We start from the raw sequence: 115,343 nt of genomic DNA on the forward strand, positions 1-115,343 counted from the left end.
TCGGTCAATAAATAAAAAGATCCGGGTTGTTCAACCCGGATCTCATTTATACAGTTTCTAAATTTATACTCTCCGCAGTCTAAACAGCCTAAAAAAAAGATTATAATTTCAATTGGTATACCTTGCGGCTAATATTTGCTCCAGGTTCCCGCTTTAGTCTTTTAATCTCTGATTATTGAAACAAAGCCTTTTTTCTGAGGTATCCCTTGTCCAAAATCTACCACATAGTAATAGGTATCCTGCGCTAAGGGAGAACCGTTTAATGTGCCATCCCATTGGTCGGTGTAATTTTTCTGGCTGTATAACAATCGTCCCGCCCTGTCAAAAATCTTCACCTCATTTTTAGGATACATGTCAAGGTTCTTTATTATCAGATTGTCGTTCACTCCGTCGCCATTTGGAGACATGATATTTGTTCCGCTAACAAGTTCATAATCGGCATTTACCGTAATAGTCACCTCCTGTTCGGTTGTACAGTTACTGGCATTCTTTACCAGGACTTTGTACGTTGTCGTTACTTCCGGACGAACAAAAAGCGCAGCATTGATTTGTCCGCCGAGAATACCCTGAGCATTTTGCCACTGATATGTCCCGCCTCCGGTAGCTGTTAATAGTGCAGTTTCGCCTTTTGAAATTACAAGGCCTTTATCGGAAGATATTGCTACCTGGGGCAGTGGATTAACCTCTATTATAAAGCTCTTCAATATGCTATTTATGCCACTATTTGCAGTACCACCGTTATCCGTTACCAGCACATTGATAAGCGCGGTACCAAACGAACCATTGTTTACTTTGTAATTTACCTGCGCATTGCCGCTTGAGTTTACCTGTGTAACTTCAAGACTTTCAAACAGGGCATTATTTGTAGAACTTACCGATAAACTAACAGACTGACCTGCCTCTGGTCCTGCGGTAATCCCACTTAAACCTACAGATTGTTGGGCGGAAGTATAACAAATAACCTGATTAGCAATTTCGTTTAGCCCTGGCTGTTCATTTACATCATTAAGACTGATAATAAGCTCCTTATCCAGTGTGAGATTATGCTGAGTTGCAGAGCGCACCCTTATAGTGTAACTGGATTTTTGCTCAAAATCAAGGGCTGCAGCGGTTCTTATCTGATTACCAGAGATATTGAACATTCCGTTGTCAACACTACCGCTACCACCTGTTAAACTATACGTAAAGGCAGCAGCCCCATCATCCGAAGTTGAACTTAAGGTTCCCGCAAGCGTACCTGCAGGGGCATTCTCGTAAACAGTCGCTACTGCAAGATTTACACTTGTTGGAATCCCGGGAGTTATTGTTAACATACCTGGCGTATAAATAAAGCTGTAATTGTTAGCAGCTCCGCCGCTTACCGTTATCTGATAAGCCCCTAATGCAGAGAGGGTGCCTGCTGTGGTGTTAGCAATTGGCTGTGTAGTAAGATTATTTTGCCCTTCTCCAGCAATAAAACCGCTATAGCTAACTGTGAAAGGAGGGTTTACTGTATTTTGGATCCTGGTTTTATTGTCGGCAGTTACTGTCAACAGTTTCTTATCTACTCTTAGAGTTCCTTTTACAAAGGTGATACTGTAGTTAACTGATGTTCCGATGGCTTCAATATCATAAGTACCAGCTGATGATAATGCTGTGGCTGCGGTGCTGATTACCGGTGCCGGGGTCAGCGTTGTTTCTCCGTTTACTAAACCGGTGTACTTTACCGTCAGTGGCATATTAGCATCACCGTACATTTTACTCTTATCTTCTGCTATAACTGAAAGTGCTTTTTTAGAAATGGTAAAATCAGTTACAGTAAAGCTTATGCTGTAATTGCCGTTCAATGTAAGCGTACCTTGTTTTATTGTATAGGTCCCAGCATTTTCCCCGGCATCACGGATTAATGATCCTGTAAAGGTATCGCTTCCTGCCAGGGCTCCTGATGTAATGGAATAGGTTAAAGCGGGATCAACTTCGCCATAAGCCTTGCTTTTAGGATTAGCTGTTAACATAATGGACTTTTTACCAATGCTCAAATCCGCTCCCGAATAGGTCAAGTCGTAATTTCCGGTCAATGCAAGTGTTCCCTGTCTGATCGGGTAGATTCCAGCACTTTCACCTGCATCACGGCTTAATGATCCTGTAAACGCATCGCTTCCAATAAGGGCTCCTGAAGTAATCGAATAGATCAACGCCGGATCAGCGTCACCATAAGCCTTGCTCTTAGGAGCAGCTGATACGGTAATCGCAATTTTATTTATGGAAAGATCTGCTCCCGTATAGGTTAAATCGTAATTTCCGGTCAATACAAGTGTTCCCTGTCTGATGAGGTAGATTCCGGCACTTTCCCCGGCATCACGGCTTAATGATCCTGTAAACGCATCGCTTCCAATAAGGGCTCCCGAAGTAATCGAATAAATTAAAGCCGGATCAGTGTCGCCATAAGCCTTGCTCTTAGGAGCAGCAGTTATGGCAATGGCAATTTTATTTATGGACAGATCTGCTCCCGCATAGGTTAAATCGTAATTTCCGTTCAATGCCAGTGTTCCCTGTTTGATGGGGTAGATTCCAGCATTTTCCCCGGCGTCACGGCTTAATGATCCTGTAAAGGCATCGCTTCCAGCAAGGGCTCCTGAACTGATGGAATAAATTAAAGCAGGATCAGTCTCTCCATAAGACTTGCTTTTAGGAGCAGCTGTTATGGTAATGGCTTTCTTATTAACAACAAGAATCTGCTCCACAGGACTTGCAGCATCGTAACTGGAATTTCCTGCTTGACTAGCAGTTATCTTTACTGTTCCCGCATCTTTCACCGTTACGGTATTCCCGCTAATAGTAGCTACAGAGGTATTATCCGATACATACGTGATGCTTAGTCCTGAACTTGCAGTTGCCGGTAAAGTAAAGTCTGCATCTCCATACGATTTTGCAGAAAGGGGATTAAATGCAATGGTTTGAGCATCTGCACGGGTTAGCGATATTGTATACGTTTTTGTAGTTGTTCCATCCTGAGCAGTTACCACGGTTGTCAGTGTATTGCTGCCGACACTTAATGAAATCGACCCAGAGGCACTGCCGCTGCTTACAGTTGTGCCATTTATCGTTATAATTGCATGAGTCTCTTCACCTGTGGAGGTAAGTGTAAGTGAGGATACATTGTTAGCTACCGAGGCAGTATAACTTAGAATTCCTGATGAAAAAGCCGTTGACAATGTGCCGGCGCTTAATGCTAACGCTGATAAATTAGCATTGGCAGATGTTGTAAAAATTGCCGGATCAGCAGCCGACACAGTCGAAAAAACTGTAGCTGGAAACGTATTTTCCAGGTACTTCGTACTGGTGTTTACCGAAGTTCCTGTTGTAGCGGTGTACGTACCGACGCCAGAAGATTTATAAACTAATTGAAGTATATTTTCAGCGTTACCATTCAATTCACCTGTTAAAAAATAAAAACCTAAGGTGCCGGAAAAGCTTACAGGGGTCCTAAAATTATATGCCCTGTTTATTCCGAATCCTGCAGCGCCGGTAACAGGTATGGCTGATTTTTCTAAATTCAGTCCAGATAGTGAAAGATCAGCTGAAGGACTTAATACCAGGCCATCCGTTGACAGGGTAGTACCGGCCTTGATATACAAACCCTCTGTTCCTGCGCTTAACTGTGCCTGTGCACCTGTTATTGAGCAGTAACTGAAGAGGACTAAAACTATTAACTTAAAATAATTTTTCATTCCATATTATTACAAAGTGAACAAATACTCATCTTAATGCCCTTGTTTATCGAAGCATTAAGAGAAGCGTGAAGCTTACTGAACATTTGCACTCATCATTTTTTCTAATGAGTCTAGCCTTTGTTTAATTTTTCTCAGTTCGGCAGCCTCAGCAGTTAATTCTGTAATTTTTCTGGATTGCTGATCTATTAGTGTGGCTTGAATAGTTTCCTGTGCTCTTTTTGACTCAGCAAGGGCCGCAAGCTTTTCCTGAAGTAAAGAATTTTCTGCTTTAAATCTGGACATATCTGCTGTTAGTTGCTTGTTAAGAACTAGCTGCTCTGCAGAACGTTTTTCCAGGCCTTGCAACATGATCATTATAATACCATCCATATCGGCGGTTGCCAAAGTAGTATCATTCCCGATTACACCAATGCCGTCTTTACCAAAGGATGAAAAAATTTCCTGCGCCATCGGACCATAATGGCGAACTGTTTTATTCTGAACCTTATAGTTCCATGAGCCTATACGTAATTTACTAAGCTGGTTTAAAAAATATTCCTGGTTTGGCTTTATGTAATTTTCCTTTTTTGTGGAATCTGAAACTGCAGCCCATGCATTTCCTCCGGGAACCACACTAACACCTACTGTTTTACCAGCATTTGTATACAATCTATATCCATTTACATATCTCGCACTGAACTGATTAATAAGTGAAGCCCGCAAACTATCTGTATTAGAAGCATCACTCATGACCATGGTTCCGCTGAATCCGGCTGCAGAAGCACGGTGGCCCAGAGTCATAGAATAATCTGCGTTTGCAGTACACCTGTATCCTATTGCAATAGCAGATGTACCGTGCGAAATACTGGTATAGCCCATAGCAATACCATAAGCACTCATTGCACTGTTTGCGTAACCCATTGATATGCTATAATTACCAGATGCTTTTGTATTAAAGCCGAAAGCCACAGAGTAAAAACCATTGTATGTCTCGTCCCAACTATCAACACCAACACCTACTCCCCCTGCTCTGAATGACCCTTTATAAGCATGCCACATCATCCGTTCGCCAGATCCGCTGGCTGGTATGGTACCAGTGCCAAGAACCCCCTTAGCGACAAATCCTCCTGCCTTATCGAACTGAAAGTTTAATACGGGGGTAGTCGAAAGTGAAGAGTTTCGTACACCATGTATTGTCATCCCGCCTTCATTAACCATTTTCAAACCGCTTATCGTACCATCGTAAGAAAGAGTCTGGGTATTTGTATTCAGGTTGGAAGAAAGAGTGCTGATACTGCTGATATTCACCCATGCCGTACCGTTGTAGTAATAGAAACCCGGAGTACTATCTGTTTGGTAGATCAAAAGACCCGTTGCCGGAGAGGACGGCCTGCTCGCTAATGCAAGCCTAGGTATCAAGAGGCCTTTATTTGTCGAAACTATTTCTAATTGAGCACTTGCGTGGGGAGTTGTAGTACCAACTCCTACCTGTGCGTTCGCCTGGTAAAGACATAATATAAATAATGCAGATAGAACTGAGTAGAATTTTGACATATTGTTTTGATTAAAAATGATAAAGAAACCGGTAGAACTTCTAAAAAAGTATTGGTAAGAAGGGAAGTAGTTTTAGCTTAGTACGGGCAGGCAGACTTATAGTTACCGATTTAAAATCTTAAAAAAGTATTTTACTTATTAGAGAAGCCAGATGACTTTAGGCCATGGATATTAATTTTCCTGTTTTCCGAGGGAATTTCTCAAGGAAGAAAATGACCGCATTACGCGGAAAGAGCTTAGGAAAACAGGTAAGCAAAATTTTTTATTCAGAGCAGGGCTTCGCAACCATTCACAGACTGTAGTGTAGAATTTTCTTACTAACGAAATTTTAAATCCTTTTGGAATTTATAACCGGATTCATGCCTGCATTCACCTGATATGTAAATATTTTATTTTCATCGTCTATCTCAACAATCCGGTAACCCTTGTAATCGGTTCCCCAATTACCCCCAAAATGGCCATCAAATAGATGGGGTAACTTGCCGGTATACCTTATTCCGTCCAGTGAATGATCGTGACCATGAAAAACGGCTTTTAAATTCGGATACTGATGAAGAAGTTTTAGCGTATCTTCACAATGAACAAAATACGTTTCTTGTGGCAGCCATTTATGGGGAGGAATGTGCAGCACGACAAAAACTACCTTTTTATCTTTAAAACTGTCTAAGCTTCTTTTCAAAAATTCATTATCCGGACAAATGTATTCGCCTTTTTCATTGGATGTATTCCCCATCACGAAACCAGTCCCTTTCGATTCGAACACATAATTATCTTCATAACCAAATACAGATTTCCACCGGCTTGTGCTACAGCGATCGTGATTGCCGGGAACAGCATAAAAAGGCATTTTTAAGTCATTAAAATACTTTAATTTAACTACCTCAAGAAGTTTAGGATCATCATGAACCAGATCTCCGTTAAAAATCACAAAATCCAGTGGTTTCTTAGAATGCTCGTCGTTTAACCAGCTTATCAGGTCTGCAAACATCTTGTCAGACTGGGTTCCGGGCTGCCCGTAGTGCCCGTCGGAAGCAAGAGCAAAACGCAGTTTCGGTGCGTCTGCACTTTTCAAAAAAGAGCCTTGCTCCTGCCCTGCAAATGTATTAACTGCAGGCAACAAGCTAAATGCAGCAATACCTGTTAAACTTTGCTTTATAAATTTTCTTCGTGATTCCATCTGTAATACTTTATAACCAAGTTGTTACCTTAAAATACTGATAGTTTATCTTCAGATACCTATTTTCTTTACTAAATTAATTCAATAATTGAAATATAGCGAAAACGGTCATTATTGGATCAGGACACCTTTAAAATGAAATGATGATGTTAAAAAGATATCTTTTCTTTTTGTTATTGGTGGCTCCCCTTGTTTCTAAAGCGAGTTCCATATTAATTCCTATGGATGGAAGTCAGAAAAATCACTTAAAAGCATATGGACTAACCTATTGGGCCCTGAAACATGAGCTGGAAACCGACTGGCTCTTAAACTATAAAAGTGGCAGCTTTTTAGTAAAATATTCTCAGGCTGCAGAAAAAGAATGTAAAATAAGAGGAATTTCTTATGAAGTAATTACAGATGCAAAAACTAATTCCATAATTGAAGAAATAGTCAATCCGAATGTAAATATGGAATTTGTAAAACTCGAAAAAGCTCCGAAGATTGCAGTTTACAGTCCAAAAAATAAAATCCCGTCTAACAATGAAGATAATGATGCTGTACTACTCGTTTTGGAATACGCAGAAATACCTTACGATATAATTTACGATGAGGAAATTATGAAAGGCGACCTAAGCAAGTACGATTGGCTTCACCTCCATCATGAAGACTTTACCGGACAATTTGGTCGTTCAAGCCGAAGACAGGCTAATTTCCAGGAAGGAGTGCAAATTCAGCAGTCCATAGCCAGAAAATACGGTTATCAGAAAGTATCTTTATTAAAACTGGCTGTTACCAAAGCGATACGCGACTTTTGCCTTGGCGGCGGCTTCCTGTTTGCGATGTGCTCCGGAGCTGACACTTTTGACATTGCCCTTGCCGCAGAGGGTGTGGATATTTGCGATGATGTGTATGATGGTGACGGAGTAGACCCGAATGCCCAGGAAAAACTTGATTTTTCAAAAACATTTGCCTTTAGAAATTTCATTCTCAATCTTTACCCTTACGGTGGATTTTCGAACATAGATGTATCCAGAACCCGGAATGTAGATTTTACTGATGATTTTTTTACATTGTTTGAATTTTCGGCCAAGAGTGATATTGTGCCTACAATGCTAACTCAGGACCATGAATTCGTTATTAAAGGGTTTAACGGTCAGACAACTGCCTTCCGTAAGGATGTATTAAAACCTAACGTGCTTATTATGGCCGAAACTAAAAGTGCCAATGAAGCCCGTTATATTCATGGAGAATTTGGCAACGGACAATGGACTTTTTATGGGGGCCATGATCCCGAAAGGAGTCGCGGCGGCGGCGGCCGGGGAAGCCCTCCGACAGATCTTAACTTACATCCAAATTCTCCGGGCTATCGTTTGATTTTGAATAACATATTATTTCCTGCCGCAAAGAAAAAAAAACAGAAAACATAAGCTTCTGACTCAAGTTAGTCCCCCGTAATATCCAATATATCACCGGGTTTACATTTCAATTCCCTGCAAATGGTTTCCAGCGTATTAAAACGTATACCCTTTACCTTTCCAGTTTTTAATAATGATAAGTTGGTCATTGAAATACCCACTTTATCTGCCAGCTCTGTCAATGACATTTTATTTTTTGCCATCTGTACATCCAGATTTATAATAATAGCCATTATACAAACTCCTCATTTTCCTTTTTTAGTTCCAATCCCGAATTGAATATTTCCGCTACAATGTAAAGAATCGCGGCTATAACTATCGCTTTAAAATCTAAGTCAGCGTCAAGCGATAACTTATGTACAGACGAAATATTAAATCTCACCAGAAAGTTTGCGAGCAGGAATACAAGAGCTTGAACAGGTATAATTAAGGCAATAAAAAGAGCCGAGATCTTAAGCGTCTTTACATTTTCATACGTAAAGGGATTGCCTTTGTCCAAACTTGAGAAAAGCTTGCGAAGATGATAAATTATAGAAAAAATAAGAAACTCGATCAAACACAGTAAAAACAATGAAGAGCCGATTACAAAAGGCGTGTTCCGCATTTTCATTTTTAAACTTGCGTTATCGGCTATTAAATTTACGTCTTTCACATGATCTGAAATGACCTTAACTTTACTCTGCACGGTATACTGAGGGATATTTACCTGCAAAGTACAATCAGAATATTGTTCAAACGTGAATACATAAAGCAGCGTACATAGAGCAATTGCTGCAAGAATAAAGTTACCATACCAGGCCAGATCCAAAACTGCTTTTATAATCCTGATTAATTTTTTGCTATTCGTTTCCATAAGAAATTTATCTATAGAACAAAGATGCAAACATTTTCATATAAAACAACTATTATTTTATGTAAAACATAAAATAATATCTAAAATACATAAACAGTTCATTTTATCTTTTTTCCGTAATGACGTTCAACCAGTGTTATGCACCTGATTGAAATGATACCGGCGAGGCGGCTGAGGCTTTCGTGCAACATAATGTAAAGCAGGGCTGGAGAACCTGAAACGCAGCGATTTGGTTTTCCTGGTTCAATCATCTCCTTTTTACCATTTCAAATGCCATTCTGATTTGTATTTTTGCGCTTTGTTAAATAAAAAATCATATGTCCAGAACTAAAATTAAAGATTTACTGAACGCGACCGAATTCGGAACGCAGGTTACTGTCAAAGGATGGGTTAGAACATTCCGTAACAATCAGTTTATTGCTATAAATGATGGTTCTACACTAAACAATATACAGGCTGTAGTAGATTTTACCTCAACTGATGAAGCTTTATTAAAGCGTGTTACAACAGGATCCGCCGTTTCTGTTACTGGTCAGCTGATAGAATCTTTAGGAAAAGGTCAGCGGGTTGAAATAAAAGTTTCAACACTTGAAATTCTTGGCGATAGTGATGCCGAAAAATATCCGCTTCAACCCAAAAAACACAGTCTTGAATTTTTACGTGAAATCGCTCACCTGCGTTTTCGCACCAATACTTTCAATGCGGTTTTTAAAATTCGCCATGCTTTAGCTTTTGCTGTTCATAAGTTTTTTAACGACAAGGGCTTTGTTTACATGCACACGCCCATTATTACCGGATCGGATGCTGAAGGTGCAGGAGAAATGTTTCGTGTTACTACGATAGATTTCGACAATGTTCCCCGTAATGAGGATGGAACCGTGAATTACAAGGAAGATTTCTTTGGAAAATCGACAAATCTTACCGTTTCCGGTCAGCTGGAGGGCGAGCTTGCGGCTATGGCATTTGGCGAGGTTTACACTTTCGGACCAACATTCAGAGCGGAGAATTCTAACACTACCCGTCACCTTGCAGAATTTTGGATGATAGAGCCTGAAATGGCATTCTATGATATCCACGACAATATGGATCTGGCAGAAGAATTGTTAAAGTACGTAATCAGCTATGCTTTGGGTAATTGCTCTGAAGAGCTTGAATTTCTAAAGAACCGCCTGCTTGAAGAAGAAAAACAAAAAGCCCAGAACGAACGTTCAGAACTTGATTTGATTTCAAAGCTAAACTTTTGCCTGGAAAACAATTTCGAGCGGATAACTTACACCGAGGCTATAAATATTCTGAAAAGTTCGAAACCAAATCAGAAAAAGCAGTTTAAATACTTAATTGACGACTGGGGTGCAGATCTGCAATCAGAACATGAGCGCTTCCTTGTCGAAAAGCACTTTAAAAAGCCTGTTATTTTAACCAATTATCCTGCGGCCATCAAATCATTTTATATGCGCAGAAATGAAGGAGATGCAGAAGGGAAAGAAACCGTAAGAGCAATGGATATTCTTTTCCCGGGAATTGGTGAAATCGTTGGTGGTTCGCAACGTGAAGAACGTCTGGATGTGCTTGAAAACCGCATGAAGGATATGCACATTCCTACTGAAGAGATGGATTGGTATCTCGATACCCGCCGTTTTGGATCTGCCCCGCATTCAGGTTTTGGTTTGGGATTTGAAAGACTCGTTCTGTTTGTTACAGGCATGACAAACATCCGCGATGTTATTCCTTTTCCGAGGACGCCAAAAAATGCAGAGTTTTAAATTCTGGAAGAACATAAAACAAAAGCTCCTTTCAGGGGCTTTTTCTTTTAAATGGAAGACAAAAGGCTTGATAGTGCAAATAAAACTTACACACCCGCGTCGCGAACAACTGTCAGCATAGATTATTCAGCTGATAAGAAAATATTGGAGGTCGAATTTATCGGGGCTAAGGTTTATCATTATTTGAAGGTTGAGCCTGCAATATGGAGTTTATACACAGAGATAATCATATCCGGCGGATCATCAGGTGTGTTCGTAAATCAACAAATCAAGCCTGTGTATGCCTTCCGTGGAATACATTGATTTATTTTGAACAAAGTATGACAGAAGCAAGTTCTACTTTAATGGACAAGGAAAAGCTGCTTCATTTTCGAATTGATTCGGTAAAACAGGAGAATCCCCTGTCAAAGACCTACCAGTTAGAACTTTTAAACGCAAAAACCTTAAACTATAAACCAGGGCAGTTTTTAACCTTTATCATAAATACTGAAAAACAGGAGATACGCCGCTCCTATTCTATCCTTTCACTACCTGGTGAACCTCTTAAAATTACTGTTAAGAAAGTTGATAATGGCTTAATTTCAAGATATATACTCCAGTATTGGAAAGAGGGAGAAATTATTAAATCCCTGCTGCCTGCAGGAAGATTCAGTTTCTCCCCTATTCCTGAGATAAAAAGAGACATTTTTTGCTTTGCAGCGGGAAGTGGGATTATTCCTGTACTTCCCCAAATAAGAATGCTGCTAACTCAAGAACCCCAAAGTGTTATCCATCTTATTTACAGCAACCGCAATGAAAGGGATGCCCTGTTCCTCGAAGAGATCGAAAATCTTTCAAAAAACTCGAAGAATTTAAACCTGATTAATCTTTTTTCCGAACCGGATTTCAGAAAACATGAGCAGGGACGCTTAAGCAATATCAACACAGAAACATTGATAAACCGTTTATTGAAATTTGAGAAAGGAAATGCAGCGTTTTTACTTTGTGGTCCGTTCTCATATATGCGAATGCTTAATTTCACCATAGGCTTAATGCATTTCAAAAAAGAAAATATCCGGAAGGAGAACTTTTTACCCGAAGTAATGAGTTCTGGGCGGGTAGTGCATCAGATTTTTCCGGAAACTACAGTGCAGATTGATTTCTACGGAAATAAAGAGTTAGTTACGGTTCATTCGGGTGAAAATATTCTTGATGCTGCATTGAAACAGGGATTAAACCTGCCTTACAGTTGCAAAGGCGGAGTATGTGGCAATTGTGCGGCCAAATGTAAAAGCGGCCATATCTATATGAGCATTAATGAAGTACTAACAGACGCCGATATAAAAGAAGGCTGGGTTTTAACCTGCACCGGCTATCCTGAAACAAAAAATACAGCAATTGATTTTCTTTCAGAACAATGAAGGGGAATTTTATCTTTATAAATTATGCACTTACATTAGTTCAGGCACGCCATGCTATTAAAGATCTACGAAAAGAACCCAAACGAAAAGGCAATACAGCAAGTTGTTGATGTATTGAAAAAAGGAGGCCTGATCATTTATCCCACTGATACGATTTATGGCCTTGGGTGTGATATTACGAATCAAAAAGCGATTGAAAAGATTTATCAGATAAGGGGGATTAAACCTGAAAAGTCAAATCTTTCTTTTATCTGTTACGATCTGAGTCACATCTCTGATTATATTAAACCCATCGATAATTCAATATTCCGCCTATTAAAAAAAGCCTTGCCAGGGGCATTTACGTTCATTTTTGAATCCAATAATAAGGTGCCCAAGCTATTAAACTCCAATAAGAAAACTGTAGGCATCAGGGTACCCGATAATACCATAGCCCGCGATATTGTAAAAATGTTGGGTAATCCAATTGTCTCCGCATCTATTCATGATGAAGATGAAATACTCGAATATTCCACGGATCCCGAATTAATCTATGAGAAATATAAAGATAAAGTAGACCTTGTTATTGATGGTGGTTATGGAGACAACCTTGCTTCTACAGTTGTTGACTGCACAAATGGTGAGTTTAAAATTTTAAGGCAGGGCAAAGGCGATTTGGAGGCATTTATTTAATTTTCTAAAGATTTAGATAGCAGATAAGGTCTGTCGGCATTTTATATTTATTTTCGCCCTTATGGCTATAAATCTTCAACCGTTTAAAGATTTCTTTAAATCAGGGCAAATTGGTGGCGCCCTGTTAATTATATCTGTTATTATATCCCTGACTATAGCCAATATAGGATTTTACGACCAGTTTCATGCCTTACTGAATTATTCGTTTGGTTATGCCCCACTCGATTTAGAATACCCCACAGAAATATGGATCAATGATGGTTTAATGGCAATCTTCTTTTTGCTGGTGGGGCTTGAAATTAAACGTGAGCTGCTTGAAGGCGAATTATCATCTGTTCGAAGAGCCGTACTTCCGATTTTTGCTGCTATGGGAGGCATGCTTGTTCCTGCTGGTATTTTTTATTTGTTTAATTCCGGAACACCAACTGCAAATGGCTGGGGTATACCTATGGCTACCGATATTGCCTTTGCGCTGGCGGTAATATCCATGCTGGGAAAAAGAGTTCCGACATCTCTAAAGGTTTTCCTTTCGGCATTAGCTATTGTTGATGATTTAGGGGCAATATTAGTGATTGCGATTTTTTACACAGAAGAGCTTCATTTAAACCAACTTTTATACGCCGGAGGAATATTAGGATTACTTACATTATTGAATCTTTTTGGTGTTAAAAAGCTGGCATTTTATATTATCCCTGGAATTTTCTTATGGTATTTCATCCATCATTCGGGCATTCATGCAACAATTGCGGGAGTTTTGCTGGCTTTTACCATTCCTACTAATCCGGATAAACATTCCTCACCACTGGAAACACTTGAACATTCAATCGTGTTGCCCGTAAACTATATCATCATGCCAATTTTTGCTCTGGCAAATACAAATATCCGTTTTCAAAGCAGTATGCTGGATGGTTTAACCTCACCCCTGGGATTAGGAATTATCTGCGGACTATTAATTGGCAAAACCCTGGGAGTAAGCATATTCTCTTACCTGGCGGTAAAACTTGGTTTAAGCAGCCTTCCCACACGAAGTTCCTGGAAACATATAATTGGCTTAGGCATGCTTGCAGGAATAGGATTTACCATGTCGGTATTTATAGCTCTGCTTTCATTCGAGTCAGCAGAATTTCATGATGAAGCTAAATTCGCAATACTCATAGCATCTGTACTTGCAGGGATTCTTGGCTATACTTACCTAAGCCTGGTATATAGGAAAAGAGTTAAAAAAATACTGGCATTGAAATGTGCAGGCTGATTGATTTTGAAATATGCATAAAAAAGTCTCGTCTGCAATAGCAGACGAGACTTTAAAGGACCCAAATTCTTTATAAACCTTTAAAAATTATCGTTTAGATTTACCCTTAGATGATTTAGATTTTTTATTGTTTTTATAATTATCATCAGAATTGTTAGGATAACGATCCCTGTTATTTATGGTACGATTGTTATTTCTGTCATCCCTATTTCTGTCATAAACCCGGTCACGATCGTTTATTACACCATCTCTGTTTCTGTCATAAACCCGGTCACGATCATTAATTACACCATCCCTGTTTCTGTCGTAAACCCGGTCACGCTCATTTATTACACCGTCTCTGTTTCTGTCATAAACGCGGTCACGATCGTTAATTACACCATCTCTGTTTCTGTCATAAACCCGGTCACGACTGTTAATCACGCCATCATTATTCCTGTCGTAATCTCTGCCATCACGTCTGTCATAATCGCCATTATTTCTTCGTTGTTCTATTTTTTTTCTTTGTCCGGGAGGCATACCATGAGGATGTTTCCCTTCCCAACCTCTTCTTTGTTCCCCATACTGTCCATTTTGATTTACCGGGTTGCCATTCCGGTCGCGGTAAACTTTTACTTGAGTGCTCCGGTTTTCGTAATGCCCCGGGATTGTACGCCCGCCGACTCCGAAAATACCACCTTTACGTTCCTCAGGAACCCAAACCCTTTCCTGGCGGGTTTCATACCTGTACTCTCCCTGATCATCAGTGTAAGTACCTGTTTGCGCAGTTGATTCTAAAGCAAGGAAACTTATCCCTGCAATGAATGCCGTTAATACTAATTTTTTCATGTCTAATTTGTGTGTGTGTGTTTATATAAGACAGTTTAAACATGAATAAGTTTAATCGACAAAATTAAATTACAGGTATTTATTTACTGATAATCCAGCATTAGAAGAAAAATAAGAATGGGGAATATTGAAGAAAATTATTAAAAAGTCAACAGTTTGGAACTTACATTCTTTCCTAAAAAAACTGCTGCTTTTTTATCAAAATCCGAAGTTGATTCTGTTGTATAAAAAATTTGCTGTCCGTTTTGTGAACACAACAGATCTACTTCATTATGTCTTTGAAGATAATTTTTTAAAGACCGGGCAACCAGCTCACCCTGAGATATAATCTGAATATTCGGGCCGGTAAATTGCCGGATTTTATTGATGAGTATAGGATAATGGGTGCAGGCAAGCACTAAAGTATCAATGTCAGGATTGCAGTTAAATAAATCATCCAGATTCTTTTTTACCACATAATCGGCAGCGGGACTATCAATTTCGTTGTTTTCCACCAAAGGCACCCATAAAGGACAGGCTTCCTGGCACACATTGATTTCAGGGAAAAATTTATGAATTTCAATCGCATAAGAATCTGAGGCTACCGTACCGGGGGTTGCCACAATACCTACATTTCCTGTTTTTGTATAATTGCCCACAACTTCTGCTGTAGGACGTATCACCCCTAAAACTTTGCGCAGGTCATTTAACTTTGGTAAATCATTTTGCTGTATGCTGCGCAAGGCTTTCGCAGATGCAGTATTACATGCGAGTACTACCAGATTGCAGCCAAGATGAAAAAGCTCCTGTACACACTCAAGAGTATATTTGTAAACCGTTTCGAAAGAACGGGTTCCGTATGGTACCCGGGCATTATCGCCTAAATATATATAATCGTACCCGGGCAGTTCTTTAACAATCTCTTTAAAAACTGTTAAACCACCATACCCCGAATCGAAAATACCTATAGGTCCGCTTTGCTGTGGCATTATCAAATTTCTAAAGTATCTTATACTTTAACTTCCTTTTGAATCTTTTTATTCTTCTCAATTAACAATTGGATGATTCCATCCACCATTCCCACACGTGGAACATAGATCTGTTTCACCCCGGCCCACTTCATCACACTTAAATAGATTTCGCAAGCTGGTATAATTACATCGGCTCTATCCTGGTTTAAACCTAAAACAGTAATTCGTTCCTTTAAAGAAAATGAATTTAAATAATTATACATTTCTTTCAGTTTTGAGGCATTCAATGGCATTCCATCTTTTTCGGCCGACATTTTAAAAAGCTTATTGATGTTACCTCCGGTACCAATTCCGATAAGATTCGGGTATTGCTTACTATACACTTTGATCCACTCTTTAATATCTGCCCATGATTCATCGGTATCAGCGTTATCAAGCATTCTTACCGTTCCGATCGGGAAAGATTTGGATGCTTTTACTTTTCCGTCGCAAAATACCGAAAGCTCGGTACTGCCTCCTCCTACGTCAATATATAAATAGTTCTTTTTTCGTTCGAGCGTGCGTTCAATATGACTTGAATAAATAATATTAGCCTCACTCTGTCCTTCAACTATCTCCAGGTTGATACCAGCTTTTTCCTTAATATCTTTAACCAATTCAGCCCCATTCTCCGCCTCACGCATTGCCGAGGTCGCACAGGCACGGTAATCCTCCACCTTATATACCTCTATCAGGTTTTTAAAAGCAGCCATTGTTTTTAGCAAATCGCCGGCTTTTTTTGGCGAAATACGTTTATCCAAAAACGCATCATCGCCCAAACGTAAGGGCACCCGGATGAGGGTGTTTTTCTTAAAGGATGTTTCCTTTCCGGTTTCAATTATATCGGCAATTAAAAGCCGTACAGCATTTGAGCCTATATCTATAGCAGCGTATCTCACCGTTCTTATTTTTTATATTTAAGGTATGTATATATATCTGTTTGAGCCCGGTAACATATTTTACCTTTCGGCCTGTATCTGTTATTATTTAAGCTATTCAGTTCTCTGGCTTTGGTATTGTCTTTCAACTGTATATTTATAATATCACGTATCTCCTTACGGATATTCGGATCAAGAATCGGAAAACCCACTTCTACTCTATGATCAAGATTGCGTGTCATCAGATCAGCGGAAGTAAGAAAAATCCTTTCCTCGCCCCCATTGGCAAAAATCCAGACACGTGCGTGTTCCAGATATTTATCAATAATACTGATGACTTCAATATTTTCACTGAGACCTTCGATACCAGGAACCAGAGTACACATGCCGCGAATAATTAACTGAATTTTAACCCCTGCAGAACTTGCGTTATATAATTTCTGAACCATATCTTCATCAGCAAGGCTGTTCATCTTCAGAACCATATATGCAGGCTTTCCGTCCTTTGCATTCTTTATTTCGGTATCAATTAACGCCCCGATCTTATCCCTGGTTTCCAGAGGCGATACAATCAAACATTTATAATCTTTGTAAAAAACTTTTTTATCCAGTCCCTTAAACAGGTGTACAAGCTCCTCTGTAATTTGCGGATTTGTGGTAAACAAACTATGATCACAATAAAGTCTTGCTGTTTTTTCGTTAAAATTCCCTGTTGCCAGATTTGCATAATAGGTTACTTTACCTTTCTCTCTTCTGGTGATCAAACAAACCTTTGAATGTACCTTATAATCGAGCAGTCCGTAATTAACCTGTACACCGTCTTCTTCTAAACGTTTTGTCCAGTTGATATTATTCTGTTCATCGAACCGGGCCTTCAATTCAACCAGGCAATTCACCCGCTTCCCATTTTTAGCAGCATTTATCAGGGCATTAATAACACGCGAATTCTCAGCTAACCTGTAAAGAGTAATGTCAATTTCAACAACTTTAGGATCAATAGCCGCTTCCCGCAAAAAATGTATGATATAATCGAACGATTGGTAAGGAAGATTAATCAGATAGTCGCGTTTAGATATTTGGCTGAATATACTTTTACCCATATCCAGGTGGGCTATCTCGAGCGGCGGATCTTTATCATACTCAAGTTCAGGTCGTCCAACGTTTGGAAAACTGATAAAATCCTTGAAATTATGGTACCGGTTTCCCGGGATCAGCGCATCAGTATCGAGATCAAGCTTTTCGACAAGATAGGTAAGCATATCCAGAGGCATATTGTTGTCATACAATAATCGCATGGGCCGCCCCTTTTTTCTCTTCTGAAGACTTTTGGTAAGTGTATCAATAAATTTCTCACTCACGTTTCTATCCAGATCCAGCTCGGCATCGCGGGTAAGCTGAATAGAATATGCTTCTATGGTGTGATAGTCAAAAATGAAATAAATATTATCAAGGCAATACCTGATAGCATCATCCAAAAGAATTATAAACTTTAAATTATTAGTTTCCGGAAGAACGATAAAGCGTTCAAGCCTTTTAGTTGGAATTTCCATGAGACTGTAGCGCACTTTTTCCGGCTGATCTTTTTTTGTAAATCGCACCAGGAAATAAATTGCCCTGTCTTTTAGCTCAGGGAAAGGTTTCGAATCATCAAGCATAATCGGTACCAGGGTAGGAAGCAGCTTATCTCTGAAATATTTTTTTACAAATTCTCCCCGGGCAACATTTAACTGATATTCGTTTATAATAAATATTCTCTCCTGAGCAAGTTCTTTGATTATTTCATCCTCATAAAGATGATTAAATCTCCTTTCCTGCTTTACTACTATATTTTTAATTTGCTTAATAATCTTTTTAGGATTGTATCCAAAGATTTCTTTTGCTTTAGTATTGATATTACTTAAGCGACTTAGTGTTGGTACCCGCACCCTGTAAAATTCATCCAGGTTCGACGAAAAAATGGCCAAAAACCGAATTCGTTCAATAAGCGGAACTGTTTTATCGGCAGCTTCCTGAAGGACCCGCGCATTAAAATACAACCAACTGATTTCCCGATTATTAAGCAGTGTTTTTTGCTTAGACATCCATATATATTAAAAAGTCCCGGGCCACAGACCGGGACTGCAAATTGTATATTTTATTGTTAACTTAATGTTAATTGCAGCTTTTATATTAAGGTTTTTATTCTGATTTGGTTTCAGATGACTCCTGTCTTATCTGATTTTCTTTTGTTACATTACTTTCTTCAACAGAAACTGGTGTTTCAGTAAGCACCGGCTTCGGTGCGGCAGGCTTTCTGATTCTTTTTTTAAGAGGTTCCGTTTCTGCCTGGTTTGAACCTTCAGACCCGGCCTGTCTTCTAACCCCGGGTTTTGGTTCTACTATTGCGTTCGAACTTGTAATTTGTGGTGTGCGTTTAGCGCTGGGTTTGGCAGCTGGTTTGGAGGCGACTTTAGCAACAACTTTCTCAGCTCTAGTAGGAGCTTTTACACCTTCTTTCCTGGTAGCTTTAACCTCTCGTTTAGCAATTTCTTTATTAGCTTTTATTTTTTTACGGATAGAGATTTTTTCAGCTTCATTAGCACTTTTAACTTTATCAAAAAGCTTTTTAGCAATCTCTTTACTCATCTTTTTTATATCTTTCGCAATTCTTTCAGCATCATGTCCAAGATTAGAAACAACATCAAGAAATCTTTCTGCTATACCACTTTCAAGTTCTTTTTTAGCTGTCTTTTTGGGCGATGCTTTTGCAACCGCTTTAGCCGGCTTAGTTGATTTTGGTTTAGTTTTTTTCATAATGTTTTTACTAAATATAATACATTTCTTTACTAAATTGTTTCGTTTTTAAATGTATCGACATAATTTTAAACTCTCAAATTATTTTTTTTCCTATGCCAACCTTTGATATTGTAAGTAAGATAGACAGCCAGACATTGGATAACGCCATAAACAATGCAAAAAAAGAAATCCTGAACAGGTACGATTTCAACACTTCGAAAAGCACTATTGAGCTTGATAAGAAAACTAACGAAATCACCATTGTTACCGAAGACGACATGCGGCTTAAAGCCATTGTTGACTCGATTATATCCCGAATGATGAAACAGCACCTGGATCCCGGCTGCTTAGATATGGGTAAAGAAGTATATGCTTCCGGAAATATGATCAGAAGAGACATTAAGATTAAAGAAGGTATTGATAAAGAAACGTCTAAAAAGATTATCAAAAAGATTAAAGACAGCGGTTTAAAAGTTCAGGCATCTATAATGGACGACCAGCTACGTGTACAGGGTAAAAAAATCGATGACCTCCAGGCTGTGATTTCTTTATGCCGGACTGAAGATTTTGGGCAGCCTTTGCAGTACATTAATATGAGGAATTAAGTTTTGCTGAACTTGTTTCAGCATCTCTATCCTCCGACGGTCCCGAAAAACTTCGGAATAAAAACAGGTCTATACTATTGCTACACCCTAAACAATGAATATTACTATCTCAACTGAAAAATCAAAGCTTGATATTGCATTAATTCACAAATACTTAAGCGAAGATTCCTATTGGGCTAAAAAAATTCCATTGAGTATAGTTGAACGAGCCATTGAAAACTCATTAAACTTTGGAGTTTATGATGGCGAAAAACAGGTAGGATTTGCACGCATTACCACAGATTATGCTTCTTTTGCTTACCTGGCTGATGTATTTATCCTCCCTGATTATCGCGGCAATGGATTATCAAAGCAATTGGTTAAATACATCATAGAATACCCTGATTTGCAAGGATTACGCCGCTGGATGCTTGGAACTGCAGATGCGCATGAATTATATCGTAAATATGGTTTTAAAGAACTTGCAAATCCTGACCGTTTCATGGAAATCGCATATCCCTCCATATATGAGAATCAAAAATCCGATTAAGAATATCCTGTTTATTGCGGTTGCGTTTTTAAGTGAACATTGAACAGGCAGCTCCGAAGATAAATTATTTACTGCCGGCTATGCCCATTCGTATGAGTAAAGTTTTACCAAACTCAACATTCGGGTAAAACTTTGAGGGGAACCAATACTTACAGTCTATCGATTATATTTTTTCTAATTCCATTTAAATTTTGCGGCAGGCTGATTGGTAATTCTAGAGCTTATTACCAGGGCGGTTATCATCGCGGAAATAATAATCGCAAGCACCATCTGCAGATCGGTTAAAATATTCGAAGTTGCTACAATTCCTTTCGTATCATTCACCAGCTTACCTCCAACTGCCGATTGTATAATAGTAAGATCAGATAAATCACCAATAATATTCTCAAGTGAAGCTCTCCCCCTCTTTTCATAGAGACTTATGGCTTCAACTTTTTCATCCTGCTCAATTAAAGACACGACATTCTTCTCTAAAGCAGAATAGCTGGCCAAATTGAGTTTAAACTTTTCAAGAAACACCGATTCTTCTTCTACTAAATATGTTTTCTCATACTTCACTATTAAGGCCAGCATTTCCTTATCGTAAACACTCAGTTTAGATTTTAACTGCCCTGTATTATAATCATTCGTAAAGAGAAACTTTTCAATTGCCAGCTGCCTGTGATGGAAATTTTCAGACAGATAAAACATATCTGTAGCCGGTATCAGTCTGTCATTATAAATAGAATTTACAGAACGATTTATATCCGAAATGTTTTTTTGAAGAACAATATTTAATAATACAACCAAACACATTACCACCCCCAGCAATACAGCAACTTTTAGCTTTTGCTGGATAACAAAAGTCCACTTCATACCTAAAATCAGTTTGAGTTTATAATAATATAAATATCAGCAAAATGACCATCATAAACTAGTGATATTCATCACAAATTAATATTCTATAACTGCCCCTTCGAAATAATAAAACGATTTTTAATCAGAACGAAGGAGAAGAGTTTGGGCGTAGTGCTTTTTGAATCGTTTTTGAATCGTTTTCCTTCAAAGACTTTTATCGCTTTTGTTTAAATACAAAACCCCGCATTTTATTATGTTTGTTTATGGATGAATTTATGCAGGCAGCGCTTGAGGAAGCAAAAAAGGGACTCTCAGAAGGGGGCATTCCAATCGGTGCTGTACTTGTTAAAGACGGGAAAATAATCGGTTCAGGACACAATAAACGCGTTCAGGAGAACAACCCCATTTTGCATGGTGAAATGGACTGCTTAAATAAGGCCGGGCGCATCGGAAGCTATCGCGATACGGTAATCTATTCTACCCTCATGCCATGCTATATGTGCGCAGGCACCATTGTTCAGTTTAAAATCCCCACCCTTGTTGTTGGCGAATCCAAAACTTTTACCGGAGCAAGGGAATTTATGGAATCTCATGGAGTAAAAGTGATCGACTTAAATCTTCCGGAGTGTATTAAGATGATGGAGGACTTTATTAAAGCTAAACCCGAATTGTGGAATGAGGATATTATGGAATTGTAAAGTCCTGAAAAGCCTACTGCTTAAAAATACTTTTTAAACTTATTTTTTTAGGCAATTTATCAGAGATGATGGCCTTATTATTTGTAAGAGTGATTAGAAAAGTTTTATTTTCATATTGATCTGCCGTTACTTCAAAATTAACCAACAAATTATCCTTTGAATAATTAGAGTTTTCACTGATACTATCCTTGCCGCTTCTTGTGAATTGATACTCCACCATCAGCTTCCTGAAATTTTGAAACTCTGCCCGGTCATACGTAGTATATTTTACAAATGATTTGTCTAAGTCTTTAGTATAAACTCCCTTTGACACTTTCTTAGCAGTGCCGATCGTATTTTTTTTATTAGAGAAATGGTATATCACTTCTGCACTGTCTGAGATGTACTGTTTGGACACAAAAGAATACCCGACTAAAAATAATCTTTCTTCAGCTTCATCTAATGTAGAGCTGAGCATTCCATTCAATTGATCAAATGACAATCTCTGTGCTTTACCTACGAAACATAAAGACATGAATGCAACTAATAAAATTATTCTCCTCATAGATGGCTAAAATAAAAGAATAAAATCTATAAGCAAAGAATCAGCTTTCTCATATTAATGAATTAAAGACTGATATTCCAACAATAGATTATTGGCAGCAAAACAACGGTAATGCACTGCTGTTAACACAGAAATACCGGATCATGAAAAACAAGATAAAAGTATTCCTTTCATTCATCGTTTTTGTTTCTTTTATGTATTCCTGTGGTCAGGATACTAAAAATGAAATAGCTAAAACCTGGCAGTTAAACGATATTGAAACGGAAACCAAATTAGTCGACTCGATAAAAAGAGCTATTTTATTAAGTTCTACCTTTCAATTTTCGGAAGATGGACATTATACCTCGTCGGGCGGAATTGGGGCAGATCAGGGAACTTACACACTAGACAAAGAAGGTAAAATTTTATCTACCATATCATCAGCCGGCAGAAACAGTGATGTATATACTATTAAAGATCTTGATAAAGATAAGCTTGTCTTGTCCAGTCGGGGAACAACGCTTAACTTCTCCGCTGTAAAACCCTGAAATCAGAAGTTTAATTCTTCCTTTCAGACATTAATGAAAGAAGTTTATCCACTAATTCTACAGGAGCGCTCCATTGGGGATTATGGTCTGCTTGTAAAATAACTACAGGCCAGTTTCTTTGCCTGGCTCTTTCGGCACTTGATGCAAAGGCATCATCTTCGGCTTTTTTTCCGGCATCCACAGTTAAAATATATGCGGCATCAAGCTTTTTAGCTGCAGCGTTTTTTAAAACTATTTTTTCTGTAAAAGTTTTTAAGGAATGTGGAACATCCATTGGAGCTTGTTGTCCGGCTTTAACCCAGGCAGGCACCATAAAACCATTGGGTCCCATTCGCTTAAGCTCTTCTGCAGAAATATTCCTTAAGGCCGCCACACTTTCTCCATCGTTTGGCACAAAAGCATCCATATAAATAAGTTTCCTGATCCTTTCAGGTACCCGGTCTGCAACACCCGAGATAACCATACCACCATAGCTATGACCGACTAAAACGATATCGTGTAAATCTTCAAAAAGAATGGAATTAACGATATCATTAATATGGGTAACTAGGCCAACATCTGCACTGGCAAGATGTACCCGCTCCCCCTGTCCGGTTAATGTTGGACGGTATGCGATTATTCCTTTTTCCGTTAAAATCGAATCAACTTTTTTAAATGCCCAGCCACCGCCCCAGGCACCATGAACAATCATGATCACTGGTTTTTTACTTTGAGCATTCAGATCGAACACCGCTATAATTAAAAGAAATATGAATAAAAAATTAATACGCATAAGCCCGCTTAACCTAAAATATTTTCTTTCGGAAAGATAACTGAAAAAGTAGATCCTTCATCAACTTTTGAATCAACTCCAAGTTTTATATTATGATAAACCGCAATACTTTTAACTATGGAAAGGCCTAAGCCGTAACCTCCTGTTTGTGTGAGATTAGTTTTTTTAAACCGATTAAATACCAGAGGCAGCTCCTCCTGAGGAATTCCTATACCCGAATCTTTAATAAGAATTACGTACTTTCCATATTGAAGTTCATCTTTTATTAAGATACTTCCTTTGGGCTTATTATATCTGATTGCATTATTAACAAGGTTATAAAAAAGCTGGAATAGCAAATCGTGACTGGCATTCTTAATTGATATGCTTGAGCTAAACTTCATTTCAAAGCTTATCTCATGTTCTTCAAGCCGATGACTTATTTCATTCATCACTTCCTCTATCAGTTGACGGATATTTACAGAATCTGACTTTGCAAACTGTTCATTTTCTATCCGGGAAATCAGCAACAGGGAATTTACAATTTTCTTCAAACGGCTAAGCGTTCTAAGCATTTCAGAAAGGCGCTGCTGAATCAGGTCGCTGGTTTCTTCATGCTCCATCAGGTTTTCAATCTTATTCTGAAGTATCCCAATCGGTGTCATTAATTCATGAGAGGCGTTGGCTGTAAACTCTCTTTCCTTTTCAAACGCTTCGTTAATCTGATCCATTAAAAGCACTAAAGAACTATCAAGATACTGAAAGTCGGAAGTTGATGTTTTAATGGCCTGCTGATGGTTTGCGAACGGAAATTTCTGATTCACCAGTTTAGATTTGATGATCGCACTTAATGGTTTTATCAGGTAATGAGTAAAAAACAGATCAATAATAAGTGTGATAATTATCAGACTCAATAAGACATATAAAGCGATACGCTGCAAGGGGCGACTATATTGATTAATTGTTGAGGTTGTTTTGCCGATTTCCAGCAAATAGCTCTGCCCGCTTGCTTTAAAGGTATGACTTAAAATGCGGTAGCTTAATGTGTCCTGTTCAATAATTCTTTCGGCAGTTTCTATAGTATCCAGATCAAAGGAATCTTCGACAGGTAATAGAGCTATAAATTCTTCCTTTAATAAAGTATAACTACCGTAACTATCCTGTCCCTCGAGGTAAGAATCAACACCATCGCGGGCTATCACATCGAGTACTTTTACCTTTTGCAGTTTTAAAACATCATTGGTATACTTAAACGCAATCCTGTCTACTATATACGGCAGGGTAAGCACAAAAAACAGCACTATGGCAAGCTTGGAAAGCGTAACGAAAAGAGTTAGCTTGGTTGATAACTTCAAGGCTTTTTAATTTTATAACCTACTCCCCTGACTGTTTCAAGCCAGTCTACAGAGCCATAAGCACCTAATTTTTTCCGAATATTTTTTATATGAACATCGATGTAGTTAGAATCATAATCATCATCCACAAAACTACCCCAAATATGTTCGCTAAGCTGCAAACGGGTTAGAACCCGATTTTTATGAAGCAGCAAATAACTTAGTAAATCGTACTCTTTCCGGGTGAGCTCAATTTCATTTTCCGAATGGCTTACAATTCTCTTTTGAATATCCACATTAAATTCGCCCAAAGGCAGAAGCTGACTGTTTATCCCTGATTTTCTACGGGAAATTGCCTGCATTCTGGATTGAAGTTCAAGTAAAGAAAAGGGCTTTGGTAAATAGTCATCTGCACCCAAATCCAAGCCTTTAATACGATCTTCGATATTTCCTCTTGCTGTAAGAATGATATAAGCAGCTTCCGGGTTGAACTTCTTTGCCTGCTCTAACAAAACCAGGCCATCCATATCAGGAAGGCCTAAATCAAGTAAAATAAAATCGTAAAGATTGCACTCGATTTTTTCAAGCCCCTTGCTCGCTGTGTGCGCCAGATCACATATGTAAAATGCTTTTTTCAGAAAGGCTTCAACTTCATAAGCCAGTGTTTTTTCATCTTCAACTAAAAGTACTTTCACAGAGTGATTAAAAAATATAGTAAAAACCTAAATATAAGAAAGAGCGTGGTTTTTGTGAAGCACCATCTATTTTATTGCTGAGTATTGAACCCTGGTAAGTTGCCTCAACAGCATAATTTGCCCGGTTATAGGCAAGAGGCAATTTTAAGTTATACGAAAGCAAATCGAAGCTGCTTGATTCTATTTCTCTGTATTCTGGGGATCTGTTATGCCTTCGGGGGAAATTAATTATTTTGTTAAGTCCGCCTGAACCTCCATTGTTTTGTGGAATTTCCTCTGTAGTAGTGATCCGCTGAGTGCCGCCTACAACCTGAATCGCTGGTTCTAAACTGATATAATCTTTTGAACTAATACTGCCCAAATCAATTAATTTTGATGCGCTAAAAGTCATAAACAATGCACTCTGATCTCCAATAGCGTAATCTGCATTAATTCCGGTATTTAACCATTGCCAGTCGTAATTTACTGAGCCAGAAGCCATATTTAAATTGGTGGATTGCAGAAATAAAGAACTATCCGGAAAAAAAGATCTGGAAAAACTTAAGCTGCTTGTAAAATTTTTAGTGATATTAAAATCATAACCTGCTGTCAGATCCACCCCAGAAATACCTGAACCAATATTAATTAGCTTATAGGCTCCTGCGGAAAGAAAAAATCCGCTTGGGAAATTTAAGGACGCATTTGCTAATACATAAGGTAGTCTCTCATTAGTGACTTGTCCGTAATAACTTGCATCACTTGCATAAATGGTAGCAAGGCTTAATGAAGTTTTAGAAACTTCCGTACTATCGGTTTTTGAATCCGAGCTCTCTGTTTTTTGTCCAAAAGCCGTTGATATGCCTGCAAATAAAGCTAAATATAAATACAGATATTTTTTCATATTATATTATAGTCCTATTGTTCGTAAAACCCTGCCTGGTTTATTAATTTTAACAGGCGGTCGTTTTATTTTAACCCGATCAGTTACAACTCCCGGGCGCAATTTAGGACGAGATTTTGGAACTTCTTTAATATCAGGCTTTTTTGTTTCGACATCATCCGTTTTAGGATCTTCCTTAGCTTTCTCTTTATCGGTCTTTTTCTTTGGTTCCTGATCCTTATCGTCCTGCGTCGTTTCTACCGGAGCAGATCCTACTATATCGATTTCATCTGGAGATGAAAAATTTAAAACTATTTCATCATTAGCAGAAACAATGACAGGCATTACTCCCAGCAGAATCCCTAACCCCAATGCCCTTAAAAAGTTTCTCATTTCATTTTTTTTGTTAAAATTAAAGAAAGTTTGCCTCAAATACGAGGCAAACTTCTTTAAGCGTGTTTCGTGTTTAGCGGTATTACAATCCAAGCTTTAGACCAGCTCCGACATTTGTTTTAACTCCAGTACGTCCAACTCCCACATTGGCGCCTGTTTTTGCTCCGGCTTTAACCCTGGTATTATCCTTGGCATCGGCTTTACGAGCATCTTTTCTTGCTTTGGCGTTAGCTCTTACATCTAATAAAGCATCATCATCTTTATCAAGCTTCGCATCAGCCTTTACACCATCTTTCAAATCTTTAAGCTCATCTCTTCTTGCTTCTCTGTCAGCTTTAGCTTCCGCCGAGTTTTTTCTATGCAATTCTGCCTGAGATTTTGAAGAAGCAACGCTGCTTACCTCTGCACCTTTAATATCAGCATCTGTAACTGATTTGGCAGTTGAACTGACTGTTGCACCATGATTGTCCCTTGCTTCTGTTGTTTTTGAAGCTTCACTCTTTATTTTAGCCTCAGCTGATTTATTATTTTTCCTGTATATTTCAGCCTGGGACTTTGAAGAAGCCGCACTACTTATTTCTGCTCCTTTGATATCTGCATCGGTAGTAGATTTTGTAGTTGAACTAACTTTTGCACCATGAGCATTTTTTGAGTGATCATTTGTTTGTGCAAAAGATACGGCAGTAAACAAAAGAGCTGCTGTTGTTATTGCTATAGTTTTCATATTCGCTTTTTTTCTGTTTATGTTTAATTTCTTATACAAAGAACACAAGTGAACATGAAGCAAAGATGAAGTTTCAGATTTATTTAAAAAAAGTTTGAAAATTGCTGCAGAGACAAGGAAATAAAAAACAATAGCCATAAAGACTCTAAGACACGAAGTATCTACGACTTTTCGTCGTGACCTTTTGTCTCAGTGGCAAAAAAACAAAGCCACAAAACCCAACCCCATGCACTAAAATTCATCCGGTTCCCTTTCAGGGATGTATTCTCCGGTAATAATAGCCTCTGAATTTTTTATGTCAATATCTATCAACATCTCCATTGAAGCTCTTTCTGTAAAATCCACATCAGCACAAGCGTTAAACTGACCGATGGTGTAGCTCACCAAAAACTTCCCCATGTAATCAGCTATTAATTCGACAGAGGGTTCTTCGACATTAACATTAAACACCCTGCCCCTGCTTTTAAAATGATAGCTGGTTAAAAGTGCCTCAATAGCCTTAATATTTGAAAACAATTCTGTTTTAAGTATGGCTGCATTTATAAAGCTGCCCCGAGGAAATTCTTCAGATAACTGGAATTTAATTTGATCCTGCATTGTAAATAATATTGAATGTATTCTCTAACCACCTTATAAAGTAGATTGCACCCCTCCTTTTAAATTATAGATAGATAATTGGGGAAAACTTACTTTTAATAAATTTATGGCTTTCATGGACCGGGCACCAGTTTGGCAAACAAGTATTGTTTTTTTATCAGCCTGAATGACGGATAAGTTATCTTCCAAATCTGCGAAGGGAATATTAACACCACCGATATTATAGCTTTCGAATTCATACTCCTCCCTGACATCTATTAATTGAATATCTTCTGTTTCTAACCACTGGTTCAGAGTTGTATAATCTATCGAATGGGGATCAACTAAGCATGATTCATCGTAAAGTACAATCTCTTTGATTTGCCTGTTTCCCTCATTAGCTTTAAAACGAAGAATATTAATATCGTTTGTAAGCAGGTTTATGATTAAAAGCTTTCCGCTGAGAGGGTACCCGACCCCTGTAATTACCTTTATTGCTTCTGTAGCCTGCCAGGTACCAATAATACCTGGTAAAACACCTAATACTCCGGCTTCCCCGCACGCCGGCACTTCTCCGGGCGCCGGTGCCTCCGGATATAAGCATCGGTATGTTGGACCATTTTTAAAATTAAAAGTACTTACCTGTCCTTCGAATTTAAACAGAGCACCGTAGATGTAAGGCTTATTTACAATCACACAGGCATCATTTAATAAATAGCGTGTGCTAAAATTGTCCGATCCGTCAATAACTAAATCATAATCTGATAAGATATCAAAAACATTATCTTTAGAAATCCGGGGATGTATTTCGATTTCAATAAAGGGGTTTTTCTTTTGAAGATGCGATTTAGCAACTTCTGCTTTGGGATGACCGACATCTTCTGTATTAAAAAGCACCTGTCGCTGCAGGTTCGAAATGCTCACCACATCATCATCGGCAATGCCTAAAATTCCAATGCCAGCTGCAGTAAGATAAAGCAAACAGGGACAACCTAGTCCACCAGCACCAACCACCAGCACCCTTGCATCTTTTAATTTCTGCTGCGCATCCGCCCCAAATTCCTCCATTAACAGGTGGCGACTATAGCGCTGCAATTCTTCTTTTGACAGACTCATTGTAATTTCCTTTTCTCAGCCAGCAGGCATATGGTTTTAACAATTAGGAGTAAATATTTTTGGCACTTCCGGCATTCTACCTGGTATAAATCAACATATCACGCTTCATCCCGTTTCTATATCAGTAACGGTAAAAGTATACAGGATAGTTTGCTTTGTTACACCCCTCTACATTTGCTTGCAGAACCTATCAGGCCAATATACAACAAATGGATAATTCGCGGGCTGTCAGGAAAAACAGAAAATCTCTCAGGAACGAATAACTACATAATTAAAGCTTGATCCCAGTCTTTCCAAACGGGTTCATAGCCTTGCTGCCTGATTATTTCTGCTATTACTTCAGGGGATCGATCATCGTTAATTTCGAACTGTTCCAATGATTCTTTTGCAACCGAATATCCCCCGGGATTAGTTTTTGATCCGGCACTTATAGAAGTAATTCCGAGTTTAAGTACATGGTTTCTGAATGTTTCCGACTCACGGGTGGAAAGAGCTAGTTCAACCTCAGAATTAAATATCCTGTAAGCGCAAATTAATTGAACCAATTCCCTGTCGCTCATATCCACTTTAGGCTCTAATCCGCCCGAAAAAGGACGCAAACGCGGGAAAGAAATAGAATATTTTGTTTTCCAGTATTGCCGTTCCAAATAGTTGAGATGTAAGGCGGTGAAAAAACAATCAGTGCGCCAATCTTCCAGTCCCAATAGCGGACCAAGGCCAATTTTATGTATTCCCGCTTTTCCTAAACGATCCGGAGTTTCTAACCGATAACTGAAATTAGATTTCTTCCCTTTCGGGTGATGTTTTTTGTAATCGTCTTCGTGGTAGGTTTCCTGGTAAACCAATACTGTATGAAGACCAAAAGGAATTAATTCTTCGTATTCTTCCTGCTCAAGCGGCTGTACTTCCATGGCGATATTCGAGAAATGCGGAGAAATGAGCTGAAGTACGTTTTTGAAATAGTCGACTCCCACAGTCTTTGCCGCTTCACCACTCACCAGCAAAATATGCTCATAACCCATCTCTTTGATAAATGCCGTCTCCGACATAATTTCCATATTACTGAGTGTTTTGCGGGGAAGCTTATTGTCTACGCTAAAACCGCAATAAGTGCAGATATTCTGGCATTCATTAGACAGGTACATCGGGATGTACATCTGAATCACCTTCCCAAAACGTTGTAAAGTAAGCCGATGACTCAATTGCGCCATCTGTTCAAGGTAAGGAGCAGCGGCCGGAGAAACCAAAGCTTTGAAATCTTCTAAATCACGCTGAGGTTTTACTAATGCAGCTTCAACATCAACAGCAGTTTTAGCATAAATACTTGATTTTACCTCATCCCAGGAATACTGCCTGAATAAATTTTCAAAACTCATTATCAATGAAAATTAAAATTAAAAAGTCAAAAATTAAAAATCTAAAAAGATTTCAAATCAAATAACATAGATGCTATATACACTAAAAACAAGTGAGCATGACAAAGCGCTTAGCCAAATCTGCCACTTGATAATTAATCTAAAAACGCGGTGAAAGGACTACTGGCCATGGCATGGTTTACCGGTTTGGCGAGTTTAGCCTCGTATGCTATCCTGCCAGCCTCAACAGCCATTCTAAATGCCTTTGCCATCTGTACAGGATTTTGAGATACAGCAATCGCTGTATTTACCAATACCGCGTCTGCACCAATTTCCATTGCTTTAGCAGCATCAGAAGGTGAGCCGATTCCTGCATCTATTACTACAGGAACATTACTTTGCTCAATTATTATTTCCAGGAAATCGATAGATTTTAACCCTTTATTGCTACCGATAGGTGAACCCAAAGGCATAACTGCCGCTACGCCAACTTCTTCTAAGCGCTTGCATAAAACAGGGTCTGCATGAATATAAGGCATTACAATGAAACCTAATTTTACCAGTTCTTCAGCGGCCTTCAATGTTTCAATCGGATCGGGCATTAAATATTTTGGATCCGGATGTATTTCTAATTTAAGCCAATTGGTTTCCAGCGCCTCCCGTGCTAACTGAGCCGCAAAAACGGCTTCCTTAGCAGTACGAACGCCTGAAGTATTTGGCAATAAATTTATTTGAGGATGGCGCAGGTGAACCAAAATATCATCCTGGTCATCTTTTACATCAATACGTTTTAAAGCTACCGTTACTAATTCCGAACCGCTTTCAACTAAAGCTGCTTCCATTAATTCAGGGTGACTAAACTTTCCTGTGCCCGTAAATAACCTGGAATGAAATACCTTGTTTGCTATATTTAACATCCTACATTCTCTCCTTTCAATAATTCTTTAATCCTATCTACTTCATTGGCGGGTTGATCAGCAAAAGCGATTAACGCAGAAACTGCTACTCCGTAAATTCCGGTTTGTAGTATAGAAGCAATATCTTCTGTTTTAATTCCACCGATTGCGATAATTGGCAGATTAATATCAAGTCTTTTTGCTTCTGCGAGAATCTTCTGATACCCTTCCAGGCCCAAAATGGGACTTAATTTTTCCTTTGTTCTGGTAAAACGAAAGGGGCCACAACCAACATAATTCGCCCCATCACTGGCATGAGCTATGATATCTTCAATCGTATTTGCTGTACCTCCGATTATCATATTATCACCAACAATTTTCCTGGCTTCAGCAACTGGCATATCTTCCTTACCCAGATGAAGACCATAGGCTCCAACTTCTTTAGCAACTAAAGGATGATCATTAATGATCAATTTCGCATCAAAGGCATCACAAATTACTTTAGCCTGTTTTGCTATCGCGATAGTTTCTTCTATGGATTTATTTTTAACGCGTAATTGTACCCAGAGAACCCCTGCCTGGCAAGCTTTTTCAATGCCTTCCAGATGAGTAATTTCTGGAGTCTCCTGCGATATAAAATGTAAGTTACTTATCATGTTTTTTTATGAATGCCACCCCAATAAGGATGGATTAGAGCTTAAAACTTGTTCTATGTATTGCTTGGCTTTTTCGAAAGCAAGCTGCACAGGGATATTTAAAGCCAGGTTAGAACAAATAGCAGAAGCGAGAATACAGCCTGAGCCATGTTTAGAAGTCCCTAAATTTTTTGCCTCGAAAATATATTTCCTCGAATTCCAATAAAGCACATCTTTTCCTAGTTCTGCGTCCTCCCTATGACCTCCTTTTAAGTAAATCATAGTACTCTCCGAAAGCGATAAGGCATTCTCTTCTTTACCTATCAAAATTTCAAATTCAGGAAGGTTTGGAGTAAGAACGGTAATGTGTTTCAGCAAGGTCGCTATATCCCGGTCAGATCTAAAAAAAGGGAATCCCGAACTTGAACGTAAAACCGGGTCCCATACAAACTTAGCTTCCTGGTTTTGCTGAATAATGAATTGGACTACCTGGTGAAGAACATCGGCACTTTCAATAATTCCGATTTTAAACCACTCAATCTCCCAGCGATCCATCAGCAACTTAATCTGATCTTTAATTTCGGCAAGGGGTATCCAGCTCAAGTCTTTGACATCAGTATCTGTTTGAAAAGTATTTGCAGTTAAAACCCCAAAACCATACACAAGATTTTGTTCAAAAGTTTTGATGTCCGCAAGAATCCCTGCTCCTCCGCTTGGGTCGAAACCCGCGATGCTTAAAACTACCGGCCTCTCAGACGTCATATGCTTTTACTTTCTGTTCCAAATCCTTATATCTCTGTAAAGCCGCCGCTTTACTGGCCCATAAATAACCCAGTACTGCAATCCCCCGATAGCCATTATCCAACACTTCCTCGCAGTTAGTCTCCGTTATTCCACCCAGAGCATAAACGTTACTGGCAAAGGAGGGAACTTGCTTTAAAGCTTCGTTTGCCGGATATCCAGCCTTAGAGATGCTATTAAATACCGGACTCATAAAGCAATAATCAATTTTATCCTGAACTTCATTTAATTCCTCCCACTGGTGCAGTGAACACGAAATCGTGTATCGGCCAGAGTTTTTAAGCTCCTTGATCTGAGGATAGCTGAAATGCATTCCGCCTAATCCCATTTCGGATACCAATTCAGAATGATAGTGAATAGTGACACCCGCCATGAAACTGGAGTCAATTTCAGCAAGCAGCTTTTCGACTTCCTGCCTTTGACTTTGAGGTTTTCTCACGTGCAATCGCGTTAGCCCCGATTCAAAAAGTTGATTCAGGATTTCTGCTTCTCCCTCAAAAAACTCGGGAGCCGTTATCACTATCACTCTATCTGACATTAAAAATCAGGCTACGATGAACGTTTTAAATAAAACCGATTGTTCTTAGCTTAAGTGTCAGACAACTTTAAGGTGTCTGACACTTGCCTATTATTTACAGATAAATTTCTGAGCCCTGTTTTTTGAATTCGTCAGAGCGTTCTTTCATTCCTGCTTCAATAGCTAAAGATTCTTCGTCAATTCCATTTTTGTCGGCATAATTTCTTATATCCTGGGTAATTTTCATACTGCAGAAGTTCGGGCCGCACATAGAACAGAAATGAGCGATTTTAGCCCCTTCTGCCGGAAGAGTTTCATCATGATACTCTCTGGCAGTATCAGGATCGAGCGATAAATTAAACTGATCTTCCCAACGGAACTCAAAACGAGCTTTACTTAATGCATTATCGCGATATTGAGCACCCGGATGGCCCTTTGCCAAATCAGCAGCATGCGCCGCGAGTTTATAGGTAATTACACCGTCTTTTACGTCTTTTCTGTTTGGCAATCCAAGATGTTCTTTTGGAGTCACATAGCAAAGCATAGCGCAACCGAACCAGCCAATCATTGCTGCGCCAATTGCAGAGGTAATATGATCATAACCGGGAGCAATATCAGTTGTCAACGGACCAAGTGTATAGAAAGGTGCTTCATGGCATTCTTTCAATTGTTTGTCCATATTCTCCTTGATCAAGTGCATCGGTACGTGACCAGGCCCTTCAATCATCACCTGGATATCATGCTTCCATGCTACTTTGGTTAATTCTCCAAGAGTTTCCAACTCTCCAAACTGAGCGGCATCATTTGCATCAGCAATAGAACCAGGACGCAATCCATCTCCAAGGGAGAAAGAAACATCATAAGCTTTCATGATCTCACAAATATCCTCAAAATGAGTGTACAGGAAGTTTTCTTTATGATGAGCCAAACACCATTTCGCCATGATTGAACCACCACGCGAAACAATTCCGGTTAATCTTTTCGCCGTAAGCGGAACATAGCGTAATAAAACACCGGCGTGAATGGTGAAATAATCCACTCCCTGCTCTGCTTGTTCTATAAGGGTATCTCTAAATATTTCCCATGTTAAATCTTCGGCCTTGCCATTTACTTTTTCAAGTGCCTGATAAATAGGAACCGTTCCGATTGGCACAGGTGAGTTACGGATAATCCACTCACGTGTTTCATGGATATTTTTTCCTGTAGACAAGTCCATCACAGTATCAGCGCCCCAGCGGGTGGCCCAAACCATTTTTTCCACTTCTTCTTCGATACTTGAGCTAACTGCGGAATTCCCAATATTGGCATTGATCTTTACCAGAAAGTTACGGCCTATAATCATTGGCTCCGATTCAGCGTGATTGATGTTAGCCGGAATAATAGCACGGCCCGCAGCGATTTCATCCCGGACAAACTCAGGTGTAATAAATTTAGGAGTTCTTGCGCCGAAGTTATTGCCTGCATGCTGATGCCACATGGAATCAGAAGAATTGTACCGCTCTTCTAATAACTGATTTTCGCGAATGGCGATGTATTCCATTTCGGGAGTTACAATTCCTTTTTTGGCATAGTGCAACTGCGTTACGTTTTGCCCGGCTTTTGCACGCAACGGACTTTTGATATGCTGGAATCGCAATGCATCCAGTTTCTCATCGCCCATTCTGATTTTTCCGTATTCTGAACTTATGCCCTCAAGTTGTTCAACATCCTGCCTGTCTAAAATCCATTTTTCGCGAATTCTTGGCAATCCCTGTTTCACATCTATAAGAAAGTTTGGATCAGTATAGGGTCCGCTTGTATCGTACACCGCCACTGATGGGTTCGTTTCAATTTTACCATTAAACTTATCAACCGTGTCGGCAAGTTTAATCTCACGCATAGCGACCTGTATATCGTGAATTTTGCCTGGAACGTAAATTTTACTTGAATTTACAAATGCTCCCGTACTGATTTTTTGTTCTACTGGAATGCTTTCTTTCTTCATACGTTTTTTGAATTTTTATCCGCCTTGAGTAGCACGTATGATGGTTATTTTATCAGCAGCTTCAACTGTATAGGTATTCCATTCCGCTTTTGGAACCACACTATTATTTACCGCAACAGCAATTCCCTTTTTATCAAGAAAATTATGTTGCAGTAAAACATCACTTAGTGTTGTTAAGCCAATTAAAGAAACCGATTGATTGTTGATAAAAACCTCCATAAATGCTTATAAAAACTTCAGGAGGTGTCATCAGAAAGATGAGCTTCGCTTTTCCTTACGCCAGTATTACCTGGTTCAAGTTATGAGGGTATGTCTCAGCCTGTTCGGCACCCCTAAAGTTGCGGTAAATGTAAATGGTTTTTACTAAGAATTCAAATAGTTTTTAGAATAACCATAAGATTTTCTTTTGTCATCTCGACGAAGGAGAGATCTTTGAACATGTTGCTTTAGTTTTCTCGCTGCACTCGAAATGACAAAACGCTTTAGAATAGCACATCAAACTTACACCCTGTCATCGAAATCATTCCATCAAAGCCTTATTAAACTGAACAATTAATCGAAATAAATCTTCGTGCTCTGTTAAAGGCAAAGTTTCAGCTCTGTCATAAATATCATGATACGCCCTGATTCCTCCCATTGTATAAATAAAAAATGAAGGAACCCCTATTTCGGTAAACCAGTAATGATCACTATTGGCGGCTTTACCGCGCGGGTTTATTTTAACAAGATATTTACCTTTATCGTTCAATTGATTCAATAAGGCAAACTCTTTTTTATATTCAGTTGCGTTCACTACCGTGATGCCTTCCTGCCCTGTTCCGGCCAGATCTGTATTAATAAGGAATCTTATTTTTTTTAAATCTACAAGCGGATGTTCAGTAAAAAACTTAGAACCGACTAAACCCGCCTCTTCACCAGAAAACCCTATAAAAACCATGGAATACTTTTGCGGGTTCGCAGCATAATACTTCGCCAGATCCAGCAATAATGCAACGCCGCTTGCATTGTCATTTGCACCAGGGAAATAAGTATCCCGGCCCATTCCACCCAGGTGATCGAAATGTGCCGTAATCACAATCAAAGAATCGGGATGAACCGTTCCCTTTACCAGGCCACAAACGTTGTACGACCTATAATTACTGACAAATTTATTTTCAATATTCAGTTTGATTTTTTTCGGAATTGTCCTGATTGCCTTCTTATCGATTAAGACCGATGTGTAATCAGCCTGCTTTTGCGCAACAGACCAGGTGAGCTTTCTTTCCAGAGACACCATAATCCTGCTTTTCTCATTCAGAAAATGCGTGCTGTCTTTTTGTATCAGATTACTGCTTGCTTTTATGCCCCTGCTTTCAGGTCCGATAATAAAATCCTTTCCGGGGATTAAAGGAACGCCGTTTACAGAGACTTTCATATTTCCCGGAAAGGTGTTTACAGGAAATGAAAATTCCTCTAAAAAACTTTTATCATCCAATGGTTTAAGTCCATATGACTGAAATTTTGAACTAATGAATTCGGATGCTTTTAAGAGCCCGTCTTTTGTATAGCCTCTTCCCCAGAAATGGGGGCTTGCAAGTGTATCGACCATTTTTCGGGCGAAGATCGTATCCTGGGCAAAAGACAGTTTTAGGGCACTGGTTAAAATAAGTATAAAAAAAGCCCTCATTGAAATCAGCATTTAACAAATCTATAAAAAAAACAAAGCTCCTGATGGGCAGGAGCTCTATTTAACTAACCAATTATAAACCTAGCTGTAGGGGAAGGAATCGAACCTTCAAGGAGTGGTTATCCCGTTACCGGATTTCCCAGATTCTCCGCCACCGAGACAAGGAGGTGTGTCTGCCAGTTTCACCACCCTACAGTTTGACGCGATTTTTTAACAAATCGATAACACAAAGGTAAAGCCATGAACCAAATATTACAACTTTTTATGAACAAAAAGAAAATTTTTGCAACTCTCGCAAATTATTTGGGCTATTTTACATTATTTATAAAATGACTTTTACAGAACGGCAAAGAATTACAAATTTATTAACATCCTCATAAATAATTTCATATGCTGAAATTGTCATTTGCTGGTTATATCGCTATCATTTAATTTCTAAATCTTTTAAAACTAAGTAAATTGCGGGCCTAATAAAAAACATGGCAAAAGTTTCAATTAACATCACCACTGGTTCTATTCAAAAAGAAGATATTATTGTAGGTATCGATTTGGGTACAACAAACAGCCTGGTTGCGTTTATAAATCCAGAAGGCACAGCACAGGTGATAAACGATACCGGGAAAGGTGTTCTTGTTCCTTCTATTGTACATTTCAATAAAGATGGTAGTGTTGTGGTTGGAAATGAAGCCAGACAATATCTCATAAGCGATCCACAGAATACTATTTTTTCGGTTAAACGATTATTGGGCCGTTCCTATCATGATATTGAAGAACATAAAGATTTTTTCTCATATAAAGTCATCGACGATAACACCGAAAGTCTTGTTAAAATAAAGGTAGGTGATCGCTTTTACACGCCAATTGAACTTTCGGCGATGATTCTTAAGGAGCTGAAAGACCGTGCAGAACATGCGCTTAAAACACCGGTAAACCGCGCAGTCATCACAGTTCCGGCATATTTTAACGATAGTCAGCGCCAGGCCACCCGCGATGCAGGAAAGCTTGCTGGTTTAGATGTATTGCGAATCGTAAACGAACCTACGGCTGCAAGTTTAGCCTATGGGATCGGATTGCATCCTGAGGAGGAAAAAACAATAGCTGTTTATGATTTAGGCGGCGGGACTTTTGATGTTTCCATTTTAAAAATTCAAAACGGAATTTTTGAAGTATTATCAACCAACGGAAACACTTTTTTAGGTGGTGATGATTTCGACAGGGCGATTGTAAATTACTGGATTGAACAGAATAAGCTTAACCCGGATGAAATAACGTCAAACTCTGAGCTAACCCAAGGCCTTCGTTTAAAAGCTGAAGAAGCAAAAAAAGCTCTGAGTACACAAAATATATTTACTGGCAATCTTGGAGATATTCCTTGCGCCATAACCCGTCAAACCTTTGAAGAACTGATCGCACCTAAAATAGCAGAAACTATTACCGCTTGTAAAAACGCACTTTCTGATGCCGGACTTACTATTTCAGATATTGATGAGGTAATAATGGTGGGTGGCTCAACCCGTACCCCCTTCGTTAAAAAATCCATTTCAGAGTTTTTTGAAAAACAAGTTCACGATAAGATTAATCCGGATGAAGTGGTTGCTCTGGGAGCAGGCATTCAGGCCGATATCTTAGCAGGTAACCGTAAAGACATCCTTTTGCTGGATGTTACGCCTCTTTCCCTTGGGATTGAAACTCTGGGTGGCCTGATGGATGTAATTATTCCGCGCAACTCGAAAGTACCAACTAAAGCAGGCCGACAGTACACCACCTCAATAGACGGGCAGGTAAATATGAAAATTTCTGTTTATCAGGGTGAACGCGATCTTGTTAAAGAAAACCGAAAACTGGCTGAATTTGATTTAAGAGGTATTCCGGCAATGCCTGCGGGATTTCCTAAAGTTGATATTAATTTTCTTTTAAACGCCGATGGAATCTTAAGGATACAGGCAGTTGAATTACGCTCAGGCGTGAAACAGGAGGTTGACATTAAACCAACTTATGGGTTGACAGATCAGGAGGTGGAAAAAATGCTTTTCGATTCGATAACCCATGCTAAAGAAGATGTGACACAACGGATGATCATTGAGGCCCGCACCGAGGGCGAACAGATGGTGTATACAGCAGAGCGTTTCATAGAAAAGAATAAAGCTTATTTTTCTATTGAAGAAATCAGCGAAACTCAAAAATATATACAGTCACTCAAAGAAGCCCTTAGTTCTGGCAATAAAGATTTAATTCATAAAAAGATTGATGAATTGAATGAGTTCACCCGCCCCTTTGCTGAGCGGTTGATGGATCAGGCGATTGGACAGGCGATGAAAGGTAAAGCAATTGACTAGAGCTAATATCAGCTTTTCCACCAGTATTTTCGCCGCACCTTGACTGAACTTTTCTCTTATACTTTAAGCCTTTCAGATTGCTTAATGATTGGTTTGGTGGCTCTCCTTACGGGGATGTCGAAAACTGGTATTCAGGGAGCAGGTATGCTTTCGGCGCCCCTGCTTGCATTAGTTTTTGGCGGCCACAATTCCAGCGGAATTATTCTTCCTATGCTAATTATTGCCGATGTATTTGCTGTTTGGTATTATCACCGGCATGCTTCCTGGAAACACCTAAAACTCTTATTTCCCTGGGCTGCTATAGGAATTATTACAGGAACGCTTGTGGGAGCCTATATTGATGATAAAGTATTTAAAATAATAATGGCGGCCACAATCTTCATCAGCATTCCATTAATGATCTGGCTTAAGAAAAGCGACAAAGATGATATTCCGAAAACCGGATGGTTTTCAGTCTCCACCGGTATAGCCGGAGGATTCACATCGATGGTAGGCAATTTAGCCGGCAGTGTAATGGCTGTATACCTGCTTGCTGCACGATTACCAAAGAATGTTTACATTGGAACTACAGCCTGGTTTTTTCTGGTAATTAACTGGGCAAAGGTCCCTTTTCATGTGTTCAGCTGGCATACCATTACATTTAATACAGTCTTGCTTTCTATTGTCACATTACCTCTTATTCTCCTGGGAGCCCTTACCGGGATTTTTATCATTAAGAGAATTCCTGAAGAACACTACCGCTGGTTTATTATTGTTATGACTATTGTTGCGGCATTCTTCATGCTGCTATAGCTTCCTGAACTTTCTTTTTCCGCTCATTTTTCAAATAAGTCAGTAATACTTTTTCATCGGCGGTTAACCCTGTATTTACTGTTGTGGGGAGAACCCTTTTCACTTTTTTTAAATAAGGATAAAGCGTTCCGTTTTCATAGGATGCAATCAGCGGAGGGAATACATAATATTTTTTACAAACAGTCCGTGTATTTCCAAGTTTTGAAGAAACTTTATCAAGCATTGCTACCGTTACTTTTTTTCTTTTGGATTCCAAATCTGTAAATTCGTATTCTGAATAAATTCTTAAAGCTTCCAAAGTTCCAAACCATGTTCTAAAATCTTTGGCTGTAAAATCGCAACAGGCAATTTCTTTTATATATCGGTTAATCATACCCGAGTCAATTGACTTCTTATCCCCTCCCGTAGTATAATATTGAAAAAGTTCCTGTCCCGGGATGTCGCGACATTTTTTAACCAATTTAGCAAGTGTCCGATCGTTTAAATCAATTTCATGCTGCACACCTTTTTTGCCTTTAAAAGAAAGCTTCATCGCCCCCCCGTCAATTTTAATGTGCTTATCTCTGAGCGTACTTAAGCCATATGAACCGTATAAGTGTTTATATGACTCACTTCCTATCCTGATAAGAGTTTTTTCCATCAGACTAATAGATATAGCCAATACTTTTCTTTCGTCCATCTCACGTCTTCTGAGATCTTTCTTAAGATTTTTCCTGAATTCGGGCAACTTCTTTCCAAACTCTAAGAGCCTGTAAAACTTATTTTCATTTCTTGATTTCGCCCAGTCGTGATGATAACGGTATTGTTTACGGCCAGCCTGATCTATACCAGTAGCCTGTAGATGTGCATTTTGCTTCGGTGCTATCCAAACATTTTGCCATGCAGGCGGCAGTACCAGTTTTTTAATCCGATCCAGAGTTTTATCATCGATAACCTCTTCACTTTTTTGATTAAAATACTTAAATGTGCCGCGCCTTGCAACCCGCGTGATGCCAGGAGCTGAATCAGTAAGATAAATCAGGTTATTCTCTTCGAGCAGAATTTCGGTATCACTCATGCTCAAATAAAACAATCAGGAAAGAAAATGTTTGTTCAGGAAGGTATTTATGGCTTTATTAAAGTCTTCGGGATTCTCCAGGTTTGGCAAATGCCCGGAAGTTGAAATATTTACCTGTTCTGCCTGTGTAATCCCCTCAGCTAATTGTTTAGTTTGATCTTCCGACATTAATTTGTCGTTTTCGCCTCTGATAATTAAAGTCGGAACATTTATGTTTAAGAGAGAATTGCAGGTTTCCGTTCTCGAAGCCAGAGCCAGCAGGGTTGAACATATTGTTTTATCGCTCGTACCCATAATAACCTCCCTCAAAAACTGAACGGTTTCCGGCTTATTCATCAATGTTTCTTCAGTAAACACGTTCTTTATAAATCCCTCGGTAAAATCGCCTTTACCTCCGGCCACAATCTGCTCAATGGAGTTAAATCGTTTCATTTTGCCTTCATTACTGTCGGCAACACAATTAGTATCGCATAAAATCAAACCTTTAACGTTCTTTTGCGATAACTCAATCGCCCTCAGGGCAATATATCCACCCATTGAAATGCCACACAACACACAATTTTCTAATTGCAGAGTATCAATAAGCATTATAAGGTCGTTGGCAAAAAGATCAATACTAAAAAACGAATGATCGGAGGAACTTCCGCCGAAGCCCCGTATATCATAGGCTATAGCGCTGATTCCGTCTGGAAGAGAGTCTAACTGCTCATTCCATATCGTCTTATTAAATGGAAAACCATGAATAAAAACTATTGTTGCGGCAGAGTTGCCCGATTGCTTTGAAAGATAGGTTACAGATACTGCATTTACCTTAGTGCTGAGAATCTCCATAAACACTAAAGTATTTTTATAGTATAAAGTTTACAAGTACATAAACTTTAAGCTATTCAGGCTTACCAGCCTCTGTAACCAATTGGCAATAAGTAAACTAATTTAATCACAGGAGCGTTCTTACGTGCACCGTTTATAGGATTTAGTTCTCCTATACTATAGCCAGCGCTTACTCCGATTGTTTGATTATAAGTGTAAATTATTCCGGCGCCCGTTTCTAAGCGCATTGGTGACTTTACAGCTGAGAATGATTGCGATCTGATACCATCAAAAATATCACATTGCAAATACATACTAATTTCTTTATATACTTTCGCCTGCGAATAAATTCTTCCTCCAAGTACCTTCTTAAATTCGGTATTAATTGTATATCCTTTCATCACCGGTCCAACAGATAGTTGTTGTCCCTGGAAATTTTCAAAACCTGCAAGTACCGCACCCTGAAAGTTCTCGAACTGATAGTTTGCCGCCCCGGCCTGAGCTGTTAAATGCCAGTTTAAATTCTGCGCCTTAACAGATGTAATAAAAAACACGATAAATAATAAGATTAAACACTTCCTCATCATATTGTTTAATTACAAATTCCAATCCACTTTTTTTTTGGGAAAAAGCCTTTAGTATTAGCTTAATAAACGCACCTTATTTATATATGCTTAATTAACAATCATGAGGAAAGAGTAGTGATATCCACATATTGTATCAGAATTTCCACGACACGGAATACTTTAAACTATTTTAATTACTCAAACTTCCTGATAAAATATCCTTAAATAATACATCTGATTAATACGAAAAGCAAAAATTTAAAATTCCTTTTTATTGTTAGAAATCAAATCATTAGCTAACAAAAAAGACCAAAACTTTCTTAGGCGGAAAAAAATCAATCCAACAAGCTGTTAGAAAATTTGTTGTAAGGTTATTTATTGGATGTAATGAGAAGAAACAAGTTCATGTTCGCTACCGGGATAGAAAACAGTTATCCCATGATTACGCTTCCCGATGGCTCGAGAAAACGAGTTGACGAAATGGAAAAGTGCGGTCATTACAAGTACTGGAAAGAGGATTTCAACCTTGTAAAAGAAATGGGGATAGAATTTCTAAGATACGGAGCTCCCCTTCACAAAACTCACCTCGGCCCGGGTAAATACGATTGGACATTTGTTGATGAAACATTTAACTATATGAAGGAAGTTGGCATAACTCCTATTGTGGACTTATGTCATTTCGGGTTACCCGACTGGCTGGACGATTTTCAAAATAAAGATTTTCCGATTCATTTTGCAGAATATGCCAAAGCTTTTGCAATGAGGTTCCCATACGTAGAAATGTACACCCCTGTAAATGAAATATTTGTAGCTGCTATGTTTTCTGCACAGTATGGTTGGTGGAATGAATGCAAAACAGATGACAAATCGTTTGTACGGGCATTAACTAATCTTTGCAAAGCAAATGTTCTGGCTATGAACGCCATTTTAGAAGTTCAACCCAATGCTACATTTATTCAAAGTGAGTCATCAGAATATTTTCATCCTGAAACCCCGGATTGCGATCCTTTAGCTGCCTTTCTTAATCAGAAGCGCTTTTTGTCGCTCGACTTAAGTTATGGATACCCTATAAGTGTAGGAATGTATGAATATCTGCGAGAAAATGGGATGAGTAAGCATGAATACCACTGGTTTGAGAATAATATAATCAAGGGTAATTGCATTATGGGTAATGATTATTATATTACTAATGAGCATATGGTTCATGAAAATGGAAGCACATCTGCCGCGGGTGAAATTTTCGGATATTATGTAATTACGCATCAATATTTCAGCAGATATAAATTACCGGTAATGCACACAGAAACTAATATTTCTGAAAACAATGCTTTGCGATGGCTGCAAACTCAATGGGCAAATGTGCGTCGTTTAAAACGTGATGGGATTCCTATTTATGGTTTTACCTGGTACAGCCTCACAGATCAGGTCGACTGGGATTCAGCGCTGCGAAACGATGCCGGCAATGTAAACTCACTAGGATTGTACGATTTAAACAGAAAAATCCGGCCTGTGGGTGAAGCCTATAAACACCTCATTCATCAATGGAGAGACGCATTAGAACACGAAAGTTACGTTTTAACTTTTAAATCCGGATATTACAAATAGTTGATTTTGTATATTGCGTGAAAGTATAACCATGTATAAATCAATTTTATTTACGGCATTGTTCGCAATTTCCATGAACATAAATGCCCAGACCGTCATTCCTCTATATTCGGGAAAAGTTCCCAATTCGATTGAAAGCTCTGAACCGGAAGTTAAAAACGTAAATGATGCAGGTCAAATAAGATTCGGAAAGGTAACTCAGCCTACTTTAGAAATCCATCTCCCAAACAAAGACAAAGCTACCGGAGCCGCAGTTATAATTATACCAGGTGGTGGATATAGCATAGTGTCTTATACACATGAAGGAACGAACGTGGCCAGGGAATTTAATAAAATGGGAATTGCGGCGTTCATCCTGAAATATCGCCTGCCCTCTGATAAAATCATGGTTGATAAAACCATAGGTCCTTTACAGGACGCTCAGCAGGCGATAAAAACGGTAAGAATGCGCTCAAAGGAATGGGGCGTTGATACTGCTAAAGTTGGCGTAATTGGCTTTTCTGCAGGCGGACATTTAGCTTCTACGGCCGGTACTCATTTTACTACAGCCGTAATTGATAATAAGGAAAAAGTAAATCTGCGTCCCTCCTTTATGATATTAATGTACCCGGTTATCAGCTTAACAGAAAACTTAATGCACAAGGGATCACGGGACAATTTGATTGGCTCTGCTCCGGAAAGCAAGCTTACCAATCTATATTCGAATGAAACGCAGGTAACCGAAAAAACGCCTCCAACTATACTTATTCATGCAGGCGACGACAAAACGGTAAAGGTTGCAAATAGCTTACGCTTTTATGAGTCGCTGTTAAATTGCGGGGTATCTGCCGAAATGCATATTTACCCAAAAGGAGGGCACGGTTTCGGAGTCAATAACAGAACCACATCTGATAAATGGACAGAACGTGTTGAAAACTGGCTAAAGGCAGAGAATATTATTCCAAAATCAGTGATTAAAGAATAAAAGGCATTTACCTTTTATTCTTTAACCATTTAAACAATCGTAAAGCATCCTCTTTTTTAAAGAGCTGAGTTCCGGAGTTCATGGTCGCAGCAGATCCACATGCTACGCCCATCCTCACCATTTCGGAATAATTTCCGCCGCGGGCTAATACCGAAACCATTCCCGCAACCATACTGTCGCCCGCCCCCACCGTACTTAGTTTCTTTACTGTTGGGGCAGGAATATGCTCTTTTATATCTTTGGTGATCAGATAGGCTCCCTGAGGGCCTAAAGAAACAACGATAACTTCTGCCTTACCCTCATTTATTAATTCCTGCGCGGCTTCATCTGCCGATTCATTATCAAGAGCATCTTTTCCTACTAAACGGCCTAATTCACCCAAATTTGGCTTCACCAAAAACACACCTTCATTCATAACTTCTTTCAAGGCCTCTTCAGAAGTATCCACAATTATCATTGAATTCTTCTCTTTCGCCTTTTTAACAATTCTTTTCAGAAATACAGGTGACATCCCGGGAGGTAAGCTTCCACTGATAACAATGATCTCCGGAAACGGATTTATGCTTTCAAACGCTTTAAATAAGTTTTCCTGCTCTGTCTCAGGAATTTCTGAACCTGGCATTCCAAAACGAAATTGCTGGTTTGTAGAACTGGCAACAACAATGAAATTCTCACGGGTTTCTGCTGTTACCTGAATAGCATGACGGGCGATCTTCTCCTTTTCTAATAAGTCTTCCAATAATTTGCCTGTTCTTCCCCCGGATGGGAATAAGGCTTCAGAATCAATATCCAACCTGCGCAAAGCACGCGAAACATTAATACCACCACCTCCCGGCTCAAACTTCGGCTGCTCACACCTAAGCTTTTTCTCAGGAATAAGCTGATCAATAGTGGTGCTTTTATCAACAGTAGGATTAAGAGTAATGGTTAATACATGTTTCATAAATGAGATTAAGTGTTAGATTTGAGACTGATTCTATCATCTTCGTGATTAAACCATTTTCATAAAGGTTTGTTCAGACTCATCGGATAACAAAGAGTTGTTTCAATAGGCCGGGATGCTGACTTAACACTTCAGCGTCTCAGGGGTAACTACGATTTAGTGACTCAGACCCTGAATAAACCAGATGACGTCGGTAGCAATTGAATAGCTTCCAACTACTTTACAAAGCAGTTTTAAATACCTCCGAAGCCTCATCGGCAAGCTTTTTATCCCCCAGATAACTCCATCTGATCGTATTAACATATTTCTTTAACACTGAATTCATTTCAGACAAAGTCACTTTAGTGATTCGTTCTGCTGTTTCATCTGCGATGCGCCAGTCGCCAAGGATCTCTGCACTTCCCAAACTCGACGCAATTGCTCCGGTGCTTTCTTCTTTCATATAGTTATTGGTTATAAAACCACTTTTTCCGGAAGCAAGTTCTTCCTCAGAAAACCCATTGTCCCTTAAATCCCTAAGCTCCCCGATCATAACTTCTACTGAGGCTTTAGGATCGGTAGTACTTACGTACATCACAGCATAGGGCATTAAACGATTTACGCTGTGAGCATAAGGAGCATATGACAAATTACGTTTCGTCCTGATTTCTCTGAATAAGCGGTTACTTAAGGCAGAGATTGCAAGCCGGAAAGGCAAATAATCACTGCTGGAAACAGCGGGAGCATTTATACTTCCAGTAATATAATTTGTAGCCAGAACCCTCTCTTCCAGCATTAACTTTGCGGAAACAGGAGACGGCATTGAATAAAGCGCGGGTTTATACGCTTTAACCGGCAAAGAAGCAAAGGACGATGTTACACGTTTAATAATCTCTTCTTTAGATATCTTTCCTACCACTACAATGAACATACGCTTTTTATTAAGCAATTGATTATAATAATAATCCTTAACCTCAGCGGCGCTCAGTTTACTTAAAGTGCTTTCTTCACCTGAAGGATCAATAGCATACGGGGTACCATTGAAAGCATTCTTTATGGTAAGATGCTCAATTCTGTCATCAGGATCTGACTCAGACTGCTTAAGTCCGGAAATCATCTTATCCTTCAGCATGTCAAGTTCTTTCGGTTCAAAAACCGGATTTACGACAGCTTCAGAAAACAGATCCCAGCCTTCGTTAAAAAACCTTGAAATACAATTCATACTAATGGTTCCGTTATCGTAGCCTGATGAGCCGCCTACCTCAACACCGTAAGCATCCTCTCTGTCTTTAAAAGCATCTTTATTGAATTTTTTAGTCCCGCATTCTGTAGCGGCAGAAAGAGCCAGATGCTCAATACCAGCTTTATCTGCCGGATAATTAGTCACCCCTCCTCTGTAATACATGCTTACATTTATGATCTCTTTTTGAGTTGGCTTCAATATCACCTTTATGCCCGCTACATCAAATGAAGTCGCTTTCGACTGAGCTAAAGCACCGAGGGTGATGAATAAAAAATATATGCTAAATGAAATTTGTCTCATAAAATGTATTCTCTTAATTATTTAAAGAATTCTTCTGGTTTTAACTCCGCCTTCATCGGAGCACTGATGAGCATCCCGGCAGCATAGGGTTTATTTTTGATGTACTTTCTTACATATTGTTGCAAATCTTCACGGCTAACTTTTCTCAGATTTTCTATATAGGTTGTCAGATAATCTATGGAAGCCGATGCCCACCAAAAAGAAATGGTATGAACAAAATCGGATGTAATTTCTTCATCTTTTACCTGGCTGATTTCCAGCATGCGCTTAGCTGTTTCAATTTGTTCATCTGTAAGGTAACTATCAGTATCCCATAAAGCTATCTGACGCTTAACTTCGGCAACGCATTCTTTTATTTTGGAGGGATTGGGCACTACAAAAACGCTGATAGGCCCGGTATGTTTTTGAGTTAAATAACCAATGTTTACCTGTAAAGCCAAACCCGCATCAACTAAAGCCTTACTAAACTTTGAAGAGTTTTGATTAATGATAAATGAAAATACGTCTGCCGCATAAGTAGCCGGCAAATCGTTTCTTGTATCCGGTCCGTGCCAGTTCATCATAATAAAAGGGACACGAGAAAGGTCTGATTCGACAATAAAGTGTTCCGTCTTTGTTAATGGTTTAAATTCCGGAACTGACCACCTTTTCGCAGGATCAAAACCTGCAGGTTTCCAGTCTTTAAAAATCATCTCGGTTTGTTTAAAAACATCTTCGTGCTTAACATCGCCAGCTATCGTCAATAAAGAATTATCCGGCCAATAATATTTATTTTTAATGGTATCCATTTTAGCTGGTGTTGCAGAACGTATGATATCATGATTACCGATAACATTTTTTCTGCTATAAAGATCGCCCCACAATTTTTTATTCATTTCATCAAACAGGGCAAAATACGGATTTGACTCATTTCGCTGAAACTCGCCATCAACTACTACATTTTCTTTATGCATTTCCTCGGCATCAAATTTTGGATACCTGATAGCCGAATTCATGAATTCTAGTCCATGCTGAAGATTAAATTTAGGTAAGGTAAAGTAATAATTCACCAGCTCCTGAGAGGTAGTACCGTTAAAGCTTATCCCCAATTCACTCACCCTGTTAAGAAAATCTTCCTGACTGGGATAGTCTTTATTTGCCTTAAAAAACATATGCTCGTACAAATGGCTCAGACCATTATATTGAGGAGATTCGGTATATGATCCGTTCTTTACAGCAATTTCAATCGTTGCCAATGGCACGCTGTTGTCTTCAAGCACGAGCACATCCAAACCATTGGAAAGCTTCTTGAAAAACATGTTAGCGGGCAGTTTAACTTTCGGCGCCGTAGTCTGGGCCTGCGTGGTTCCGATCAGAAAGCAGGTAATTAAAACATATAAAATATTTTTTATCATATATCGGTATTGCTTGGAAGTAAATATATCAGAAAAATCAAAAAACATCTTCTCCATTTTGGATTTTATATTAATAAATAGCATCATGAAACTTAGTGAAGATTTGTTAAAAATACTTAGTATGAATTATGAAAAATCAAGTCTGATAAACAGCACCTTTAAACGTAAAGACATTTCAATTAAAACCGACAATGAAGGTAATCCAGTATTATTATTCATAGGGAAAAGAACTGATGACGGCACAATTAAGGGTGAACGATATGTAAGAACCTTAAAACGGGATAAAAACGGAAATATTTTTAAAGATCATTGGGAGTTAAAAGGAAGATCTATATAAAGATCTGACGGTCAATCCGAAAGCACTGGATAAATTTAAAGATTTATACCATGATAAAACTATTAGTGCCCGGGGTGTGTTAGGAAATAAAAAATTTGTTTATGCTTGCTAAATCAGTTATTGCTTGTTGCCATACAATCTTATCTCAGGACCTGACTATTGCTTTTGTAGAAAGTGCAAGTACCGGAAGACTAATTTATGATTTCACCTCGGTACCGGATTGCGGAAAGATTGTAAAAGGCAGCATTGTGTGCTATGACCGTAGTGTTAAGGAAGACCTTTTAAAAGTTCCGCCCCAGATTATTGATAAATATTCAGCCGAATCTCCTGAGGTTACGCAATTATTAGCGGAAGGCCTCAAAGAATTAATTCCTGCAGATATTATTGTTTCGGTTACAGGATTAGCAGCCCCCGGTGGAAGTGAAACCGAAGAAAAACCTGTAGGAACAATGTTTATACATGTAATTATGCAAGACAGGGCCTGGAAAACAAGTGTGTTTTTTGAAGGAAACCCGGATGAAATAATTGCTCAGACTATTGACGCGGTTGCCAGTCTTTTACTGGAAGAACTTACAAATTGAAGATGCCGGAAAATGTTAAAAATTAAAGGAGCAAAATTTTACAATTTTGCTCCTTTAATTTTTACTGTTGATTTTGAACTGTCTGTCTTATTTATCTCAAACCAACTATTGTGAGCGGTATAAGATGAAGCAGGAGCTGTTCTGATAGAATCAGTTGGTGTTAATTTCATTAAATTTTCTAGGGTAGGATCAAAATTTCTCATAGCATTATTAGGTAGTTTTTTATGTTCAAACTGCAGATATACAGAATACTACAATAAGTGTTCCTAAAACTAAGCTTTATACCTGCTTCCTGATTTTTGGATTTTTTTTTACAAAAAAAATTGAAATTCCACACTTTAAGCCCAATTCTTTCTTTTAAGAAAAATGCCGGGAATGATCCGGCTGAATATCTATCTAAACATTTGTCTGCGAAAACATACGCGATCTATAAAAAAATATACATTGTCTTAAAAAGAACTATCTTTTTTCCTAAAAGTTTCCTTTTGTAGCTTCTACTCCAAACCTGTTTAAAAAGTCAACACCTTCGTCAAAAGAAAGACCTTTATATTCGGCATAAGAATCTTTATAAAACACTTTCTTAATTCCAGAAGAAAATATTATTCTGGCACATGGCAGGCATGGAGAAAGGGTTATGTACAAGGTCGACCCTTCTAAATCAGCACCGTTTTTAACTGCATAAAGTATAGCGTTTTCCTCCGCATGAAGAGCCAGAGAACAACTTCCCCTGGCATCCCGAGGGCAGCCCGTATCCGGCCATTCTTCGTCACAGTTATGAGTTCCGGCTGGCGGACCATTATATCCAATAGAAATAATCCGGGTTTCTTTGGTAAGAACAGCACCAACCTGAGCCTTCACGCAATGCGAGCGTTTGGCCAGGTCGGAAGCAAGATTCATGAAAATACTATCAAAGCTTGGTTTATCAATCATTAAATCAAATAGAATTTTTTTTCGACCCAATTACACCAACTTTATGTCCGGCAATTGAATAATACAAAATGTATAGATAACAGGGTGCCATCACATAAAAGAAAACCCATTGAAAATCGTAGGCTTCTTTAAAATGCCCGAAAACTAATGGCAGGATCGCTCCCCCGGCAATGCCCATAATCAAAAACGCGGAACCCATTTCTGTGAATTTTCCCAGACCTCTTATTGCCATTGGAAATATCGCCGGCCACATTAGTGCGTTGGCTAAGCCTAAGGCTGCAACAAAACCAACGGAAATATATCCGTGTGTTAACAATGCGCCGATTGTAAAAACAATACCTAATATGGCCGATATTTTTAAGCTGTTTTCCTGACTTATATATTTGGGGATAGCAATAATGCCGGACACATATCCAACCAACATTGCAATTAGCGTGAACGATGTATAATATTTGGTTTCATCCAATGGTATACCAAAACTCTTACCATATATTCCAATAGCGTCTCCTGCCATTACTTCTACCCCAACATATAAAAACAAGCATAATACACCCAGCATAAGATGGGGGAATTGAAGTGCACTTGACTTTCCGGCTGCCAGAGACTTTCCTTCAGGCTGAGCATTTGCTGTTGATGCGTCAATATCAGGCAAGGAGGATCTGCTAATCCAAAATGCTAAAACCATTAACGATATTGCAATAATTATATAAGGAGTTACCACACGGCCGGCCAGTTCATCAAGTAATGCACTTTTACTCAAGGCATCTGTAGTAGAAGCTATTTTACTTTCCAATGCAGATGCGTCTTTTAGTACAATTGCACCAAGAATCAAAGGGCTAAGAATACCTGCAACCTTATTACAAATACCCATAATACTGATTCGCTGGGCAGCACTTTCAATCGGACCAACAATACTAATATAAGGATTTGATGCTGTTTGTAATATGGATAAACCTGCTCCCTGAACAAACAAACCAGTTAAGAAAAGGGCAAAACTTCTTGCATTTGCGGCAGGGACAAAAACAATAGCTCCTACTGCCATCACAATTAAACCTAGCGCCATCCCATTTTTCATACCTGTCTTTTTCAATATCCATGATGATGGAATAGCAAGGAAAAAATAAGCCATATAAAACGCGAATGTCACAAAAAAAGCCTGTGTATCGGTTTCAAGATTGCATGCAAGCTTTAAAAATGGTATAAGCGTCCCGTTCAACCAGGTAACAAACCCAAAAATAAAAAATAGTACTCCAATTATAACTATTGGCTTAGAGGAATTTACAGATTTGTTATCCATATTTTTGATTCATTTATATTTAAATCTTAAAATCTCCAAGATAGAGGAAAGCCTTAACATCTGCAATAAAGTAATTCTTATGAACATTTTTGGATGTTTATACTTATATTATAAAATCGGTGTTTTAATAAATATGATAAAGTGTTTTATGAAGAAACAAAATTTTCCTTTTAATTTGCATCTTCGCAAGATTCTGAAAAGAGTATATTCATGCTTGAACTAATTATATCAGGAATAGGCTTAGGCATCGTGCTCTCATTTGTTACCGGGCCGGTCTTTTTTGCCCTTATTAAAACCAGTATCGAAAAAGGCTTTCACGCAGGAATGTGGCTGGCAGCGGGGGTAGTATTAAGCGACCTTATCTATATTATTCTTACTATTTATGGTTCCTCATTCATTCAGGTAGAAAACAGCTATAAAGTACCTATTGGAATAGCTGGAAGCGTAATTCTTCTGGGTATTGGCCTTTATTATTTCTTTAAGAAAGTTAAGATCAATCATGAGAACATAAACTGTAAAAAACGTAACACAGGCTATTTTATTAAAGGCTTTCTGATGTGTATTTTTAATCCGTCGATGTTTTTATACTGGGTAAGTGTAACCAGCGGATTCATTTCTATGCACGGCCAGCTTGATACCCGCGAAATCCTGCCTTTTTTCGGATCTATTCTTGTTACTCAATTCAGCATGGATACTGTAAAAGCTTACTATTCCAATAAATTACGTTACAAGATAAAAGAAAATACCATGGTTATGCTTAACCGGACCGCGGGGGCATTAATAATAATTTTTGCGATTAAGCTGATTTATAACTTAGTGTTTACTAATTCTATTATGTGATGAATGAGGGAATGAGAGAATGAAAGAAATGAATGAATGAATGAGAGAAGGTGGGGATTCATTCATCCTGCACTTCTCTCATTCATCAACTTATACGTAGGCTCTTTGATTCTTTCCTTCAACCCAGTTCATATAGGCTCTGTTAACAACCTTATTTCCGCCTGGTGTAGGGTAATTTCCTGAGAAATACCAGTCGCCTAAGTGATTAGGGCAAGCTTTATGAAGATTATCGAGCGTTTGGTATATTACCTGAACTTCTGCTTTTATATCTTTAGGGGAAATAATTTTGGCTATCCTGGCAGAAATCTCTTCATCTGAAAAAGGCTCGTAAATGGCTTTAACATAATTTGGCACCTCTTCTTTATCCAAAGTTACAGAAGCCTTACATTTTTCGTAAGTATCCCAGATCAGATGCTCTCTGTCTGTTTCTTTTAAGAGGGATATCGCTGCCTCAAAAGCCACAAACTCTCCCATTCTCGACATATCGATACCATAACAGTCAGGATAGCGGATTTGCGGTGCAGAAGAAACTACTACAATTTTTACCGGGCCTAGCCTATCAAGTATTCTTAAAATACTTTGTTTAAGAGTTGTTCCGCGCACAATAGAGTCGTCGATAACAACCAATGAATCTTTACCTCTTCTTATAAGACCATAGGTAGTATCATAAATATGCGATACCATATCCTGTCTGTCAGCATCCTGAGTTATAAATGTTCGAAGCTTGGCATCCTTGATCGCAATCTTTTCAACCCTGGGAGCCATATTGAGCATTTCTTCCAGTTCTTCATCAGAGATCTTATCGCTCCGTTTTAGAAGCGTTTCTTTTTGAAGCTGGTTTACGTACTTGTATAAACCGTCAACCATACCATAAAATGCGACTTCAGCCGTATTCGGTATAAATGAAACAACAGTATTCTTTAAATCATTATTCACAGCCTTTAAAATCTGGGGGCATAATAACCTGCCCAACTGCTTCCGCTCACTGTAAATATCAGCATCGCTGCCTCTTGAAAAATAAATCCGCTCGAACGAACATGATTTTTGCTCACCCGGCTCGCGGAATTGTTCTTCAGAGATATCACCATTCTTTTTAATGATAAGAGCATGCCCTGGTTTTATTTCTTTAATCGAATCTATAGGGACATTAAAAGCTGTTTGGATAGCGGGCCGCTCTGATGTCACGACAACGACCTCATCATCAATATAATAATAGGCCGGTCGGATACCCGATGGATCGCGCATTACGAATGCATCTCCATGTCCAAGCATACCTTCAATCGTATAACCACCATCCCATGTTTTTGCAGAGCGGCGAAGAATTTTCGCAACATCTATATTATCAGCAATCAGCTGGCTTATTGTAGCATTGGAGTGGCCGTCTCTTTTATATGAATCAAATAACTCCTGGTTTTCAGCATCAAGGAAGTGACCGATCTTTTCAAGTACAGTAACCGTGTCTGCCCGTTCTTTGGGATGTTGTCCCAGCTCGTATAATTGTTCCAGCAGTTCGTCAACGTTTGTCATGTTGAAATTACCGGCTATGACCAGATTACGGCTCATCCAGTTATTCTGACGAAGAAAAGGGTGGCAATTTTCGATACTGTTTTTACCGTGAGTTCCATATCTCAGGTGTCCCATGAGAACTTCTCCGGTAAAACTTATATTTTCTTTTAACCATTCCGCATCTTTAAACAATTCAGGAGAATTGATCTGAACATCAGCAAATTTCTTTTGAACATGTTCAAAAACTTCAGATACTGCACTCGAGCCCATTGCTCTGTAACGACTAATATATCGGTTACCCGGAGCGACATCTAATTTTATTGTAGCAATACCTGCCCCATCCTGACCCCTGTTATGCTGCTTCTCCATAAGGAGATACAGTTTATTCAGACCATACAAAGATGTGCCATATTTTTTCTGATAAAAAGAAAGGGGCTTTAAGAGACGGATAAGTGCAATACCGCACTCATGTTTTATGGATTCACTCATAATTGTTAACGAGTATGCAAAATTAAGGTATTAATTTTAGAAAGCACTAAAAGCTTAACGGAAAATATCCACAAAATACATTCGCGGAATCTAAAGCTATAATTTTTACTATATCCCGACATTAAATTGTGAGTATATCAGGGAATATCCCAAACAATACCAATAACACACTTAATAAAAGGATTAAATAGGAAAGCGAATCCATTTTCGGAACTATTCGCACTTCCTCTTCAGAATCTTTCAGAAATGCATATAGCGGAATTTTTAAATAATAAAACAATGAGATTACAGTAGTTAAAGCTCCGGTAATCAATAAACCTAACATCCACTCCGAACCTGAAGCTGAATAGTATTCAAAACCTAAAGAAAACACAAATAATTTTGCCACAAAGCCTGCTGTTGGAGGCAAACCTGTTAAAGAGATCAGTACAACTACAAAACATACAAATTCTGTTTTCAAAAGCTTTCCCAAGCCTTTATAACCCGTGATATCTGTTATTCCGGTTTGACTTTCAATCTTATCTGCCAGCATAAAAGCTGTCATATTCATAATGGCATAAATAGCGAAGTAAAAGATCAGGCTTTTAAAGCCAGACCCATCGAATGCAACTATCGCTATCAGAGCAAAGCCTGTATGCCCGATAGACGAGTAGGCAAGCATTCTCTTAACGTTATTTTGCCAGATAGCGCTAAAATTACCTACTATCATAGTCACCAGTGCCACAACAGACAATATTGTTTTAAAATCAAACAAAGTGTTCGCAGGTGAATTCTGCTCGAATATATGAAATGGTTCTATAAATCGAATCAGTATCGCAAAGCCAGCTATCTTAGGTGCTGTAGAGATAAAGGCGGTTACAGGTGTTGGTGCTCCTTCGTATACATCAGGGCTCCAAAAATGCAGCGGTACAAACGACAGTTTAAACCCGATACCAACCAAAACCAAAATCAAGGCAAGAGTGACAGCAGGATTAGAAATCAATTGCAGCCCTGTTAAAAATGAAGTGTCACCTATATTAATGCTACCTGTAAAAGCATACAAAAGAGACATTCCATATAGCATAACCGCGGAACAGATGGAACCAAATAAAACGTATTTCATGGCCGCTTCGGTTTCTTTATTTGTGCCGGAAGCATATCCAACCAGAAGGTATGAAGCAATGGAAACCATTTCAATTGACAGATAAATCATAAGCAGGCTTGATGACATGCTCATTAAATTTAATCCGATCAATATTGCCGGTAATAGCATATAAATATCTCCAACTCCTTTTTTATGATTTTGAAGAGATTGATTATATCTGATAAAAAATGCAAAAAGTATGGTAACAGCGCTAAAAATTGATTTGAACGATATACTCACATCATCCAGTATCATAGTGTTGCTAAAAAGCGCGATCCTGGAGATATCTAAATTTTGAATAAATCCGGTAATTATAGAAAAAAGTATGCCGGCAACACAAACATAAAAGGCGACAGAGGACTTTTTACCAGGAAAAATCAGATCGGCAAGAATAACCAGAATAAAAGTCAATACCAGAACCAGCTCAGGAAGCAGGTATGAAAATCCTGAAATTGCAGAATTAAGTAACTGAGAAATATATGGTAAAAACTCGTTCATTATTTCAAATTAACCAAACGAATAAGCTCCAGTACAGATGCATTCATTTTATCAAAGGCCAGTGATGGAAGAATACCTAAAACCAGTGCAAATACAGTCAACGTTGTTAATACGAAAATCTCCCTTCCATTTACATCAGTAAGCTTCAACTTCCAATCTTCTCCCCCCCTCAGGCGTGTTTGTCCAAAAAACATCCGTTGTAAAGTCCAGAGCAAGTAGGCAGCACCTAATAATATTCCTAAAGATCCGCAGACGGCCATCCACCTTGGCAGCAAGCCATTTACACTTTCTGAAGTAAAGGCACCTATTAAACTAAAAGCTTCAGCGATAAATGCCGAAAATCCAGGTAAGCCCAGTGAAGCAAAAAATGCGATCATAATGAAAGCAGTATATTTTGGCATAATGAGCGCCAAACCCCTGAAATCATGTATCTCACGACTATGTACTCTATTGTATATCACCCCTACCAAAAAGAAAAGCATCGTGGATAAAAAGCCGTGACTTATCATTTGCAGCATTGCACCACTGATACCTTCTGCAGTCACAGAAGCAATGCCAAGCAACACAAAACCCATATGCGAAACTGAAGAGTAAGCAATCAGGCGTTTAAGGTCTTTTTGAGCCAAAGCATTTAATGCTCCGTAAATTATGGAGACCACGCCGATTATACCCAGCCACCATGCAGAATCTATAGCGGCATCAGGAAAGATGCTCACGCAAACTCTTAAGATCCCATAACCTCCAATCTTTAACAGAATGCCCGCCAGAATGATCGAAACAGGAGTTGGAGCTTCCACGTGGGCATCGGGCAACCAGGTATGTAAGGGAACGATAGGCACCTTTATCGCGAAAGCTATAAACAAAATAATGAACCCTAATAGCCTTGCCGATATTCCAAATACCTGTTGATTCGCGATCGCCGAAAAAATAGAACCTTCAGCATAATTTGCCGGATTCATCATGTGCAGCATATTGAAAGTATGACTTCCTGTAGCCGGATCAGTAACAGAAAAATACAGGCCGATAATTACCAGCAGCATAAACACAGAACCAAAAAGCGTGTATAAAAAGAATTTTATAGCTGCATATTCTCTGCGTACTCCACCCCACATTCCGATAAGGAAATAAAGCGGAAGCAGCATTAATTCGTAAAAAACATAAAACAGAAAGAAATCTAGTGCACAAAACACCCCCATTATGGCTGTATTCAGTAACATAAATAGCGCAAAATATCCCTTTAAATTTGTTTTTATTTCCCATGACGATAAGACGGCAATCAGCATAACCACTGAGGTAAGCACCAAAAATGGCATCGACAGTCCGTCAATTCCTAAGAAGTAATCAATTTGTAAATATCCAAGTGATCCCAGATTTAGATTTATCCAGGGTAAACGTTCAACCAGCTGGTATTTACTTTGTGTATCGATTCCGGAAAATACCGACCCATCAAAGTTGAGATAAATGAAAGCACTTATTATAACCTGAATTACGCATGCACTCAAGGCTATGTACTTATATCTCTCCTGCCAGGATGGAGGAAGCATGAGGATAAGCAAGCCCGCTAAAAGTGGTAAAAATATTAAGAGAGAAAGCAAACTCATATCGCCTGAAGGAATATTTTAATTATAAAAAAAGTGAGTACTACCAGAATCATAGAAAGCAGGTAATGTTGTAATCTTCCTGTTTGAAAGTGCCGGGTAAAATTTCCGATAAATTTCGCTGATGATCCTGAGGCATTTACCAGAGCATCAACAATATACGTATCGATCCAGTGAATAATTCCCGATAAAATCAGTCCGGCTTTACCTGCAGAATTAACAATTCCGTCAATTACCAATTGATCGAAACGGTAAGATGATTTAGAAAAAGAGATTATGCTGCTAACAAAGGTCCATTGATATATCTCATTGAAATACCATTGTTTATCCGAAATACGGAAGAGAATATTTTGCGTAAAATCCGGAGAATTTTTACGCCTGGCATACCAGTTATAAGCCAGGTATATTACAAATAAGGCAATAATATTTACCATGACCGGGATAAGTGTATGATAAATATCAAGGGGCTTCAATTCATTAACTGGTGACAGTCCTTCAATTATCCATGAACCATCGTAATTAAGAGGATTCAAAGAAAATGCGGGGAACAAACAGAAAACTGCCAACACCAGCAGCACATACTTCATGGCATTAGGGGCTTCATGTAAATTAAGTTTAACAGGTAGCAATTCTTCAATACGTAAATTGCCAAAGAAAACTTTGAATATCAATCTCGATATATAAAAAGCCGTAAGCCAGGAAGTAAGCAAAGCCGAATAAGGAATTAGTTTTGCCCAATTATTCTGAATGTCTGACCACTCGAATGACTGAATCAGGATGGCATCTTTTGATAAATATCCTGAGGTAAGCGGAAGACCCACTAAAGCCAGTGAAGCAATTATCATAGTGATGAAAGTAACCGGCATTTTTTTTCGCAAGCCTCCCATATTTTGAATGCTCTGATGGTCAAAATCTAAACCGCTTTTTTCTTTAATGTGAGCCATTTCATGAATAACTGCTCCTGCGGCAAGGAATAAAAGACATTTAAAAAATGCATGTGTAACCAGGTGAAATATACCGGACGCATAGGCACCCACGCCCATAGCAATCATCATAAAACCCAACTGTGAAATCGTCGAGAACGCAAGTATCCTTTTAATGTCGTTTTGAGTGAGAGCAATAGTTGCAGCCATAAATGCGGTGAATGCACCTATTGATGCTATCACCAGCAATACCGTAGAATCAAAAATGGGATAAATTCTGGCTAAAAGGAAAACCCCGGCAGCGACCATTGTTGCAGCATGAATTAAAGAAGATACTGAAGTTGGCCCTTCCATGGCATCGGGTAACCAGGTATGCAGTGGAAACTGAGCCGATTTTGCTGTTGCCCCAAAAAAGAAGGCTAAGCCGGCTATTGTCAGCCAAATAGCGGGCATATTATTGCCACCATTAATCCATAATCCATTTTCAATTACAGAGTGAAGTACCATGCCTCCCTGACTGAAAAGAAGATTGATATCTAAAGTCCGGAACTGAGCGAAAACGATCATTATACCTGTAAGGAAACCCAGATCTCCCAAACGGTTCATAATAAAAGCTTTTTTGCTTGCTTGAGAAGCAGAATCTTTAGTAAACCAGAAACCAATAAGCAGGTAAGAAGAAAAGCCAACAAGCTCCCAGAACATATAGAGAATAAGCAGATTATCTGCTATCACCAGGCCGAGCATGGAGAAACAGAATAAGCTTAGATAGGCCCAGTACCGATACAGGTAAGCATCGCCATGCATATACTTTGTTGAATAGATATGTACCAGCAATGCAATCGCAGTAACCAGCAAAAGCATCAATACAGAAAGATTATTGAGAAGTATACCTACGCTGAAAACGGTACCACCAATCGTAAACCATGTTACCTGCTGATGAATAACATCGTTGTTCCAAACCTGGATAAAAAGAAAAACAGACAACACAAAGCTCAAGGAAATCGCGAAAATGGAAATCATAGCTCCTCTGTCTCTCTTCCCGGGAATCAATAAAATTCCTAAAAATGACAGCAAAGGCAACACTGCGATGCTAACTGCTAATAAACTTAAATTCCCGTCAGTTAATGTGTCCAAATTAATCTCTTAATTGATCTATTTTTGTTGGATCTATGGTTCTGTAATATTTATAAACATTTAAAATGATTGCAAGTGCAACCGCGACTGCTGCGGCAGCAAGCACTATTACAAACAGTGCAAATACCTGCCCTGTCGATGCCATTTTATCGTATTTGCTGAAAGCCACAAAATTCAATATTGCCGCATTCAACATAAATTCAATTCCGATTAACATCAAAATTGCATTTCTCTTGGCTAATACTGCATACAATCCAATGCAAAACAATACTGCACTCACTATCATAAAATGTGACAAAGGAATCATATATCCCTCTCCTTTCTTGCCAAATGCGCAGCGCCTATTAAAGCCATTAAAAGCAATACCGAAATCACTTCGAAGGGCAACAGGTACCGGGTCATAATATTTATACCTAAATAATGAATCGTATTATCGGTAGGTTTTAACGTATTCTCCCCAGCCTCTTTCACCCATTTCAGTTCATCAGGGTTAATATTAGAAAACACAAGCATTAGAATTCCAAAAAACACGACAGAAACGAATATACCGGGAAGGTAATGCACGAATCCTGTTTTCAATTTAGCTTCCGGATTATTTAAAAGCTCTCTGTTCGATAACAGAAAAGCAAAAATCATTAACACCAGTACCCCTCCAACATAAATAACGAGCTGGGTAATGGCAACGAAATCTGCCAGAGCAAACACGAATAATCCTGCCATGGTGAACAGTGTTAAAAAAAACAGAAAAATAGACCGCACAAAACTTCTCAGGCTTACTACCAGGAATGCCGACAGTAATGCAATTGCACTTAAAACATAAAATAATAGCTGTTCTATGTTCATTCGTCTTTTTTCTGCGCAGCTTTTAATGCTGCCTCCTTCGCTGCCTGACGTTCTGCCAATTGCTTAGCAAGTTCCACACGTTTGTCTTCCGCTTCTTGCGGAGACATATCAGAGAACTGATACGTTAGTTGAGAGATATGTGTTAAGGGTCTGTCGTATTGATCGGTCATCGTAATGCATTCTGTAGGGCAAACTACTGTGCATAGACCGCAAAACATACACTTGCCCATATCAATATCAAACTTTGCAGCATATAATCGCTTGGTTGTTCCGTCAGAAGTCTGTCCGATCGGGCCTGTCGATTTAATGCTTTCAATCTCGATACAATCTACGGGACATATCTTGGCGCATAGATCACAAACAATACAATCATCAATTACTACATCCAGCTGATACCTTCCGACTTCAGGAACCGGCATTTTATCGCGCGGGTACTGTACAGTTACTGCCCCTGTTTGTTGCTCGAAATAATTATCATCCTTTATATTTATAGATTTTCTCTTTTTACCGATAGCAAATAAATGCCGGAGGGTTAGGGCTAATCCTATCCAAGTAGTTTTTATTGCAGATATGGTAGTTTTAAGTATCAATTTAATCCTCAATTATATCACTAATAAAGCCCAGACACCAGAAATCATCATACATAAAAATGCTATAGGAGTTAGAACTTTCCAGCACAAACTCATCAGCTGATCTACTCTTAAGCGTGGCAAGGTCCAGCGCAACCACATTTGAACCCCAACGATAAGCATCACTTTAGATACAATCCAGAATATTCCCCAAAAAGGACCGGTTGTCCAGTCAGCTAAATGGATAGAACCGATATTAGGCAAGGGAGTATTCCATCCTCCCAGGAACAGAACAACTCCAAACATTCCGGTTAGAAACATCATGGAATATTCTCCAAGGAAGACAAAAGCAAATCGTATGCCTGTATATTCAGTGTGGAACCCCGATACCAGTTCAGATTCCGCTTCAGGAATATCAAAGGGCGCACGGTTACATTCTGCCAAGGAGGCGATGAAATAAATCACATAAGCGATTATAAGATGTGGAGCCTGAAAAATATTCCATGCAAAGAAACCACCGATTTCTTTCACATTCCAAAATCCAAAAAACTTAATCGCTTCACCAGACAACACGCCCTGCTTAATCGCTATTTGCTGCAAATCGAGCGTTTGAGCAATCATAATAGACGATATAATCGCTATGCCCGCCGGAATTTCATAAGAGACCACCTGGGCAACAGAACGTAAAGCACCAAGAAGCGAATATTTATTATTAGAGCCCCATCCAGCCATTAATATTCCCACTGCCTCTATTGAAACAATAGCGAACACATAAAAAACTCCGATATTAAGTGCAGATGGAACCAGGTTTGGTCCCCAGGGTAAAGTTGCAAAACCCATATACACCGAAAGAAAAATTATTACAGGGGCGGCGGCGAATAAAATTTTATCGGCAGCTGCAGGAATAATGAATTCCTTTTGCAGCATCTTAAGAATATCGGCAAGTGTTTGCAAACTTCCATACTTGCCCACTTCCATAGGACCTAATCTATCCTGGATAAAAGCAGAGACCTTTCGCTCTGCATAAACAGCAAATAGTGCGAAAACAGCAACGAAAGAGAATAATAATACCGCTACTAAGAGATATGTTATATAGAAATTCAATGTTTAAAATGCTGCTGCAAACTTAAACAATACCATGGATATTTTCTTGGCTAATGGCCAAGAGAATGAAATAATGCTATAAACAAAAAAAGCGAGGCAGAATATGCCTCGCTTTACACTAGTTTTTTTATTTAATTATTTTTTAGCAGTTGCGGGAGTTGCGTTTGCTGGTATCCCTAATTTTGCTTTTACCAAAGCCAAAATATCCTCACCGCCATCAAAATAAACAACACCAGGCTGAGATACATCAAAAACATAAGCAAAGCCTTTTTCTTTTGCTACTGCATTCACAGCATCTCCGGCTTTTTTAAATATAGGCTGATAAAGTTCATCCTGTTTAGCAGCTAATTCTTGCTTTGCCTTTTCACCGGTATCCTGAATTCTTTTACCTAAATCCTGAAGTTCTTTTCCCATAACTTCAAGCTCTTTACCTACAGCTGCTTTATTAGCTTCGCTTAAGGTCTTTTCTTTATCCTGAGCTACTGTTAATTTCTTTTGATATTCAGTCTGCATCAATTCAATTTCACCTTGCTTTTGCTTTTGGAAAGTTTGAAATTTCGCATCTGCCTGTTTAACATCGGGCATTACTTCCAGCAAAGCTGCTGAATTTATGTGTGCAAATTTTTGTTGTGCATTAACAGTGCTACCCGTGAAAAATAATCCGACTGCTACTACTGCTACTTTTACTAATGTTTTCATTTTCTAATTTAATTGTTGATTGTCCTTTTCTATTTAGCCAGTGTTCCCGGTTTATATCCTAAACGGGTTATTACATCATTACTTTTATCTAAACGTAAACTTGCATACAAGAGTATAAGATCGCTGTTTTTATCAAAAATCATATCTAGCTGACCTGATTCCGCCACTGCCTTTACTGCACCAGCGACTCTGTCCTGTATAGGTTTTATAAGCTTTATACGTTGCTGATAAAGTTCGCCTTCAAAACCAAACTTTAACCGCTGGTATTCTTTAGCTGATTTTTCCTTTTCTACTATTTCGTTTTCACGACGCTTGCGCATATCTTCAGTTAATAAAACCTGATCTGCCTGATAGGCTTTATATAATCTTTCGATCTCACCAAAACGATTATCTGCTTCTTTTTGCCATTGCTGCGAAAGCGCATCCAGTTGTTTCTGTGACGATATATATTCTGGTATATGTTGTAAAATATACTCAGTATCTACGTAAGCGAAACGTTGTGCAAAAGCCGAAATACTTCCGAAAAATATGAAAGAAAATATTAAAAGCAATTTTTTCATTAGATATATTTTTTTTTAGTGTCTATAAAGTCCGCCCGGCTTTGTTCGGACGGGCTTGCATGAGTTATTCATCTTGGTTTGTGAGCGGTAAACTCATGCAGCTTTCGTTGGTTATTTTTAGAATGTCAGATAGTTTATTTCAAGGAATGGGTTCTGGCATATAGAACCTTACCATCAAATATTTTTTATAATTTAAAATCCGCCGTTAAGTTGTTGTGCTATGCTAAAATGGAATTGTCCTTTACTCGACTGGATTCCGGGAATTGGATCAAAGCCCCACCCGTAATCAATCCCTAGCAAACCAAAAATCGGTAAAAATATCCTGGCACCCACACCGGCAGATCGATGAACATTAAACGGATTAAAATCCTTGAAATTGTTCCAGGTATTACCGCCTTCAGCAAAAGTCAGCAAAAATAATGTTGCCTGCTGGCTGGTTGTAATAGGGTATCTGAACTCAACTATATATTTATTAAAGATCGGACTACCTGAGTTACGAGCGATATTAGGATTTGAACCTTCGGGGATTACACTATTATTTTCATATCCGCGCATTGCGATAACTTCAGATCCCTGCAAAAAGTCAAAGCCCTGCATACCATCACCACCAAGCTTAAAGCGTTCAAAAGCAGATTGACCAACAGCAGAATTATATTGACCAAGGAAGCCAAATTGGGCCTGTGTTTTTAATACCAGCTTACCATAAATCCGCTGATACCACTGTGCTTCAAATTTCCACTTATGATATTCTGTAAATTTATACCTGTCCTCATCAACTGCTGTTTTATAATTGGTATTGTTCCATAACGAGTATGGAGGTGTGGCCTGAACAGTTAATCTTATATGCGACCCTGAAGTAGGGTAAATTGGCGCATCTACAGAATTTCTGCTAATTTCCTGAGTCAAGTTAAAGTTATACGATGTACCGGTATTAAATAAAAAGCCCGGATAGTTCTTTAATTTATACTGCTGAAGATTAATGGAATGGTTAATTCTGAACCAGTCATCAGGCCATTTTAAACGCTGTCCTAAACTGAAGGTCAGACCATTTAAACGGATGCGTTGAATCTGATTATCAGGAATGTTATCATAATACTGATTTGATTGCAAAGAAGTAAAGGCACTTATACCGAAATAAATAGGTTTTTTACCGCCAAGCCAGGGTTCTGAGAAAGAGAAACTATAAGACTGGTATGCTTTCCCGTTCGTTTGACCACGAATACTCAGTTTTTGCCCATCACCTTTCGGAAGGGGTTTCCACTGACTTAAATTGAACAAATTACGGGCAGAGAAATTATTAAAAGTCAATCCGAGCGTACCGATTATACGTCCTCCGCCAAAACCTCCGGATAACTCAATTTGATCAGAAGGCTTTTCAGTAACACTATATTCGATATCCACCGTTCCGTCCGCAGGATTAGGAATAGGTCTCACATCGGTTTTTTGTTCATCAAAATTACCCAGAGCTGCTATTTCCCTGGTGGTACGTACTACCAGATCTTTATTAAACTTATCACCTGGTTTGGTACGTATTTCACGCATCACCACGCGGTCGTTAGTAATATCGTTGCCTTTAAGAGATACCTTATTTATCGTATAAAGAGGACCTTCATAAATACGAACTTCAAGATCGATAGTATCACCATGTACCCGCGTTTGCACTGGATCAGCATTAAATGTAAGATAACCGTTGTTTAAGTATACTGACGATATATCATCACCATTTGCACTGCCATTTATCTTCTTTTGTAACTTTTCTTCACTAAAAACATCTCCTTTATTGATTGCAAGGATCCTGTTCAAATCATTTGTAGAATACACGGCATTACCCGCAAAAGTTACATTTCCGAAATAATACTTAGGTCCCTCGTAAATATTAAGATCCAGATTTACCGTATTATTAGGATTTAATATCAAGGTATCTTTCACAATCTCCGCATCGCGATACCCCCTGGAGTGCATTTTGGCAATCATGTTCCGCTTATCTTCCTCATATTTGTCCTGAAGAAACTTCCCGGTACGGAAAATGTTAATCGAAGATTTCTCTTTTGTTTTCCTGAGAAGCTTTTTTAATTCATTGTCATTAAATTCAGAATTACCGCTAAAGTTGATTTCATTAACTTTTGTCTTCTCATTTTTATCTACACTAATTTCGAGCACTACATCATTTGTTAATGAGGTATCACGGGTTTGTTTATAACTAACATCAGTGTATAAATAACCTTTTTCATTAAAAAATTTCTTTATGATAGCAGTGGTGGTACTCAAAAGACCTTCATTAACTACCTTTCCCTTACGGTCGACTAATTTTTCTTTTATATCATCCGTTTCACCTTTCTTCATCCCTTTTAACTCAATACGGGCTAAACGGGGACGCTCGGTAACGGCAATATTAAAGTAGATGGTATCTTCTTTAATACTTGATACATTAAGCTCAATGTTATCAAATAAACCCTGAGCCCATAGAAACTTAACTGCATTGGCAGTTGCCTCACCAGGAACCTCAATGGTTTCTCCCTTTGTTAATTTTGAAATCTGAACGAGGATTTCCTTATCCAAATACTCGGTCCCTGTTACGGTTGTACCGCCGATTATATACTCTTTAGGATTTAAATAACTTATTCCATCGGGAGAAGATGTGATCGGACGGCGTTGCGTTGGCGCTGCTGGACGCCCAATCTGGGCCATTGCAACAGAACCAAATACCAGAAAATATAATGTTATAAAGAACTTATTCATTGAGTCTTAATGTCGGTGCTAAATTAGCTTAATCAGTTGTTAATTTTTGTTAAAAGGTAAATTTTTAACCTGTTCGCCTGTCATGCCAAACCTGCGCTCTCTCTTTTGAAAATCTATAATAGCCTCAAATAAATCTTCCCTGCGGAAATCCGGCCATAATTTCTGAGTAAAATACAGCTCCGAATATGCCAGTTGGTATAGCAAATAATTACTAATTCTATATTCGCCGCTTGTACGAATCATCAGCTCCGGATCAGGAATACCAGCGGTGGTCAGCTGACCTGCAAAAATTTCTTCGTTAATATCTTCAGGATTTAAAACTCCTTGTTTTACTTGTTCGCTAATTTTCCGTGCGGCTTCCACTATTTCCCATCTGGAGCTATAGCTTAATGCCAGTGTCAGCGTGCATGATTTATTGCCTGATGTTTTATCAATCGCCTCTTGCAACTGTTTATAACATTTTGGAGGCAGAGCACCTAAATTACCAATTGCGTTTAAACGAACGTCGTTATCCATTAGTGTTTTAGTTTCTCTGTTGATTGTAGAAACTAATAATTCCATGAGCGCAGTAACTTCAAACTTAGGCCGGTTCCAGTTCTCGGTCGAAAAAGCGTATAAAGTGAGATAAGGTATCCCCGCTTCTACAGCGCCTTCCACGGTATCTCTAACCGCTTTAACGCCATTTTGATGCCCGAACACGCGAAGCTTTCCCTTCTCCTTGGCCCATCGGCCATTTCCATCCATAATTACAGCAATGTGTTGCGGCAATTTAGTTTTATCAATTTGCTGGAGTAAACTCATCATTTATTTGAAGACACCAAGGCCCGCATTGGGGCTCAAAGGTAAGAAAATATGCGTATTGTTTTCAAGAGATAAACAAACCGAAATAAGGCTCGAATTATGTATTTAATAATCTACTACAGGGCATTTTTCATTAAAAATGGTGTAGGAGATTGTAATGCCAAGAAATAAATAAGTATCATGCTTCCGGTAATCACCCCTTTGTGTTCCTGCAGAATGACGAGGAAATCCAACTTCTGGCGATCTGTCGGCAAGATTTCTTCTTAAATCTGTGCTGGTAACATCGCCCATCGCCAACTGACTATCTGAGGCATAGTTTCCGCTAACATCATCCAGGTAATCTGTATATGCTGTTCTGTAACCAAGCTCCCCTCCCAGAGTCCATTTGCCGGAAAAATTAAACTTGATACCAGCACCGATCGGAACGGTCAGGGCATTTTTTTTATAGGGTTTATTTACATCCTGCCCTTCGGTTCTATATGCATTTAATTCATAAACTTCGTCATTATAAACTGTCTTTGGATTAAACATCACAAATCCGACGCCTGCAAAAAGATATGGAGTATATGCTTTTCGACTAACGGAAGGGATATAATTAAAGAAATTGAACTCAGTTAGTAAACTTAACTCATTGACCGGGGAAAAGAAACTCAGGTTACGGGATTTAAAATGAGCGTTTTTAGAATCGGAATCATAAGCCTCTATTTTACCATGAGCCGCATTTAATTTCAGCGCCCAATAACCATCAAAATTTCGCTTGATGTAGCCTCCAAAAGCTATATTATTAATTTCATAAGGTTTAACAGGGTTTAAATCCCCCATATATCCTGCAGTTCCGGCAAAGCCGCCTACGTCCCAGGTTTGGGCAGACGATTTGCTTAAAAGAAACAGGACAAAAACCGGAAGAAGCGCAGAAAATTTTATGTTCACAGTGTTTTACTGATTTCTTTTAGAGATAAAATACCTTGGATAAAAGATAAAAAAAATTACTTGAAGGCTTAATAATTGCGAGTATCAATACCCCAAAGTAATTTGTTTCTTAACGTGGATAAATAACTTTCATTATTCAACCGAACAAGATTAAATTGAAAATCAGCTTTTTTAACATTAAATTTCATCGAGCTATCAATTACTTCCGTTCTTGAGTCACAAGATAAAAGATATTTTGCACTACGCCCTTCCAACTCAAAAGACAGGGTATTTGAATCGGAGATAATAACAGGCCTTACATTTAAATTATGCGGAGAAACGGGGGTAATTACGAAATTTTCTGACCGGGGAAAAACTATTGGTCCACCGCAGCTGAGTGAATATGCTGTAGACCCTGTAGGTGTGGCAACGATTAAACCATCGGCCCAATATGAATTCAAAAACTCCCCATTTAAGTATGCATGAATAAGCATCATTGCTGAATTGTCACGGCGATGAATAATTACGTCATTAAGAGCGAAATTTTCGTTTCCGAAAATATTATTCTTCGAATCTATACTTAAGAGGTCACGTGAATCGAGGGTAAACTGTTTATTCACTAAACGCTCTATTGCAGATTGAATCTCATCTTTATTGATACTTGCTAAAAAACCCAGCCGTCCAAAATTTATACCGATAACCGGAATCCCGGAATCACGCACCAGCGTCACGATATCCAGAATAGTTCCATCACCTCCCAGGCTTAATAATACATCAACCTGCCCCTTTAAATCATTATGATTCTGGAATACCTGAAGCTTTTTGGGAAAGTAAACTTTCCCTGAGATGAACTGGCTGAATTTGTCGAAAACAATAGGTTCGATTCCAAATTGTATGAGGCAATCAAATACCTGTTGTATATAGGGAAGAGCGGCACTACTGAACTCTCTACCGTAAATTGCAATCTTCATGCTTGATTTTAGAAACTAAGATAGTTCATTAACTGATCATACCTGTCGGATGACCCGGTATCAGATTTTATATCATTATAAGTAGCAACGACTGTATAATTGTATCTTAAAAATGAAGCTACAATGGCAGAAATATCGGTTCTGTTTAATTTAAGGGTGATTTCTAAACGGGTAGATTCTGGAAAAGAAGTGATATATGAGCTTAATATCTGTGCATTATTTGATTCAACAACTTGAGATATATGAGAAAGAGAGTTATCTCTGTTGTTGATTTCTATAACAATGATACCACCAGGCTCTTTTACCGATGTCAGGTCGGCAATATACTCCACAATTGAATTGATAGAAATAACGCCCAGATAATTTTTGTGTTCGTCGATAACCGGAAGCAGAGTTAAACGCTTTTCTGCAAACATTCTGATAACATCGTAAATATGTTGCTCCTGGTTTATGAAAGCATTACTTATAGAAAGTTTAACATTTTCCAGAGCTAATTCATAATCCTGGATTTCAATCAGATCTTCATCAGCAATTAGTCCGAGAACCTGGTTCTCAACAACAATGGGCAAATGATTCACACGAAACTCTGCCATCCTTTCAACAACCTTCTGAATAGTATCGGAAGGCTTTAAAGGGGGAATCACATCAGATATGATCTGTTGAGCTATCATACACTTTAACTATTTCAGCAAAACACGTTCTAAAAATTTCTTTAAATACATATTAAACTCCTCGGGCTGTTCCATCATCGGTGCATGTCCGCAGTTCTCTATCCAATTTAACTCAGAATTCGGCAAAATGTTGTGGAATTCTATGGCAACATCTGGCGGAGTAACTGTATCGTTCCTGCCCCATATCAAGCAAACGGGAATAGTGATCTTATGCAGGTCTTTAGACAGGTTATGACGAATAGCAGATTTAGCCATGGAAAGAATGCGGATTACCCTTCCTCTGTCGTTTACAGTTTCAAAAACTTCATCTACCAACTCTTTTGTTGCAAAATTCGGATCATGAAAAGTTAAAGCCACTTTTTCTTTTATAAAATCGTAGCTCTCTCTGCGGGGAAATGTACCACCAAAGGAATTTTCATATAAACCAGAACTTCCGGTAAGTATAAGTGCTTTAACAAACTCAGGGTGGCTAAGCGTAAAAATCAATCCCACGTGACCTCCCAGCGAATTTCCCAGTACGCAGATATTTTTAAGTTTTTTAAACTTAACAAATTTGTACAGAAATTTCGAAAGACTCGTTACACCTGTTGTTAATAGCGGGAGTTCGTATATAGGCAATAAGGGAATAACAACCTTGTATCGTGATTTAAAGTGGTCGGTAACATCCTCCCAATTGCTTAGTGCCCCAAAAAGACCATGCAATAACAAGAGCACATCTCCTTCACCTTCTTCAATATATTTAAATCCGTTTTCTTCTATTATGTTAAGACTCATATTATCTAAACAAATGTTTAGTAAATTTTAATATCGTTAATTAATATGTAATAAAAATAAGCTTTTTGCGAAGATAACAAAGATCATCGCATTTACGCCTATGAAAGCATTTGCTTCACTACTTCAGAAATCATTTTTCCGTCGGCCTTTCCGGCCAATTGTTTATTTGCCAGGCCCATCACCTTCCCCATATCTTTAATTGAAGAGGCACCGCTGCTTTCAATTAAAGATTTAATTTGTTCACGGACTTCATCTTCGGTCAGTTGTTTCGGAAGAAAACCTTCAATAACTTCCAACTCTTCAATCTCAATTTTATACAAATCCTCCCGGTTCTGAGTCTTATAAATCTCAGCAGACTCCCTTCTCTGCTTCGCAAGTTTTTGCAAAACCTTAATTTCTGTATCCTCTGTGATCTCTTCAGATGCACCTTTTTCGGTCTTAGAAAGTAGAATAGCTGCCTTAATAGCACGAAGTCCCCGTAAGCGGGCTTCATTTTTAGAAAGCATTGCTGCTTTTATTTCCTTATTTATTTCTTGTTCAAGCATAATATATATTTATTGAATGAGAGAAGAGTGAGCATTCCATTCATTCATTCATTCATTCATTCATTCACTCCTCTTCAGATGCGCTGTGTTAGCCTGTGCTGTTGGCATAATTACCAGATCGTTAATGTTAACATGCGAAGGTCGCGATACCACAAACCAAATTGTATCGGCGATATCATCAGCTTTCAATGGCTCAAATCCTTCATACACTTTTTTTGCCCTGTCATTATTTCCCTTAAAACGAATTTCAGAAAACTCTGTTTCCACAGCACCCGGATGTATTCCTGTCACTCTTATCCCGTAAGGCAATAAATCTATACGCATGGCTTTATTAAGTGAATCAACGGCATGTTTAGTAGCGCAATATACATTACCGTTTGCATATGTTTCCTTACCTGCAATAGATCCAAGATTAACAATATGTCCGTTTTTACGTTTTACCATCCAATTAGATACGACTTTGCTCACATATAGCAAACCTTTGATATTGGTATCAATCATAGTATCCCAGTCATCGGTATCTCCTTCGTGTATCGGTTCCAAACCTAAACTAAGTCCGGCATTATTGATCAAAACATCGACCACTTTCCATTCCTCCGGTAAAGTCTGAAGCTGCCTTTCCACATCTTCTTTATTTCTGACATCTAAAGTGAGGATGATTACTCTGATATCTTCATTTTTTGAAAGTTCCTTTTGAATTTGCAGTAACCGTTCTGTACGCCTGCCCGTAAGGATCAAATTATATCCCTGTTTGGCAAATAGTTTTGAACAGGCCTCACCGATTCCCGCTGTGGCACCTGTTATTAGTGCGATTTTTGACATACCGTTTGAGAGGCGAAAATACTATAAATGCTTTTAGCATTTACAAAAAACATGGGGGATTTAATTATTCGAAATATAAACTAAACTGGAAGTTCCGGGTATAGAGCTTATCTAAAGGTGACGAATAAGGATGATCTTCCGCCTTTAATACACTATTGATAGAGTTAGAAAGTTTAAATTCGGGGGATAGTTTAAAATATTCAAAGTAAAAGTCGAATCCGATGCCAACTTCATAAGAAAGAATATTTTTTTGATTCTTGACGAATTTCTCGGTCAGAGCAAACCCTGAATCATCAGTTTTCTTTTTTGAAATGATATCCATCGAATATTTCCCACCAGCTAACAGGTAAGCCCGAAAGTTCAGCCTTCTATCCGATTTCAATTTAAGGCCTACCGGAAATTCTACGGTAGTTGTCGCTACTTTTTGCTGACGAAATTTCTCTGGATCTGCATACTCATAGTTTATCAGACGGTCTAAAAAAACCAGTGCTGGTGTGATTCTGAAATCAGTATTATCGCCTAACCTGAAAGCCCCGATAAATCCGAGTCCGAAACCCGGACTTAATGGCGAACTGATACTTTTTAATGAGTCGGTAAGAAATTGTCCTGGTACATCCGGATTTGGATACGGCCTTTGCCAGTCAACTTTCTTATAAATTTTGTATTCGGAGGAAAGATACTGAAAAGTAAAACCGGGAGAAAATACTTGTTCGTCTACACCACCACCCCAGTTACCGCCCTGCCCGCTCTGAGCAAAAGAGCAAACACCTATTGAAAGAAATAAAATTATCAGCTGTAACCGTTTCTTCATTTAATACCGGTGTAAATTGAACAAATACCAAACGCCAACGGGCGGTTTTTGGTATTTCTGTATCCCACTCTTTCCATCAATAATACAAATTCCTTTCCATCGGGGAATGCTTCAACCGATTCGGGAAGGTATTTATAGGCGCTATTATCTTTCGAAAAAATCTTTCCGATAGATGGTGTAACGTAATGAAAGTAAAAGCTGTACAACTGCTTTACTGGGAAAACCTTTGGCTTGGAAAATTCCAGAATCACCGCTTTTCCGCCTGGTTTTAAAACCCTGAGCATATCTGAAAGACCCTTTTCAAGATTCTCAAAATTCCTGACACCATAGGCAACAGTTACAGCGTCAAACTGATTGTCCTCAAAAAGAAGCTTTTCCGAGTCGCCTAAACGGACTTCAAATTTCTCGCTAAGATTGCGCCTTTTAATTTTCTCTGCCGCGATATCAAGCATGCCTTGTGAAATATCAACGCCTATAATTTTTGAAGGCTTAAGGATTTTCAGAGATTCGAAAGCAAAATCACCGGTGCCTGTTGCCACATCTAAAATATACCTGGGATTATCTTTTTTCAACTCAGCAATAGCTTTTTTTCTCCAGATAATATCAATTCCAAGAGATAAGAAGTGATTTAAGAAATCATAAGTCTTTGAAATATTATTAAACATAGTAGCCACCTGTTCTTTTTTGGTAGCATTTTCATTTTTGTAAGGAGTTACTGACTGAGGCATATCGCTGCAAAGATGGCAATTATTTAATCTGAATAATCTTTTGAACCTTAACTTTCTCTTATTAATGACAATAGTCCGTGAATATTTAAAGGTTCGGTGATCATTTGCAAGTTTCCTTCAGCGTCGAAGGGCCAATCAGTTTTCGGCCGGTCCCAATAAAGCTCAACTCCATTTCCGTCCGGATCATTTAAATATATTGCTTCCGACACACCATGATCAGCAGCACCACTAATGGGATATTCATTATCTAATAAATTTTTTACTACTTCAGCGAGTTCCTTCCTTTCAGCATACAAGATCGCCACATGATACAGCCCCACGCCCCTGGCCGGTGCTTTCTCGGCACCTTTGCTCTGCCATGTATTTAACCCAATATGATGATGGTATCCGCCTGCTGAAAGAAAAACCGCTCCTTCACCATACCTCTGGGTGATTTCAAAACCAAGTATTTCCTGGTAAAAGGCCAAAGAACGGTCTATGTCCGAAACTTTCAGGTGTACATGGCCGATGCGGGTTGTAGCTGGTGTTGTATATGTATTCATCGTGCTTGTATAGAGTTATAGTTTTATAAAATTGTACCTTTGCCGCGATGCTTATACATACAGCCGAATTTAAATGCAGCAATACACGTACCGATAAACTACCTCCTCCGGCTTTGCCCGAGTATGCATTTATCGGACGATCAAATGTCGGAAAATCCTCTCTGATAAACATGCTTACCCAAAAAAAAGGTTTAGCTAAAACTTCACAAACTCCCGGAAAAACCCAGCTTATAAACCATTTCTTAATAAACGATAAATGGTATATTGTTGATTTACCCGGTTATGGATTTGCCCGTGCTTCCAAAACCAGCCGTGGCGAATGGGAGCGTTTTATAAAGTACTACCTCAAAAATCGCGAAAGCTTACAATGCGTTTTTGTACTTATTGACAGCCGTGTACCGCCTCAAAAAACAGATTTAGAATTTTGCTTTTGGTTAGGCGAACACGGAATTCCTTTCCTGTTGGTCTTCACAAAAGCGGATAAACAATCCAAACATAAAACATTACAAACCGTAGCTGCATTTAAAAAAGAACTCTTGGTTTCATTCGAAGAAGTGCCGCAGCAGTTTATAACCTCTTCGGAGACACAAGAGGGCCGTGAAGAAATACTTTCGCTTATCGCTGAAATAAACAAAGAGTTTAAAGCTCCGGTTATAGAATAATACTACACGTTTCAAATCTAAAATCTCACATCTAAGAAATCAGATGAAGAAATACCTTTCACTAGTCCTTTTTGCACATACCATTTTTGCAATGCCTTTTGCATTTATAGGATTTTTTCTGGCGCTTACAACTACAGAGAACACATTCAGCTGGATGAGCCTGGTATTTATGATACTATGCATGATTTTTGCCAGAAACTCTGCGATGGCATTTAACCGCTATCTCGACCGAAACTTTGATGCTGAAAACCCCCGAACAGTTGTCAGAGATATTCCTGCGGGCCGGATCCCTGCAAAAAATGCCTTGCTGTTTACACTGATAAATTGTGCTCTTTTTATTTTTACCACCTATTTTATTAATCCACTCTGTTTTTATTTATCTCCTGTAGCACTGGCTGTGATTTTAGGATATAGTTTCACTAAACGATTTACCCCTCTTTGTCATCTTATTTTAGGGATTGGTTTAGGCCTGGCTCCTATCGGTGCCTACCTGGTAGTTACAGGCGAATTTGCGCTTTTACCCATTTTCTTTTCTCTGGCGGTAGTTTGCTGGGTTAGCGGCTTTGATATTATTTATGCTTTGCAGGATGATGAATTCGATAAAACCGCCAATTTATACTCTATTCCATCTGTATTAGGGAGAAAAAAGGCTTTATTGATTTCTTCCCTGCTCCATGTACTAAGTGTGGTTTTTATATCCATGCCTTTACTCTATACCGACCTTGGATGGTTTTATATCACTGGTATAATTTTCTTTATCGCCCTATTAATTTATCAGCACCGGCTTGTAAAGCCCGACGATTTAAGCCGGGTAAATCTAGCATTCGGAACGACGAACGGCATTGCATCCGTTATATTTGCAGCATTCTTTTTGTTAGATGTTTACTTTAGAACCCATTAATTCTGAGTTGGAAAAACTATCCCACCTTCACCTTTCCCTTTTTAGGGATTTCTTAAAAAAGTTCATCAGCTTTACAGATGAAGAATGGATAATATTTGCAGAACAACTTTATTCCAGAAATCTAAAGAAGAAAGACTATTTCGTTGAAGCAGGCAATTTATGCACTGAAGTTGGCTTTATTATTCAGGGCTCCCTCCGGTGTTTCAATATAAAAGAAGGGGCAGAAATAACAGATTATTTCTGCCTCGAAAACGATATGATAAGTGCTTACAAGAGTTTCTTAACAGGCACGCCTTCCTCTACTTCGATCGAAGCTATTGAGAATACGAGTCTTATAATTTTTTCAAAAGCAGGACTGGATAAACTTTTAGCAAACGAGCATATAAATTATAAAATTGAACGTTTCGGCAGACTGGTTGCCGAATACTATTTAATCTGTTATGAGGACAGGGTTACTTCTTTTGTCATGCAAAGCCCGGAAGAAAGATACTTATCTCTACTAAAAGACAACAGGAATATCATCAGGCGCATTCCACAGCATTATATTGCTAACTTTTTAGGCATTACGCCTGTTTCTCTCTCCAGGATCAGAAAACGGATCATGGAACCGGTTAACCAGATCAGAGTCTCTTAGATCATTAGGAAATTTCTTATCTTTTGTTAACGTTCCGAGTATTTCGGGTGCGGTAGTTTTGATTAATAAATTAGAAAAACATGCATACCATACTAGGAGCAGGCGGACCAATAAGTAATGCACTTGCACACGAATTGTAACAAACAAATCACCCAGTTAGATTGGCGAGTCGTAATCCCGTAAAGACCTCAGGGAAAACGACCTGGGAAAAAACCGATCTTTTAAATTACCAGGAAACTCTTAACACTTGTCATGGCTCGGAGGTAATCTATTTATGTGCGGGTTTAAAATACGACAAAAACATATGGCAGGAACAATGGCCCAAAATCATGCAAAACGTAATCAACGTTACAAAAGAAACAGGAGCCAGATTTATCTTTTTTGATAACGTTTATATGTATGGGCTTGTAAATGGAGCGATGACCGAAGAAACTGAATACAATCCAATCAGTGTAAAAGGAGAAGTCAGAGCTAAAATTGCTATGCACTTAATGAACGAAGTTAAAACAGGAAACATTAAAGCAAGCATTGCAAGGGCCGCCGACTTTTATGGAGCAACAGATTCGGGCAATAGTTTTTTCGATATGATGGTACTGGATAAACTCTCAAAAAAACAGATGCCACAATGGTTGGGGAATTCCGAAACACTGCATTCATTTACATATGTACCTGATGCGCAAAAGCAATGTTCATTCTTGGCCAAACCCCGGCAAGCGATAATCAGATATGGCATTTGCCTACTGCCCCCGCCATGAAAGGAAATGAGTTTATCAGGCTTTCAGCTGATATATTCCATGCAAAACCGAAACACACAAGAATCAATAAATTTATGCTGCAATCAATAGGCATATTCAACCCGCTCATAAAAAACACTGTAGAAATGTATTATCAATACCAATACGACTATAGTTTAAACTCATCCAAATTCGAAAAAGCTTTCGGGATAACGCCGGTTTCATACCTTCAAGGCATTCAACATCTGTCAGAAACTTTTTATTCTCACAAAAATTCTAAAACAACATGATCTCATTTTAACTTAGCAGGATTAAATACAAAATCATGATAGCCAAAAAGCCAAGAATATTTGTTCCGGAAAACCTTGAAATAAATTGGGAGAAACTTGAACCTCTATTTCTGGAATTAAAGAACAGGACGATTAGTTCTGTTGAAGACTTAGAACGATGGTTAAAAGATCGCAGTGAGCTGGAAGCTGCCCTTGAAGAAGATTTTGCCTGGCGTTATATTCGCATGACCTGCGATACGGCTAACGAAGAATTATTACAAAGTTTCCAATATTTCGCTACAGAAATAGAACCTAAAATCGCCCCTATTTCTAATGACCTTAATAAAAAACTAATCGACAGTCCTTTTGTAAATAATCTCAATAAAGACAAATACTTTGTTTTTATTCGAAGCATAAAAAAAGCCTTACAACTTTTCAGGGAAGAAAACATTCCGTTATTAACCGAAATTCAGGTTAAACAGCAAACCTATCAATCCATAACCGGAGCGATGAGCGTTACAATTGATGGAAAGGAATATACTCTAGAACAAGCTTCGGTCTTTTTAAAAGATGTAGACAGAAATATCAGACAACAAGCATGGGAAGCAATCACAGCACGACGCCTGCAAGACAAAGATAAACTTGATGATCTGTTTAATGAGCTATTAAAGCTTCGCCATCAGGTAGCTTTAAATGCTGGTTTTGAAAACTTCCGTGATTATATGTTTCAGGCACTGGGCAGATTTGATTATACTCCTCATGACTGCTATAAATTCCATGCATCTATTGAAAGAGAAATTGTTCCGATCTTACAAAAGCAGGCGGAAAAAAGACGGGCTGCACTGGGCTTGAACGAGTTAAAACCCTGGGATATGGATGTCGACACATCTGGCAAACCAGCTTTAAAACCTTTTAGCAACGGGCAGGAACTAATTGATAAATCTATAACATGTTTCCAGGCATTAAATCCATATATAGGTGAGCGTCTGGAAATAATGAAAACAAATGGGCTTTTTGATGTCGAAAGTCGTAAGGGAAAAGCTCCCGGAGGCTATAATTATCCGTTGGCAGAAACCGGAGCTCCGTTTATTTTCATGAATTCGGCAAACACGTTTCGTGACCTGACCACCATGGTTCATGAAGGCGGACATGCTGTTCATACTTTTATAAGCGCTGAGTTAGAATTGAACGACTTTAAACACCTCCCCTCTGAAGTGGCAGAATTAGCATCCATGAGTATGGAGTTAATTTCAATGGATAAGTGGGATGTATTTTTCGATAATGAAGAAGATTTAAAACGAGCGAAAAAGGATCAGTTACGCGATGTACTGAAAACCCTTCCATGGGTGGCTGTTGTAGATCAGTTTCAACACTGGATTTACACAAACCCTGAACATACTACCGCCCAACGAAAAACGGCCTGGAAGGAAATTATTGAGCCTTTTGGAAATAACTTTACCAATTGGACAGGTTATGAGGACGCTTTGGAAAACTTATGGCAAAAACAGCTTCATATATTTGAAGTTCCGTTTTATTATATTGAATACGGAATCGCTCAATTAGGCGCAATAGCAGTTTGGAAAAACTACAAAGAAAATCCCGGGCAGGCATTAGAAAAATATCTGGAAGCTCTTAAATTAGGCTATACCAAAACCATCAAAAAAATTTATAAAACTGCAGGTATTGAATTCAATTTCAGTTCTGACTATGTGCATGAGCTTGCTAAATTTATAAAAAAAGAGCAGGAAAAACTGGAAGATTAAGTTTTAAACAACCATTATCCGATGAACAAAGAGTCTTGATTTCAGGGCTCTTTGGATCATTATACTTCACACGATTCCCGTTGAAATTCCCGCCCTACCCCATCTCAACCTATTACTAATCAGCAACATAAACAATAACATCGACATAAAACAAGAAGAACTTTTAAAACTTTCCTGAACCCTTGGGAGTTATCAGAAGATGAAAACCCTCTTTCTTTTATTTCTATGCTTTGTTCCGAGTATACTTTTCTCTCAGGAATGGAAACCTTACAAAATAGACGACTCGGTTCAAGTTTCGTTACCCACCGATTTTACAAAGGTTGACACGCTGGGGCAAACCAGCTTTACAGCGAAAACTTCATTCGGTTATATACAGATTACTAAGCAGTCTGATAATCCTTCCACAACTCCCGATATCGAAAAATTAAGACACCTGAACTCGTATTATGACAACTTTGTAAGCCGCATAAGATCATCTGCTAAGGATGGAAGTATCATAAACGAAAAGGATACCTTATTAGGAAATTTGCACGTAAAAGATTTCACATTAGCTGTAGACAGCGGAAGCGGGAAACAGCTCCGAAATATCAGAATATTACATGAGAACAGTGCGACCTATACCTTTCAATACCTTTTCCAGGATATACATGAGGAATATGCTGCTCCTGAAAGCAAATTATTCTTTGAATCTATCAAAATCCCTCCAGCAATAGATGTAGAAAGCCAATTTACATCGCCTGAGAACACAACGGGAGACACTCCCTCAGGTAACACCTCCATTTACATCGGAGCAGGATTAATTTTATTAATTATTGTGGGAATACTATTTTATTTAAAGAAAAAACGCGGCGGATAGTAAATCAATTATTTCTATGTTTGAAATAGTTGATTAAATTCTGCAAATGGCTAATAATTACTTCCGAAAAAAAACAATCGCAACTATTCTTACGGATATAGAGCAAGGCTTTACCGATACTGAAAACGCAAAATCCGGGATTACCCATTTAAAAAAAGTTTTAGGTGTAAGAGACTTAACTTTTATGGGCATAGCAGCGGTTATTGGTGCAGGTATATTTTCAACTATCGGTCAGGCGGCATTTGACGGAGGCCCCGGTGTTACCTTACTTTTTATTCTAACCGCTATAACATGTGGATTCTCAGCATTGTGTTATGCTGAATTTGCATCAAGAATACCCGTTTCCGGGAGCGCCTATACCTACGCATATGCGTCGTTCGGAGAACTAATTGCATGGATTATTGGCTGGGATCTCCTGATGGAATATGCTATTGGTAACATAGCGGTAGCCATCTCCTGGAGTGAATATTTCACCAATTTGCTTGAAGGATTTAATATCTATATGCCTGCAAATCTTACTATGGATTATTTATCCGCAATGAGAGGAAGTGAAAAACTCGCACAACTGACCTCATCAGGCAATTTGGAAGAAATTACCGACACGGTAAAATATCAAGCTTTGGCCTGGAACAATGCACCCGGGTTTGGCAATATTAAATTTATAGCCGACCTACCAGCTCTCGCGATTGTAGTATTTATAACGTATCTGGTTTACATCGGTATCCGTGAAACAAAAAGAGCAACCAATGCCATGGTGATCCTTAAAATAGCTGTGGTGATCGGTGTTATACTAATAGGAGCTCATTATATTACTCCCGCAAACTGGAGTCCGTTTCTTCCCAATGAGTTCTCAGGGGTTATGAAGGGGGTTTCTGGAGTATTTTTCGCTTACATCGGTTTCGATGCTATTTCAACAACTGCCGAAGAATGCAAGAATCCGCAAAGGGACTTGCCTAAAGGCATGATTTATTCATTAATAATATGCACAGTGTTGTATATTTTAATCGCCCTAGTATTAACAGGAATGGTTAATTACAGTGAATTGCAAGTTGCAGATCCATTGGCATTTGTATTTAAGAGAGTGGGCCTGGATGAAATTAGTTACATTATATCAGTGAGCGCAGTTATTGCCACCGCCAGTGTATTACTAATATTTCAAATGGGGCAGCCCCGTATCTGGATGAGCATGAGTAGAGATGGGCTTTTACCTATGGCATTTTCCCGTATTCATCCCAAATATCAAACCCCCAGCTTTTCGACAATAGTGACCGGCTTTGTCGTAGCCATACCTGCGCTGTTTATGAACTTAACAGAAGTAACTGATCTAACCAGCATCGGAACCTTGTTTGCCTTTGTACTAGTTTGCGGAGGAGTTTTGGTGCTGGAAAAAGATAAGAATATGCAACCAGGGCGATTTAGAATACCCTATATTAATTCAAAATACATTGTTCCGGGATTGCTCATCGCGGGTTTTATAGTTTTTTGGGGACCTGTATCGGAACTATTCCAGATGCAGGGAGACTGGCATAATTACAAAGATAATCTTCCGTACTTTTTATTTATCATACTTGCTGTTGTGATCGCATGGCTTTCTTTCACAAAAAACCTTTCCCTTATCCCGGTAATGGGCTTACTAAGCTGCTTTTACTTGATGACCGAATTAGGGTATCAAAGCTGGGAAAGATTTTTGATCTGGTTGGCAATAGGTTTAATTATCTATTTTACCTATGGTTACAAAAATAGCAGATTGAATGTATAAGTATTCTGGCATCTCACAATGTCTTTATAATTTCATGAACATCGTACTAAATACCAGATACTTTTCAGACAATTCTCTGCAGTTGAATATTTTCGTGGTAAGAAACAACCAGTGGCACTTTCTCCACTGTTACAAAGCTCAAATCTAAACCAAAACCGCGTTCCTCTGATAAGCTCAAATGCTTCAAAAGGAAGTAATAATCCATAATCAGGCGTTCTCTGAACGATAATTTATTGGCTTTAGACATGATTTTTTCAAGTACAACAAATCTAAAATCGCCAATGATCTGACGTTTATTTAACGAATCGTATCTACTTGTAATATCCACCTCTCCCTTTTTAACCAGCTCTTCCACTACCATCCTGTAAAGAACATTTATTCTCTGTTCAACCCTGAATCCAAGTCGGAAATCTATTCTTATAAGTTTGCCCGGAACAAGAAACTCCACTTTGTATTCCAGTGTATGGGGTTCATCAGTTACATCCACGTGCACCAACCAGTAAACGTCGGCCCTTTTGGGCTGTTTTTGCAAGATAGAATAAATGATTTTAGACTCAATTTCCGAACTGAAATTAGCGCTTGTTAAGTAAACAAGCTGAGACGCATATTTTGGAACCGAAGAATCCTCACTCAGCTCTTTCAGAATAGGGAAATAATCGTCAATCTCAACAAATTTCACATACCTGTTTTTGATCTTCCTTGCAGACGACCATCCGTACATAACCGAGAAAAACAGTATCGAAAGCAACAAAGTAAACCAACCACCATGTAAGAACTTTGACAGGTTTGACACAAGGAAAAGAAGCTCCAGCGATCCATAAATCGTAGCAAAAATCACTATCAAATAGGTGGGGAACCTTTTTCGCTGCAGGTATACACACATTAAAATTGTGGTCATCATGAAGGTTAGAGTTATCGCTAAACCATAAGCCCCTTCCATATTAGCAGATTCTCTAAAAATCCCAACAACCACAATACAGCCCAACCAGAGCAGCCAGTTTATTGAGGGTACATATAATTGCCCTTTCCTATTGGAAGGATAATTAATTTTGACTTTAGGCCATAAGTTTAAACGGACAGCCTCTGATATTAGAGTAAACGACCCGGAAATCATAGCCTGAGAGGCAATTACAGCCGCACAGGTTGCAATTGCAATACCAAATATCAAAAACCATCCTGGCATTATCTCATAAAAAGGATTAAGTGCCAGATCAGTTCCCTTGTCCATTAATTTAGTGCCCTGATGGTGCCATAACCACACACCCTGTCCAAAATAATTTAGAATCAAACAGGTTTTTACATAAATCCAGCTAATCCGAATATTTGAACGGCCACAATGTCCCAGATCAGAATATAAAGCTTCGGCCCCTGTAGTACATAGAAAAACCGCGGCAATGATATAAAGAGCGCCGAAATCGTTGTTACTAATATCAATAGTGCTGGCAATGATATGGTAAGCATAATAGGGATTTACAGCTTTAAATATCTGGGGTAAATCCACTACATAAAAAGCTCCCAGAAGAGCCATCATAGTAAACCATATAAACATTATTGGCCCAAAGGCCTTCCCTATAAATGAGGTTCCGAACTGCTGAACAATAAATAAACCTGAAATTATAGCTAGTACAATCGGAATAGTCTGCAGGTTAGCATTATATATCCTCAAACCTTCAATAGCCGCAGAAACTGTGATGGGCGGAGTAATCATCCCGTCGGCAAGTAAAGATGCTCCCCCGATCATAGCTGGAATAACCAGCCATTTAGCGCGTCGTTTAACAAGAGATAACAGAGAAAAAATCCCGCCCTCACCCTTGTTATCCGCCCGTAATGTTATTATTACATATTTGATGGTAGTCTGTAGAGTTAATGTCCAGAAAATACACGAGAGTCCTCCCAGGATTAAATCTGTAGTAATTATCCTTTCACCAATTATGGCCTTGAAAACATATAAAGGGGAGGTACCTATGTCTCCGTAAATAATCCCTAAACTTACCAGTAAACCTGCTGCTGAAAGTTTGTGAAGGTCTTTTTGATGTGCCACCGATCTTTTTCTAACTTGGGCTCAAATGTACAATTTGACACTCAATAAACAAAGCTGATAATCAGCGCACATTATATGAATTAACGGTATGGTATTTGAGTGTTAAAAAGTGTTAAATACCCTAATTAACACTCGAAAAATAAAGTTTATAAATAATTTATCTTTAAATTTGTTTTATTCCATTATTAGATGAAAAAACTCTACTCACTTATTATTTTATTTAGCTTTTTATTAATGAGTGCCCATGCGGCTTTCGTTAGTAAAAATGATCTATTTAAAAGAGTAGAAGGTATTCCTGATTCTTTAAAAAAAAGCAGTCCGAAATCTATTTCAAAAATCACAGATACAAGGCCCGGAAAGCCATCAGCAGTAAAATCTGTAAAAATTAACATCATCCCATTTAAACCCTCTTATATCCGGACAATTCCGGCATCAGGCAATACTACTCAATCAACAAAAAACTCAGCTTCGTCTGCTGATCTTAAGGTGCTGAGCAACGTAAAAGTTTACCCAAACCCGGTTTCGGACCATTTGAATCTGTCATATTTTGTGAACAAAGATTCAAATGTTACCATAAAAATCATGGATATTTTAGGTAATGAAATCACCACTTTATTATCGCAACGTTTACCCGCGGGTGAACAAATAAATTCATTTCCTATTTCATCTTCACTCAACAGCGGGTACTATTTCATCCGGCTTATTGTTGGTAATGAAACTATCATAAAGAGAATTTCCATCCTGTAAAATTTATTAAGCCTGTTTATTAATATATCTTCGTGGCATGAAAATCATTGCTGTCGGGCGAAATTATGCTAAGCACGCCAAAGAATTAAATAACGACATTCCAGGTTCTCCTGTTATTTTCATGAAACCCGATACGGCGGTTTTAAAAGATAACAAACCCTTTTACATACCTGATTTCTCTGAAGAAATACATCATGAAATTGAACTGGTTCTAAAAATATCAAAAGAAGGAAAACACATTTCTGAAAAATTTGCATCTTCTTATTTTGATGAAATCGGACTGGGGGTTGACTTTACCGCCCGTGATATCCAACAAAAACATAAGGAAAAAGGATTGCCGTGGGAACTGGCCAAATCTTTTGATAATTCAGCTCCTGTAAGCCGGTTTGTAAACAAATCAACCTTTAATGACCTATACAATATTAATTTCCATCTGGATGTTAATGGTAAAACTGTACAAATTGGAAACACAAAAGACCTGCTATTTTCGTTTGAAAAGTTAATAGTGTTTATTTCTCAATATATAACCCTTAAAAAAGGCGACTTAATTTTTACCGGAACTCCTGAAGGAGTAGGAAGAATAGTTATTGGAGATAAGTTAACTGGGTACATAGAAAAAGAAAAACTACTTGACTTTGAGATTAAATAGAAAAAAAATCATATTTATAATTCTAAACCTGATTCTTAATCAAAATTTATATTCACAGGATACTTTAAAAAGCATTTCGTATCCTCAGGGGTTCCGCCCTCCCCTTGATTTATCCCCATCTCTGACAGGTTCTTTTGGGGAAATAAGGAGCAATCATTTTCATTCCGGGCTTGATTATAGAACCAATCAACGGGAAGGTTATCCCGTTTTTGCTGTCGCAGATGGCTATATATCGAGACTGAGGGTTCAGATTGGGGGTTTTGGAAATGCGGTCTACATAAATCATCCTAATGGCTACACCTCTGTTTATGCGCATTTACAACGCTTTAATACGAGAATATCTCAAACTGTTAAAGATTTACAGTACAGAAGACAATCATTTGATGTGGATTTTCCGCTTGCTTCTATCGAAATCCCAGTAAAAAAAGGGGATATTATTGCATGGTCAGGTAATACAGGAAGCTCCGGCGGCCCTCATCTGCATTTCGAACTGCGCGATACAAAAACAGAAGAAACCATTAACCCGCAACTTTTTGGCATTAAAATTCCGGACAACGTTAAACCAATTCTTACAGGGTTGTATATGTACCGCATTGATCAAAATCCGTTCTCTGAAAATACCAACAACCAATATTTTCAGGTAACCGGGTCGAATGGAACCTATTTATTGAATAAAAACCCCGTAATCAATTTTAATAATCAAGTGGGTTTTGGGATAAGTGTTTATGACCAGCAAACACCCGGAGGGAACAAAAACGGAGTTTACTCCATTGAACTTCTTCTAGACGGAAAAACTATTTACACCTCAGTGCTTGAAAAATTTTCTTTTGAAAATAGCCGTGCAATAAATGCTCACATTGATTATCCGGCATTGATATCTTCCAACAGAACCATTCAGAAAAGTATTGTAGAACCAGGAAATCCATTAGCTATTTATAAAGAGGTAAAAAACAACGGTATCATCTCCTTGTCGGATGATGCAATACATCAGCTGCAGTACATCGTCAAAGATGTAAAAGGAAATACGAGCAGGTTAAATTTCGCGATACAAAGGAATATTAAATCTGTTATTCCTCAGAAAAGAGCGGAAGGGATAAAACTGTTTAGGTTCACTGATTCCACCGATTATATAACCGATAAAATGAAAGTCGCGATCCCAAAAGGAGCCTTATATAGCGACATCGACTTAAAATATTCGGTTAATGGCCGTGTGCCTGCTGGAGGGTATTCCTTCATCCATAATATTCACACACGTTTAATTCCAGTGCATAAAAATTATCATTTATGGATAAAACCAGATGTCTCTATGTCCGAAGAGCTCATGGGAAAAGCTGTAATCGTCGATGCCCGTGGCATCTATCAGGGTGGAGTTTACGAAAATGGGTATATTAGAGCCAGCCCAAAAGCTTTCGGAAGCTTTTTTATTAAAGCTGATACAGCGGCCCCGGTTATCCGGCCTGCTAATATTTCTGATGGAAAATCAATGGCCGGCATTAGTAAAATTATTTTAAAGCTATCGGATAATTTGGCGGGCATTCGTTCTTTTAAAGGAACTATAGACGGCCAATGGGTTCTTTTCGAGTATGATTTTAAAACATCTACTTTATGGCATACATTTGAAGAGAGTTTGAGCCCGGGAAGACATCATTTGCAGTTTACTGCGACAGACATGAAACTCAACACCAGTACATATAACGCAACTTTTTATAAATAAGAACATGGCAGAATTAAAAGAAGGCGATATTGCGCCAAAGTTTACCTCAAAAGATCAGAACAGTAATACAATATCTTTAAGTGATTTTGCGGGCAAAGAAGTGATTTTGTATTTCTATCCAAAAGATGATACTCCAGGATGCACCGTGGAAGCCTGCAATTTTCGTGACAATTATCAATCATTGCAGCAGCAGGGATATAGTGTCATTGGTGTTAGTACAGACGATGAGAAATCTCATCAAAAATTTATCAATAAATACCAGCTTCCATTTACTTTGATTTCTGATACAGACAAAACTATTGTAGAAGCTTACGGAGTATGGGTTGAGAAAAACATGTATGGCAAAAAATACATGGGAACAGCAAGAAAAACCTTTATAATTGATAAAGAAGGAATTATAAAAAAGATCATTGATAAAGTAGATACTAAAGAAGCCTCGAAACAGGTTCTGGACCTCCTTAGTACCTAGGACATAAAGTAAGTATTTGGTACTATCAATTACTTATTTCCTTTTCAAAACTGAAGATAGCGTAATACTACCGGTACCGGCGACAGGATTTATTTTAACAACTTTAAACTCTGTACGCCGGTTCAGCTGATGTTCTCTAAAGGAGCATTTCGCACCCTCGCCGCAACGGTTAAGTAACTCGGATTCGCCCAAACCAAGCGCGGTAAGTCTTGATGAACCAACTCCTTTATCCTTCAGGTAATTAATCGCCGACTCAGCCCGCTTCTGTGAAAGCCATTTATTATAAACTGCTTTACCCCTGGCGTCAGTATGTGATCGCATTTCGATATTTATATTTGGCATATTAAACATAAAGGATGCTACTTTATTCAATTCATTAGCTGCATCTGGCCTGATATTCCATTTATCGAAATTATAATATATATTTTGAAGCTTAACCATATAGGTATCGTCCTGAGAACGCTCAAGTTCAAACTTCACATTAAAAACTGTCGATTCGAATAATCCACGAGTAGAGATTGCCCCTTCTTGCTTTGAATAATATCTGGCCTCGTTACCTGTCACAACATATTCCATATCCGGAGATAAATCGAAACGGAATTTACCCTGGGAATCCGAAATTGAAGAAAGCTGCTGGCCGGAAGTTTTATTCAAAAGAATGACTTCAACGTTACTTAGAATTGCACCTGTTGATTTGTCAATAACTTCACCTTCCACAGCAAAAAATAAAGCTTTCTTTTGCGGCGGAGCTATAGAAAATGTATAAATATCATCTGAGCCCATACCACCTTTGCGGTTCGAAGACATATACCCGTTCAGGTCGTCTGTAAAAAGTATTCCGAAATCATCATAGGATGAATTAAATGGTGCTTTCAAATTCTCGGCAACGGCGAAGTTACTTAAGGATCCTTCAGCAGTGAAAATATCAAGCCCACCCATGCCAATATGCCCCTTAGAGGCAAAATAAAAAGCTCCGTCTTTCTGTAAAACAGGAAAAACATCTTGTTCCGAAGTATTGATATTGGGTCCGCAGTTTACCGGTTTACCCCATGAACCATCGGATTGCTTTTGCGATGCATAAATATCCATTCCGCCTAATCCTCCTGGCATATCTGAAGCGAAATACAATATATCCCCATTAGGTGACAAAGCCGGATGCTGAATAGAATATTCATCATCATTTAAATGAATAGGTTTTGGAACCGACCAATCAAGTCCTTTTTTATACGCAACATAAATTCTTTTTTTAAGAAATGTGACTTTCTCCTTTTTGCGCTTTTCCGATTCGGTAACAGTAAAATAGACAGTATCTGCATTGGCCGTAAAAACCGGCACACCTGTATGCGATTCCTGATTTAAAACCGGCATTAAAGTCACTTTAAAACCTTCATTAAGTTTTGCAGCTTGATATAATTTCAGGTAAGGATTTCCTGTCCAGCCATAAATCACTTCTTTCTTTTTATTTCCGGTACCTTTCACGAACCACCTGTCGGATGTAAATACAAGATCATTTTTAAATTTCACCGGCGAGAAATCAGAATTTTCGCTGTTTAATGTCGCAGCATTTTCAACATTAACGTCCGGATCCGGATTTTCCGCCCACATTCTCGCAACGTCTGATGAGTTTGCAAGCCTGGTAGCCTCTTCTAAATTTTCCGGCAACTTTTGACCATACAGAATATAATTCTTCTTTGCCTCTTCGAACTTTCCATTTAATTTAAGTGCATCGGCATAATGCTTATAATTTATTGCATTGGCATCCGGATAGGTAAGTACTTTAGCGTAGGCTCTTTCTGAACCCTCAGGATCGTTAATAAAACGATAACAATCTGCAAGCTTTTGCGCTACTTCTAAGCTTGGTTTTGTTTGCATTATCTTTTCATAAATCGACAATGCGAGTTTAAAATCATAGCTTTCATAATATTTATTAGCCCGCAGTATATTATCCGAAAATATATTTCCCGGAGAAAAATAAGCTACTGAACAAACTAAAAATGCCAGAATTATCTTTCTATATTTCATCTGTACTGGATGATTTAAAAATAGCGTGGACTAAGTGTCACACTCTTTTTGTTTGAATTTAAAATCAGGCCTAATGAGAACTCATGTGTTCCATTTGAATAGTCTGCTAAATCTGATAATGAATAATCATAAGAATAACCAACCCTCAGATTTTTAAGAACAAATGCTTCAATTAAGCCCACTACTGAATTTTGACTAAATGTACTATTATTCCAACCTGTTTTTTTCCATAAATTAATACCCGTTCTGTATGAGCCTCCAACCCAGATCGATTCTTTGATCAAAAGAAAAGAGTTAAGATCTAAATTGGTGGGCCCTTTGGTATCTTCCCTGATTAAAAATGAGGGTTTTAATTTAAAATTCGAATTTAATTCAAATAAACCTCCTGCAGTTAAAAAATAATGCCGGCCTTGCCTTGTTATAGTATTTTTACCGACTTGCTGGTAATCAATAGAACCAGAAATTAAATCCGTAGCGGAAAGACCCGCATAAAATTTAGAGGTACTGTAGTGAACACCAAATCGCGCATCTGGAACAAAATACGTTTGTTTATCAATAAAGTTAGGATCACTTTCATCCTGAATTTGAGCATCATCGGAGTTTAAAGAAAACTGCCCTAACCCTATAGATATTCCAAGGGCCAATCTTGCGTCCGCTCCGACGGGGATCCGGTAAGCATAATTTGCATGTGCAGAGGTTTGCCTTTGCAAGCCGGCTTTGTCGTTTACCAGCGAAATACCTAAGCCCACCTTTTTATCTATCCCAAATGCACCATCAGCAATTAACGATTGTGTTTTAGGAGCGCCGGCGAACCCGGACCACTGATCACGGTGCAGTAAGCTTATATTATTCGTTTCCCTGTAACCGGCATAAGCAGGATTAATAACCAGTGTGTTGAACATATACTGGCTGTATTGAGGATCCTGCTGAGACAGTGCGGGTTTTATAAGTATAAACAGAATAATGAGCGTTAAATAATGTTTCATATCAATTCTTATTGATCATTGTTATAAATCCCTTAAACACGCGAGGTTGATTTTCGATAGTAGCAGTTAATATATAATAATAGGTACCTGATTGCAAATTGCCACCGTCCCATGCTTTATCGTTAGTATATCCTTTAATATTTAAAACTTCATCTCCCCAGCGATTAAAAATACTCAGCTTATTATCCGGGTACAACTCTATGTTATTTATAGGCCAGGTATCATTTTTATTATCTCCATCCGGAGAAAAGGCATTATAAAAAGTGAATGGATTTACAACATCAATATCAGAACTTAAGGTAAATGGCAAATTTTGAAAAGGCTGGAGGAAGTTGAAACTAATACTCCTGTTTAATACCCCATTATTTAAATCATCTTCAAATGTGCCGGCAGATAATGATACCGGTGTCGCTTTTTCCCATTGTAAAAAATTAGTCCAGTTAACAAGTTGTGAATATGTCTGATCAACAACCAAACTTTGATAAAAAGTAACATCTACCTCTGATGCACCTGCTTTCTGACTCAGGAGATAATAATACTTATTCGAGACTGTCCTGACATCATCTCTTTTCTTTGTTTTATCGAATCCGTCATTCGTCGGATCATAATTTAGCAAAGAAGCTGAAAATGTGTTTACCCCGGAATCTTCCGGTTTAAATTGCAAAGGCCGGTATAATATATTTACACTAGCTAATGCTGGATTTGATAGAGAACTACCTAATGGAAAAATATAAGGGAGATTAGTATTCGTATTCCTGACAAGATTCCCTTTTAAATCTGTGCTGATAAATCCGGTACCTGGAGTGCTTATATCATCAGACCTGATTATCGCATTGGGGCTTGGGTTAAGAATATGAAGGGTAAATTCGTTAGCATGCAGTTGTTTGTTCCCCAGAGATAATACTCCGGCAACATCTGCATTGGTTTTAAGAAATTTATCCCCCGTGCCGGAAAGTGCCAGATCAGGAAAAACAGTTTTAGTAGCTCCGCCCACTTCCTGAGTTCCGCCTGAAAGTGCCACAACTCCATTGGATGAGCCATCGAAAACAAAAGAATTTAAATCGGAATTGCTAAAATTCCCTTTAACTTCTAATTTCCCATTGTTTAAAACCGTTCCCTTAGTATTAGTAAATGCATCTGAAACATACACAAGACTGTTAGCAGTTAGCGTAATGATCTGATCTGAGTTCACTAGCTGTGCATTACTGCTTAAGCAGAACAGGCAGAAAACACTAAGCAATATCTTAGTTCTTTTCATCATGGTTATTCTACAACAGTAATATTAAACTTCATTGAAGCTGGATCTACCGCGGCTGCACCGGCATTCCAGAACGTTACCTCTACACTTCCGGGTAAAGCTCCGACCGCATCAACAGAAACGCGGGCATAGCTAATAATTAATCCAGATGGCAATGGCAATTCCGGTGAAACCGTCACTACTGAATTTTTTGAGCAATTGGGTATAGAAAATACTTCAACTCTTTGATTGCCTGAGGTAATACTAGATAGATCTCTTGTTACTGATGCCTTCAGTACTTTATTTATTGCATCACCAAGAGCACCAATTTTTAGATCACCGGCAACGTGCAATTTTGCGGTTGGATTCTCGGTACCTATACCTACGCTTCCAACTCCGGTAACTCTCATTCTTTCTGTGCCATTTGTTGCTACAATTAAGGGCTGGGCATCTGTTGTACCTAAATATGTACTTATATTGCCGGGAGTTGCGGCGTTCCCGCTCATTAACCAGGCATTTACAGGAAGTCCCTGCGGCCCGGCTGGTCCTGCCGGGCCTGCTGGTCCTTGTGGTCCGGGAGGCCCTCCTGCTGGTCCTGCCGGACCTGCCGGGCCAGCTGGCCCCTGAGGACCCGGAGTAGTAGAACTACCAATCGCTACCCAATTATCATCCTTCCACACATTAAATGACTTTGCATCAGTATTATATACAAGCATACCATTATAACTGGGTGACGATGTTAAAGGAACCAGAAGTGCATCGCGCTGAGCCTCTGTAAGTCTTGGAATCAGAAGACCTTTTGTACTTGAAACGATATCCAAAACAGCCTTGGAATTCGGTGTATTTGTGCCAATTCCAACAGAACCGTTTTGAGCATGGGCCCCGGTGGTCAGGCTAAATATAAAAATCAGCACCAATAAAAATTGGCTTAAAGGTTTAAAAAAACAATTCAGAGTTGATGAGGGTAGAGCTATTCCCATATAAATTAATCTTAATAGTGCGTTAATACTTATTCTTATATATTGGCGGTGATAGATTATTGAACTTGCATTTCTACGAAAAGTCTCTTTCGAAAGTTGCACTTATTAACATATAATTGTTAATAAAATACCGACCATCATTCATATCATTCCAATTTAATATTTACTTTTGCCGGATTATATACTTGATATGAACGCCGATATAAACAAATTAAACAATATTGCCAAGCAGGTGCGCCGTGATATCGTTAGAATGGTTCATCAATGCCAGTCGGGTCACCCCGGAGGTTCTTTGGGATGTACCGATTACATGGTAGCACTTTATTTCCATATGATGAATCATAAAACCGATTTTAGTATGGATGGAAAAGGTGAAGATCTGTTTTTCTTGTCCAACGGACATATTTCTCCGGTTTTTTATAGTGTACTGGCCCGCTCCGGCTATTTTGATGTAAGTGAACTTACCACTTTCCGTAAACTGGATTCAAGACTACAGGGCCACCCTACTACGCATGAAGGTTTACCTGGAGTTCGTATCGCCTCCGGCTCATTAGGTCAGGGTTTATCTGTTGCCATAGGCGCAGCTCTTACAAAAAAGTTAAATAAAGACAATTCTCTGGTTTTTACATTGCATGGCGATGGTGAACTTCAGGAAGGACAAATCTGGGAAGCAGCTATGTTTGCTCCTCATAATAAAGTAGACAATCTAATCTCTACGATCGACTTCAATGGTCAGCAAATTGATGGCCCGACCGAGAAGGTTCTATCATTAGGAAACCTTAGAGCGAAATGGGAAGCCTTTGGATGGGATGTTATGGAGATGAACGGGAACGACATGGAAGATGTTATCCGCGGTCTTGAAGAGGCGAAGTCCAGAGCATTTAAAGGTAAGCCGATCATGATTTTAATGCACACCAATATGGGTCATGGTGTTGATTTCATGATGGGATCGCATAAATGGCATGGCGTTGCTCCAAACGATGAGCAATTACAAGAGGCTCTTTCGCAGCTTGAATGCGACATGGAGGATTATTAACCGCTATCCCCTAAAGGGAATTTTATTAGAAACAAAAAAAACCTCTTTCTTAAAGAGGATTTATGTAAGAAATAAATGAAACCATCATGAGCCAGCCCGGAAAACAGGCGGGCATACCCCTCACAAACGGCAATAAACTTAGCAAAAATATGCTCATGATAGCTTCATCTCCATTAAAAACAATTATATTCTGATGAAAAAATACTCTTTTACAGATAAGAAAGATACTCGTTCAGGTTTCGGAGCAGGTTTGCTTGAAGCCGGACAAAAAAATGAAAATGTAGTTGCTCTTTGTGCCGACTTAGTGGGTTCATTAAAAATGGAAGCCTTTATAAAAGAATTTCCGGAGCGCTTTTTTCAGATTGGTATTGCCGAAGCTAATATGATGGGAATAGCTGCCGGGATGACCATTGGCGGCAAAATCCCTTTTACAGGAACTTTTGCTAATTTCTCTACAGGTCGCGTATACGATCAAATCCGTCAATCAATTGCCTATTCTGATAAAAATGTTAAAATATGCGCATCTCACGCAGGATTAACTTTGGGTGAAGATGGGGCAACTCACCAGATCCTTGAAGATATCGGATTAATGAAAATGCTTCCGGGTATGACTGTTATCAATCCCTGCGATTATAACCAGACCAAAGCAGCAACCATTGCCATAGCAGAATATGAAGGACCAGTTTACCTTCGTTTTGGTCGTCCGGTAGTTCCTATTTTTACAGACGCCGATCAAAAATTCGAAATTGGTAAAGCATGGATGGTAAATGAAGGAAAAGATGTAAGTATTTTCGCTACCGGACATTTAGTATGGGAAGCGATTCTTGCTGGCGAGAAATTAGCTGAAATGGGAATCGATGCCGAGATTATAAATATCCATACCATTAAACCTCTTGACGAAGCCGCGATTTTAAAATCGGTTGCCAAAACGAGATGTGTGGTAACTTGTGAAGAACACAATCGTCTGGGTGGTTTAGGAGATAGTGTTGCTCAGGTTTTAGTAAAAAATGATCCATTACCGCAGGAATATGTTGCCGTGAATGATTCATTTGGCGAAAGCGGAAAACCTGCAGATTTAATGAAAAAATACGGATTGGATAGCGAACATATTATTCAGGCTGTACAAAAAGTGATTGCAAGGAAGAATAAATAACTGCTTCAGAATCACCAAAAAAGCTCTTATCGTTTATCGGTAAGAGCTTTTTTGGTTTAATAGAAAGACCTTATATAGATGATTCCATCTGGGCATCAATCCAGATACCATCTTCCTTAATTATATTAATTAATTCGTCGAGGGCAAATTCAGTGTTTACGCTTTTTTTAACCACCTCTTTACCCCTGTAAAGAGTAATTTTACCCGGCCCTGTACCTACATAACCATAATCTGCATCAGCCATTTCGCCCGGGCCGTTAACAATACAACCCATAATTGCAATTTTCACGCCTTTCAAATGGCTTGTCCGGCTTCTGATCAACTGGGTGGTTTCCTGCAAATCAAACAAGGTACGTCCACAGCTGGGGCATGAGATGTATTCTGTCTTCGAGATTCGTGAACGTGTTGCTTGTAAAATCCCGAATGAGGTACTTACTATAGTTTTAGCATCTATTTCAGGCGCATCTAACCATATGCCATCACCAAAGCCATCCACTAAAAGAGCTCCCACATCTGTTGCAGCATACAATTGAAACTTAGATTCTAAACTAACCTTAGAAACACTCTTAATACCTTCATCTTTAACCCTATCTGCTTCCTGGGTCTCTCTAAAATAGCTTCTTTTAATAATTACCGGCACATTAATTCCGGTTTCGCTAAGGAAAAAGAAAAACTGACGCTGATCAGCCATTCCATGCTCCTCAGAAGTTTCAAGAACAAATACAAGAGTTTTATCTGCCTGAAGGGAATTGAACAAATCACCTTGTAAATCAAGGGTTGAAATCTGCACCAGGTTTAATGAATTGTCTTTTTGTTCGGCATTTATAAATTCACCTAATGTATATAACGGGTGACAGTTTCGATTATCCGAAAGAGTTCTCCAGGTCGCATAATTATATAGTTGTTTTAAATTACCGGGCATAGTAAAGGAGGGTAACTTATCAGCCAAATAAACAAAATCGACCGATTGTTCGCCCATATTGTACTTATCCAGTAATGCAGAATAAATATAACCTGCATCAGATAAAATTAGCGGATCTTTTAAATTTTCAGTTGAAATATCTAAAACAACTCTTGGCACCTGATGTCCGCCAATAAATGTATTTAACTCTGCGGAATCGCGTTTCTGAAATTGGTAAGGGTTGTATTGCCCAGGCACTGTTTCCGGCAGTCGGGCAACTTTCTTTGAACTCCCGGCTCTCTGATGATATCTGTTTGACAATGCAATTGCAACAGGAGCTTCATACTCAGGCTCTTCAGTTAAAGAAACTCTGATTGTATCTCCTAATCCGTCTTCTAGCAGCGTACCGATTCCCACAGAAGATTTTATTCGCCCATCTTCACCATCACCAGCTTCCGTAACCCCTAAATGCAGCGGATAATTCATTCCTTCATTCTGCATGGTTTCAACTAATAAGCGGTACGCCTGAACCATAACCTGGGGATTACTGGATTTCATTGAAATTACGAGATTGTAGTAATTCAAATCTTCGCACATTCGCATAAACTCCATTGCTGATTCGACCATACCGCGCGGAGTATCACCATAATAACTCATTATCCTGTCGGAAAGAGAGCCATGATTGGTTCCGATTCGCATAGCAGTTCCATATTCTTTGCAAATTTTTACTAAAGGAGTGAATTTTTGATAAATACGTTCAAGCTCTGCCTGGTATTCTGAAGGAGTATATTCTAACTGGTCAAAACGTTTCTTATCTACATAATTCCCCGGATTGACCCGAACTTTCTCAACTATTCTTGCCGCCACTTCTGCAGCGTTTGGTGTAAAGTGAATATCTGCAATTAAAGGAACTTCATATCCGCGAAAGCGCAGTTCCTTTTTTATTTCAGCCAGATTATGTGCCTCTTTTATACTGGGAGCAGTAATACGAACATATTCGCAACCCGCCTCAACCATTCTGATGGTTTGCTCTACAGTACCTTTTGTATCCATGGTGTCTGTAGTTGTCATACTCTGAATACGAATTGGGTTATTACCTCCAAGAGGGATATTTCCAATTAATACTTCCCGGGTTTGAAAACGGGAATATTCTGTTAAAGAATTACAATATTTACCTTTCAGCACTACATTCGTTTCTGGAACCATGGATTTATTATCTTTTACAAAAATAAGAAAAACAGGTTAACAATAAACTCTTAATGCTTTAAACACTCAACAGAACACCAGCTTCTCTTCTGCATCAGAAGCTAGATACTTTCCGTCACCGGAGTTTCTACTTTTATGCTTTCTAAAGGATGGATCTGATCTACATAATCCTGAATACTGCCATCGGCAAGGCAAACTTCTATAATTTTTCTTCCAAGAGGATGAAGGTCGGGAACCAGGTATTGCTCAAGTTCCTTTTTAAAGAAGCTTGTTAAAATTTCGGCACCCGCATCATAGCCTTCCAGCCCGTTATCCTTTTGCAGATCAACCTGTAAAAAGTGCTTAGGAATGGTTTGTCCATCGATTTTCAAAGACTCTGGAGAATAACCCAGTAAAGCACATCGGGAAGCGGCAAGCGGTTCTTTCTTAAAATTAACATTTCCTCTTCTTGATAAATATTCACGGGCAATCCATTGTCCGCTAAACCCTACTTCGTAAGCTCCTATATTCTGGTTGGGGATGAGGATATATCGCGTAAGCGGGGTGTTCAAAATCTGCTCGAGCAACAAGTTGGCCTGATCTACCCTTAAACCTGTTGCAAATGGCCAGTATGATCCTACACCTTCACTAACCATTCCTTTGCCAGTGCTGATTACGCTCGGATTTGCATGACCGCGGGGCGCAACCAATCTCCAGAGCCAGGCCAATGCTGGCGGTAAAATGTGAAATATCCCGATTATACCATAAGTAGGATTTTCACGGGTGCATGGCGGGGTTCTTATTCCAAAGCTGCGAATATCTACTTCAACCGGCTCATCTATAGTGTTGGGAACATGCCGGCGAGGTAAAACAACCCTGGGGTTAGGACAAGGTTTACCCGGGGCGTCCATTGTAGGTTCCCATATTAAACAGGTAGCTTCCGGCTTCCCATCAATACTCAAAAAGAGCAAAGGCTCTTTTGGATGAATAGTTGCCCGTTCGATATCTGAATCGGTTCCGTATTTCGTGATATGATTTATCCTTAAGAACCAGCCGTACTCCGCATCTTTCACCACTAATTTTTTTCCGTTTTGAAGTGCCGGAAGAGCAAGCGCCATATCATCGGTAACAGGTTGAAGTTCTGACTCCTCTTTAATTTCAAGGTAATATTTCTCTTTACTTTTAATATTGGTACCTAATAGTAAGCGGCCATCAAGTTCGCGATGAGAGGCGCAAGTCATTTCGCTTTTACCTCCCCCACTGGCTCCTTCGTGCATAATTACAAAATCATTTTCATAAGGTGTTGTTACCTTAACGGCGGATGCATGTAAGGTTGTCCATCCTTCTTCTTCTCCAATATTCAGCAACACTCCATATACCCCTTTTTTAGCGCTTGGACCAGGATAGAGATTGTAGGCAAACATTTCATGCATCTTTTCGAGCCTGTTATGTACCACAACCTGCTTTCCGTTAAAATGTGTATGTCTGAACGGTGGTGCAACATAAATTACAGCACGTGGCTTAAATGCCTGAGGAATTTTACTTCTGGGAATAAAACCTTGTAAATCGGCCATGCAGGTAGCGAAGAAGCCTGCGTTGCCGGGTGCTACTAACAAGGAGGGATATCCATCATCGCCACCCGACATAAAAGGCACCAGAATCAATTCATCCTGTTCAGAAAGCCATTGAAAAGACTGTGCTCGTAAATCATCAAACTCTGCACCATAACGATCTTTGAATGTAGGCTTATCTGTTGGTCTGTGATCAGCTATTACCATACAATCCGGATCACGACGGCGTAAATACGGATCAGTATAATTTACAGACACTCCATTTCTGCATCTTACAACTGTTGCTTCTACAATTTTCCCATGACCCGGTGTGTTATAAGAAACTTCAAATACATTATCTACCATCCGCCCGAATGAAAGATCTATTAAATCTTCACGGCTTTCCGCTAAAATGACCTCTTTAGTTTCCAGGATATTTTGTAACTCTTTAGGCAGGATGAACTTTTTAAAAAGTGATTTTTCCATTTTTTATGATAATTGTATGGCCTCCAATACTTAAAAACATCTGAATCTGAGGCTTTTGTTAAATTCATCAATTGTAGCCAAATTGTTCTCATTAGGAAATGATCTTCATCAGTTTAGAACCATATGTTGAATAATTACCAAATTGATAAACCATGCACAGAAATCAGGTCCAATTTTAATAAAACATTAATTATTCGCCATTAAATAACGCCATTGTCATCGAGGACTTCTCAAAATCCAGAAATCTAACGATCTTGAAGTCATCAATTCATATTTTCACATCCATTAGCTCTGGGTTTAATTCAAAAAATTAGTTTTTTTAACTTTAGAAAAAGATGACGCAGGTTTGCATTAGAATAGATGCCAGTCCTTAGCTTTGTGCTGAAACGAAAAAACAATGGTTACAGAAGCCAAAAGCAATGAAATAAAGAAACTTGGCTCTACATTACTTGATATTGCCGCTTTACTTATGGTATCCGGAGCCAGTACCGGAAGAATTCGAAATACCATTAACAGAATTTCGGAATCGTTTGGGTATAATGCTGAAATGCTTATATCTCAACGTACTATCATGCTTAAAATTTATGATGATAATGCCGACCACTTTTACAACAGCCTTAAACGAACTTCGGCACATGGGGTAAATTTCACCATACTATCAGGTATAAGCCGAATGAGCTGGCAGGTTGTAGAGCAGAAATGGACTATAAAGCAAATCGATCAAGAATTAAAACGCTTAACAGCACTACCCCATTATCCAAGATTGCTGGTATTAATGCTTGTTGGACTGGCTGGAGCAGCATTTTGCAGATTGGCCGGTGGGGAAACTCTTGATATGCTTATGGTTTTTATTGGCTCATTTACCGGATTATTTATCAGACAGGAAGCCGTTAAAATGCAGTTCAATCCTTACCTGTGCGTATGCTTTGCAGCTCTTAGCTCCTCCTTAATAGCCGGTATCCCGCTTAAATTCGGCAGCGGAATTACACACGAACATGCCTTTGCTACTTCTGTTCTTTTTTTAATTCCCGGGGTGCCTCTTATTAATTCATTTTCGGATATTATTGACGGAAACCTGCAAAACGGCCTTATTCGCGGATTGAACGGATTTATCATATCGTTTTCAATTGCCTTAGGCTTATTAACTTCAATGTTTATTTATCAATTCTAAAATGGAATGGCTGATTTTATTAGAAAAGGGATTGTGGTTTGGATTAGCCGCCGTTGGTTTTGCTATTTTATTTAATGTTCCATCGAGAACACTTATCCCGGTCTTTATATTGGGTGCATTGGGTGGCTTAACTAAAGTAACTCTCTTACAATTTGAACTTAATGTAATTATATCATCATTGGCAGGGGCTACTCTGATTGGATCTTTAAGTATTCCATTTGCCCATAACAGACATGCCCCTCCTCCTATTTTCGCAATTCCGGCTGTTATTCCGATGGTACCGGGTATTTTTGCGTATCGTATGATGCTTGGTCTCATAAATCTGGCAGGCACCATAAATCCTGAAAGTTATACCCGGATATTGTCAGAAACAATTAATAACGGGCTAAAAGTTATGCTAATTCTGATGAGTCTTGCAGGCGGGGTTGCTATTCCAATGCTAATTACCCGGAAAGATTCTGCGAAGAATATGAGGTTTAGAAAAAGGTAGTGGATTTCGTAAGCAATGAATCAAAAAAGGCCGGTTTTGAAAACCGGCCCTGGATTTATAATAAAACTAATGATTTAATCTTTTATAAATGCATGACGCAGTTCTTCCACCTGTTCATTGCTAATCGGAACCAGATTACCTATTGAAGCGCAAAGCACCAAAGACTTCGCACTGAATTCTGCCACTTCCAGATAATCAAAGGTTTGCAATAGCTGGTCTCCTGTAATCAAAACACAGGTATTTTGAATAATTACCGCAGGATTGTGTTTCGCTACCAGATCTGCAATAATGGTTTCTCCTTTAAAATGACTTCCAAATTCCAGGGAGCTTACATCTTGTAAAAAAATCCAGCTCTCCGGTATAGTACGAACATTAAAAGGAGCTCCGGTTACCGCAAATGCCATCAGATAGGGCGATTGAGTGAGAATTATAGAATTTATTTCCGGATGCCTCTGATAAATCTCCTGATGCAAATAGGTTGTCCGGCTCGGAATTTTACCTGGCTCGCGTTTACCATCTTTTATCTGCACGATATCTTCAATTCTTAAATCCCATCGAGGCACATCTGTAGGAGTAATAAGAAAATCGTTCCCCTTCCAACGGGTTGAAACCGTTCCATAAGAACTGATCATTAGTCCTTGCGTACATGCCCTGTGAACAATATTACAGATTTCAAGCCTTTTTTCTCTTTCTTCAGATGAATAGTTTACATCAGCCATCTCGGGTAAAGGTTCCGGCACCTGGGATTCGAAGGCATCGATTTGCTCAAAGCTCAGATACTGGGGTTTTCCAACGGCATTGCCATACAAAATAGTTCGCGCACACAATTCCAGAGTTTCAAAACGTTCGAAGGCATCCATAAGATCCGAACCTCCAACAACGGTACCATGATTTTCCATAATCACGGCTTTAAATCCTTTAGTAAATTCTGTTGCTATTTTAGCACCCAGGGCCTGGCTGCCCGGAAGCTCATACTCGGCATAGCCAACTGGACCGCATACCCGGCTGGCCTGCGTGATAATATTTGTATTTGGTGTTGTACGAACAATACTGAATGATACTAATGCTGGAGGATGAGCGTGAATAATAGCCCTGATATCCGGTCGAATCTCATATATTGCTTTATGAAAAGGGAACTCAGATGAAGGTTTATGACATCCCTCAATCCCCCCTTCTTTCTTTACACAAACGATATCGGCTGGTGTTAGCATTCCTTTATCTACAGCAGAAGGCGAAATCCAGATGTCGCCATTATCGTCAATAATCGAAATATTTCCTCCGGATGTTGTTGTTAAACCTCTTCTATATATTCGGCCCATTACAAGAGCTATCTGATCTCTTGGATGCATTAAGCGGGTATTTAGAATCTCGTTCATAGTTTCTTGTTTTTAATTAAAACGCCTTTCGGTTTCCTAATAGCAAAGGATGCAAATATTATAAGACGGACAAATGATTACCATCATGTTAAAAAATAATTTATATTAAAAGAAAATCATTATGCTGATTAAGAGAAGGCAATACAAAACTAAGCTACATGTTATTTCACTCGTGATAAACATCACATTTTTTCATAACCCATATCATCACTAAACCCGCTGAAATGAAATAATTTCACCTCTTTAAATCGTTGTCAGTAACATCTATGGAAACAAAAATGTCTTCATCTTCTGGTTTTTCGCACAGATACAGTACTGAAGAATTATATGTTTTGACCAGACACTGGGTTTCAGATATTAGTTTCTTTGAAAAGGAAATACAGTTCTTTCAATTCATGATTGAAAAATCCTGTATGCCGGTAATGCTAATTGTACAGCCGGTTTCTTTCGATAGTATTAGTAATGATTTACAAGATTTACAAAAGCGAAAAGAATTACTTAAAGATAATATTATCACCCAGCAAAATAAATTAAGTGTGATATTAGATGAATACCATGCAGATGAACAAGATTCATTTAACTTAGTACAATCAAAACTCGAAGCTGAATTCTTTGACTTTATAAAAACTTTCAGAAATATTAAACTGAAATTATTTGAGTCATGCCAAAAATATAAAGAGAATCCGGCCCAGTCATTGCACAACTAAACTTATTAACTATGAAGAGAATTCTCTATTCAGGCCTGATAGCTGGCATAAGTTTGTTTATTATCAGTTATGGAGGTCTGTTACTTGCTATACGGTTTGTTCCCGAACTTTTTGTAGTTTATAACAATCCCTTGTTTAATTCTGACGGAAGCAGAGATATTTTATTTTATCTCCATGCCTTCATAATTAGTTTTGCCTTATCATGGTTTTGGGATCGTTTTAAAACTCTTTTCAATGGCCCGGGTATACTCAGAGGGTTAGAGTTTGGCTTTGTATATGCAATTGTAGCTTTGCTTCCTGTGATGTGGATAACATTCAGCTCTTTGGATATTACCATTGCAATGGTTTTAAGCTGGTTTATTTATGGCTTTGTCCAGGCTGTTGTAGCAGGAATAATTTTTGCGAAAATAAATCCTTAATTTTTTTTTCTGACCCAAGCAACCCTGATCTCTTAATCTTATGGGAATTAGAATATGTAACGGGATGTGCCGAAGTCCACATTAACGATTACAAATAGTTTGGCATGAATGAAATCCTGAAGGGAACGCAATACTGGTAAAAAGCTCTAATGTCGTAGATCTATATTAATCTATAACTTTCATTCTCAGATTAAACACCACACTTAATTCATTATTGGTTTTAATCATGCCTCCTATTTTTCGTGGGGGTATAATATTAAAATCAGAAAAGTTTACTTTCCTGGTTCCTATAAGGTTGATTACATTTTCACCTGAGGACAGAAACTTATAATCAACCTCTAACCTTCGTGTTACTCCGGCTAGTTCGATGGTTACCAAACCTTTTATAAGTTCTTGTCTGGCCCCCAGATCAGGGTATTTATTTAAACTCAGAAACCTGATGGTGAGCTTCGGAAACTCTTTGGCTTTTAAGGTTTTTCGCAGATCACTGGTCATAATCGGATGATGGCAATCAAAATTCTGCACATCCAGCTTTAAGAAACCGCTTATTTTTAAGGTCCCCTTACCTGCATATCTGGAAAGAGATAACGTATCAGGCTGTGCGTAATTGACTATCGCGCAATTAAATTTATTCACATTAGTACTTCCATCAACTTTCAAAGAGCCACCCTTCATAATAACCCATTGGGTTACCTGAGGCTTATTCATTTGATTACTAAAGCCAGTAACCAAAATAAGCATTATAAGAAGTAATGGTTTATGAAGAAGCATATCTAATTTCTTAATTTACGCAAAAAAAGCAGGTCGATGAAATCAACCTGCTTTCTGTTCGAAATAAGTTTTAAAAACCTACTACAGCTTGTACAACATATCCTTTAAATGCTCCGCCATTACGAAAATCGGCTGCGGGAAGATTTTTGAATTGTTGTTTAACGTATTCGCCTTTTAAAAGAACATTATCGGTCAAGAACCATCCTGCACCAAAAGCTAAGCGGTCTACTTTTACATCTTTTGTGTAAGTAATAGGAGCTGCACCTGTAACATTAGAAGGTCTGTAATCCAAAGCATTGTACCTGGCACCTACAAACAGGTTCTCTTTTGCGCCTATTCTGTAAATAGCATCAATTGCGTACTGTGTAGCTTTTCTGCCTTCAGTTTCAGTTTTAGTTCTGCCGTTTACAGCCTCATAAGTTCCGAAAAGTTCCAGTCCCATGGCTTTTACAAATCCGTTTAACTGTAATGCTTCTACTTGTTTGCTGAAACCGGGGTTAACGCGACCGGTAGTAAAACCAGTACTTCCTACCTTTTCCATAGCTCCAAAGTAATTAGAACCGGTACGGTCTCCGGAATACAAAGTATTGCCACCAGAGCTTTTATTTGCATAGTAAGAGGCTGATAAACGTACACGTAATATATCTGTCAATTGTTTGTCAATACCACCTTTTAAATAAACTGCCGGAGACTTGTGGATATTTTCATCCTGAGGAGTAGCTACAAGACTATCGATATTACCCTTTATCATACCGTTACTTACTCCGATCATTCCGAAAAGACCATTTTTCTTAACATATACCTCTCCACCGATTTCGGTAGTAAAAGCATCTAACAAGTAATTTTCAACAAATGGGTTGTATAAGGTGTGACCACCATCTGATCTGCGGAAATGCTGATCGCCATAATTGATCTCCATGTGACCGACTTTAATAGTGGTGACTTTCATAATATCTTCCCAGATCTGACCTTTGAAGGGTAGTTTATCGAATTGGATATACCCACCTTTTACCCATGTTTCATTGTGGTGACGAGATGATAAGTAACTGGTTAAATTTAAAAGTATGCCGTCTGCAAGTTGTGCATCCAAATACAAATTTGCATTGGCAGTATTAAAACCGGGAGACATTTTGTACAAACCAGCAGAAGTATTTTCATGCGTTAAACCCTGGAACGACTGGGTAAAACCAGCACCCACTTTTAGTTTTAATTTGTCAAAGACCTTATTGCTATCTTTTGGTGTTTCAAATACGTTGATGCCACTTTTATCATAAGGTCGACGATTGGCAACCTCGGTTTCTGATCTTTCCTGAGCTTGTAATGCAACCGGACTCACCAGTATTAAGGCAAAAGCTGCAGTTTTAAAAATGTTAAATAATTGAGTTTTCATGTTTTTAATTTTATAAGTGAAATATTTAGATATAGGGTTTTAATTTTTCAGTTTCAATGTTATGTCCACGGTTACTTCATTAGCAACTTTTAATGCGCCCAGCATAAACGATGGAGCTTTAATGTTATAATCGCTCATTTTAATATCCTTAGAACCTTTACATGTAAGTTCATCGCCATTAACAGTATAGTTAGTTTGGAGTGAAACGGGTTTTGTCACGCCTCCTATTGTTAAATTTCCGTTTGCTCTAATAATTTTTTGAAGAGGAACTACCGTAGCGTTGGTCAACTTAAAAGTTATTTTGTTAAATTGTTCTGCCTTCAGCGCTTTATGAGCCCTGGTATTTAATAAGTCTTCTTTCCCCTTTAGATTAGTTACTGGAAGTGTAAAGTTCAGAGCAGTAATATCTATTAACTGATCGCCTTTTAAAATAAATTTCCCGTCGCAGCTGAAGCTTGTAGCATTCATTACCCAGTTGTGAATATTTGAAGTTCCGTTTACCTTAAACTGAGACCCTGTAATATTCTTAAAAGGAACTTGCGCGCTAACAGTGTTTGAAAAACTGCCAAATCCAATTAACAGGATCAGGGTTAAAAATTGACCTAAATGATTTTTTAATTTGCTGGTATTAAAATTTAAAGCTTTCATACAATTTTAATTTAATCTGTGTTGTTTTCTATACCACAAATGTATCTCGGTAAAAAAGCCTATTGAATGATGTGAGGTGGAAAAAAAAGTGATCTTAAACACAAAATTTAAGATTGAGAGCAGTAACAAGAGCATATACATCAGAAAAGTGCATTAGGACCTTTAGCTTGCATCCTTCTTGATGGCAAAAAAAAGCAAGAGATACTGGTTTATCCCTTGCCCCTGATAAGAAATTTATAAATAGGTTTAGATCATTTACCGTGAATCATCCGGTTCGTAGCAATAATGATCTAATTGTTCATTCGAAAGATCCGCAACGTCTACACCAAAGACGTGGGGTAATATGAGCAGAGGAATTTTAGAGCTATTAGCCATTTGTTTGCTAACACTGGAATGAAATAATCCTTCAAAAAATCCATATTGTTTATGCACCAGAGCTAATAGATCTGCCTTGCCGGATCCGCTAATCTCTATTAATCTTTTAGGGATATTGACACCTTTTATACTGGCATATACTATTTTCGGCTCTTCCTGAGATAATAAATCCTGAATGGAATGCTTAGTATTTTCCGAATCTGTTTCAGATATACCAAAAGGGGAAATATGACTCACCAAAATTCTGGCGTTACAGGGAATGGCAATTTTACTTAGAAAATTTATCACTTTTAAATCGCTAAAGGTAAGATCAGTTGCATAAGCAATGGAGCGGATTCCCTTAAACTTCAGACTTTCCGGCACTAATAAAACCGGACAATTAATATTATCCAATATATCATGAGTATGACTGCCAAAAAGAAACCTGGCCAAACCATTTGATTTATGTGAACCCATTATGATAAGGTCCACTTTTTTTTCTTCAATTATATTTGCAGTGACAACAGATAATTTCCCAAAATCATTTATGCACGTTATAACTGGTTTAAAATCTGTTTCAATTTTATCCGCCAGAATATTTTGTTCAAGCTGTCGCGCTATTTCTTTCAATCCAGCCAGACTCTCCTGTTGTAAGGCAAGATGATTAGCAATTGGCCATGTCATTTGTTCGGCCATTGGATCATTTTCAATAATCTCCATAGAATGGCAGAGTAAAAGATTAGCTTTTACCTGGACTGCAATTCTCATAGCATACTCTGCTGCATATTGCGCACGGACGGAAAAATCGGTTAAGAGAAGGATAGTTTTCATAACGCTGCTTTTAGTGCCTGCTTATAAAAATCATTTATAATATACTAAATTTCAATGATTTAAATCACATTTATCTATTATTAAAATGATCCCACCAAAATGAGGCCTGGATCTAAACAAGATAAGAACTAGAGTAACTTTGCATTAACAGCTTTTATTCTTTCAGACGTTAATTTAAACACCCGTTGTTTTACAGATTTGAAAGTCTGAAGCAAGCTATCTATCTCACATTCCAAATGTGAATGAGTTTCAATTAAGCTTAGTTCATAATGACTCTTATCTGAATTCTTAATCATTGGCTCAAGTAAACTCAGATAGCTAATTACATTTTCGCTGATAAGGGCGCTGGAATTTTTAAGGTCGGTAACCATAATTTTCATTTCGGCCATGTTTCCGCTCGTCTCGTGTTTCTTCAACTGAGAACAACCCCTGTCTACTAACTTTTGCAAAAAAATCAAATCGTTGTGGAAAAACTCAAGGTCAGAAATCCAATGTTTGCTGATAAGATAGAGTTCTTGTAATTCTGTATTAAGTTGACTTTCTTCTATTATGGTTGTCATGGCGTGCAGGTTTTTGGTGTCGATCAAAATTGACCGATAATTGCCCTGGATTAAATGATAAAAATCAATTCGGGCAATGATCTTTATCAGAATTACCTAATTTAAAACCAATCTTAGTTTATATTTGCCCTACTAGTATACAAAACAACCCCCTATGTTTGTAAAAGGTAAATGGATAAGGTAAAACTGCTGCACTCAATAATAGAATCCGCGATCGACGGTATTATTACAATCGATTCTCGAGGTATCATTGAAACAATGAATCCTGCCGCATTAACTCTGTTTGGTTACATTCAAGATGAGGTTAAAGGAAGAAACATTTCTGTGTTAATGCCTGAGCCTTATAAAAGTGCTCACGACGGATATATACACCGATATCAATATACAGGAGAAAAACGGATTATAGGGATAGGAAGAGAAGTATTAGGATTAAGAAAAGACGGAACAACGTTTCCTTTTCGTTTGGCTGTGAGTGAGGTAGAATACGAGGACAGAAAAATTTTTACCGGATTTGTTCACGATCTGTCTAAAGAAAAGGAAGCAGAAGCAAAATTGAAAAGCTATACTGAAGAACTTGAAGAGAAGGTAAAAAGCCGGACCCAAAATTTACAGCACCTGATTATCGAGCTCGAAAAAGCCAGGGACGAAGCAAGCCAATCTTTTGAAAAGGAAAAAGAACTTAATCAGCTCAAAACCAGATTTGTTTCGATGGCTTCTCACGAATTCAGAACGCCCTTGAGCTCAGTTCAGTTGTCTGCCTCATTAATTGAAAAATATCTTCAGAAACAAGATTCTTTGAATATATTGAAGCATACTGGTAAAATAAAAAATTCTGTAGGTCACCTGACCGGAATTTTAAATGATTTTTTATCCCTCGAAAAATTAGAAGCAGGCAAAACAGAAGTACAATTTCAGGATTTTGACCTTGTTAAATTTTCCGAGGATATTGTTGAAGAAATGCAGTTAATTTCCAAACAAAACCAGCACATCGTGTATCAGCATACCGGTGCAACAAGCAAGGTGTATCTCGATCCCGCTTTGTTGAAAAGTTCAGCAATAAATCTAGTTTCAAATGCCATAAAATATTCCGGAGAAAATACATTTATTGAATTTAACTCTGAAGTAAATGAAACGGAAGTTTGTATTACTGTAAAAGATAATGGAATCGGCATTCCGGTCGAAGAACAAAAAAATCTATTTGAACCTTTTTTCAGGGCGCACAATACGGGAAATATCCCGGGAACGGGTTTAGGCCTTAATATTGTAAAAAGATATATTGAAATGATGGGTGGCGAAGTAATTTGCCAAAGCGCCCAGAACAAAGGAACTACAATTTCCTTAATTTTTAAGATAGAATGAGCTCACAAAAAAAGACTGTATTATTAATTGAAGACAATCAGGATATTCGTGAAAGCACGGCTGAAATACTTGAGTTAGCAGATTTTATTGTCTACACAGCCGAAAATGGAAAAAAAGGGGTTGAACTTGCTCAGGCAAATCCGCCAGATATCATTCTATGTGATATTATGATGCCTGAACTGGATGGCTACGGGGTACTCTACCTTCTTAATAAAAACCCTGCTACTGCCGAAATTCCTTTTATATTTCTTACAGCCAAAGCAGAGCGTACAGATATGCGAAAAGGCATGGAAATGGGAGCTGACGACTATCTCACTAAACCCTTTGATGACATGGAATTGCTGAATGCTATTGAAAGTCGTTTACAAAAGCGGGAAAGGTCAATTAAAAACGCTGGAAATGTGGCTGCTTTAGAGAGCCTTTTAGATGAGGCACGTTCGGCTAAATTATTAAATGAACTGTCGGGAAACAGCCGTATCCGTACTTATAAGAAAAAACAGAACATTTACATGGATGGCGACCAGGCTTTGAACGTATATCTTGTAAAAAGCGGTAAAGCCAGAACTTTTATGGTGTACCAGGATGGCCGTGAAATTGTAACAGGGATGTTTACAGCAGGCGATTTTTTGGGCTATGAAGCTGTTCTATTAAATAAACCCTATCCCGAAAATGCTGAAGCTCTGGATGCGGCCGAACTACATTTAATTCCAAGAAATGATTTTAATACATTGTTATTTAAGGATCTGGGTATTGCCAAGAAGTTTATTGAATTACTATCGGATAACCTTCAGGATAAACAGGAACAATTATTAAAGCTTGCTTATAATTCTGTAAGAAAAAGATTAGCTGATGCACTGATTGACCTGGCAGTAAAATTCTCCGGACCTGCGGTTGAGACCTGCGAAATTAAAATATCACGTGATGATCTCGCTGCAATGGTGGGCACTGCAAATGAAACCATAAGTCGTACCCTCGCCGACTTTAAAGAGGAAAGATTGATCGAAAAAGAAGGCAGTATTATAAAGATTTTATCATTGGAAAGATTGAAACGAATTAAACAATAATGTGATTAAGATCACTTTTGACATTGATTAGCCTCATACCTTAGGGTCGATTACCGCAGTACTTTTGTTGTTAAACAACGGAGTATGAAAGCGGTTGCATATAGCAGTAAGATTTGCGAAAAAGAACTACTTATTAAGGCTAATAATAAGAAGCATGATATCACCTTGATATCAAACAGGCTAACCGCTGACACAATTTCTTATGCCAAAGGAAAGGACGCTGTTTTGGTTTTTTCCTGCGATGACCTCTCCGCTCCCATCCTTTCAAAGTTAAAGGAAATGGGAGTTAAATATATTTCTACCCGTTCTACAGGTACAGACCATATAGACATTCAAGAAGCTGGAAAATTAGGTTTAAAGGTAGGCAACGTACCTGCTTACTCCCCCGAATCTATTGCCGAACATGCGATTACGCTGATGCTTTCTTTATCAAAAAACATAATCCCTGCACACAATCAAATGCTGGAATATGATTTCAGTTTAAATAATCTCGTAGGAAATAATATAAGAAATAAAACAGTAGGAATTGTTGGTTTAGGCAGAACCGGGCAGGCCATTGCTCAAATACTGAAAGGCTTTGGGGCAAAAATCCTGGTGAACGATACTGAGGATAAACGGGATCTTTGTCTTACTTATGGAGCCCGCCAAGTTTCTTTCGAGGAAATTTTAAGGGAGTCGGATATTATCACCTTCCATGTCCCCCTTAATGATTCTACAAGGCATATGGTAAATGCCGAGAGTATAGGCAAAATGAAAGATGGTGTAATGCTTATCAACGTAAGTCGCGGAGCTATATTTAATTCCAAAGAAGTGTTTGATAATCTGCAAACTGAAAAGATAAGTAAGCTTGGCATGGACGTTTATGAATTTGAGCACAGTATCTTCTTTTTCAACCATAGTAAAAATCAAGTTTACGATCCGTTATTAAAAGCTTTAATTCAGCATTCAAGAGTTTTACTTACACCTCACATGGCTTTTCTAACAGAGGATGCGCTGCATGTTATCGCCGAAAAAACGATATCGAATCTCGATTTATGGGAGTCAGAGCAAAGCCTCGGGGATGCCTGCTGCGATACGAATCCCTTTGAAGCCATTCCTAAAGCGCTTTCGGCATGACCTCAGAATTAATAAAAAAATACAACGTAGCCGCTCCGCGATATACGAGCTATCCAACTGTGCCTTACTGGGATAATGAAAATTGGAACGAACAAAAATGGTTTGATTCTATCAGAAAGTCTTACGCAGAAAGCTCCGCCGACGGTATCAGTTTATATATCCATTTACCCTTCTGCGAAAGTTTGTGTACATATTGCGGTTGCAACACAAGGATAACAAAAAACCACAGTGTTGAAGAGCCCTATATAAATGCGGTTGTAAAAGAATGGGGGATGTACTGCAATATCCTTGGTGGCCAGCCTGCTATTAAAGAAATACATCTTGGAGGCGGTACTCCCACGTTTTTCACAGCGGTAAATCTAAAAAAGCTGATCAGAGGTATAATATCGAGGGCAAAACTAACAATTGATGCTGAATTCTCTTTTGAGGCACATCCTGCCAATACAACAGAAGAACATCTCCGAACACTTTACAACTGCGGGTTCAAAAGACTAAGCTTAGGAATTCAGGACTTTGACCCGCAGGTACAAGCTATTATAAACAGGCAGCAAAGCATTCAACAGGTTGAACATATCACTAACTATGCCCGTGATCTTGGCTTTACATCTATAAATTTCGATTTGATTTATGGTTTACCCCTCCAAAAATTATCAAGTGTTGAAAATACCATAAATGAAGTTATTAAGCTTATGCCCGACCGGATCGCATATTACAGCTATGCCCATGTTCCATGGATTAAACCCGGCCAGCGTAAATTTACTGAAGCGGATTTACCCGCTGATGACGAAAAGCGTGCGTTATATGAAAAGGGCTGTGAGTTACTTTCGCAGGCAGGGTACGAAAATATCGGGATGGACCATTTCGCTTTACCCTCTGATAGCTTATATAAGGCATCACTCAATGGACAGCTCCATAGAAACTTTATGGGTTATACGCATCAGTACACAAAGCTTTCAATAGGTATTGGTGTGTCTTCAATAAGTGATAGCTGGTATGCCTTCGCACAAAACATCAAAAAACTTGAATTGTATCTTGAAAAAATCGGCCTTGGAGAATTCCCGATATTGAAAGGTCATATCCTCACCGACAACGATCTGGAGTGGAGAAGAGAGATACTGAATATCATGTGTAAAGGATATACGGATATGAAAAAAACCGATTCAATATTGGTTAAACGTTTACTTCCCTTACGCAAAGACAATCTAATAAAATTTAATTACCGGAAGCTTTTCGTCACTTCCCTTGGTAAGTCCTTCTTAAGAAATATTTGTATGGCCTTTGACGAACGGCTATGGAACAGTCCTGCCAACGATCAAACGTTTAGTAAGGCTGTTTAATTGAACCTAAATTGATAAAACAATGATCCACAGTTTTCATATCCCGGTCTTAGGCCTCGGATTTTCAATCGACACTCCTCTTAAAGTAGCCCGTTATGGAATTTCATCTGTTGTATCTGTTGTAGATGATGAACTGATAGAACGGATGCGTCAGCATCATTCAGAAAAAAATAAACTCCCCTTTACTCCAATAAAAAAAACTGAAGAGGATTACAGGGCAAAGCGAATAACCGCTTACCTTAATTTACTGAACTCCCTGGTAGAATTACAGATTACTGAGTTAAAAAAGAGAGAGTTTACACCCGAATCTGATATTACGCGATATTTTGATTTGCTTCCGGATGATTCAACATTGAAACAGTCATATAATGAGATGCTGCTTGAGACCGACGGGGAAAAGAAAAAAGAACTTCAGGATAATCTCCGGTCAATCCTTCAAAAGGGAGCTATTGAAGTCAACATCATGTCTAAAGTAGATAAAATGAATCTGGGTAAAGATGGCTTATCTCTAGGTGAAAAATTTTCTGATGCACTTGCTTCGCTGCGGGGGTTCGCTGAAAGCGATCTAACCTCCTCTCTTATTCTCTCTGCCGGAATGAGCCCGAGGCTTTACAGCTACCTTGCAGAATTTGATTGTTTTAATCCTAAAGTCTCGTCGCCACTAAAAAAGAAAGTCGTATTAAAGGTAAGCGATTTCAGATCGGCTTTGATTCAGGCCAAATTTCTTGCAAAAAAAGGTCTGTGGGTACATGAATTCAGAATTGAATCCGGATTAAATTGCGGAGGTCATGCCTTTGCTACTGAAGGATATTTACTGGGCCCGATTCTTCAGGAGTTTAAGGATAAACGTTCTGAGATGACTACTGAACTCTATGAAATCTATAAAAATTTCTTCAAAACTTCTGTTGATATTGATGTTGATCAACCTGTTACCAGGATAACTGTACAAGGCGGAATAGGTACATCAGAAGAAAATATCTTTCTGCAACGGTATTACAACCTTGATGGTACAGGCTGGGGCAGCCCCTTTTTACTTGTCCCCGAAGCCACAAATGTGGATAAAGACACCTTAAATCTTCTTAAGGATGCCATAGTCAACGATTTTTACATCAGTGGCGCATCTCCCTTAGGGATTCCGTTTAATAATTTCAGGAAAAGCACTGCTGAAATACAGCGGCTTGAACGCATAGCTAAAGGCAGACCAGGCAGTCCATGCAATAAGAAGTTTTTGGTTTCAAATACCGAATTTACAGAAGAGGCCATCTGTACAGCATCAAGACAGTATCAGAATCTGAAAATTAAACAACTTCAAAACACCGAACTTTCGGCAGAGCAATACGATGTAAAATTCAAACAAATAACCGAAAAACTATGCTTGTGCGAGGGATTATGCTCCTCGGCATACATTAAAAACAATATGCTTAAAGCACGGGAAAATCCAGCTGTGGCCATTTGTCCGGGTCCAAATACTGCATACTTTTCAGGTATATATTCTCTGGATGAAATGGTAAAGCATATTTATGGCAAAATTAACTTACTTAAAAACGTTAATCGCCCTAACATCTTCATCAACGAATTAAAATTGTATGTTGATTATCTCAGGAAAGACATTGAAAACAGCGCGCAAGAAATGACTGATAAAAAACTTAAGCAACTTGAACGTTTTAAAGATCAATTGCTTAATGGGATAGAATATTATAATCAGCTGTATCCCAACATTCAAAAATTTTGCGAATCATGTTCCAAAACCTTTCAATATGAACTTAAGACTCTTGGCTCTCAAATCCAAAAGTTAGAAATTGGTATTACATAGAACGTAAGGGTATATTTTACACCCTTAGACAAGTATTTTGCAACACAATTGTGTCTATCCATTGCTGTTGTTTTTCAGGGCTAAAAAACCGTGAAGGAGTCTCCAGTTTGCAAACGCGGAGATTTCTTTTTTTACAATATTCCGCTATCAAACCAACTTGAACCCTGATATTTGGAATTCCGTTAAAAGTTTTCCGTGTAAAATAAACTGCTTTTAAAGCAGGCAATGAGTCAATCAGGCTTATAATGTCCTTCCATTGAGAAACATGGTTATCTTCAAATGTGTCGTTAACATTCCCCTCTTGCCCTTCAGGTACATCCAATGCATCAATTATATCAGCAAAATCAATTTTGAAGGAGGACATAAACTCCTTCTTGCTGGTAAACGATGCCTCTTTAAGTGAATCTAGTCCCCAGCATTGAGGTAATAAATGCCAAAGAAAACTTTTAGCCCTTCCATAAAAAAAATCTGGTGCACCCGGGGTATCCGGACTGAAGGTACCTAGTATAAGTATTTCAGTTTCCGGACTTACCTTGTATTCTCTGAACTTATTTAAAATTATAGGCATATTTGTTTTTGCTTTGACGCCAAAATTAAA

At 38.5% G+C, this 115,343-nt stretch carries 110 protein-coding genes, 1 tRNA gene and 1 riboswitch; of the genes, 39 read left to right on the plus strand and 72 right to left on the minus strand.

What is annotated here, in order from left to right:
- Window positions 1-161: 161 nt before the first annotated feature.
- From WG906_RS01570 to WG906_RS01580, 3 genes are all read right to left on the minus strand, one after another.
- Complete coding sequence (locus WG906_RS01570; RefSeq protein WP_339990759.1) at window positions 162-3,710, minus strand: MBG domain-containing protein; 3,549 nt, start codon at window positions 3,708-3,710, stop codon at window positions 162-164.
- A gap of 75 nt (window positions 3,711-3,785) precedes the next feature.
- The gene (locus WG906_RS01575) at window positions 3,786-5,246 is read right to left on the minus strand and encodes a phage tail-like protein (protein WP_339990760.1); all 1,461 of its coding nucleotides are present in this window, start codon (window positions 5,244-5,246) and stop codon (window positions 3,786-3,788) included.
- Between the two features lie 328 nt (window positions 5,247-5,574).
- Window positions 5,575-6,423: a metallophosphoesterase family protein gene (locus tag WG906_RS01580; RefSeq protein WP_339990761.1), complete on the minus strand. Its 849-nt coding sequence runs from the start codon at window positions 6,421-6,423 to the stop codon at window positions 5,575-5,577.
- 140 nt (window positions 6,424-6,563) lie between these two features.
- On the opposite strand from WG906_RS01580, the gene WG906_RS01585 reads away from it, so the two are divergent.
- Window positions 6,564-7,832 (plus strand): Clp protease/crotonase-like domain-containing protein, encoded by a 1,269-nt coding sequence (locus WG906_RS01585; RefSeq protein WP_339990762.1) that lies wholly within the window; start codon window positions 6,564-6,566, stop codon window positions 7,830-7,832.
- A gap of 14 nt (window positions 7,833-7,846) precedes the next feature.
- Here WG906_RS01585 and WG906_RS01590 read toward each other — a convergent pair whose 3' ends face one another.
- Entirely contained in the window at window positions 7,847-8,053 is a 207-nt protein-coding gene (locus WG906_RS01590; protein ID WP_339990763.1) for a helix-turn-helix domain-containing protein, read from the minus strand.
- Window positions 8,053-8,673, minus strand: a complete 621-nt coding sequence (locus tag WG906_RS01595) for a DUF2975 domain-containing protein (RefSeq protein WP_339990764.1) — start codon at window positions 8,671-8,673, stop codon at window positions 8,053-8,055. The genes WG906_RS01590 and WG906_RS01595 overlap by 1 nt, the downstream gene beginning before the upstream one ends.
- A 317-nt stretch (window positions 8,674-8,990) precedes the next feature.
- Between WG906_RS01595 and asnS the strand changes: the two genes are divergently transcribed.
- From asnS to nhaA, 5 genes are all read left to right on the plus strand, one after another.
- Window positions 8,991-10,436, plus strand: a complete 1,446-nt coding sequence (asnS, locus tag WG906_RS01600) for an asparagine--tRNA ligase (protein ID WP_339990765.1) — start codon at window positions 8,991-8,993, stop codon at window positions 10,434-10,436.
- Between the two features lie 51 nt (window positions 10,437-10,487).
- Window positions 10,488-10,739 carry a KTSC domain-containing protein gene (locus tag WG906_RS01605; protein WP_339990766.1) on the plus strand — a complete coding sequence of 84 codons (252 nt, stop codon included), beginning with the start codon at window positions 10,488-10,490 and terminating at the stop codon, window positions 10,737-10,739.
- A 17-nt stretch (window positions 10,740-10,756) separates the two neighbouring features.
- Window positions 10,757-11,836: a 2Fe-2S iron-sulfur cluster-binding protein gene (locus WG906_RS01610; protein WP_339990767.1), complete on the plus strand. Its 1,080-nt coding sequence runs from the start codon at window positions 10,757-10,759 to the stop codon at window positions 11,834-11,836.
- 51 nt (window positions 11,837-11,887) lie between these two features.
- Window positions 11,888-12,508, plus strand: coding sequence for an L-threonylcarbamoyladenylate synthase (locus WG906_RS01615; RefSeq protein ID WP_339990768.1), 621 nt, complete (start codon window positions 11,888-11,890; stop codon window positions 12,506-12,508).
- A 61-nt stretch (window positions 12,509-12,569) separates the two neighbouring features.
- Entirely contained in the window at window positions 12,570-13,760 is a 1,191-nt protein-coding gene (gene nhaA, locus WG906_RS01620; protein ID WP_339990769.1) for a Na+/H+ antiporter NhaA, read from the plus strand.
- 87 nt (window positions 13,761-13,847) lie between these two features.
- Here the strand turns inward: nhaA and WG906_RS01625 are convergent, their stop codons facing one another.
- The 5 genes from WG906_RS01625 to WG906_RS01645 form a co-directional block, all read right to left on the minus strand.
- Window positions 13,848-14,588, minus strand: coding sequence for a hypothetical protein (locus WG906_RS01625; protein WP_339990770.1), 741 nt, complete (start codon window positions 14,586-14,588; stop codon window positions 13,848-13,850).
- Window positions 14,589-14,728: 140 nt separating this feature from the next.
- Complete coding sequence (murI, locus tag WG906_RS01630; RefSeq protein ID WP_339990771.1) at window positions 14,729-15,556, minus strand: glutamate racemase; 828 nt, start codon at window positions 15,554-15,556, stop codon at window positions 14,729-14,731.
- A gap of 20 nt (window positions 15,557-15,576) precedes the next feature.
- Window positions 15,577-16,476 (minus strand): Ppx/GppA phosphatase family protein, encoded by a 900-nt coding sequence (locus WG906_RS01635; RefSeq protein ID WP_339990772.1) that lies wholly within the window; start codon window positions 16,474-16,476, stop codon window positions 15,577-15,579.
- Window positions 16,477-16,481: 5 nt separating this feature from the next.
- Window positions 16,482-18,536 carry a polyphosphate kinase 1 gene (gene ppk1, locus WG906_RS01640; RefSeq protein ID WP_339990773.1) on the minus strand — a complete coding sequence of 685 codons (2,055 nt, stop codon included), beginning with the start codon at window positions 18,534-18,536 and terminating at the stop codon, window positions 16,482-16,484.
- Between the two features lie 97 nt (window positions 18,537-18,633).
- Complete coding sequence (locus WG906_RS01645) at window positions 18,634-19,248, minus strand: hypothetical protein (protein WP_339990774.1); 615 nt, start codon at window positions 19,246-19,248, stop codon at window positions 18,634-18,636.
- A gap of 95 nt (window positions 19,249-19,343) precedes the next feature.
- Between WG906_RS01645 and WG906_RS01650 the strand changes: the two genes are divergently transcribed.
- Complete coding sequence (locus WG906_RS01650; RefSeq protein WP_339990775.1) at window positions 19,344-19,835, plus strand: YajQ family cyclic di-GMP-binding protein; 492 nt, start codon at window positions 19,344-19,346, stop codon at window positions 19,833-19,835.
- A 94-nt stretch (window positions 19,836-19,929) separates the two neighbouring features.
- The gene (locus WG906_RS01655; protein ID WP_339990776.1) at window positions 19,930-20,364 is read left to right on the plus strand and encodes a GNAT family N-acetyltransferase; all 435 of its coding nucleotides are present in this window, start codon (window positions 19,930-19,932) and stop codon (window positions 20,362-20,364) included.
- Window positions 20,365-20,538: 174 nt separating this feature from the next.
- On the opposite strand, the gene WG906_RS01660 is transcribed toward WG906_RS01655, so the two are convergent.
- Window positions 20,539-21,219 carry an MCP four helix bundle domain-containing protein gene (locus tag WG906_RS01660; RefSeq protein WP_339990777.1) on the minus strand — a complete coding sequence of 227 codons (681 nt, stop codon included), beginning with the start codon at window positions 21,217-21,219 and terminating at the stop codon, window positions 20,539-20,541.
- 245 nt (window positions 21,220-21,464) lie between these two features.
- On the opposite strand from WG906_RS01660, the gene WG906_RS01665 reads away from it, so the two are divergent.
- Window positions 21,465-21,899, plus strand: coding sequence for a nucleoside deaminase (locus tag WG906_RS01665; protein ID WP_339990778.1), 435 nt, complete (start codon window positions 21,465-21,467; stop codon window positions 21,897-21,899).
- Window positions 21,900-21,912: 13 nt separating this feature from the next.
- Here the strand turns inward: WG906_RS01665 and WG906_RS01670 are convergent, their stop codons facing one another.
- The gene (locus WG906_RS01670; RefSeq protein WP_339990779.1) at window positions 21,913-22,443 is read right to left on the minus strand and encodes a hypothetical protein; all 531 of its coding nucleotides are present in this window, start codon (window positions 22,441-22,443) and stop codon (window positions 21,913-21,915) included.
- 143 nt (window positions 22,444-22,586) lie between these two features.
- Between WG906_RS01670 and WG906_RS01675 the strand changes: the two genes are divergently transcribed.
- A complete protein-coding gene (locus tag WG906_RS01675) occupies window positions 22,587-22,970 on the plus strand; it encodes a lipocalin family protein (protein WP_339990780.1) in 384 nt (127 codons plus the stop codon).
- 10 nt (window positions 22,971-22,980) lie between these two features.
- Here WG906_RS01675 and WG906_RS01680 read toward each other — a convergent pair whose 3' ends face one another.
- The 17 genes from WG906_RS01680 to WG906_RS01760 form a co-directional block, all read right to left on the minus strand.
- Window positions 22,981-23,742 carry an alpha/beta fold hydrolase gene (locus WG906_RS01680; RefSeq protein ID WP_339990781.1) on the minus strand — a complete coding sequence of 254 codons (762 nt, stop codon included), beginning with the start codon at window positions 23,740-23,742 and terminating at the stop codon, window positions 22,981-22,983.
- An 8-nt stretch (window positions 23,743-23,750) separates the two neighbouring features.
- Complete coding sequence (locus WG906_RS01685) at window positions 23,751-25,076, minus strand: sensor histidine kinase (protein WP_339990782.1); 1,326 nt, start codon at window positions 25,074-25,076, stop codon at window positions 23,751-23,753.
- A complete protein-coding gene (locus WG906_RS01690) occupies window positions 25,073-25,750 on the minus strand; it encodes a response regulator transcription factor (protein WP_339990783.1) in 678 nt (225 codons plus the stop codon). Before WG906_RS01690 ends, WG906_RS01685 begins: the two co-directional genes overlap by 4 nt.
- Window positions 25,751-25,757: 7 nt before the next feature.
- The gene (locus WG906_RS01695; protein ID WP_339990784.1) at window positions 25,758-26,630 is read right to left on the minus strand and encodes a hypothetical protein; all 873 of its coding nucleotides are present in this window, start codon (window positions 26,628-26,630) and stop codon (window positions 25,758-25,760) included.
- 6 nt (window positions 26,631-26,636) lie between these two features.
- On the minus strand, window positions 26,637-27,002 hold the full coding sequence (locus WG906_RS01700) for a hypothetical protein (protein ID WP_339990785.1): 366 nt from the start codon (window positions 27,000-27,002) through the stop codon (window positions 26,637-26,639).
- 82 nt (window positions 27,003-27,084) lie between these two features.
- Complete coding sequence (locus WG906_RS01705) at window positions 27,085-27,726, minus strand: hypothetical protein (RefSeq protein WP_339990786.1); 642 nt, start codon at window positions 27,724-27,726, stop codon at window positions 27,085-27,087.
- A 231-nt stretch (window positions 27,727-27,957) separates the two neighbouring features.
- A complete protein-coding gene (locus WG906_RS01710) occupies window positions 27,958-28,323 on the minus strand; it encodes a hypothetical protein (RefSeq protein WP_339990787.1) in 366 nt (121 codons plus the stop codon).
- 33 nt (window positions 28,324-28,356) lie between these two features.
- The gene (gene moeB, locus WG906_RS01715; RefSeq protein ID WP_339990788.1) at window positions 28,357-29,418 is read right to left on the minus strand and encodes a molybdopterin-synthase adenylyltransferase MoeB; all 1,062 of its coding nucleotides are present in this window, start codon (window positions 29,416-29,418) and stop codon (window positions 28,357-28,359) included.
- 263 nt (window positions 29,419-29,681) lie between these two features.
- The gene (gene thiH / locus WG906_RS01720; protein ID WP_431844443.1) at window positions 29,682-30,794 is read right to left on the minus strand and encodes a 2-iminoacetate synthase ThiH; all 1,113 of its coding nucleotides are present in this window, start codon (window positions 30,792-30,794) and stop codon (window positions 29,682-29,684) included.
- Window positions 30,795-30,928: 134 nt separating this feature from the next.
- On the minus strand, window positions 30,929-31,690 hold the full coding sequence (locus tag WG906_RS01725) for a thiazole synthase (protein WP_339990789.1): 762 nt from the start codon (window positions 31,688-31,690) through the stop codon (window positions 30,929-30,931).
- Window positions 31,684-32,325, minus strand: a complete 642-nt coding sequence (locus WG906_RS01730; RefSeq protein WP_339990790.1) for a thiamine phosphate synthase — start codon at window positions 32,323-32,325, stop codon at window positions 31,684-31,686. The genes WG906_RS01725 and WG906_RS01730 overlap by 7 nt, the downstream gene beginning before the upstream one ends.
- Before the next feature lie 6 nt (window positions 32,326-32,331).
- Complete coding sequence (locus WG906_RS01735; protein WP_339990791.1) at window positions 32,332-33,066, minus strand: hydroxymethylpyrimidine/phosphomethylpyrimidine kinase; 735 nt, start codon at window positions 33,064-33,066, stop codon at window positions 32,332-32,334.
- Window positions 33,056-33,631 (minus strand): thiamine phosphate synthase, encoded by a 576-nt coding sequence (locus tag WG906_RS01740; protein WP_339990792.1) that lies wholly within the window; start codon window positions 33,629-33,631, stop codon window positions 33,056-33,058. Before WG906_RS01740 ends, WG906_RS01735 begins: the two co-directional genes overlap by 11 nt.
- A 106-nt stretch (window positions 33,632-33,737) precedes the next feature.
- On the minus strand, window positions 33,738-35,606 hold the full coding sequence (thiC, locus tag WG906_RS01745) for a phosphomethylpyrimidine synthase ThiC (protein ID WP_339990793.1): 1,869 nt from the start codon (window positions 35,604-35,606) through the stop codon (window positions 33,738-33,740).
- A 15-nt stretch (window positions 35,607-35,621) separates the two neighbouring features.
- Window positions 35,622-35,825: a sulfur carrier protein ThiS gene (thiS, locus tag WG906_RS01750; protein ID WP_339990794.1), complete on the minus strand. Its 204-nt coding sequence runs from the start codon at window positions 35,823-35,825 to the stop codon at window positions 35,622-35,624.
- Window positions 35,826-35,860: 35 nt separating this feature from the next.
- Window positions 35,861-35,950: riboswitch (TPP riboswitch) on the minus strand.
- A 176-nt stretch (window positions 35,951-36,126) separates the two neighbouring features.
- Window positions 36,127-37,272 (minus strand): M28 family metallopeptidase, encoded by a 1,146-nt coding sequence (locus WG906_RS01755; RefSeq protein WP_339990795.1) that lies wholly within the window; start codon window positions 37,270-37,272, stop codon window positions 36,127-36,129.
- A gap of 85 nt (window positions 37,273-37,357) precedes the next feature.
- Window positions 37,358-37,467, minus strand: a tRNA-Asp gene (locus WG906_RS01760).
- A 284-nt stretch (window positions 37,468-37,751) separates the two neighbouring features.
- Here WG906_RS01760 and hscA point away from each other — a divergent pair.
- A complete protein-coding gene (gene hscA, locus WG906_RS01765) occupies window positions 37,752-39,608 on the plus strand; it encodes a Fe-S protein assembly chaperone HscA (RefSeq protein WP_339990796.1) in 1,857 nt (618 codons plus the stop codon).
- Between the two features lie 39 nt (window positions 39,609-39,647).
- Complete coding sequence (locus WG906_RS01770; RefSeq protein ID WP_339990797.1) at window positions 39,648-40,400, plus strand: sulfite exporter TauE/SafE family protein; 753 nt, start codon at window positions 39,648-39,650, stop codon at window positions 40,398-40,400.
- Here the strand turns inward: WG906_RS01770 and WG906_RS01775 are convergent.
- From WG906_RS01775 to WG906_RS01785, 3 genes are all read right to left on the minus strand, one after another.
- On the minus strand, window positions 40,387-41,457 hold the full coding sequence (locus WG906_RS01775) for a DNA topoisomerase IB (RefSeq protein ID WP_339990798.1): 1,071 nt from the start codon (window positions 41,455-41,457) through the stop codon (window positions 40,387-40,389). The two genes, WG906_RS01770 and WG906_RS01775, sit on opposite strands and share 14 nt — an antisense overlap.
- A 15-nt stretch (window positions 41,458-41,472) precedes the next feature.
- On the minus strand, window positions 41,473-42,288 hold the full coding sequence (locus WG906_RS01780) for an alpha/beta fold hydrolase (RefSeq protein ID WP_339990799.1): 816 nt from the start codon (window positions 42,286-42,288) through the stop codon (window positions 41,473-41,475).
- 62 nt (window positions 42,289-42,350) lie between these two features.
- Window positions 42,351-42,854: a hypothetical protein gene (locus WG906_RS01785; RefSeq protein WP_339990800.1), complete on the minus strand. Its 504-nt coding sequence runs from the start codon at window positions 42,852-42,854 to the stop codon at window positions 42,351-42,353.
- Window positions 42,855-43,220: 366 nt separating this feature from the next.
- Here WG906_RS01785 and WG906_RS01790 point away from each other — a divergent pair, with 366 nt between their 5' ends.
- Entirely contained in the window at window positions 43,221-44,438 is a 1,218-nt protein-coding gene (locus WG906_RS01790; protein WP_339990801.1) for a family 1 glycosylhydrolase, read from the plus strand.
- Window positions 44,439-44,469: 31 nt separating this feature from the next.
- Complete coding sequence (locus WG906_RS01795) at window positions 44,470-45,402, plus strand: alpha/beta hydrolase (protein WP_339990802.1); 933 nt, start codon at window positions 44,470-44,472, stop codon at window positions 45,400-45,402.
- A gap of 7 nt (window positions 45,403-45,409) precedes the next feature.
- On the opposite strand, the gene WG906_RS01800 is transcribed toward WG906_RS01795, so the two are convergent.
- The 3 genes from WG906_RS01800 to WG906_RS01810 all read right to left on the minus strand — a co-directional run bounded on the left by WG906_RS01800 (window position 45,410) and on the right by WG906_RS01810 (window position 49,318).
- Window positions 45,410-46,345, minus strand: coding sequence for a 1-phosphofructokinase family hexose kinase (locus tag WG906_RS01800; protein ID WP_339990803.1), 936 nt, complete (start codon window positions 46,343-46,345; stop codon window positions 45,410-45,412).
- A 220-nt stretch (window positions 46,346-46,565) separates the two neighbouring features.
- Window positions 46,566-47,867, minus strand: coding sequence for a M16 family metallopeptidase (locus WG906_RS01805; protein WP_339990804.1), 1,302 nt, complete (start codon window positions 47,865-47,867; stop codon window positions 46,566-46,568).
- Window positions 47,868-47,884: 17 nt separating this feature from the next.
- The gene (locus WG906_RS01810; RefSeq protein WP_339990805.1) at window positions 47,885-49,318 is read right to left on the minus strand and encodes a M16 family metallopeptidase; all 1,434 of its coding nucleotides are present in this window, start codon (window positions 49,316-49,318) and stop codon (window positions 47,885-47,887) included.
- Window positions 49,319-49,346: 28 nt separating this feature from the next.
- On the opposite strand from WG906_RS01810, the gene WG906_RS01815 reads away from it, so the two are divergent.
- On the plus strand, window positions 49,347-49,598 hold the full coding sequence (locus WG906_RS01815; protein ID WP_339990806.1) for a hypothetical protein: 252 nt from the start codon (window positions 49,347-49,349) through the stop codon (window positions 49,596-49,598).
- A 101-nt stretch (window positions 49,599-49,699) separates the two neighbouring features.
- Window positions 49,700-50,179, plus strand: coding sequence for a CinA family protein (locus WG906_RS01820; protein WP_339990807.1), 480 nt, complete (start codon window positions 49,700-49,702; stop codon window positions 50,177-50,179).
- A 471-nt stretch (window positions 50,180-50,650) separates the two neighbouring features.
- On the opposite strand, the gene WG906_RS01825 is transcribed toward WG906_RS01820, so the two are convergent.
- Together WG906_RS01825 and WG906_RS01830 are read right to left on the minus strand one after the other, a co-directional pair.
- Window positions 50,651-51,109: a deoxycytidylate deaminase gene (locus tag WG906_RS01825; protein WP_339990808.1), complete on the minus strand. Its 459-nt coding sequence runs from the start codon at window positions 51,107-51,109 to the stop codon at window positions 50,651-50,653.
- A 4-nt stretch (window positions 51,110-51,113) separates the two neighbouring features.
- Window positions 51,114-52,406, minus strand: coding sequence for a sugar MFS transporter (locus tag WG906_RS01830; protein ID WP_339990809.1), 1,293 nt, complete (start codon window positions 52,404-52,406; stop codon window positions 51,114-51,116).
- A gap of 210 nt (window positions 52,407-52,616) precedes the next feature.
- On the opposite strand from WG906_RS01830, the gene WG906_RS01835 reads away from it, so the two are divergent.
- On the plus strand, window positions 52,617-53,246 hold the full coding sequence (locus tag WG906_RS01835; protein WP_339990810.1) for a LysE family translocator: 630 nt from the start codon (window positions 52,617-52,619) through the stop codon (window positions 53,244-53,246).
- Window positions 53,247-53,336: 90 nt separating this feature from the next.
- Here the strand turns inward: WG906_RS01835 and WG906_RS01840 are convergent, their stop codons facing one another.
- The 21 genes from WG906_RS01840 to WG906_RS01940 all read right to left on the minus strand — a co-directional run bounded on the left by WG906_RS01840 (window position 53,337) and on the right by WG906_RS01940 (window position 74,605).
- Window positions 53,337-55,241: an amidophosphoribosyltransferase gene (locus WG906_RS01840; RefSeq protein ID WP_339990811.1), complete on the minus strand. Its 1,905-nt coding sequence runs from the start codon at window positions 55,239-55,241 to the stop codon at window positions 53,337-53,339.
- Window positions 55,242-55,362: 121 nt separating this feature from the next.
- The gene (locus WG906_RS01845) at window positions 55,363-56,862 is read right to left on the minus strand and encodes an NADH-quinone oxidoreductase subunit N (RefSeq protein ID WP_339990812.1); all 1,500 of its coding nucleotides are present in this window, start codon (window positions 56,860-56,862) and stop codon (window positions 55,363-55,365) included.
- Complete coding sequence (locus WG906_RS01850; RefSeq protein WP_339990813.1) at window positions 56,862-58,463, minus strand: complex I subunit 4 family protein; 1,602 nt, start codon at window positions 58,461-58,463, stop codon at window positions 56,862-56,864. The genes WG906_RS01845 and WG906_RS01850 overlap by 1 nt, the downstream gene beginning before the upstream one ends.
- Window positions 58,460-60,517 carry an NADH-quinone oxidoreductase subunit L gene (nuoL, locus tag WG906_RS01855; RefSeq protein ID WP_339990814.1) on the minus strand — a complete coding sequence of 686 codons (2,058 nt, stop codon included), beginning with the start codon at window positions 60,515-60,517 and terminating at the stop codon, window positions 58,460-58,462. Before nuoL ends, WG906_RS01850 begins: the two co-directional genes overlap by 4 nt.
- A gap of 1 nt (window position 60,518) precedes the next feature.
- A complete protein-coding gene (gene nuoK / locus WG906_RS01860) occupies window positions 60,519-60,824 on the minus strand; it encodes an NADH-quinone oxidoreductase subunit NuoK (RefSeq protein ID WP_339990815.1) in 306 nt (101 codons plus the stop codon).
- A complete protein-coding gene (locus tag WG906_RS01865) occupies window positions 60,821-61,360 on the minus strand; it encodes an NADH-quinone oxidoreductase subunit J family protein (protein WP_339990816.1) in 540 nt (179 codons plus the stop codon). Before WG906_RS01865 ends, nuoK begins: the two co-directional genes overlap by 4 nt.
- On the minus strand, window positions 61,357-61,950 hold the full coding sequence (locus tag WG906_RS01870; protein ID WP_339990817.1) for a 4Fe-4S binding protein: 594 nt from the start codon (window positions 61,948-61,950) through the stop codon (window positions 61,357-61,359). The genes WG906_RS01865 and WG906_RS01870 overlap by 4 nt, the downstream gene beginning before the upstream one ends.
- Window positions 61,951-61,962: 12 nt before the next feature.
- The gene (gene nuoH / locus WG906_RS01875) at window positions 61,963-63,033 is read right to left on the minus strand and encodes an NADH-quinone oxidoreductase subunit NuoH (protein WP_339990818.1); all 1,071 of its coding nucleotides are present in this window, start codon (window positions 63,031-63,033) and stop codon (window positions 61,963-61,965) included.
- Between the two features lie 135 nt (window positions 63,034-63,168).
- Entirely contained in the window at window positions 63,169-63,732 is a 564-nt protein-coding gene (locus tag WG906_RS01880) for an OmpH/Skp family outer membrane protein (protein WP_339990819.1), read from the minus strand.
- A 29-nt stretch (window positions 63,733-63,761) separates the two neighbouring features.
- Window positions 63,762-64,292, minus strand: a complete 531-nt coding sequence (locus WG906_RS01885) for an OmpH/Skp family outer membrane protein (protein WP_339990820.1) — start codon at window positions 64,290-64,292, stop codon at window positions 63,762-63,764.
- A gap of 192 nt (window positions 64,293-64,484) precedes the next feature.
- Window positions 64,485-67,031: an outer membrane protein assembly factor BamA gene (bamA, locus tag WG906_RS01890; RefSeq protein WP_339990821.1), complete on the minus strand. Its 2,547-nt coding sequence runs from the start codon at window positions 67,029-67,031 to the stop codon at window positions 64,485-64,487.
- 39 nt (window positions 67,032-67,070) lie between these two features.
- Window positions 67,071-67,832, minus strand: coding sequence for an undecaprenyl pyrophosphate synthase (gene uppS / locus WG906_RS01895; protein WP_339991510.1), 762 nt, complete (start codon window positions 67,830-67,832; stop codon window positions 67,071-67,073).
- 105 nt (window positions 67,833-67,937) lie between these two features.
- Entirely contained in the window at window positions 67,938-68,762 is an 825-nt protein-coding gene (porG, locus tag WG906_RS01900) for a type IX secretion system protein PorG (RefSeq protein WP_339990822.1), read from the minus strand.
- A gap of 68 nt (window positions 68,763-68,830) precedes the next feature.
- Window positions 68,831-69,712, minus strand: coding sequence for an NAD kinase (locus WG906_RS01905; RefSeq protein WP_339990823.1), 882 nt, complete (start codon window positions 69,710-69,712; stop codon window positions 68,831-68,833).
- An 8-nt stretch (window positions 69,713-69,720) separates the two neighbouring features.
- Complete coding sequence (locus tag WG906_RS01910) at window positions 69,721-70,383, minus strand: CBS domain-containing protein (RefSeq protein ID WP_339990824.1); 663 nt, start codon at window positions 70,381-70,383, stop codon at window positions 69,721-69,723.
- Between the two features lie 9 nt (window positions 70,384-70,392).
- On the minus strand, window positions 70,393-71,157 hold the full coding sequence (locus WG906_RS01915; protein ID WP_339990825.1) for an alpha/beta fold hydrolase: 765 nt from the start codon (window positions 71,155-71,157) through the stop codon (window positions 70,393-70,395).
- A 98-nt stretch (window positions 71,158-71,255) separates the two neighbouring features.
- Entirely contained in the window at window positions 71,256-71,705 is a 450-nt protein-coding gene (locus WG906_RS01920) for a GatB/YqeY domain-containing protein (RefSeq protein WP_339991511.1), read from the minus strand.
- Between the two features lie 57 nt (window positions 71,706-71,762).
- Window positions 71,763-72,524 carry an SDR family oxidoreductase gene (locus WG906_RS01925; protein WP_339990826.1) on the minus strand — a complete coding sequence of 254 codons (762 nt, stop codon included), beginning with the start codon at window positions 72,522-72,524 and terminating at the stop codon, window positions 71,763-71,765.
- A gap of 64 nt (window positions 72,525-72,588) precedes the next feature.
- The gene (porT, locus tag WG906_RS01930) at window positions 72,589-73,335 is read right to left on the minus strand and encodes a type IX secretion/gliding motility protein PorT/SprT (protein WP_339990827.1); all 747 of its coding nucleotides are present in this window, start codon (window positions 73,333-73,335) and stop codon (window positions 72,589-72,591) included.
- Window positions 73,332-74,063: a bifunctional demethylmenaquinone methyltransferase/2-methoxy-6-polyprenyl-1,4-benzoquinol methylase UbiE gene (gene ubiE / locus WG906_RS01935; protein WP_339990828.1), complete on the minus strand. Its 732-nt coding sequence runs from the start codon at window positions 74,061-74,063 to the stop codon at window positions 73,332-73,334. The genes porT and ubiE overlap by 4 nt, the downstream gene beginning before the upstream one ends.
- Before the next feature lie 47 nt (window positions 74,064-74,110).
- Window positions 74,111-74,605 carry a VOC family protein gene (locus WG906_RS01940; protein WP_339990829.1) on the minus strand — a complete coding sequence of 165 codons (495 nt, stop codon included), beginning with the start codon at window positions 74,603-74,605 and terminating at the stop codon, window positions 74,111-74,113.
- Between the two features lie 47 nt (window positions 74,606-74,652).
- Here WG906_RS01940 and yihA point away from each other — a divergent pair, with 47 nt between their 5' ends.
- The 7 genes from yihA (at window position 74,653) to WG906_RS01975 (ending at window position 82,183) form a co-directional block, all read left to right on the plus strand.
- Window positions 74,653-75,267 (plus strand): ribosome biogenesis GTP-binding protein YihA/YsxC, encoded by a 615-nt coding sequence (yihA, locus tag WG906_RS01945; protein WP_339990830.1) that lies wholly within the window; start codon window positions 74,653-74,655, stop codon window positions 75,265-75,267.
- A 43-nt stretch (window positions 75,268-75,310) separates the two neighbouring features.
- Window positions 75,311-76,168 carry a UbiA-like polyprenyltransferase gene (locus tag WG906_RS01950; RefSeq protein WP_339990831.1) on the plus strand — a complete coding sequence of 286 codons (858 nt, stop codon included), beginning with the start codon at window positions 75,311-75,313 and terminating at the stop codon, window positions 76,166-76,168.
- Window positions 76,146-76,802, plus strand: coding sequence for a Crp/Fnr family transcriptional regulator (locus WG906_RS01955; protein WP_339990832.1), 657 nt, complete (start codon window positions 76,146-76,148; stop codon window positions 76,800-76,802). Before WG906_RS01950 ends, WG906_RS01955 begins: the two co-directional genes overlap by 23 nt.
- Window positions 76,803-76,963: 161 nt before the next feature.
- Window positions 76,964-77,557, plus strand: coding sequence for a Rossmann-fold NAD(P)-binding domain-containing protein (locus tag WG906_RS01960; protein ID WP_339990833.1), 594 nt, complete (start codon window positions 76,964-76,966; stop codon window positions 77,555-77,557).
- Window positions 77,558-77,861: 304 nt separating this feature from the next.
- Window positions 77,862-79,568, plus strand: a complete 1,707-nt coding sequence (locus WG906_RS01965) for a M3 family oligoendopeptidase (protein WP_339990834.1) — start codon at window positions 77,862-77,864, stop codon at window positions 79,566-79,568.
- A gap of 199 nt (window positions 79,569-79,767) precedes the next feature.
- Window positions 79,768-80,424, plus strand: coding sequence for a hypothetical protein (locus WG906_RS01970; protein WP_339990835.1), 657 nt, complete (start codon window positions 79,768-79,770; stop codon window positions 80,422-80,424).
- Window positions 80,425-80,470: 46 nt separating this feature from the next.
- Window positions 80,471-82,183 (plus strand): amino acid permease, encoded by a 1,713-nt coding sequence (locus WG906_RS01975; RefSeq protein ID WP_339990836.1) that lies wholly within the window; start codon window positions 80,471-80,473, stop codon window positions 82,181-82,183.
- A gap of 64 nt (window positions 82,184-82,247) precedes the next feature.
- On the opposite strand, the gene WG906_RS01980 is transcribed toward WG906_RS01975, so the two are convergent.
- Complete coding sequence (locus tag WG906_RS01980) at window positions 82,248-84,224, minus strand: KUP/HAK/KT family potassium transporter (protein ID WP_339990837.1); 1,977 nt, start codon at window positions 84,222-84,224, stop codon at window positions 82,248-82,250.
- Between the two features lie 189 nt (window positions 84,225-84,413).
- On the opposite strand from WG906_RS01980, the gene WG906_RS01985 reads away from it, so the two are divergent.
- From WG906_RS01985 to bcp, 4 genes are read left to right on the plus strand one after another with little or no spacing between them, the layout of a single operon-like run.
- Entirely contained in the window at window positions 84,414-84,971 is a 558-nt protein-coding gene (locus WG906_RS01985) for a T9SS type A sorting domain-containing protein (RefSeq protein ID WP_339990838.1), read from the plus strand.
- Window positions 84,972-85,008: 37 nt separating this feature from the next.
- Window positions 85,009-85,620 carry a fumarylacetoacetate hydrolase family protein gene (locus WG906_RS01990; RefSeq protein ID WP_339990839.1) on the plus strand — a complete coding sequence of 204 codons (612 nt, stop codon included), beginning with the start codon at window positions 85,009-85,011 and terminating at the stop codon, window positions 85,618-85,620.
- Window positions 85,607-87,334 (plus strand): M23 family metallopeptidase, encoded by a 1,728-nt coding sequence (locus tag WG906_RS01995; protein WP_339990840.1) that lies wholly within the window; start codon window positions 85,607-85,609, stop codon window positions 87,332-87,334. The genes WG906_RS01990 and WG906_RS01995 overlap by 14 nt, the downstream gene beginning before the upstream one ends.
- Window positions 87,335-87,338: 4 nt before the next feature.
- Complete coding sequence (gene bcp, locus WG906_RS02000; protein ID WP_339990841.1) at window positions 87,339-87,803, plus strand: thioredoxin-dependent thiol peroxidase; 465 nt, start codon at window positions 87,339-87,341, stop codon at window positions 87,801-87,803.
- A gap of 33 nt (window positions 87,804-87,836) precedes the next feature.
- Here bcp and WG906_RS02005 read toward each other — a convergent pair whose 3' ends face one another.
- From WG906_RS02005 to WG906_RS02020, 4 genes are read right to left on the minus strand one after another with little or no spacing between them, the layout of a single operon-like run.
- Window positions 87,837-89,825, minus strand: coding sequence for an OmpA family protein (locus WG906_RS02005; RefSeq protein WP_339990842.1), 1,989 nt, complete (start codon window positions 89,823-89,825; stop codon window positions 87,837-87,839).
- Window positions 89,826-89,839: 14 nt separating this feature from the next.
- Window positions 89,840-90,811 (minus strand): PorP/SprF family type IX secretion system membrane protein, encoded by a 972-nt coding sequence (locus tag WG906_RS02010; RefSeq protein ID WP_339990843.1) that lies wholly within the window; start codon window positions 90,809-90,811, stop codon window positions 89,840-89,842.
- A gap of 1 nt (window position 90,812) precedes the next feature.
- On the minus strand, window positions 90,813-92,072 hold the full coding sequence (locus tag WG906_RS02015; RefSeq protein WP_339990844.1) for a T9SS type B sorting domain-containing protein: 1,260 nt from the start codon (window positions 92,070-92,072) through the stop codon (window positions 90,813-90,815).
- A gap of 2 nt (window positions 92,073-92,074) precedes the next feature.
- Complete coding sequence (locus WG906_RS02020) at window positions 92,075-93,028, minus strand: phage tail-like protein (protein ID WP_339990845.1); 954 nt, start codon at window positions 93,026-93,028, stop codon at window positions 92,075-92,077.
- A 190-nt stretch (window positions 93,029-93,218) separates the two neighbouring features.
- On the opposite strand from WG906_RS02020, the gene WG906_RS02025 reads away from it, so the two are divergent.
- Together WG906_RS02025 and WG906_RS02030 are read left to right on the plus strand one after the other, a co-directional pair.
- Window positions 93,219-94,064, plus strand: a complete 846-nt coding sequence (locus WG906_RS02025; RefSeq protein ID WP_339990846.1) for a transketolase — start codon at window positions 93,219-93,221, stop codon at window positions 94,062-94,064.
- A gap of 193 nt (window positions 94,065-94,257) precedes the next feature.
- Entirely contained in the window at window positions 94,258-95,217 is a 960-nt protein-coding gene (locus WG906_RS02030) for a transketolase family protein (RefSeq protein ID WP_339990847.1), read from the plus strand.
- A 70-nt stretch (window positions 95,218-95,287) separates the two neighbouring features.
- Here WG906_RS02030 and ispG read toward each other — a convergent pair whose 3' ends face one another.
- The gene (ispG, locus tag WG906_RS02035) at window positions 95,288-97,324 is read right to left on the minus strand and encodes a (E)-4-hydroxy-3-methylbut-2-enyl-diphosphate synthase (RefSeq protein ID WP_339990848.1); all 2,037 of its coding nucleotides are present in this window, start codon (window positions 97,322-97,324) and stop codon (window positions 95,288-95,290) included.
- Between the two features lie 101 nt (window positions 97,325-97,425).
- Complete coding sequence (locus tag WG906_RS02040) at window positions 97,426-99,339, minus strand: DUF4914 family protein (RefSeq protein WP_339990849.1); 1,914 nt, start codon at window positions 99,337-99,339, stop codon at window positions 97,426-97,428.
- A 397-nt stretch (window positions 99,340-99,736) separates the two neighbouring features.
- On the opposite strand from WG906_RS02040, the gene WG906_RS02045 reads away from it, so the two are divergent.
- Together WG906_RS02045 and WG906_RS02050 are read left to right on the plus strand one after the other, a co-directional pair.
- Window positions 99,737-100,510 (plus strand): threonine/serine exporter family protein, encoded by a 774-nt coding sequence (locus WG906_RS02045; RefSeq protein ID WP_339990850.1) that lies wholly within the window; start codon window positions 99,737-99,739, stop codon window positions 100,508-100,510.
- Between the two features lies 1 nt (window position 100,511).
- Window positions 100,512-101,000 carry a threonine/serine exporter family protein gene (locus WG906_RS02050; protein ID WP_339990851.1) on the plus strand — a complete coding sequence of 163 codons (489 nt, stop codon included), beginning with the start codon at window positions 100,512-100,514 and terminating at the stop codon, window positions 100,998-101,000.
- 74 nt (window positions 101,001-101,074) lie between these two features.
- Here WG906_RS02050 and WG906_RS02055 read toward each other — a convergent pair whose 3' ends face one another.
- A complete protein-coding gene (locus WG906_RS02055; RefSeq protein ID WP_339990852.1) occupies window positions 101,075-102,376 on the minus strand; it encodes a class II aldolase/adducin family protein in 1,302 nt (433 codons plus the stop codon).
- A gap of 266 nt (window positions 102,377-102,642) precedes the next feature.
- Here WG906_RS02055 and WG906_RS02060 point away from each other — a divergent pair, with 266 nt between their 5' ends.
- A complete protein-coding gene (locus WG906_RS02060; protein WP_339990853.1) occupies window positions 102,643-103,083 on the plus strand; it encodes a hypothetical protein in 441 nt (146 codons plus the stop codon).
- A gap of 11 nt (window positions 103,084-103,094) precedes the next feature.
- Window positions 103,095-103,502, plus strand: a complete 408-nt coding sequence (locus tag WG906_RS02065; protein WP_339990854.1) for a hypothetical protein — start codon at window positions 103,095-103,097, stop codon at window positions 103,500-103,502.
- Window positions 103,503-103,667: 165 nt separating this feature from the next.
- Here the strand turns inward: WG906_RS02065 and WG906_RS02070 are convergent, their stop codons facing one another.
- The 5 genes from WG906_RS02070 to WG906_RS02090 all read right to left on the minus strand — a co-directional run bounded on the left by WG906_RS02070 (window position 103,668) and on the right by WG906_RS02090 (window position 108,056).
- Entirely contained in the window at window positions 103,668-104,273 is a 606-nt protein-coding gene (locus WG906_RS02070) for a YceI family protein (protein WP_339990855.1), read from the minus strand.
- 70 nt (window positions 104,274-104,343) lie between these two features.
- Window positions 104,344-105,663, minus strand: a complete 1,320-nt coding sequence (locus WG906_RS02075) for a hypothetical protein (protein ID WP_339990856.1) — start codon at window positions 105,661-105,663, stop codon at window positions 104,344-104,346.
- Between the two features lie 39 nt (window positions 105,664-105,702).
- The gene (locus tag WG906_RS02080) at window positions 105,703-106,311 is read right to left on the minus strand and encodes a YceI family protein (RefSeq protein WP_339990857.1); all 609 of its coding nucleotides are present in this window, start codon (window positions 106,309-106,311) and stop codon (window positions 105,703-105,705) included.
- A 255-nt stretch (window positions 106,312-106,566) separates the two neighbouring features.
- Window positions 106,567-107,496, minus strand: coding sequence for a universal stress protein (locus WG906_RS02085; protein WP_339990858.1), 930 nt, complete (start codon window positions 107,494-107,496; stop codon window positions 106,567-106,569).
- A 128-nt stretch (window positions 107,497-107,624) separates the two neighbouring features.
- Window positions 107,625-108,056, minus strand: coding sequence for a hypothetical protein (locus WG906_RS02090; RefSeq protein ID WP_339990859.1), 432 nt, complete (start codon window positions 108,054-108,056; stop codon window positions 107,625-107,627).
- Window positions 108,057-108,227: 171 nt separating this feature from the next.
- Here WG906_RS02090 and WG906_RS02095 point away from each other — a divergent pair, with 171 nt between their 5' ends.
- From WG906_RS02095 to WG906_RS02115, 5 genes are all read left to right on the plus strand, one after another.
- Window positions 108,228-109,415 (plus strand): PAS domain-containing sensor histidine kinase, encoded by a 1,188-nt coding sequence (locus tag WG906_RS02095; protein ID WP_339990860.1) that lies wholly within the window; start codon window positions 108,228-108,230, stop codon window positions 109,413-109,415.
- Window positions 109,412-110,479, plus strand: coding sequence for a response regulator (locus tag WG906_RS02100; RefSeq protein WP_339990861.1), 1,068 nt, complete (start codon window positions 109,412-109,414; stop codon window positions 110,477-110,479). Before WG906_RS02095 ends, WG906_RS02100 begins: the two co-directional genes overlap by 4 nt.
- Before the next feature lie 84 nt (window positions 110,480-110,563).
- A complete protein-coding gene (locus tag WG906_RS02105) occupies window positions 110,564-111,595 on the plus strand; it encodes an NAD(P)-dependent oxidoreductase (RefSeq protein ID WP_339990862.1) in 1,032 nt (343 codons plus the stop codon).
- Window positions 111,592-112,932: an oxygen-independent coproporphyrinogen III oxidase gene (hemN, locus tag WG906_RS02110; protein ID WP_339990863.1), complete on the plus strand. Its 1,341-nt coding sequence runs from the start codon at window positions 111,592-111,594 to the stop codon at window positions 112,930-112,932. Before WG906_RS02105 ends, hemN begins: the two co-directional genes overlap by 4 nt.
- A gap of 22 nt (window positions 112,933-112,954) precedes the next feature.
- Complete coding sequence (locus WG906_RS02115; RefSeq protein ID WP_339990864.1) at window positions 112,955-114,745, plus strand: hypothetical protein; 1,791 nt, start codon at window positions 112,955-112,957, stop codon at window positions 114,743-114,745.
- Between the two features lie 16 nt (window positions 114,746-114,761).
- On the opposite strand, the gene WG906_RS02120 is transcribed toward WG906_RS02115, so the two are convergent.
- Entirely contained in the window at window positions 114,762-115,313 is a 552-nt protein-coding gene (locus tag WG906_RS02120; protein WP_339990865.1) for a uracil-DNA glycosylase family protein, read from the minus strand.
- Window positions 115,314-115,343: the final 30 nt, after the last annotated feature.

The organism is Pedobacter superstes, from assembly GCF_037622515.1.
Classification (GTDB): Bacteria; Bacteroidota; Bacteroidia; order Sphingobacteriales; family Sphingobacteriaceae; genus Paradesertivirga; species Paradesertivirga superstes.

Bases quoted from the DNA above. Each gene is read 5' to 3' on its own strand.
- WG906_RS01570 (WP_339990759.1), bottom strand. From the start codon at position 3,710: ATGAAAAATTATTTTAAGTTAATAGTTTTAGTCCTCTTCAGTTACTGC.
- WG906_RS01575 (WP_339990760.1), bottom strand. From the start codon at position 5,246: ATGTCAAAATTCTACTCAGTTCTATCTGCATTATTTATATTATGTCTT.
- WG906_RS01580 (WP_339990761.1), bottom strand. From the start codon at position 6,423: ATGGAATCACGAAGAAAATTTATAAAGCAAAGTTTAACAGGTATTGCT.
- WG906_RS01585 (WP_339990762.1), top strand. From the start codon at position 6,564: ATGATGATGTTAAAAAGATATCTTTTCTTTTTGTTATTGGTGGCTCCC.
- WG906_RS01590 (WP_339990763.1), bottom strand. From the start codon at position 8,053: ATGGCTATTATTATAAATCTGGATGTACAGATGGCAAAAAATAAAATG.
- WG906_RS01595 (WP_339990764.1), bottom strand. From the start codon at position 8,673: ATGGAAACGAATAGCAAAAAATTAATCAGGATTATAAAAGCAGTTTTG.
- asnS (WP_339990765.1), top strand. From the start codon at position 8,991: ATGTCCAGAACTAAAATTAAAGATTTACTGAACGCGACCGAATTCGGA.
- WG906_RS01605 (WP_339990766.1), top strand. From the start codon at position 10,488: ATGGAAGACAAAAGGCTTGATAGTGCAAATAAAACTTACACACCCGCG.
- WG906_RS01610 (WP_339990767.1), top strand. From the start codon at position 10,757: ATGACAGAAGCAAGTTCTACTTTAATGGACAAGGAAAAGCTGCTTCAT.
- WG906_RS01615 (WP_339990768.1), top strand. From the start codon at position 11,888: ATGCTATTAAAGATCTACGAAAAGAACCCAAACGAAAAGGCAATACAG.
- nhaA (WP_339990769.1), top strand. From the start codon at position 12,570: ATGGCTATAAATCTTCAACCGTTTAAAGATTTCTTTAAATCAGGGCAA.
- WG906_RS01625 (WP_339990770.1), bottom strand. From the start codon at position 14,588: ATGAAAAAATTAGTATTAACGGCATTCATTGCAGGGATAAGTTTCCTT.
- murI (WP_339990771.1), bottom strand. From the start codon at position 15,556: ATGCCACAGCAAAGCGGACCTATAGGTATTTTCGATTCGGGGTATGGT.
- ppk1 (WP_339990773.1), bottom strand. From the start codon at position 18,536: ATGTCTAAGCAAAAAACACTGCTTAATAATCGGGAAATCAGTTGGTTG.
- WG906_RS01645 (WP_339990774.1), bottom strand. From the start codon at position 19,248: ATGAAAAAAACTAAACCAAAATCAACTAAGCCGGCTAAAGCGGTTGCA.
- WG906_RS01650 (WP_339990775.1), top strand. From the start codon at position 19,344: ATGCCAACCTTTGATATTGTAAGTAAGATAGACAGCCAGACATTGGAT.
- WG906_RS01655 (WP_339990776.1), top strand. From the start codon at position 19,930: ATGAATATTACTATCTCAACTGAAAAATCAAAGCTTGATATTGCATTA.
- WG906_RS01660 (WP_339990777.1), bottom strand. From the start codon at position 21,219: ATGAAGTGGACTTTTGTTATCCAGCAAAAGCTAAAAGTTGCTGTATTG.
- WG906_RS01665 (WP_339990778.1), top strand. From the start codon at position 21,465: ATGGATGAATTTATGCAGGCAGCGCTTGAGGAAGCAAAAAAGGGACTC.
- WG906_RS01670 (WP_339990779.1), bottom strand. From the start codon at position 22,443: ATGAGGAGAATAATTTTATTAGTTGCATTCATGTCTTTATGTTTCGTA.
- WG906_RS01675 (WP_339990780.1), top strand. From the start codon at position 22,587: ATGAAAAACAAGATAAAAGTATTCCTTTCATTCATCGTTTTTGTTTCT.
- WG906_RS01680 (WP_339990781.1), bottom strand. From the start codon at position 23,742: ATGCGTATTAATTTTTTATTCATATTTCTTTTAATTATAGCGGTGTTC.
- WG906_RS01695 (WP_339990784.1), bottom strand. From the start codon at position 26,630: ATGAAAAAATATCTGTATTTATATTTAGCTTTATTTGCAGGCATATCA.
- WG906_RS01700 (WP_339990785.1), bottom strand. From the start codon at position 27,002: ATGAGAAACTTTTTAAGGGCATTGGGGTTAGGGATTCTGCTGGGAGTA.
- WG906_RS01705 (WP_339990786.1), bottom strand. From the start codon at position 27,726: ATGAAAACTATAGCAATAACAACAGCAGCTCTTTTGTTTACTGCCGTA.
- WG906_RS01710 (WP_339990787.1), bottom strand. From the start codon at position 28,323: ATGCAGGATCAAATTAAATTCCAGTTATCTGAAGAATTTCCTCGGGGC.
- moeB (WP_339990788.1), bottom strand. From the start codon at position 29,418: ATGAGTCTGTCAAAAGAAGAATTGCAGCGCTATAGTCGCCACCTGTTA.
- thiH (WP_431844443.1), bottom strand. From the start codon at position 30,794: ATGAGTTTTGAAAATTTATTCAGGCAGTATTCCTGGGATGAGGTAAAA.
- WG906_RS01725 (WP_339990789.1), bottom strand. From the start codon at position 31,690: ATGTTAAATATAGCAAACAAGGTATTTCATTCCAGGTTATTTACGGGC.
- WG906_RS01730 (WP_339990790.1), bottom strand. From the start codon at position 32,325: ATGATAAGTAACTTACATTTTATATCGCAGGAGACTCCAGAAATTACT.
- WG906_RS01735 (WP_339990791.1), bottom strand. From the start codon at position 33,066: ATGACGTCTGAGAGGCCGGTAGTTTTAAGCATCGCGGGTTTCGACCCA.
- thiC (WP_339990793.1), bottom strand. From the start codon at position 35,606: ATGAAGAAAGAAAGCATTCCAGTAGAACAAAAAATCAGTACGGGAGCA.
- thiS (WP_339990794.1), bottom strand. From the start codon at position 35,825: ATGGAGGTTTTTATCAACAATCAATCGGTTTCTTTAATTGGCTTAACA.
- WG906_RS01755 (WP_339990795.1), bottom strand. From the start codon at position 37,272: ATGAGGGCTTTTTTTATACTTATTTTAACCAGTGCCCTAAAACTGTCT.
- hscA (WP_339990796.1), top strand. From the start codon at position 37,752: ATGGCAAAAGTTTCAATTAACATCACCACTGGTTCTATTCAAAAAGAA.
- WG906_RS01775 (WP_339990798.1), bottom strand. From the start codon at position 41,457: ATGAGTGATACCGAAATTCTGCTCGAAGAGAATAACCTGATTTATCTT.
- WG906_RS01780 (WP_339990799.1), bottom strand. From the start codon at position 42,288: ATGGAGATTCTCAGCACTAAGGTAAATGCAGTATCTGTAACCTATCTT.
- WG906_RS01785 (WP_339990800.1), bottom strand. From the start codon at position 42,854: ATGATGAGGAAGTGTTTAATCTTATTATTTATCGTGTTTTTTATTACA.
- WG906_RS01790 (WP_339990801.1), top strand. From the start codon at position 43,221: ATGAGAAGAAACAAGTTCATGTTCGCTACCGGGATAGAAAACAGTTAT.
- WG906_RS01795 (WP_339990802.1), top strand. From the start codon at position 44,470: ATGTATAAATCAATTTTATTTACGGCATTGTTCGCAATTTCCATGAAC.
- WG906_RS01800 (WP_339990803.1), bottom strand. From the start codon at position 46,345: ATGAAACATGTATTAACCATTACTCTTAATCCTACTGTTGATAAAAGC.
- WG906_RS01805 (WP_339990804.1), bottom strand. From the start codon at position 47,867: ATGAGACAAATTTCATTTAGCATATATTTTTTATTCATCACCCTCGGT.
- WG906_RS01810 (WP_339990805.1), bottom strand. From the start codon at position 49,318: ATGGAGAAGATGTTTTTTGATTTTTCTGATATATTTACTTCCAAGCAA.
- WG906_RS01815 (WP_339990806.1), top strand. From the start codon at position 49,347: ATGAAACTTAGTGAAGATTTGTTAAAAATACTTAGTATGAATTATGAA.
- WG906_RS01820 (WP_339990807.1), top strand. From the start codon at position 49,700: ATGCTTGCTAAATCAGTTATTGCTTGTTGCCATACAATCTTATCTCAG.
- WG906_RS01825 (WP_339990808.1), bottom strand. From the start codon at position 51,109: ATGATTGATAAACCAAGCTTTGATAGTATTTTCATGAATCTTGCTTCC.
- WG906_RS01830 (WP_339990809.1), bottom strand. From the start codon at position 52,406: ATGGATAACAAATCTGTAAATTCCTCTAAGCCAATAGTTATAATTGGA.
- WG906_RS01835 (WP_339990810.1), top strand. From the start codon at position 52,617: ATGCTTGAACTAATTATATCAGGAATAGGCTTAGGCATCGTGCTCTCA.
- WG906_RS01840 (WP_339990811.1), bottom strand. From the start codon at position 55,241: ATGAGTGAATCCATAAAACATGAGTGCGGTATTGCACTTATCCGTCTC.
- WG906_RS01845 (WP_339990812.1), bottom strand. From the start codon at position 56,862: ATGAACGAGTTTTTACCATATATTTCTCAGTTACTTAATTCTGCAATT.
- WG906_RS01850 (WP_339990813.1), bottom strand. From the start codon at position 58,463: ATGAGTTTGCTTTCTCTCTTAATATTTTTACCACTTTTAGCGGGCTTG.
- nuoK (WP_339990815.1), bottom strand. From the start codon at position 60,824: ATGATTCCTTTGTCACATTTTATGATAGTGAGTGCAGTATTGTTTTGC.
- WG906_RS01865 (WP_339990816.1), bottom strand. From the start codon at position 61,360: ATGAACATAGAACAGCTATTATTTTATGTTTTAAGTGCAATTGCATTA.
- WG906_RS01880 (WP_339990819.1), bottom strand. From the start codon at position 63,732: ATGAAAACATTAGTAAAAGTAGCAGTAGTAGCAGTCGGATTATTTTTC.
- WG906_RS01885 (WP_339990820.1), bottom strand. From the start codon at position 64,292: ATGAAAAAATTGCTTTTAATATTTTCTTTCATATTTTTCGGAAGTATT.
- bamA (WP_339990821.1), bottom strand. From the start codon at position 67,031: ATGAATAAGTTCTTTATAACATTATATTTTCTGGTATTTGGTTCTGTT.
- uppS (WP_339991510.1), bottom strand. From the start codon at position 67,832: ATGAGTTTACTCCAGCAAATTGATAAAACTAAATTGCCGCAACACATT.
- WG906_RS01905 (WP_339990823.1), bottom strand. From the start codon at position 69,712: ATGAAGATTGCAATTTACGGTAGAGAGTTCAGTAGTGCCGCTCTTCCC.
- WG906_RS01910 (WP_339990824.1), bottom strand. From the start codon at position 70,383: ATGATAGCTCAACAGATCATATCTGATGTGATTCCCCCTTTAAAGCCT.
- WG906_RS01915 (WP_339990825.1), bottom strand. From the start codon at position 71,157: ATGAGTCTTAACATAATAGAAGAAAACGGATTTAAATATATTGAAGAA.
- WG906_RS01925 (WP_339990826.1), bottom strand. From the start codon at position 72,524: ATGTCAAAAATCGCACTAATAACAGGTGCCACAGCGGGAATCGGTGAG.
- porT (WP_339990827.1), bottom strand. From the start codon at position 73,335: ATGAAGAAACGGTTACAGCTGATAATTTTATTTCTTTCAATAGGTGTT.
- ubiE (WP_339990828.1), bottom strand. From the start codon at position 74,063: ATGCCTCAGTCAGTAACTCCTTACAAAAATGAAAATGCTACCAAAAAA.
- WG906_RS01940 (WP_339990829.1), bottom strand. From the start codon at position 74,605: ATGAATACATATACAACACCAGCTACAACCCGCATCGGCCATGTACAC.
- yihA (WP_339990830.1), top strand. From the start codon at position 74,653: ATGCTTATACATACAGCCGAATTTAAATGCAGCAATACACGTACCGAT.
- WG906_RS01950 (WP_339990831.1), top strand. From the start codon at position 75,311: ATGAAGAAATACCTTTCACTAGTCCTTTTTGCACATACCATTTTTGCA.
- WG906_RS01955 (WP_339990832.1), top strand. From the start codon at position 76,146: ATGTTTACTTTAGAACCCATTAATTCTGAGTTGGAAAAACTATCCCAC.
- WG906_RS01965 (WP_339990834.1), top strand. From the start codon at position 77,862: ATGATAGCCAAAAAGCCAAGAATATTTGTTCCGGAAAACCTTGAAATA.
- WG906_RS01970 (WP_339990835.1), top strand. From the start codon at position 79,768: ATGAAAACCCTCTTTCTTTTATTTCTATGCTTTGTTCCGAGTATACTT.
- WG906_RS01975 (WP_339990836.1), top strand. From the start codon at position 80,471: ATGGCTAATAATTACTTCCGAAAAAAAACAATCGCAACTATTCTTACG.
- WG906_RS01985 (WP_339990838.1), top strand. From the start codon at position 84,414: ATGAAAAAACTCTACTCACTTATTATTTTATTTAGCTTTTTATTAATG.
- WG906_RS01990 (WP_339990839.1), top strand. From the start codon at position 85,009: ATGAAAATCATTGCTGTCGGGCGAAATTATGCTAAGCACGCCAAAGAA.
- bcp (WP_339990841.1), top strand. From the start codon at position 87,339: ATGGCAGAATTAAAAGAAGGCGATATTGCGCCAAAGTTTACCTCAAAA.
- WG906_RS02005 (WP_339990842.1), bottom strand. From the start codon at position 89,825: ATGAAATATAGAAAGATAATTCTGGCATTTTTAGTTTGTTCAGTAGCT.
- WG906_RS02010 (WP_339990843.1), bottom strand. From the start codon at position 90,811: ATGAAACATTATTTAACGCTCATTATTCTGTTTATACTTATAAAACCC.
- WG906_RS02015 (WP_339990844.1), bottom strand. From the start codon at position 92,072: ATGATGAAAAGAACTAAGATATTGCTTAGTGTTTTCTGCCTGTTCTGC.
- WG906_RS02020 (WP_339990845.1), bottom strand. From the start codon at position 93,028: ATGGGAATAGCTCTACCCTCATCAACTCTGAATTGTTTTTTTAAACCT.
- WG906_RS02025 (WP_339990846.1), top strand. From the start codon at position 93,219: ATGAACGCCGATATAAACAAATTAAACAATATTGCCAAGCAGGTGCGC.
- WG906_RS02030 (WP_339990847.1), top strand. From the start codon at position 94,258: ATGAAAAAATACTCTTTTACAGATAAGAAAGATACTCGTTCAGGTTTC.
- ispG (WP_339990848.1), bottom strand. From the start codon at position 97,324: ATGGTTCCAGAAACGAATGTAGTGCTGAAAGGTAAATATTGTAATTCT.
- WG906_RS02040 (WP_339990849.1), bottom strand. From the start codon at position 99,339: ATGGAAAAATCACTTTTTAAAAAGTTCATCCTGCCTAAAGAGTTACAA.
- WG906_RS02045 (WP_339990850.1), top strand. From the start codon at position 99,737: ATGGTTACAGAAGCCAAAAGCAATGAAATAAAGAAACTTGGCTCTACA.
- WG906_RS02050 (WP_339990851.1), top strand. From the start codon at position 100,512: ATGGAATGGCTGATTTTATTAGAAAAGGGATTGTGGTTTGGATTAGCC.
- WG906_RS02055 (WP_339990852.1), bottom strand. From the start codon at position 102,376: ATGAACGAGATTCTAAATACCCGCTTAATGCATCCAAGAGATCAGATA.
- WG906_RS02060 (WP_339990853.1), top strand. From the start codon at position 102,643: ATGGAAACAAAAATGTCTTCATCTTCTGGTTTTTCGCACAGATACAGT.
- WG906_RS02065 (WP_339990854.1), top strand. From the start codon at position 103,095: ATGAAGAGAATTCTCTATTCAGGCCTGATAGCTGGCATAAGTTTGTTT.
- WG906_RS02070 (WP_339990855.1), bottom strand. From the start codon at position 104,273: ATGCTTCTTCATAAACCATTACTTCTTATAATGCTTATTTTGGTTACT.
- WG906_RS02075 (WP_339990856.1), bottom strand. From the start codon at position 105,663: ATGAAAACTCAATTATTTAACATTTTTAAAACTGCAGCTTTTGCCTTA.
- WG906_RS02080 (WP_339990857.1), bottom strand. From the start codon at position 106,311: ATGAAAGCTTTAAATTTTAATACCAGCAAATTAAAAAATCATTTAGGT.
- WG906_RS02085 (WP_339990858.1), bottom strand. From the start codon at position 107,496: ATGAAAACTATCCTTCTCTTAACCGATTTTTCCGTCCGTGCGCAATAT.
- WG906_RS02090 (WP_339990859.1), bottom strand. From the start codon at position 108,056: ATGACAACCATAATAGAAGAAAGTCAACTTAATACAGAATTACAAGAA.
- WG906_RS02095 (WP_339990860.1), top strand. From the start codon at position 108,228: ATGGATAAGGTAAAACTGCTGCACTCAATAATAGAATCCGCGATCGAC.
- WG906_RS02100 (WP_339990861.1), top strand. From the start codon at position 109,412: ATGAGCTCACAAAAAAAGACTGTATTATTAATTGAAGACAATCAGGAT.
- WG906_RS02105 (WP_339990862.1), top strand. From the start codon at position 110,564: ATGAAAGCGGTTGCATATAGCAGTAAGATTTGCGAAAAAGAACTACTT.
- hemN (WP_339990863.1), top strand. From the start codon at position 111,592: ATGACCTCAGAATTAATAAAAAAATACAACGTAGCCGCTCCGCGATAT.
- WG906_RS02115 (WP_339990864.1), top strand. From the start codon at position 112,955: ATGATCCACAGTTTTCATATCCCGGTCTTAGGCCTCGGATTTTCAATC.
- WG906_RS02120 (WP_339990865.1), bottom strand. From the start codon at position 115,313: ATGCCTATAATTTTAAATAAGTTCAGAGAATACAAGGTAAGTCCGGAA.